The 115,343-nt window shown below is 49.2% G+C and carries 83 protein-coding genes, 2 tRNA genes and 1 pseudogene (1 of these 86 running past the window's edge); 42 read left to right on the top strand and 44 right to left on the bottom strand.

Translation table 11 applies throughout. The annotated features are described in order from the left end of the window. The 4 genes from kbl to HQ48_RS09085 all read right to left on the bottom strand — a co-directional run. On the bottom strand, window positions 1-707 hold the 5' portion of the coding sequence (gene kbl, locus HQ48_RS07960; RefSeq protein WP_044232994.1) for a glycine C-acetyltransferase. Its footprint begins 484 nt before the window's first position; the window shows 707 of its 1,191 coding nt (coding positions 1-707); its start codon is at window positions 705-707; the stop codon falls past the left edge of the window. An 85-nt stretch (window positions 708-792) separates the two neighbouring features. After that, window positions 793-1,212: a DUF5606 domain-containing protein gene (locus HQ48_RS07955; protein ID WP_044232993.1), complete on the bottom strand. Its 420-nt coding sequence runs from the start codon at window positions 1,210-1,212 to the stop codon at window positions 793-795. A gap of 84 nt (window positions 1,213-1,296) precedes the next feature. Further along, window positions 1,297-2,718 carry a [FeFe] hydrogenase H-cluster radical SAM maturase HydG gene (gene hydG, locus HQ48_RS07950; RefSeq protein WP_044189715.1) on the bottom strand — a complete coding sequence of 474 codons (1,422 nt, stop codon included), beginning with the start codon at window positions 2,716-2,718 and terminating at the stop codon, window positions 1,297-1,299. A 225-nt stretch (window positions 2,719-2,943) separates the two neighbouring features. After that, window positions 2,944-3,330 (bottom strand): START-like domain-containing protein, encoded by a 387-nt coding sequence (locus HQ48_RS09085; RefSeq protein ID WP_052405337.1) that lies wholly within the window; start codon window positions 3,328-3,330, stop codon window positions 2,944-2,946. A gap of 1,139 nt (window positions 3,331-4,469) precedes the next feature. Between HQ48_RS09085 and HQ48_RS07935 the strand changes: the two genes are divergently transcribed. From HQ48_RS07935 to HQ48_RS07890, 10 genes are all read left to right on the top strand, one after another. Beyond that, complete coding sequence (locus HQ48_RS07935) at window positions 4,470-7,769, top strand: SusC/RagA family TonB-linked outer membrane protein (RefSeq protein ID WP_044232989.1); 3,300 nt, start codon at window positions 4,470-4,472, stop codon at window positions 7,767-7,769. A 22-nt stretch (window positions 7,770-7,791) separates the two neighbouring features. After that, complete coding sequence (locus tag HQ48_RS07930; RefSeq protein ID WP_044232988.1) at window positions 7,792-9,396, top strand: RagB/SusD family nutrient uptake outer membrane protein; 1,605 nt, start codon at window positions 7,792-7,794, stop codon at window positions 9,394-9,396. 45 nt (window positions 9,397-9,441) lie between these two features. After that, window positions 9,442-10,668, top strand: coding sequence for a putative zinc-binding metallopeptidase (locus HQ48_RS09080; protein WP_052409027.1), 1,227 nt, complete (start codon window positions 9,442-9,444; stop codon window positions 10,666-10,668). Window positions 10,669-10,675: 7 nt separating this feature from the next. Continuing rightward, window positions 10,676-12,028: a DUF4302 domain-containing protein gene (locus HQ48_RS07920; protein ID WP_044232987.1), complete on the top strand. Its 1,353-nt coding sequence runs from the start codon at window positions 10,676-10,678 to the stop codon at window positions 12,026-12,028. 63 nt (window positions 12,029-12,091) lie between these two features. Beyond that, window positions 12,092-13,765: a leucine-rich repeat domain-containing protein gene (locus HQ48_RS07915; protein WP_081969765.1), complete on the top strand. Its 1,674-nt coding sequence runs from the start codon at window positions 12,092-12,094 to the stop codon at window positions 13,763-13,765. A 980-nt stretch (window positions 13,766-14,745) separates the two neighbouring features. Next, window positions 14,746-15,312 (top strand): elongation factor P, encoded by a 567-nt coding sequence (efp, locus tag HQ48_RS07910; RefSeq protein ID WP_044189700.1) that lies wholly within the window; start codon window positions 14,746-14,748, stop codon window positions 15,310-15,312. A gap of 217 nt (window positions 15,313-15,529) precedes the next feature. Then, a tRNA-Lys gene (locus HQ48_RS07905) sits at window positions 15,530-15,602 on the top strand. Window positions 15,603-15,660: 58 nt separating this feature from the next. Continuing rightward, a tRNA-Lys gene (locus HQ48_RS07900) sits at window positions 15,661-15,733 on the top strand. 244 nt (window positions 15,734-15,977) lie between these two features. Next, on the top strand, window positions 15,978-16,676 hold the full coding sequence (gene cmk, locus HQ48_RS07895) for a (d)CMP kinase (RefSeq protein WP_044232985.1): 699 nt from the start codon (window positions 15,978-15,980) through the stop codon (window positions 16,674-16,676). Between the two features lie 21 nt (window positions 16,677-16,697). Next, window positions 16,698-17,315 (top strand): carbonic anhydrase family protein, encoded by a 618-nt coding sequence (locus HQ48_RS07890; RefSeq protein WP_044232983.1) that lies wholly within the window; start codon window positions 16,698-16,700, stop codon window positions 17,313-17,315. Between the two features lie 89 nt (window positions 17,316-17,404). Here HQ48_RS07890 and HQ48_RS07885 read toward each other — a convergent pair whose 3' ends face one another. From HQ48_RS07885 to HQ48_RS07865, 5 genes are all read right to left on the bottom strand, one after another. Then, a complete protein-coding gene (locus HQ48_RS07885) occupies window positions 17,405-18,976 on the bottom strand; it encodes a RagB/SusD family nutrient uptake outer membrane protein (RefSeq protein ID WP_044232981.1) in 1,572 nt (523 codons plus the stop codon). A gap of 24 nt (window positions 18,977-19,000) precedes the next feature. Continuing rightward, the gene (locus HQ48_RS07880) at window positions 19,001-22,387 is read right to left on the bottom strand and encodes a SusC/RagA family TonB-linked outer membrane protein (protein ID WP_369794306.1); all 3,387 of its coding nucleotides are present in this window, start codon (window positions 22,385-22,387) and stop codon (window positions 19,001-19,003) included. Window positions 22,388-22,658: 271 nt separating this feature from the next. Next, complete coding sequence (locus HQ48_RS07875) at window positions 22,659-26,669, bottom strand: glycoside hydrolase family 2 TIM barrel-domain containing protein (RefSeq protein ID WP_044232978.1); 4,011 nt, start codon at window positions 26,667-26,669, stop codon at window positions 22,659-22,661. Window positions 26,670-27,030: 361 nt separating this feature from the next. Beyond that, window positions 27,031-27,657: a DNA alkylation repair protein gene (locus tag HQ48_RS07870; protein WP_044189690.1), complete on the bottom strand. Its 627-nt coding sequence runs from the start codon at window positions 27,655-27,657 to the stop codon at window positions 27,031-27,033. A gap of 242 nt (window positions 27,658-27,899) precedes the next feature. Then, a complete protein-coding gene (locus tag HQ48_RS07865) occupies window positions 27,900-28,127 on the bottom strand; it encodes a hypothetical protein (protein WP_160225966.1) in 228 nt (75 codons plus the stop codon). 390 nt (window positions 28,128-28,517) lie between these two features. Here HQ48_RS07865 and HQ48_RS07860 point away from each other — a divergent pair, with 390 nt between their 5' ends. The 4 genes from HQ48_RS07860 (at window position 28,518) to HQ48_RS07845 (ending at window position 31,870) form a co-directional block, all read left to right on the top strand. Beyond that, window positions 28,518-29,141: a Crp/Fnr family transcriptional regulator gene (locus HQ48_RS07860; RefSeq protein ID WP_044233028.1), complete on the top strand. Its 624-nt coding sequence runs from the start codon at window positions 28,518-28,520 to the stop codon at window positions 29,139-29,141. Window positions 29,142-29,192: 51 nt separating this feature from the next. Further along, window positions 29,193-30,005: a sulfite exporter TauE/SafE family protein gene (locus HQ48_RS07855; protein WP_235300215.1), complete on the top strand. Its 813-nt coding sequence runs from the start codon at window positions 29,193-29,195 to the stop codon at window positions 30,003-30,005. 90 nt (window positions 30,006-30,095) lie between these two features. Beyond that, window positions 30,096-31,511, top strand: coding sequence for a rhodanese-like domain-containing protein (locus HQ48_RS07850; protein WP_044232975.1), 1,416 nt, complete (start codon window positions 30,096-30,098; stop codon window positions 31,509-31,511). A 50-nt stretch (window positions 31,512-31,561) separates the two neighbouring features. Beyond that, the gene (locus HQ48_RS07845; RefSeq protein WP_235300214.1) at window positions 31,562-31,870 is read left to right on the top strand and encodes a rhodanese-like domain-containing protein; all 309 of its coding nucleotides are present in this window, start codon (window positions 31,562-31,564) and stop codon (window positions 31,868-31,870) included. A gap of 148 nt (window positions 31,871-32,018) precedes the next feature. On the opposite strand, the gene HQ48_RS09595 is transcribed toward HQ48_RS07845, so the two are convergent. The 7 genes from HQ48_RS09595 to HQ48_RS07810 form a co-directional block, all read right to left on the bottom strand. Continuing rightward, window positions 32,019-33,137 carry a TlpA disulfide reductase family protein gene (locus tag HQ48_RS09595; protein WP_052409026.1) on the bottom strand — a complete coding sequence of 373 codons (1,119 nt, stop codon included), beginning with the start codon at window positions 33,135-33,137 and terminating at the stop codon, window positions 32,019-32,021. Window positions 33,138-33,257: 120 nt separating this feature from the next. Further along, window positions 33,258-35,111, bottom strand: coding sequence for a glycoside hydrolase family 13 protein (locus HQ48_RS07835; RefSeq protein ID WP_044232974.1), 1,854 nt, complete (start codon window positions 35,109-35,111; stop codon window positions 33,258-33,260). Between the two features lie 442 nt (window positions 35,112-35,553). Further along, window positions 35,554-36,108, bottom strand: coding sequence for a DJ-1 family glyoxalase III (locus tag HQ48_RS07830; RefSeq protein ID WP_044232973.1), 555 nt, complete (start codon window positions 36,106-36,108; stop codon window positions 35,554-35,556). 35 nt (window positions 36,109-36,143) lie between these two features. Further along, a complete protein-coding gene (locus HQ48_RS07825; RefSeq protein ID WP_044232971.1) occupies window positions 36,144-37,058 on the bottom strand; it encodes a TonB family protein in 915 nt (304 codons plus the stop codon). Between the two features lie 11 nt (window positions 37,059-37,069). Then, on the bottom strand, window positions 37,070-37,489 hold the full coding sequence (locus HQ48_RS07820) for a biopolymer transporter ExbD (protein ID WP_044189679.1): 420 nt from the start codon (window positions 37,487-37,489) through the stop codon (window positions 37,070-37,072). Beyond that, window positions 37,486-38,166, bottom strand: coding sequence for a MotA/TolQ/ExbB proton channel family protein (locus tag HQ48_RS07815; RefSeq protein WP_044232970.1), 681 nt, complete (start codon window positions 38,164-38,166; stop codon window positions 37,486-37,488). Before HQ48_RS07815 ends, HQ48_RS07820 begins: the two co-directional genes overlap by 4 nt. A 19-nt stretch (window positions 38,167-38,185) precedes the next feature. Next, the gene (locus HQ48_RS07810) at window positions 38,186-39,247 is read right to left on the bottom strand and encodes a hypothetical protein (protein ID WP_152568354.1); all 1,062 of its coding nucleotides are present in this window, start codon (window positions 39,245-39,247) and stop codon (window positions 38,186-38,188) included. A gap of 766 nt (window positions 39,248-40,013) precedes the next feature. Here HQ48_RS07810 and HQ48_RS07805 point away from each other — a divergent pair. Then, window positions 40,014-40,598 carry an RNA polymerase sigma factor gene (locus HQ48_RS07805; protein ID WP_044189674.1) on the top strand — a complete coding sequence of 195 codons (585 nt, stop codon included), beginning with the start codon at window positions 40,014-40,016 and terminating at the stop codon, window positions 40,596-40,598. Window positions 40,599-40,684: 86 nt separating this feature from the next. On the opposite strand, the gene HQ48_RS09420 is transcribed toward HQ48_RS07805, so the two are convergent. After that, window positions 40,685-40,828, bottom strand: a complete 144-nt coding sequence (locus HQ48_RS09420) for a hypothetical protein (RefSeq protein WP_160225964.1) — start codon at window positions 40,826-40,828, stop codon at window positions 40,685-40,687. A gap of 41 nt (window positions 40,829-40,869) precedes the next feature. Here HQ48_RS09420 and HQ48_RS09585 point away from each other — a divergent pair, with 41 nt between their 5' ends. The 3 genes from HQ48_RS09585 to HQ48_RS07795 are packed head-to-tail and all read left to right on the top strand — an operon-like array spanning window position 40,870 to window position 42,955. Beyond that, window positions 40,870-40,998 carry a hypothetical protein gene (locus HQ48_RS09585; protein ID WP_255327541.1) on the top strand — a complete coding sequence of 43 codons (129 nt, stop codon included), beginning with the start codon at window positions 40,870-40,872 and terminating at the stop codon, window positions 40,996-40,998. Between the two features lie 23 nt (window positions 40,999-41,021). Next, on the top strand, window positions 41,022-41,678 hold the full coding sequence (gene rpe, locus HQ48_RS07800) for a ribulose-phosphate 3-epimerase (RefSeq protein WP_044189672.1): 657 nt from the start codon (window positions 41,022-41,024) through the stop codon (window positions 41,676-41,678). Window positions 41,679-41,692: 14 nt separating this feature from the next. After that, a complete protein-coding gene (locus tag HQ48_RS07795; RefSeq protein WP_081969764.1) occupies window positions 41,693-42,955 on the top strand; it encodes a ComEC/Rec2 family competence protein in 1,263 nt (420 codons plus the stop codon). Here the strand turns inward: HQ48_RS07795 and HQ48_RS07790 are convergent. Continuing rightward, a complete protein-coding gene (locus HQ48_RS07790) occupies window positions 42,915-43,454 on the bottom strand; it encodes a shikimate kinase (protein ID WP_044189669.1) in 540 nt (179 codons plus the stop codon). The two genes, HQ48_RS07795 and HQ48_RS07790, sit on opposite strands and share 41 nt — an antisense overlap. Beyond that, window positions 43,451-45,502 (bottom strand): HD family phosphohydrolase, encoded by a 2,052-nt coding sequence (locus tag HQ48_RS07785; protein WP_044232967.1) that lies wholly within the window; start codon window positions 45,500-45,502, stop codon window positions 43,451-43,453. The genes HQ48_RS07790 and HQ48_RS07785 overlap by 4 nt, the downstream gene beginning before the upstream one ends. A gap of 475 nt (window positions 45,503-45,977) precedes the next feature. Here HQ48_RS07785 and HQ48_RS07780 point away from each other — a divergent pair, with 475 nt between their 5' ends. Genes HQ48_RS07780 through rseP form a run of 3 tightly spaced genes read left to right on the top strand, consistent with a single transcriptional unit; the run spans window position 45,978 to window position 49,088 of the window. Then, window positions 45,978-46,538 carry a ribosome maturation factor RimM gene (locus HQ48_RS07780; protein ID WP_044232966.1) on the top strand — a complete coding sequence of 187 codons (561 nt, stop codon included), beginning with the start codon at window positions 45,978-45,980 and terminating at the stop codon, window positions 46,536-46,538. Window positions 46,539-46,541: 3 nt separating this feature from the next. Beyond that, window positions 46,542-47,699, top strand: a complete 1,158-nt coding sequence (locus HQ48_RS07775; RefSeq protein ID WP_044232965.1) for a 1-deoxy-D-xylulose-5-phosphate reductoisomerase — start codon at window positions 46,542-46,544, stop codon at window positions 47,697-47,699. A 33-nt stretch (window positions 47,700-47,732) separates the two neighbouring features. Further along, a complete protein-coding gene (gene rseP / locus HQ48_RS07770; protein ID WP_044232964.1) occupies window positions 47,733-49,088 on the top strand; it encodes an RIP metalloprotease RseP in 1,356 nt (451 codons plus the stop codon). A gap of 305 nt (window positions 49,089-49,393) precedes the next feature. Here rseP and HQ48_RS07765 read toward each other — a convergent pair whose 3' ends face one another. The 5 genes from HQ48_RS07765 to HQ48_RS07745 all read right to left on the bottom strand — a co-directional run bounded on the left by HQ48_RS07765 (window position 49,394) and on the right by HQ48_RS07745 (window position 55,628). Then, window positions 49,394-50,536 (bottom strand): DUF1343 domain-containing protein, encoded by a 1,143-nt coding sequence (locus tag HQ48_RS07765; protein ID WP_044233026.1) that lies wholly within the window; start codon window positions 50,534-50,536, stop codon window positions 49,394-49,396. A 121-nt stretch (window positions 50,537-50,657) separates the two neighbouring features. Further along, window positions 50,658-51,488 (bottom strand): glutamate racemase, encoded by an 831-nt coding sequence (murI, locus tag HQ48_RS07760; RefSeq protein ID WP_044232963.1) that lies wholly within the window; start codon window positions 51,486-51,488, stop codon window positions 50,658-50,660. Between the two features lie 3 nt (window positions 51,489-51,491). Beyond that, window positions 51,492-52,940, bottom strand: a complete 1,449-nt coding sequence (locus tag HQ48_RS07755) for an O-antigen ligase (RefSeq protein ID WP_044232962.1) — start codon at window positions 52,938-52,940, stop codon at window positions 51,492-51,494. A 3-nt stretch (window positions 52,941-52,943) separates the two neighbouring features. After that, on the bottom strand, window positions 52,944-54,029 hold the full coding sequence (locus tag HQ48_RS07750; protein ID WP_044232961.1) for a glycosyltransferase family 1 protein: 1,086 nt from the start codon (window positions 54,027-54,029) through the stop codon (window positions 52,944-52,946). A gap of 159 nt (window positions 54,030-54,188) precedes the next feature. Further along, window positions 54,189-55,628, bottom strand: a complete 1,440-nt coding sequence (locus tag HQ48_RS07745) for an ATP-dependent RecD-like DNA helicase (protein ID WP_044232960.1) — start codon at window positions 55,626-55,628, stop codon at window positions 54,189-54,191. 108 nt (window positions 55,629-55,736) lie between these two features. Here HQ48_RS07745 and HQ48_RS07740 point away from each other — a divergent pair, with 108 nt between their 5' ends. The 3 genes from HQ48_RS07740 to rsmD are packed head-to-tail and all read left to right on the top strand — an operon-like array spanning window position 55,737 to window position 57,817. Then, window positions 55,737-56,369 (top strand): hypothetical protein, encoded by a 633-nt coding sequence (locus tag HQ48_RS07740; RefSeq protein ID WP_044189642.1) that lies wholly within the window; start codon window positions 55,737-55,739, stop codon window positions 56,367-56,369. After that, window positions 56,369-57,232 (top strand): DUF3822 family protein, encoded by an 864-nt coding sequence (locus HQ48_RS07735; protein WP_044232958.1) that lies wholly within the window; start codon window positions 56,369-56,371, stop codon window positions 57,230-57,232. Before HQ48_RS07740 ends, HQ48_RS07735 begins: the two co-directional genes overlap by 1 nt. A gap of 9 nt (window positions 57,233-57,241) precedes the next feature. Beyond that, window positions 57,242-57,817 (top strand): 16S rRNA (guanine(966)-N(2))-methyltransferase RsmD, encoded by a 576-nt coding sequence (rsmD, locus tag HQ48_RS07730; RefSeq protein WP_044232956.1) that lies wholly within the window; start codon window positions 57,242-57,244, stop codon window positions 57,815-57,817. Here rsmD and dacB read toward each other — a convergent pair. Next, window positions 57,774-59,204 carry a D-alanyl-D-alanine carboxypeptidase/D-alanyl-D-alanine-endopeptidase gene (gene dacB, locus HQ48_RS07725; RefSeq protein WP_044232954.1) on the bottom strand — a complete coding sequence of 477 codons (1,431 nt, stop codon included), beginning with the start codon at window positions 59,202-59,204 and terminating at the stop codon, window positions 57,774-57,776. The genes rsmD and dacB overlap by 44 nt on opposite strands. Before the next feature lie 41 nt (window positions 59,205-59,245). Here dacB and ung point away from each other — a divergent pair, with 41 nt between their 5' ends. Then, on the top strand, window positions 59,246-59,914 hold the full coding sequence (ung, locus tag HQ48_RS07720; protein ID WP_044232953.1) for a uracil-DNA glycosylase: 669 nt from the start codon (window positions 59,246-59,248) through the stop codon (window positions 59,912-59,914). A gap of 11 nt (window positions 59,915-59,925) precedes the next feature. Here the strand turns inward: ung and recG are convergent, their stop codons facing one another. The 10 genes from recG to HQ48_RS07670 all read right to left on the bottom strand — a co-directional run bounded on the left by recG (window position 59,926) and on the right by HQ48_RS07670 (window position 76,607). Beyond that, window positions 59,926-62,025 carry an ATP-dependent DNA helicase RecG gene (gene recG, locus HQ48_RS07715; RefSeq protein ID WP_044232951.1) on the bottom strand — a complete coding sequence of 700 codons (2,100 nt, stop codon included), beginning with the start codon at window positions 62,023-62,025 and terminating at the stop codon, window positions 59,926-59,928. A 15-nt stretch (window positions 62,026-62,040) separates the two neighbouring features. After that, window positions 62,041-62,712, bottom strand: coding sequence for a 2-C-methyl-D-erythritol 4-phosphate cytidylyltransferase (locus tag HQ48_RS07710; RefSeq protein ID WP_044232949.1), 672 nt, complete (start codon window positions 62,710-62,712; stop codon window positions 62,041-62,043). 3 nt (window positions 62,713-62,715) lie between these two features. Further along, on the bottom strand, window positions 62,716-62,919 hold the full coding sequence (gene xseB, locus HQ48_RS07705; RefSeq protein WP_044189625.1) for an exodeoxyribonuclease VII small subunit: 204 nt from the start codon (window positions 62,917-62,919) through the stop codon (window positions 62,716-62,718). A 526-nt stretch (window positions 62,920-63,445) separates the two neighbouring features. After that, entirely contained in the window at window positions 63,446-65,830 is a 2,385-nt protein-coding gene (locus HQ48_RS07700; protein ID WP_044232948.1) for a TonB-dependent receptor, read from the bottom strand. 271 nt (window positions 65,831-66,101) lie between these two features. Further along, window positions 66,102-68,105 (bottom strand): alpha amylase C-terminal domain-containing protein, encoded by a 2,004-nt coding sequence (locus HQ48_RS07695; protein WP_044233025.1) that lies wholly within the window; start codon window positions 68,103-68,105, stop codon window positions 66,102-66,104. A gap of 34 nt (window positions 68,106-68,139) precedes the next feature. Continuing rightward, on the bottom strand, window positions 68,140-70,416 hold the full coding sequence (locus HQ48_RS07690) for a cation:proton antiporter (protein WP_044232946.1): 2,277 nt from the start codon (window positions 70,414-70,416) through the stop codon (window positions 68,140-68,142). Window positions 70,417-70,727: 311 nt separating this feature from the next. Further along, window positions 70,728-71,876 carry a galactokinase gene (galK, locus tag HQ48_RS07685; RefSeq protein ID WP_044232944.1) on the bottom strand — a complete coding sequence of 383 codons (1,149 nt, stop codon included), beginning with the start codon at window positions 71,874-71,876 and terminating at the stop codon, window positions 70,728-70,730. A 109-nt stretch (window positions 71,877-71,985) separates the two neighbouring features. Next, window positions 71,986-73,293 carry an MFS transporter gene (locus HQ48_RS07680; protein ID WP_044188055.1) on the bottom strand — a complete coding sequence of 436 codons (1,308 nt, stop codon included), beginning with the start codon at window positions 73,291-73,293 and terminating at the stop codon, window positions 71,986-71,988. Between the two features lie 54 nt (window positions 73,294-73,347). Then, a complete protein-coding gene (locus HQ48_RS07675; RefSeq protein WP_044232943.1) occupies window positions 73,348-74,415 on the bottom strand; it encodes an aldose epimerase family protein in 1,068 nt (355 codons plus the stop codon). Window positions 74,416-74,609: 194 nt separating this feature from the next. Continuing rightward, complete coding sequence (locus tag HQ48_RS07670; protein WP_044232942.1) at window positions 74,610-76,607, bottom strand: DUF4954 family protein; 1,998 nt, start codon at window positions 76,605-76,607, stop codon at window positions 74,610-74,612. Window positions 76,608-77,572: 965 nt separating this feature from the next. Here HQ48_RS07670 and HQ48_RS07665 point away from each other — a divergent pair. The 8 genes from HQ48_RS07665 to HQ48_RS09075 all read left to right on the top strand — a co-directional run bounded on the left by HQ48_RS07665 (window position 77,573) and on the right by HQ48_RS09075 (window position 89,277). After that, window positions 77,573-79,537: an amylo-alpha-1,6-glucosidase gene (locus HQ48_RS07665; RefSeq protein ID WP_044232941.1), complete on the top strand. Its 1,965-nt coding sequence runs from the start codon at window positions 77,573-77,575 to the stop codon at window positions 79,535-79,537. A gap of 2 nt (window positions 79,538-79,539) precedes the next feature. Continuing rightward, window positions 79,540-80,799 carry a glycosyltransferase family 4 protein gene (locus HQ48_RS07660; protein WP_044232940.1) on the top strand — a complete coding sequence of 420 codons (1,260 nt, stop codon included), beginning with the start codon at window positions 79,540-79,542 and terminating at the stop codon, window positions 80,797-80,799. A gap of 14 nt (window positions 80,800-80,813) precedes the next feature. After that, window positions 80,814-82,163, top strand: a complete 1,350-nt coding sequence (locus HQ48_RS07655; RefSeq protein ID WP_044232939.1) for a glycoside hydrolase family 57 protein — start codon at window positions 80,814-80,816, stop codon at window positions 82,161-82,163. A gap of 170 nt (window positions 82,164-82,333) precedes the next feature. Then, complete coding sequence (locus HQ48_RS07650) at window positions 82,334-85,051, top strand: DNA gyrase/topoisomerase IV subunit A (protein WP_044232938.1); 2,718 nt, start codon at window positions 82,334-82,336, stop codon at window positions 85,049-85,051. Then, window positions 84,993-85,991, top strand: a complete 999-nt coding sequence (locus tag HQ48_RS07645; RefSeq protein ID WP_160225960.1) for a DUF3316 domain-containing protein — start codon at window positions 84,993-84,995, stop codon at window positions 85,989-85,991. The genes HQ48_RS07650 and HQ48_RS07645 overlap by 59 nt, the downstream gene beginning before the upstream one ends. Window positions 85,992-85,993: 2 nt before the next feature. Then, entirely contained in the window at window positions 85,994-87,061 is a 1,068-nt protein-coding gene (locus HQ48_RS07640; protein WP_052409030.1) for a S41 family peptidase, read from the top strand. Between the two features lie 128 nt (window positions 87,062-87,189). Continuing rightward, entirely contained in the window at window positions 87,190-88,554 is a 1,365-nt protein-coding gene (locus tag HQ48_RS07635; protein WP_044232933.1) for a hypothetical protein, read from the top strand. A 165-nt stretch (window positions 88,555-88,719) separates the two neighbouring features. Then, window positions 88,720-89,277, top strand: coding sequence for a hypothetical protein (locus tag HQ48_RS09075; RefSeq protein ID WP_152568352.1), 558 nt, complete (start codon window positions 88,720-88,722; stop codon window positions 89,275-89,277). Window positions 89,278-89,368: 91 nt separating this feature from the next. Here the strand turns inward: HQ48_RS09075 and HQ48_RS07625 are convergent, their stop codons facing one another. Continuing rightward, window positions 89,369-90,556, bottom strand: coding sequence for a pyridoxal phosphate-dependent aminotransferase family protein (locus HQ48_RS07625; protein ID WP_044187091.1), 1,188 nt, complete (start codon window positions 90,554-90,556; stop codon window positions 89,369-89,371). Between the two features lie 1,338 nt (window positions 90,557-91,894). Here HQ48_RS07625 and HQ48_RS07620 point away from each other — a divergent pair. The 9 genes and pseudogenes from HQ48_RS07620 to HQ48_RS07580 all read left to right on the top strand — a co-directional run bounded on the left by HQ48_RS07620 (window position 91,895) and on the right by HQ48_RS07580 (window position 105,517). Continuing rightward, window positions 91,895-93,967: a hypothetical protein gene (locus HQ48_RS07620; RefSeq protein WP_160225958.1), complete on the top strand. Its 2,073-nt coding sequence runs from the start codon at window positions 91,895-91,897 to the stop codon at window positions 93,965-93,967. A 387-nt stretch (window positions 93,968-94,354) separates the two neighbouring features. Further along, a complete protein-coding gene (locus HQ48_RS07615; protein WP_052409023.1) occupies window positions 94,355-96,658 on the top strand; it encodes a TonB-dependent receptor domain-containing protein in 2,304 nt (767 codons plus the stop codon). Between the two features lie 38 nt (window positions 96,659-96,696). Continuing rightward, on the top strand, window positions 96,697-97,515 hold the full coding sequence (locus HQ48_RS07610; RefSeq protein ID WP_044232930.1) for a hypothetical protein: 819 nt from the start codon (window positions 96,697-96,699) through the stop codon (window positions 97,513-97,515). A 35-nt stretch (window positions 97,516-97,550) separates the two neighbouring features. Then, on the top strand, window positions 97,551-98,657 hold the full coding sequence (locus HQ48_RS07605) for a hypothetical protein (protein ID WP_044232929.1): 1,107 nt from the start codon (window positions 97,551-97,553) through the stop codon (window positions 98,655-98,657). A 169-nt stretch (window positions 98,658-98,826) separates the two neighbouring features. Further along, window positions 98,827-99,105, top strand: a pseudogene (locus HQ48_RS09240) (transposase); the annotation flags it as partial. 632 nt (window positions 99,106-99,737) lie between these two features. Further along, entirely contained in the window at window positions 99,738-101,915 is a 2,178-nt protein-coding gene (locus HQ48_RS07595; RefSeq protein ID WP_044232928.1) for a polyribonucleotide nucleotidyltransferase, read from the top strand. A gap of 348 nt (window positions 101,916-102,263) precedes the next feature. After that, on the top strand, window positions 102,264-103,349 hold the full coding sequence (msrB, locus tag HQ48_RS07590) for a peptide-methionine (R)-S-oxide reductase MsrB (RefSeq protein WP_081969763.1): 1,086 nt from the start codon (window positions 102,264-102,266) through the stop codon (window positions 103,347-103,349). Window positions 103,350-103,363: 14 nt separating this feature from the next. Next, entirely contained in the window at window positions 103,364-104,953 is a 1,590-nt protein-coding gene (locus HQ48_RS07585) for an NAD(P)/FAD-dependent oxidoreductase (protein ID WP_044232926.1), read from the top strand. A gap of 141 nt (window positions 104,954-105,094) precedes the next feature. Next, window positions 105,095-105,517, top strand: coding sequence for a copper resistance protein NlpE N-terminal domain-containing protein (locus tag HQ48_RS07580; RefSeq protein WP_044187143.1), 423 nt, complete (start codon window positions 105,095-105,097; stop codon window positions 105,515-105,517). A gap of 223 nt (window positions 105,518-105,740) precedes the next feature. Here HQ48_RS07580 and HQ48_RS07575 read toward each other — a convergent pair whose 3' ends face one another. The 8 genes from HQ48_RS07575 to HQ48_RS07545 form a co-directional block, all read right to left on the bottom strand. Continuing rightward, on the bottom strand, window positions 105,741-106,583 hold the full coding sequence (locus tag HQ48_RS07575) for an FKBP-type peptidyl-prolyl cis-trans isomerase (RefSeq protein ID WP_044232925.1): 843 nt from the start codon (window positions 106,581-106,583) through the stop codon (window positions 105,741-105,743). Window positions 106,584-106,612: 29 nt separating this feature from the next. Next, window positions 106,613-107,413 (bottom strand): FKBP-type peptidyl-prolyl cis-trans isomerase, encoded by an 801-nt coding sequence (locus HQ48_RS07570; protein WP_044232924.1) that lies wholly within the window; start codon window positions 107,411-107,413, stop codon window positions 106,613-106,615. Between the two features lie 31 nt (window positions 107,414-107,444). Next, window positions 107,445-108,029 (bottom strand): FKBP-type peptidyl-prolyl cis-trans isomerase, encoded by a 585-nt coding sequence (locus tag HQ48_RS07565; protein ID WP_044232923.1) that lies wholly within the window; start codon window positions 108,027-108,029, stop codon window positions 107,445-107,447. A gap of 167 nt (window positions 108,030-108,196) precedes the next feature. Next, the gene (locus tag HQ48_RS07560) at window positions 108,197-109,414 is read right to left on the bottom strand and encodes a bifunctional 3,4-dihydroxy-2-butanone-4-phosphate synthase/GTP cyclohydrolase II (RefSeq protein WP_044233021.1); all 1,218 of its coding nucleotides are present in this window, start codon (window positions 109,412-109,414) and stop codon (window positions 108,197-108,199) included. 8 nt (window positions 109,415-109,422) lie between these two features. Beyond that, window positions 109,423-111,375 (bottom strand): LptF/LptG family permease, encoded by a 1,953-nt coding sequence (locus tag HQ48_RS07555; protein ID WP_052409022.1) that lies wholly within the window; start codon window positions 111,373-111,375, stop codon window positions 109,423-109,425. A gap of 251 nt (window positions 111,376-111,626) precedes the next feature. Next, window positions 111,627-114,095 carry a hypothetical protein gene (locus HQ48_RS07550; RefSeq protein WP_044232922.1) on the bottom strand — a complete coding sequence of 823 codons (2,469 nt, stop codon included), beginning with the start codon at window positions 114,093-114,095 and terminating at the stop codon, window positions 111,627-111,629. Between the two features lie 51 nt (window positions 114,096-114,146). Beyond that, complete coding sequence (locus HQ48_RS09415; protein WP_160225956.1) at window positions 114,147-114,296, bottom strand: hypothetical protein; 150 nt, start codon at window positions 114,294-114,296, stop codon at window positions 114,147-114,149. 864 nt (window positions 114,297-115,160) lie between these two features. Beyond that, window positions 115,161-115,343: transposase (locus HQ48_RS07545; protein ID WP_044232920.1), on the bottom strand; the 183-nt coding region annotated here is incomplete at its 5' end.

The raw sequence follows: 115,343 nt of genomic DNA, 5'->3' as shown, positions 1-115,343 counted from the left end.
TGTATGTCGATGCGGCCATAGCAGTCGAACTGCTCAGCCACGCCACGACCCGTAGAGCCAACCACACCAGCCGAGTGGCATTCGTCTACCATAACCAGAGCATCGTACTTCTCGGCAAGGTCGCAGATCTTGTCCATAGGAGCTACGTTGCCGTCCATGGAGAAGACGCCATCGGTAACGATGATACGGAACCGTGCCGACTGCGCCTCCTGTAGCACACGCTCTAGGTCTGCCATATCCGCATTGGCATAGCGGTAGCGCTGAGCCTTACATAGGCGTACCCCATCAATGATCGAGGCATGATTGAGAGCATCACTGATGATCGCATCTTCTGGGCCAAAGAGTGGCTCGAAAACTCCTCCGTTGGCATCGAAGCAAGCTGCATAGAGAATGGTATCCTCTGTCTTGAAGTACTCGGAGATTGCACGCTCCAGTTCCTTGTGGATATCTTGAGTGCCGCAGATGAAGCGCACGGAGCTCATACCGAAGCCGTGGCTATCCATAGCTGCTTTGGCAGCTGCCACGAGTCGTGGGTGATCGGATAGACCGAGGTAGTTGTTGGCACAGAAGTTCACAACCTCTTGCCCGTCACCTACCTTGATGTCTGCGCTCTGTGGAGTGATGATGATGCGTTCTTTCTTGTACAGTCCAGCCTCCTCGATAGCCTTGAGCTCGTCTTGGAGGTACTTCTTCATTCCTTGAAACATGATGATCGGTATTAAATATGACTAATGAAGAAAGCCCCAAACGAAGTACTTGCACTTACGTTTGAGGCTTGCCTAGTTATTTCATTTATTCTTCTGTAGTGGTGGTAGCTTCTTGCTCCTCTTCGAAGCTCGTGAAGCCTGCTGCAACCAGCACATTGTACCAAGTGAAGAGTTTCTTGATGTCGGAGGGGTAGACACGCTCACGATCGAAGTTCTCAATCACCTGACCGAATAGCTCGGCTAGGGCTTCGTTGCTTTTGAGTGCAGCCAAGTCGATGGCCTTACCTTGCTGATGAGCATAGAGTTTGGTGAGCACCTCGCTTAGGGCAATGTCTTCGTCTTGAGTAAACATTGTGATATCTCCCAACGAAACGACACGGTCTTTGGCGTGTACGGGAGAGCGACGTCCGTCTATAAGTGACTCCACAATCAGCGTATTCTTCCCTTGGCTAAGCAGGCGAAAGAGCCCAGACTTACCAGAGATAGAGAGAATAGTTTTAAGCATTTCTAATTCTATATTTTGATAATGTATCGCAAATATAGGCTATTTTCCATAATCTGTATGGTGCCAAGGGGATAAATACCTTGGCTAGAAGCGGAAGTCCCGCTTGCCTTTTTTGATTTCCTCAATGTTGCTCAAGGTACGCTGGCGGATACGCTCGCTTGGTATGTAGCGCATCTCTTGCTCGATCAGTCTAGGTGCGTGCTGGCGTGTCGTGTCGCTAGCATAGTCCTCTAGATACTCGTGCAGGGTCATCAGGGCATTTGCCGCACAGATATTGGCGATCTGACCGCTTTTGGCCAGAGCCATAAACCTGTCGCCCGTGCGTCCCTCTCGGTAGCAGGCTGTACAGAAACTTGGTATATAGCCCAGCTCCATGAGCCAAGCCACTATTTCGTCCAGAGTACGTGTGTCGCTTAGCTCAAACTGGGCGGAGCTCTTGTCTGGGTCTTCGTGGTGGGCGTAGCCTCCTACGCTCGTGCGTGAGCCTCCGCTGATTTGGGATACGCCCAACTCCAGCACACGCTCACGCGACTTCTGGCTCTCTCGTGTGGATACAATCATACCAGCGTATGGTAGAGCGATGCGCAGGACAGCCACGATGTGGGCAAACGTGTCATCATCTATGGCATTGCTAAACTGATTGGCATCTACACCATCGGCAGGACAAATACGGGGTACGCTGACCGTGTGTGGCCCTACGCCAAACCTCGCTTCTAGATGCTCGGCATGCATCAGCATACCAACGAAGTCGTACTTGTAAGTATTCAGGCCGAATAGGACACCTAGTCCCACATCATCTATGCCTCCCTGCATCGCACGGTCCATAGCCTCGGTATGGTAGGCGTAGTCGCTCTTGGGACCCGTAGGGTGGAGTGCCTCGTAGCTTGGGCGATGGTAGGTCTCTTGGAATAGAATATAGGTGCCGATGCCGGCCTCGTGTAGCTTGCGGTAGTTCTCGACTGTCGTGGCAGCTATATTGACGTTCACTCGGCGGATAGCTCCGTTTTTGTGCTTAATACTATATATAGTACGTATGGACTCGAGGATATAGTCGATTGAGTTCATCGTAGGGTGCTCGCCAGCCTCTAGGGCTAGTCGTTTGTGCCCCATATTTTGTAGGGCGATAACCTCTCGCTCTATCTCTTCTTGGCTGAGCTTCTTCCTCGGTATGGTTCTATTCTTGACGTGATATGGGCAGTACACGCAGCCATTGATGCAGTAGTTGGAGAGATAGAGAGGGGCGAACATCACGATGCGGTTGCCATAGATGCGGTGCTTGATGGCCTTGGCGATAGCATAGATGCGGGCCTTGAGCTCTGGATCTCTGCACTCGAGTAGCAGTGCAGCCTCTCGGTGCGAGAGCCCCTTGCCCTCGGCAGATTTGTCTATGATGTCGGATATAAGTGCAGCGTTATCTCTATTCTGCTCTGCATAAGCCAATGTGTCTAGTATTTCGTCGTGGCAGATGAATTCGTCTGCCTTGGGGGAATCTACCTTATAGTTCATTATTGCCTTAAAGAAAACCGTTTGTCTATATAACACGCTAGTACCGATTTTGCTCTAAGGTAATAAAGATTTTTGCGGTAGAGGATTTTTGTGTGAGTGGGTAGCAACCCCGATAGCTAAGCAAACTAATTACTCTCTCTAGCTTTATATAGACTGAGCCGACCGGTGGAGGCTCGGCCTATCTCTCTTCTTGTTGGTTAGGGTTTTGGTACTCTTGGGCATTTCTTAGATTTGGCTTAGACCCATTACCCGCCTTAGCCTTCCGATCTGCACTTCCCAGATCTCCACAGTACTCTCTAGATCTCCGTCTTCGCAGAAGTCTGTGATGACGAGTGTCTTATCTCCAGTTAGCTCCGTAGCAACGATTTTGAGCTCGAAGTAGGCATCTTCACCAATCCAATCATATCTAATTTGTCGTCCCGTCTCTACGACATGGATATATGCCTCGTCTACATCTCCTGCTCCCCACACGAAGCGTACCCGATCTCCTCGTATCGACACCTGCCCCGTAATCCAATCTCGAAGACCATTTTCGGTGCTAATCCTTCGCCAAAGACGATCAACCGAGACATTCTCAAATGTGTATTCTAGTTGAAACTCCTTTTTAGTCATAAGCCCAAATAGGTGTTTAGATGATTAAACTTGCCCTAAAATTATCTTTTTTCGTTCTAAAAAACAAACTATTGGCTTGTTTTTTGTGCATTCTGCCTATCATTATGAAAATTTCGGAGCTAATTACTCCCCCGTATGCCCTGCTGCAACGTGCGTATAGCCCAAGAGGTCTGTCCTCTTTTTAGGGTAACAAAAATTTAGACTTTCGATGATGTTTGAGGGGGTAGGGTAGTAGGCCTTCGGTTACTTAGGCGAAAAATGGCAAACCTCGTATTTGGCGCCTAGGAGGCTCTACACGGCGTCCGACCTTGTTTACGCACTCTACCTCTAGCCGCAAGGAGATTGTCCTTAGAAATGGGTTTTTGTAATCTGCTTATAGCCATTTGTTTAAGTGTGTTTTGTAGGCGGATTTATCTTGCGAAGGCTGATTTTGTGGAGATTCTTCCCATCAATCCTACCGAATTGGTGGACATATCCGTGCGACTTAGTCCTCCAATCTCCAANAAGGCTGATTTTGTGGAGATTCTTCCCATCAATCCTACCGAATTGGTGGACATATCCGTGCGACTTAGTCCTCCAATCTCCAAAGATCTTCCCATCAATTTTCTCAAGCCGCTGCAAGAATCTTAGTAAACTTAGCTTAGTTCTATGAAATTCCTTTGGAAAGGATTTGCGTTCTTTAACAAAAGTTTAGAGTGTCGCTCTGCATAGAGCTACCTTTGGTTGGCTTCCAATGGCATGAGCTATCAGCTACTTTGCGCCAAGATATGGCGTGTTGGCGGGGTGTTCTGAACGATTGCTCCTGTCGATTGATGCCCTATTCAGATCTTGTTATTTTATTATATGGCTCTATTTTGCTGGGTATTGATTAAATTCCTCCTAGAATGTTTGTTTGATTTAATTTTATTATTGTACATTTGCTTCCGTATAGAAGAGTTCTTATTCTTGATGTACAGAGCCTTATAAGCCATTCGGAGCGACCTCAATCTTAAAAAAGAGAAGATGCCACTGGGGCAATCCCTTGAATCGTGTTTTCGTTCCTTGTCTAGTCATTGAGATACTCTTTTATGTGTTTGAAGATTTATATGAAACTGTGGCTGTCAATCAAATGATCGTTTAAATATCTAAAACCCAGATTTATGAGAAAGTACTTACTCCTCTTGGCTTTGCTCCCTATCATGGTAGCCATAGCTTCAGCCCAGCAGCGTGTTGTGGCGGGAGAGGTAATCTCCAAAGCAGATGGCTTGCCCATTATAGGTGCTGCGATAGTCGTCAAGGGAGATAAATCCATCGGTACTGTTACCGATTTGGACGGGAAATTTAAGCTCTCAATTCCTCTCTCCACCAAGACTTTGATCGTATCCTATATAGGCCTCAAGACTATGGAAGTGCCAGTTGTGGAAGATTATCTCAAGATAGAGATGCAAGAAGATGCACAAGTGCTACAAGATGTCGTCGTAGTAGGTATGACTAAGGTCGATAAACGGCTATTCACGGGTGCATCAACCAAGGTTTCTGGGGACAAAAGTAAGATGGACGGTATGGCCGATGCCACCAGAGCCCTAGAAGGGAAAGCAGCAGGCGTATCGGTGCAGAATGTGTCAGGTACTTTTGGCTCGGCACCCAAGATCCGGGTACGTGGAGCTACCTCTATTTATGGAGCGTCTAAGCCTCTGTGGGTAGTCGATGGTGTGGTGATGGACGATGTGGTAGATGTAGATGCCGATGCCTTGGCTAGCGGAGATGCCACCACACTTATCAGTTCTGCTATTGCAGGGCTCAATCCCGACGACATCGAGAGCTTCCAAGTGCTCAAAGATGGGTCTGCAACCTCGATCTATGGCGCGAGGGCTATGGCAGGCGTAATAGCTGTGACAACCAAGAAGGGACGCTCGGGTGTAAGCAAAATCTCCTATACGGGAGAGTATACCTATCGCCTCAAACCAAGTTATCGAGACTTCAACATCATGAACTCTCAGCAGCAGATGGGAGTGTACCGAGAGATGGAGGAGAAAGGCTGGATGCTCAATGCCGATGTATCCAATGCTCCTAGCAGTGGGATCTATGGTAAGATGTGGCAACTCGTCAATAGAGGAGAGCTTGAGAACACAGAGCAAGCACGTAACGCCTTCTTGAGGCAGGGGGAGTATCGCAATACGGATTGGTTTGATCTGCTCTTCAACCACAACGTCATGAATAACCACTCGGTGAGCGTGACCTCGGGTACCGATAAAATCTCATACTATGCCTCGATGTCGGCTCTCGTAGATCCGGGGTGGACAGAGCAAAGCAAGGTCAATCGCTATACAGCCAACCTTAATACTACCTATAAGATTGCAGGTAACCTCTCACTCAATTTGCTTGCCAACGCTGCTTTGCGTACGCAGACAGCCCCCGGGACTCTAAGCCAAAATACCAATCCTGTAACAGGCGAGGTTAGTCGGGACTTTGATATCAATCCATATTCATTTTCTCTCAATACCTCTCGAGTGCTAGACCCAATGGAGAACTATGTGCGTAGCTTCGCTCCATTCAATATATTCAGAGAGCTAGACAACAATTATCTTAGGCTCAAGGTACTCGATCTTAAGTTTCAGGGAGAGATGAAGTGGTCGCCCATACGTGGCCTAGAGCTTAGTGTGCTGGGAGATATCAAGCACTCGGGCTCCAATAATGAGCACACGATCACAGAGATGTCCAACCAAGCCATGGCACAGAGAGCTATGGAAACGACTACTATACGAGATGCCAACTCATACCTCTATCGAGATCCGGACAATATCTATGCAGATCCTATCTCGGTACTGCCCGTAGGGGGGATTCTCAACAAGACTTCGTATAGCCTACTGGCTTGGGACTTCCGAACTAGTGCATCGTTTAATAGAGAGTTTGGCAGCGGCATCCTCAACCTTTTTGGGGGGATTGAGATCAACACCATAGACCGACATGCCACGGAGGATCACTCGGTAGGCGTACTATTTAATAAAGGGAATATCCAGCACTTCGATCCTCTGTACTTCAAACGTATGAGAGAGGAGGCAGGACAATACACTGGCATCAGAGATAGCTACTACCGCAATGTCGCATTCTTTGTCAATACTACCTATAACTATCGGGGTAAATACACTGTCAATGGGACGCTTCGCTACGAAGGGACGAATAAAATGGGGCGTAGCACCTCCGCCCGTTGGCTCCCTACTTGGAATCTATCAGGATCGTGGCACGTAGAGCAAGAGAAGTTTTTTGCGCCATTGCGCTCGGCTATCCCCAGCCTAACGCTCAAAGGGTCTTATTCGCTTACGGCAGACAAGGGGCCTTCTTTCGTAACAAACTCCACCATTATCATTCGTAGCCTCACGCCATGGCGCTCCGAGGGATCTCAGCAAGAGTCTGGCTTCTTTATAGAATCCCCCGAGAATAGTGAACTGACCTACGAAAAGAAGCATGAGCTTAACTTTGGTCTTGATGTTGCGCTTCTCAAAAACCGCCTCAACCTCTCACTGGATTGGTACAATAGGCGGAATTTTGATTTGATTGGCCCTACCAATACGATGGGTATTGGCGGGCATAACATTAAGTTTGGTAATGTCGCCTCTATGCACTCAAACGGCCTCGAGATATCTATCAGCTCGACGAACTATAAGAGTCAAGACTTCAAATGGATTACCGACTTTGTCTATACGCACACTCGTAATAAGGTAACTTATCTTGACAATCACAGCCGAGTGATCGACCTGATCACGGGGAGTGGGTTTGCCCGTCAGGGATATCCAGTACGAGCTATATTCTCAATTCCTTTTATGGGTTTGGATTCATACGGATTGCCAACCTTCGCCACGCCAGAGGGAGGTGTTACATCGACAGAAATTAACTTCCAAGAACGCGAGCGCATAGACTATCTTAAGTATGAAGGATCGGCTGACCCTACCGATTTTGGCTCTCTAGGCAATACGTTGGTCTACAAGAACTGGAGGCTCAACGCCTTTTTGACCTATTCTTTCGGCAATGTCGTACGTCTGGATCCAGTCTTCCATAGCGAATACAATGACTTGTCGTCCATGCCTAGGGAGTTTGAGAATAGGTGGGTGCAGCCGGGAGATGAGCAGAGGACAGATATCCCAGTCATTGCCTCCCTCTTACAAGCCTACGAAACCACCAATATACGATATGCCTACAATGCGTTCAACTACTCCGATAGACGCATTGCACGAGGTGACTTTATCCGCCTCAAAGAGGTTTCTCTAGCCTATGATTTCCCTAAGTCGTGGGTCAAGAAACTCTCGATCGCAGACCTTAGCCTCAAGCTACAAGCCTCCAATTTGTTGCTACTCTACTCCGATGCCAAGCTCAATGGTCAGGATCCCGAGTTCTTCAATACGGGCGGTGTAGCCACTCCTCTCCCCAGACAAATAACGATGACACTTCGTGTCGGCATCTAGCAACTCAATAAAATATGATGCGATGAAATACAATAGATCCATATATAAAGAGGGAATACTCCTAGGGAGCTTGCTACTGATGCTCTCATCTTGTAGTGACTTCCTCAGCACTCTGCCAGATAGTAGAATAGATGTCGACCAAGATCGGTACGACAAGGTCAAGGGGTTGCTCGTCACAGCCTACCCTAATACAAGCTATATCGTGGCAGCGGAGATGTCTAGCGACAATGTGGTAGAGGTGTCGGAGAATAGCAGCTATGGTACTCGCTTCTACAATCAGCTCTATGGCTGGGAAGATGTGTCCGAGGCAAGTAATGATGCTCCAGCCGCTATTTGGGAATCGGCCTACGGCGCTATACAAGCAGCCAATGTAGCATTAGAAATTGCAGAGAAGGCTCCAGAGCAAGAACAGATGCGCCCGCTCAGAGGGGAGGCTCTGCTCTGTCGGGCTTATGGGCACTTCATTCTGACCAATATCTTCGCTCAAGCCTACGATCCCCTCTCAAATAAAGACAGCCTTGGGGTTCACTATATGGAACGCTCAGAAAACAAGTTGAACCCACAGTATAGTAGGCAAACACTCGGAGAGAACTATCGGGCTATTCAGAGGGATATAGAGCAGGGGCTACCGCTCATTAGAGATGCCGTGTATGGTACTACGCCTAAGTATCACTTCAATCAAAGTGCTGCTCATGCCTTCGCTACTCGCTTCTATCTGTACGCTCATCAGTGGGACAAGGCCATTGAGCATGCCACAGCCGTACTAGGAGATAATCCAGCCAACGTTTTGCGTGACTATACACCACTGGCCAATCTGCCCTCGGGTCCGACGGGTTTTGTCAACAGAGCTATTCTTCATGTCGATCATCGAGCTAATAATAACTTGCTTTTGCTCACCAGCTATGGCCGTGCATCTAGGGTTTTCGGAGCTTCTCTAGTAGGCGCTAGATACAATCACATCACTTACGTGGCAACCACAGAGACCATAATGACCCCGGGAGCATGGGGTGATAACTTCACGGAGCAGGGAACGGGTAATCTGAAGCTAGACCCAGCCGTCCTAACTCCACCGTTCTCCAAAGTAATTCTACCCCGCATTCCTGAGCAGTTTGAGTACACCAATCGAGCTGCTGGCATTGGATATCTCCGTACAACCTACGCAGACTTTACCACAGATGAAACCCTGCTGATGAGAGCAGAGGCGTATATTCACAGAGAGATGTATGCAGAGGCTCTGCGGGATATGAATATCTATCTGAAGAACTTTTTGAAAAATCCAGTCGAATTGACCGAGCAAAATATTGAGGAGTGGAATCGGAAAACACCTTACTATACTCCTCTTGCTCCAACCCCTCGCAAAAAGCTGAATGCTAATATAAGCATCAGTGCCAAGCAGGACGACTATCTGCAGGTACTGCTACACATGCGACGTCTAGAAACTCTACATCTTGGCTTGAGGTGGATGGATGTCAAGCGTTACGGCATTGAGGTCACACGGGTAACCATCAAGAATGGCAACAACGTAACGGTCACATCTAATGTGCTAACCAAGAACGATCCTCGCCGGGCTCTACAACTCCCACTAGAGGTTCTATCTGCTGGCATGAAGGGGAATAGGGGTAAATAGTAGCACCGCTATGCAATGATACTAAACCAACAAATAACCGAAGTCATGATTATACTAAGAAGCTTGATCAAAGTACTGGGCGGAACCAATCGTTCTTGCCTACATGGTTCAGAGCTCATCAGCCTTGTCAGCTGTGTCCTGCTCTCTCTCTTGTTCTTCTCTTGTGCGTCGGAAGATCCAATTAGGCAGGACAGAAGCGTCATCGCTGACCGAAATAAACAGGAAAATGCTTTTGATAAATGGTTATACGAGAACTATATGAAGCCCTATAATATAGAGGTGAAGTATAAGTTCGACGACAACGAGAGCGACAGACGATACAATTTGGCTCCTGCTGAGTTCCACAAGAGTATTCAGTTTGCACATTTGGCTCGACACCTTTGTCTGGAAGCCTATGACGAGGTAACGGGCTCGGTTGGTAAGCCTAGCCGAGCATTCATTCGTCAGTTATTCCCCAAAGTGCTACACCTTGTAGGCTCTACGGGCTATAACCATAATGGGACGCAAATACTTGGGACCGCCGAGGGAGGGAGAAAGATGACACTCTATCGGATTAATGACCTAAACCCTAGTAGTATTGCCGAACTCAATCTCTACTATTTCCAAACGATTCATCATGAGTTTGGGCATATCCAAAACCAGACGAAACCCTATCCAGCTGACTTTCGACAGGTGACGGCCAATGGCTATCGCTCCGATACGTGGAGCAAGGCTTGGAGTACTCCCAGCGAGGTGCATGAGGTGGTTTACAAGGAGCTAGCAGACGGACGCTCCGAGGACTTGAAAAAATACACAAAGGTTGCCCAAGAGTATTACCGCTTGTATGCTCTTGGTAGTCGCCGTACCAAAGAAGAGACCCAGCAGATGGAGCTCTACAAGAAGGAGAAAAGAGAGTTGGAGGCTAATAAAATGCTGATGCAGGAGCACTCTACCTATAATAAACGTCTAGATATGATCAAGAATCTTCGTGTTAGTGAGATCAATGCACTAAGAGCAGGGTTCATTAGTCCTTATGCTTCTAGTCAGCACTACGAAGACTTTGTAGAGCTACAAGCTACTTTCGTGACAGATGCTCCAGAGATGTGGGACGCCAAGCTCTTTGCCGCAGGAGATCGAGGAAGAGAGTTGATTAAACGAAAGTTCGAGATTGTCAGTAGCTATCTACAGCATGATTGGGGGATCAATCTACATGCTTTGAGAGATTGCGTGCTGCGTCGCCAGACCGAGATCAAAGATTTGGATATTAACTCATTGGTGATAAACGATAAATAGTACCGTCATGAGTCTAAAGAAGCAACTTATATCGGCTACGATAGCCACGGTTATCTCTGTGAGTTGGGGATGCCAGCGACGAGAAGTACTCATATTTGACCGGAGTCCCTCTGAGAGAATGCAGGCCACGATACAAGAAACACTAAAAATACTCCCTACCGCTCCCAATGGATGGGAGATGCGTGTTTACCCTTCCGAGGGGCAAATATACGGCGGGTTCACAACTTTCGTCCGATTTTCCGATCAAGGTGTCGTGAGCGCCGCTTCGGAGCTGCTCGATCCTAGCCGCCCTATCGACGAGGGACATTACGAAGTCAATGCCTCCAACGGCCCCTCTCTAGTCTTCAATACCTATAATAGAGCCATACATATTTACTCGGAGCCTAATAGCCGTTTGCATGTTTTTCGTGGGGCGAATATCAGCGAAGGAGCAGGCGGAGATTATAGCTACCAGATCCTGCGAGCTTCGTCCGATAGCGTTATCCTGAGGGGGGCTAAATCCCGCTCTTTGGTTGTGATGACTCCCGCCAAGACTGACGATTGGGCCAAGTCCCTTGAGCAGATCCGTACCTCATCTGTAGACAATCATATCTATTACAGTGCGCTTACCGTGGGGGGCAAGACTATTAATGATGTCCAGATGACCGAAGAGCGGCATCTCACATTTCGGTTAGATGGGGTGTCGTATTCCTTACCCTTTAGGTACACGCCCACAGGTATTGAGTTGTATAGAGCTCAAGAGATCTTTGGTGTGCGAGTACAGCGTCTAGATCGAGTCCATGGAGGAGATACTCCCAGCCTTAGTAGTGCCGATGGTACTTGTATTCTGCAGGCCAAGCAGCTACCCCTATCTAGCCATCTAAAGAGAGGCGTATGGGCAATGGACGCAAAGACCTCTACGGGACGAGCTCAGAATGCAATCAGTAGTGTCAAGGCTTTCTGTAAGAATGCAGGCTCTCCTCTGGAGATAATTGCCTTTGGAATAGTACAGAGGCACCCTAGCTTTGGCGGATCGCTAGGGGTGTGGGGGGCGATTGACATCAGCAATCTAGGAATGGGTACACGGGTATTTCATATCCCAGTTGGTATGGAGATTATCTCGGAGTCAGAAGTCAAGTTTACCTATGACCCAGCGAAGAATCCCAAAGATAATGTTAATAGTAGGCTGATACAGCTATTCCAGCTGGAGCTACTCGTCGCTCCCTTTGCTAATATCGGTGGTAGTGCCGACTTTAATGATAAGGATCGGGAGGGGCGAACCTTTGTTCTAACAACGGATAATCCCTATAAGCCCTCGTGGATTCTACTACAGGACAAACAGGACTCTCGCAATACGATCAGACTATCAAGAGCTACATGATCTACAAATTCTCAACTATAAGAAACATCATTACATCATCAACATCTACAAAAAGTTAACGTTATGAAAGGAAAAGTATTTACCTCTGCGCTGCTTCTGGCGATTTCGCTATCGGTAGTGTCGGCGCAAGTGCGGACGGATCAAGCACACGAAGATTTGTATGCGAGATCTACAAGGTTTAGAGAACAAAGCCAGCTGAGGGCAGACAAGAAAGCCAAAACCTTTTTTGTTTCACCTCTGCGTTATGCCATTTTAGATGAGGCTGCCAAGACCGTAGAGGTTTCTAAACTTCAGCGACAGGACCCAAGGGACAAAAAGAACTTCAAGGACTTGACCATTCCCGAGACTGTCACAAACGATGGAGTAACCTATACAGTAGTCGCTATAGGTAAGGACGCTTTTGGTGATCCAAGATTGGAGTTGGAGAATTGTACCATGCCTAAGACTATTAAGGTTATTAAGAGCCAAGCTTTCGCCTTTTCCAAACTCAAGAAGATTGCCATTCCCGACAATGTCGTGGAGGTTGAGGAAGAAGCTTTTATGTATGTAACCAAAGCGACGGAGCTAGAAATCGGTGCTAGCTTACAGAAGATTGGCAGGGATGCTTTCTACGATTTATTTTATCTCAAACAAATAAAACTAAGTCCACTGAATAAGCATCTGGCGATTAAGGACGAGATCCTCTATGATAAGGACATCAAGATCTTGTACCTGAGCCCGTCATTTAGGCGGAGCTTCACCTCTTATGTCATGCCCGAGAGTGTAGAGGAGCTTGCTCCTGCGGCGATGATGGGCAATGTGTACCTCAAGAGCCTTACGCTATCGAAAAGATTGAAAAAGATCGGCGAGGCTGCTCTCAATCGTTGTATTCATCTAGAGTCCTTAGAGTTGCCTGCCAGCTTGGAGGAGTTTGATGAAGTTGGTTCTAACCAAGGTATGTATCACCTCAAAGAGTTCAAGGTGGCCGATGGTAATAAGAAGTATGCCACAATTAATGGTCTACTCTATACTAAGGACAAGAAAACTTTGCTACGATATCCGCAAGGACACCCAGATAGCCTTAATGTTGTTATCCCAATGGGTGTGGAGCAGATTGGAGAATCTGCCTTTGAGGCTTGTGCCAACGTCGAGCATATCGAGATTCCACAGAGTGTGACAGATATTCATAGTCGCGCTTTCTCAGAAACAGGAATCAAAAGAATGAGATTGCCAGATCGGCTTGAAGTGCTTAGTCCCTATCTGTTTTATCGATGTCTCAAGCTCGAGGAACTTCACATAGGCTCTGCTCTCAAAACCGTCCTTGCCGATGCTTTTTCTGTTTGTAGCAAACTCAAAAAGATTTCTATTGTAGCAGCTGAGCCTCCCGTCTTCTTTGCGGACGACAATGACTTCAATGAGTTCCCCGAAGAAATTGAAGAGGGGAGTATACTGACGGTGTCTATTGGAGCCGCAGCTAAATATAAGCAGGCACCCGAATGGAAACGATTTGCCCAAATCGTGGAGAGTGAAAAGGTATCGGTCGAAGACGTGATTGATGGCTCTGCTGGGTTTGACGTCTTTGTTGAAGGGCATCTAGTGCGCATCAATAGTGCTCGTCCATCGGTGGTAGCTGTTTTTGATCTGCTAGGTAAGAAAGTTTTTGAGAGCAAACTCTCTACAGAGGCCAGTCTAACCCTAGATGAGGGTTCCTACATCATCAAGGTTGGCAATAGTGTGCGTAAGATTCAGGTTCGATAGTTTGGAGGTTCCCCCGCTTACAGATTGTTGTAAGGAGGCTGTGTAGTTGGGTCTTGTCTATACAGCTCTATGTGCGGTGTGCTGTAGTGCCCAGAGAGCGAGCTGCTAAGCATGAGGCCGAAAATGAAGTCTGTGCGACTCAAAGGGAGTTGCAGAGCTACATGATCGGGCCAAATGCCATAAGCGACGTGGCTCTCTGGGCATTCTGCTATCTCGTGCTCCCCAGTATTTGGTAGTGACCTGAGATCAGGAATATGATTCGGGCCAAGGGTTTGAGTGCTACTCTCTGGGCATTGGCATAATTTAACAAATTAGATTGCGAAATTTAGACTTTCGATGATGTTTGAGGGGGTAGGGTAGTAGGCCTTCGGTTACTTAGGCGAAAAATGGCAAACCTCGTATTTGGCGCCTAGGGGGCTCTACACGGCGTCCGACCTTGTTTACGCACTCTACCCTTAGCCGCAAGGAGATTGTTCTTAGAAATGGATTTTTTTAATCTGCTTATAGCCATTGGTTTAAGTGTGTTTTGTGGGCGGATTTATCTTGCGAAGGCTGATTTTGTGGAGATTCTTCCCATCAATCCTACCGAATTGGTGGACATATCCGTGCGACTTAGTCCTCCAATCTCCNAAGGCTGATTTTGTGGAGATTCTTCCCATCAATCCTACCGAATTGGTGGACATATCCGTGCGACTTAGTCCTCCAATCTCCAAAGATCTTCCCATCAAAAAATAGATAACTCTTGCTGTGGGTAAGAAATATCACCGAGTTTCTTTTGCATAATTATACAGAAACGTATCAAGATCGCCCTTCAACCTGCTCTAGGTTGCCAGCCGAAGGTGAGGTTAGGGTAGTATAATGCCTCGAATTAAGTCTGTTATTTGAGATTTCCAGTGGGGCTAGTAGGAGTTATTGTATTCATAATCGGAATGACTATTTTTGTAGACGCAAGAATTCAATATTAATGTAACGTAAATAATATGGCTACAACAGCAGACTTTCGCAATGGTATGTGTCTAGACATTGATGGGCAGTACTACTTCATCACCGAGTTCCTCCACGTTAAACCGGGTAAAGGCCCAGCTTTCGTTCGCACAAAACTCAAGAACGTAGCTACGGGTCGTGTCCTAGACAAGACTTGGAATAGTGGTGTACGTGTGGAGGAAGTACGCATCGAGCGTCGTCCCTACCAGTTCCTCTACAAAGACGATATGGGCATGAACTTCATGCACCCAGAAACCTTTGAGCAGATCTCTATCCCCGAGGCTGCTATTGATGGCGTTCAGTTCCTCAAAGAGGGTGATATGGTTGAAGCGATGGTGCATGCAGAGAGCGAAACGATCTTGACTTGTGAGCTACCAGCTCACGTTGTACTACGTGTGACTTATACAGAGCCCGGCCTCAAGGGGGATACAGCTACCAACACGCTCAAGCCTGCTACTGTAGAAACTGGTGCCGAGGTGCGTGTGCCTCTATTCATCACAGAGGGCGAGTTGATCGAGATTGATACTCGTGACGGTTCGTACATCGGCCGCATCAAGGAATAAGGCTATCCGCCTAAATAATGAATGACGCATTGGCCAATATGGCTGATGCGTCATTTTTGTTTCTTGTTTCTAAGTTCTTGTTTTTAATTGTCTTATTGTCCTGACTTTGATAGAGTGTAGTGAGAAAGTAGGTCTAGGCTCTTGCAGAAATCGAATTTAGTATTACCTTTGCACTCGAATTGTGGTTGATGCCACTACTCAAAGCAACTTTATTCTAGACTCTGTAGCTCAGTTGGTAGAGCAAATGACTCTTAATCATTGGGTCGTGGGTTCGAGCCCCACCGGGGTCACAGCGAGGGTAGCGATCATCTCTCGTTTGCTTTGAGTAATGTAATAGATCACACTTTAGACTCTGTAGCTCAGTTGGTAGAGCAAATGACTCTTAATCATTGGGTCGTGGGTTCGAGCCCCACCGGGGTCACTTTTAAGGCGGTGTAGTGAGATATAAATCTCGTTACACCGCCTTCTTTTTGCCCTGATGTGTGGCGTCTGTAGGCCTGCATAGAGTTTGGCATAAGGCACTCCACTTTTCATTGCCTATATTGGTGGGCATGTCCTTGTCTGCTTTCAGAGTTTTGTTCGCTCAGTCTTGGGAATAAGGCGAGATTTGAGGTACATTTGTATTTCTAAATAAACTTGTTTGCAACAATATCAACGCTCAGAATATGGATAAAAAGATCATCGTAGCGATAGACGGACACAGCTCTTGCGGCAAGAGCACCATGGCCAAAGCCCTAGCACGTGAGGTTGGCTACATCTATATAGACACTGGTGCTATGTACCGAGGCGTCACTCTGGCGGCTCTGCGTGCAGGGCTCATCGACGCAGAGCACATCGATGAGGTGGGTCTAGAGGCTCTACTCCCTCAGCTACGTCTGAGCTTCCGGCTAAATGCTGATGGACTACCAGAGCTATACCTAGGGGACGAACGAGTGGAGCAAGAGATACGTACGATGCGTGTGTCCAATTTCGTCAGCCCCATTAGTGCAATACCTGCTGTGCGTGAAGCTCTCACCAAAGAGCAGCAGCGCATGGGAGCGAGTAAGGGCGTCGTGATGGACGGGCGTGATATTGGCACGAACGTATTTCCCGAGGCAGAGCTCAAGATATTTGTAACAGCAGACCCCAAGGTTAGAGCCCAGCGTCGGCTACTAGAGTTGCGAGAGAAAGGAGATAACATGACCACGCTAGAGGAGGTGCTGGCCAACGTGGAGAGCCGTGACTATGCCGATAGCCATCGAGCTGTTTCGCCGTTGCGTCAGGCAGAGGACGCAGTAGTGCTCGATAATACACATCTAACGCATCAGCAACAGAGCCAAAAGCTGAGTGAATTATTTGCCCAAGCCGTCGAGCGCCTTGGCTAAATGCCCTAGACTAATAACACATTGACAAAAGAAGAGCAGCAACAACTAACTCCCGAGGGCGTACTAGAGAGCCTCAAGGCTGGTAACCTCAGATACATGGCAGGTGTACACACGCCTAGGGACTTTCGCTCGCAGATGCGAGAGTCGCTTGAGGAGCAGTACCCCGAGGCCATTATTCTCTCATGCATTGATAGCCGTGTGCCAGTAGAGTATATCTTCGATCGAGGAGTAGGTGATTTGTTTGTTAGCCGTATTGCTGGCAATGTCGTCTACAAGCACATGCTCGGGAGCATTGAGTTCGCTTGCAAGGTGGCTGGAGCCAAGCTCGTGGTAGTGATGGGGCATGAGGACTGCGGAGCGGTTAAGGCGGCAATCAAGGGGGTGGAGCTGGGACACATTACCCATATTATGGACAAGCTAAGACCCGTCATCGAGCATACGGAATATATGGGGCCACGTGTGCACCGAAATAAGGCCTTTGCCGATGCTGTTGCGCTACAGAATGTGCGTATGACGATTGAGGAAATCAGGCATGAGAGCCAAATACTCACCCAGATGGAGCAGGAGGGTGCCATACGCATATATGGTGCGATCTATAGCCTCTCCACGGGCGAAGTACACTTCCTAGATTATCACTAGAGAGAGTAATTTTAGATAAATGAATTAGCCCCGGCCGAGCAATTCGCTCGGCTGGGGCTAATTCATTAGGTGCTAGACTCTACTCTACACTAATAGCCCGGGGTTTGGTTCAAGGCTGAGTTAAGTGTGAGCGTATTCTTGTCGATAGGCCAGAGGAGTTTGTGCTTCTCTTCCGTGAGCGAGAGGACAGGCTCTTTTTTATCCGAATAGTTCGCCTTGGGAGAGAAGGCAAGGGACTCCTTGTTGGCATCGCGCATACGCACGAGGTCGAACCAGCGTTTGCCCTCGGCTACGAATTCTTTGTCGCGCTCGTGTAGGATCTCTAGCTCATTCTCGGCATAGTCTCCGCCCTTGTAGGCGTGCTTGGCATAGTTGTCTCCATAGGCACGCTTACGCACTTGGTTGATGTAGTCGGCAGGTGAGTTGCCTAGACCATTCTCCACCTCGGCCATCATCAGTAGAGCATCGGCATAGCGGTAGATGACTAGGTCGTTGTCCCAGACGTGGTTGCCAGTGGTATTGATGCTCCCAGTGAACTTGCACATGATGATGCCTAGATTCTCGAACCCAAGCTCTTGAGCCTTGTAGGCTTCGTAGAAGGTTGCATCGCGACGTGTGTCTTCTGGGTCATACGAAGCCCAGAGCTCCTTCTTGTACTGACGGAAGAGTGGCCCCGACCCGCCCTTGAGGTTAAATGGGTCGGTCTTGATGAGCTTGCCGTCTTTGTCATAGACCACGTCTAGGAAGAGGTTGTAGGCGACGAAGTAGCTCTGGAAGGAATTGCCCGCTTCTCCATCGGCATATCTTACGGCGAAGATGATCTCTTTGTTCTCCTTGTTTTTCGTGCTATGAACATCGGCGAACTTGTCTTCGAGACTGAATTTACCCATAATGCCCTCAAGAGCACTCTTGGCGACGTGCAGATCGGACTCGCCCTTGGGTTCGAAGTCCGAGAGTTTTACTTTGGCTGCCCAGAGATATATCTCAGCCTTGAGCATCAGAGTAGCAGCTTTCGACCAATTCGCTTTATTGTACGTTTGCCTGATAGCATCCGTGCCATACATCTCCTCGCTCTTGTTGATGTCGGACTTGATGAAAGCCATAGTCTCCTCCGAAGAGGCACGAGGGATGTAGAAGTTCTTGATGTCTATCTTCTCGTTGAGCACTTTGGGCTCGGTGATGATGGGTACACCGCCGAAGGTACGGAAGAGTGTGAAGTAGTACATCGCACGCATGCCGTATGCTGGGGCAAGTAGGGCATTCTTCTTCTCTTCCGATAGGTACGAAGCCTTGCTCACTTGGTCGATGTAGTGGTTGAGCTGCAGGATAGAGGTGGAGTATAGATTCTGGAAGTTCGCCACATGTGTGCGATCCTTGTCGATATTGTTGAGGATGAGGTCAGAGTCGTGCAGGACAGTCCCGTAGATAGACGTTGAGCTCATCATCGTGCCGCCACGTTTCTCCCCGAGGTGGATGAACATACCAGCATTATCTCTAAACTGTTTATGTAGCCCGATGAGATAGCTATTGGCATGAGCTTCGTTCTTCCAGTAGTTGCCACTGCCGTAGAAGTCTTCGGGTGACAAATCTAGTGAGTCGCAGGATGTAGTACCACCGAGTATGGAGGCGGCTATGACCAACTTATATATTAGCTTTTTCATATTTCTGATGACTTGATGAAATGATTACAAAGTAAGATTAGCTCCGAAGATGACGATGCGAGGCAATGGATAGCCTCCATTGTTGCTGCCGCCCTGCTCAGGCGAGAAGATGTGCTTGCTCTGCGTCCAGTAGCCCAGATTCTGCCCCGTTACCGATAGCTCTAAATTTTCTAGCTGGAGCTTCTTGATCCAAGCCTTAGGTAGCTGATAGGATAGGGTAACCTCTCTGAAGGATAGGTAGTCGCCCCTGTAAGTGAAGAGTGTAGAGGTGCGGTAGTTGTCCTTGCCGAGGAAGTCTGCCCAAACAGCTTGTGGATATTTGGCGTCACGGTTGTTTACAGACCAAGTGTCTTGGCTCTCCTTGATGGTGTTGAACGTCCCCTGAGCAGCCCCCATGATCCAAGGCGTTTTGGTATCAATGATTGTGAAGCCAAGGGCGTAGTCGAATCGAGCCGATAGCGTTAGCCCCTTCCAGCTAAAGGATGTATTGAAGCCGCCAGTCCACTTAGGTGTACTATTGCCCACCTTTACCTTGTCAAACTGGTCGATCTTGCCGTCACCATTGACATCTCTCCAGCGAATGTCGCCGGGACGTATGGGGAGTGAGTTCTTTTTCTGTGCTGGGTCTAGCTTGTCGTAGCCTTCCTTACCGCCATAGAGAGGCGAGCGACCAGAGATGTCGATTAGCCCTGCGGGGATTTCGTCTTCGCTCTGGTAGATACCTAGAGCTTCGTAAGTGTAGAGATCGCCCGGAGTCTGTCCTTCTTGATAGCCGCCTACCCAAATTTTATCTGTTTGGTCTTTGCCAGAGTAAACCTCGAAAGCATTCTGCTGATTGCGTATCTTCTTGTTGTCTGGTAGCTTGATGATTGTGCTACGGTTATAGGCTCCATTCCAGCCCAAACGCCACTTGAAGTCTTTCGTGTCAATGATGCGGAAAGCTAGCTCAAACTCTAGGCCTCGGTTGAGGAATTCCCCATTGTTGGATTTACTTGTGTTGATCCCAGAGACCGATGGAATTGTTATATCTGCGAATTTGTCAATCGTCAGGCGGTCGTAGTAGGTGATGTTGGCGTTGATTCGGTTGTTGAGGAAGCCAAGATCGGCACCGATCTCGAAGGTGCGTGACTTCTCCCATTCAAGATAAGGGTTGGGTAGCTCCGAGAGTAGGAAGCCGACCTGTCCGTTGTATTTGAGAGCACTATAAGCTCCTTGCACTGTATAGGGCTTTACGTGGGAGGGATTAACGTTGCCGTTGAGACCGAAGCTCATACGCAGCTTACCGAAGGAGAGAATATCCTTGTAGCTCTGCATGAAGTCTTCTTTGCTGAAGACCCAACCGGCCGACATTCCGGGGAAAGTACCCCAGCGATTTTCTTTGGCTAGGCGAGAGTAACCATCTCGGCGAACGACCAAAGAGAGTAGATACTTGGACTTGTAGTCGTAGTTCAAGCGCCCGAAGAAAGACATAATACGGCTGCGGATGTGCCAAGAGTCGATACCTCGCTTATCTTTCTCCGATAGAGTTAGGCCAAGATCCATAAAGTCGTCCGTAGGGGCTCCAGAGCCCGAAGCGGAGAAGCCCTTGGTATAAGAGTCGTAGAACTCGAAGCCTGCCATCGCATCGAGATTGTGCTCTTGTATTTGTGTGCGGTAGTTGAGCACTGCATTGTAAGTCTGGTCTAGAGTACGCTCAAAGGAGGCAGAGCTATTGCGGGCTTTGTTCCAAACATTCGGTTTGTCTAGATAGTCCTTGTCGAAGGATTCGTATTTGCCATCGGAGTAATACCAGATACCATTGAGCTTGAGTGAAATGTCCTTGAGGAAGTTGATCGTGAACGCTTGATTGAGTGTGAACTTAGTTGTGTTGTTGTCACGAATAAACTTGTCATGGTTGAACCTCTGGTTACCATCGCCCGAGTTTACACCTAGCAACTGCTCTCCCTTGGCATTGTAACCTCGGAATGTGGGAGGGACAGAGAAACCACGGCTAAAGTAATTGACTACGTTAGTCTTATCGGAGAGGCCATACCACTTGGCATCTGTGAAGTTGAAGCTAGACTCCGACTTGAGCCAAGGCTTGATTTTGTAGTCGGCGTTGATGATAAAAGACATACGCTGATACCAGTTGCCATAGACCGAGCCTTTGCTGTGGTTGTAGCCTAGACCCGAGTAATAGCTGCCCCGATCGTTACCTCCACGCATGCTCAGGTTATAGTCTTGTGATAGAGCTGGCGACTGGAGATTGAAGTCTTGTAGACGATTTTCGTTGAAGATAATCCCATTTTTGGCACGACCTGCTGGGTCGTCCATCCGTTGCCAGCCTTGATTGAGTAGGAAGGCTAATTCGTCTGAGTACTCCATCGGGCTCCAAATAGCGTTGTTGGCTACGTTGCCGTCGAGAGGCGTTTTGCCGTCCTTGTCGAAGTATTTGTTCCCCGTACCGAATGGCTGTGCTTGGTCTAGCGCATTGATATTAGCTAGGCTCTTGATGGCAGACCCATCTGGGTGAGTCAGTTTATTCCCTCGTGCATCCGTCCAAGCAGCTGTATTACCATTTACATAGGCCGTGCGCATCCAATGGATGTAGTCGCGGGCGTTTAGGAAATCATATCCACTATGAAAGTAATTCATTCCGAGCTTGGAGCTGAATGTGATCTCGGAGTGACCACTTCGACCGCGCTTGGTGGTGATGAGGATTACTCCGTTATTGGCGCGAGCACCGTAGATAGCAGTAGCACCAGCATCCTTGAGCACCTCCATAGACTCAATGTCACTGGGGTTAATGTCGCTCATACTAGGGCGCACCTGACCATCAACTAGGATAAGAGGCGAGCCACCTCCGTTGAAGTCCGTACCACCACGCAGTACGATAGAGGGCGTAGCGCCTGGGTCGCCCGAGGTCTGCGCCACCCTCAGCCCTGCGATAGCACCCGATAGTGCCTGCGCTGGGTTGGCGAACATCCCCTGCTTGAGGACTTCTTTGTCCACTTTGGCGATTGAGTTGGTGAGCTTAGTGCGTAGCTGACGACCGCCGTAGGCCGTTACCACGACCTCGTCAAGTACCGAAGACGCCTCAACTAGTAAGATTTGGAGTGGCTGATTGCCAAAGGAAGATGCCGCAATAATCTGCTCAGTGTAGCCGATGTACGAGATTTTGAGGCGACTCTTGGCGTCTACGGTGAGGGTAAACTTGCCATCTAAGTCGGTCTGCACGCCACTAGTCGTTCCTACTACATAGACCGAGGCTCCGATGATCGACTCCTTGGTCTTGCTATCGAGGACGACACCAGAGACTTGTCGGCTCTGTGCCCAAACCTGAGTGATGTAGCTGCAACCTAATAGAAAAACTAGGAGCATGAACTTAAAGTGATCCGATTTAGCTCCTACATTTCGTAAAAATGTTCTCATAAGCTATTCTTTTATTAGCGTAATTAATATGAGTTATTTCTGCCTATGTTAATAATTGCTGAAAATATAACACAAACTTACGTAAATTTATGATGCTGGCAATGGACTATATATTTAAGGTGTTGGTTTGATCAAATCCTATTCTAAGATTGTCTATCATGGATCCATGTGAGTTTTGATAACACATATACTGGAATACCCCAAGGGGGAGTAGCAGGCTGTATACTTCTGCTGCTCCCCCTTGGGGTATTAAGTTGGTTACTGGGTAGCTCTAGTCGGTGATGACTTTGAACTCGGCTGCTGCCGCTGAATCCTGACCGTTGTGTGCGCTCAGGCAAGTGAAGCGGATATAGCGTGCCTTCACAGGCTTATCCAGCATAACCTTCTTGAGTGTCTTGTCCTCGTCGAAGCTCCCTCTTGCCACCTCTCGCCACTCTTTGGCGTCTAGGCTGACCGATAGGCTGTAGTCCTTGATGTCGCCATTGACGTAGTGCTTGCGGGGTAGCCAATGGAAGCCCTTGAGCACAACGGGCGTATGTGCATCGAAGTCTATCCAGTGGGGGAACTTACCCACCGTTACCGTATAGGTTGAGTGCCAAATCGTGTTGGGATCGCCGTCTAGGAGCTTGCCTGCGTCGAAACCCTGATGTACCTCCTCGCTGCTGACGAATAGCACGCTGAGCTGAGTGGCTAGCTTGGGGTATTGGCTTAGGGCGTAGAGCTTGGGATTGTCTGCGTACCAGATCTTGGTATTGCCTCCTTGGGCAAGATCCACTGGGTCCGTATATGCTTGGGGCTTACCCTTGTCGATCGAGTACATCAGCTTGCCCGCCTGCTGCTCCTTGATCTGAACACGTCCTTGCAGATCACGAGCGAGTAGAGGAAGACGATCGCCCGAGAGCTGTATCTGAGCCTTGTTGAAGATCTCGTCAGCCGACTGCAGAGGCCTGATGGCGAAGCTGAAGCTCTGTGGTGTGGCGAACGACTGGCAGTGCTTGAGGGGAGGCCCTTGGCCACAGCTAAAACCTCCGAGCCCATTGACGCTAGCGTCTAGATGCAAGTGGGTATCGCCTGCACTGGGGAGCTCGTGTGGGTGTGGTGCCTTGGTAAGCTCTAGAGCCGACCAAGGGAGAGCAGAGGTGCTCATCTTGTCGCCTGCGACGAAGAGTAGACCTGCTCCAGAGCCGTCAGTCAGTGCTGCCCACCGTACATCTTCCCTATTGCCCATTGTCTGAGGCTTGGGGAAGCTCACGAACTGGTCAATCACCTTGCTCTGATGTATCTCGATGAACTGCCCCGTCTTGCGGTCTGAGTAGTTGTTGATTGGTCCTCGACCGTAGTAGCTATAAGTGTCGTACCGCTTGGGGACGATGACCTCGAAGCCGAGGCGACCGAGCGCTAGGCTCTCTAGATTGCTTGTAATGTTGCTTTGTAGCTCGATAGAGCCATCGGGATAGACGGTCCAGACTTGATTAGTGTTGATCTTGAAGTCTTCTTCGCTAAATGGCTTGTCTGTCTGCTCCTCGACCTGATAGCGCCCCGAAGCTCTGCGGTCATAGAGCTTAGCTGCATTGGGAGCTTGCGACTCTACGCCGAAGACCACGACCGCCGCTCCGTCCGCTCTCAGGTAGCTACTCGTGTGTAGCACTCTGTGCTTGAGGTTGTGCAGCCCGTGGTTACCCCAAGCCCCCCATGCCCAGATGTCGTTGTCGCACGGAGCTCGGAAGGTCGATAGCTTAGGGCCATTACCAGCCTCAATCATTGTTTGCCCATCATAGGTCAGCTTGTGTATTGTGCCTTGCTGGGCATCGAAGGCCACCTCGAAGTTGCGACCCACTACCGTAGGGCTAGGCTGGCTGATGAGCTTGAGTGTCGCTCCACCTGCGACCTCTGCGAGTGTCTGTCTATGCGAGGGGCTCTGTACGAGTAGTTGCTCTCTAGCCTGCGTGAAGCCAGCTTTAGCCCAAGGCATATCCTCTTTGAGCTTGCACTCGACTTTGAGGAAGTACTCGTGCTGAGGTTTGAGCAGATTGAGCCTGAAGGGAATCGTTGCCTTAGCCTTAGTGCGTGGAGCTACCTTGGGCATCGGGAGCGAACCCCGCTGTACCGACAGACCACCCTCCCAGAGGCTCCAGTGTAGCTCGTAGGCCGAGAGGTCGGTGTAGTAGTTTTTGTTGAAGATCTGCACACGTCCCGAGCGAATGTCTTCTGCTTCGATACCGATGTACTGATACACTTTCTGCACCTCGTAGTACTGAGGCTTGGGAGTGCGATCGGCAAAGATGATACCATTCATCACAAACATACCGTCGTTGGGCTTGTCGCCGAAGTCCCCACCATAGGCCATATAGCGCAGCCCCTCGGGGGTATAGTTGTATAGGGATTGATCTACCCAGTCCCATATAGCCCCACCGCAAAAGAAGTTGGTAGACTCTATGGCCTCCCAGTAGTCTTGTAGCCCGCCCACAGCGTTACCCATAGAGTGGGCATACTCGGAGATGTGGAATGGATACTTGATGTTGTAGCCACCCTTGACGGCATCTCTAACCCAAGAGATCGAGGGGTATTGGTTCGATCCCATATCAACGATGTCGTTGTTGCGCTCGTACTGTATGGGGCGAGAGGTGTCTATGAGTTTGGTTTGGTCGTAGCACTTGACGAAGGTCTTGCCCGGTCCCGCCTCGTTGCCCAAAGACCAGATGACGATGCTGGGGCTATTGATATTGGCACGTACCATCTCGAGCATACGATTGATGTGAGCTGCCTCGAACTCTGGGACGTGCGATAGCGACTCCTTACCGTAATAATATAGATGCGACTCGATGTTGGCTTCGTCCTCTAGGTAGATACCATACTTATCACATAGGTAATAGAAGTATGGGTGGGTAGGGTAGTGAGAGTTGCGTACATGGTTGATGTTGGCACGCTTCATCAGCATAACCTCCTGCTCCATCTGCTCGTATGTGAGTACGTGACCAGTGGTTGGGTGCGTTTCGTGGCGGTTGACGCCCTTGAGCTTGGTAGGTCGGCCGTTGATGTAGAAGTATCGCCCAGCTAGACCGAACTCATCGTCCTCGGCTTTGGTGTCCTTGATCTCCACCTCGCGGAAGCCCGTGTAGGTCGATACGATCTCGGTCGTCTGCCCCTTGGCGTTCTTCAGCTCCGCCACTAGTACATAGCGATAGGGAGCCTCGGCAGACCAGAGTTTGGGGTACTCTAGCTTGAGCGTCGTGCGGTATCGCTCCGATCCTCCAGTCTCTAGCTTGTTGATAGAGCTATGTGCATGGGCTTCCCGTACGAGTGTCGCCTGATCGCTATACAGAGGTAGGGCGTATAGCCAATAGTCTATGCTGTGGGGTTTGATGCCTCTGCCTGTGTGGTTGCGTAGCTCGGCCGTGATGTTGAGCTCGCCGTGGCGGTATTGCTCGTCGAGGTTGGGAATCACTTGTAGATCTCTGATGTGGAGCTTGGGCTTGGCTGTGAGTGAAACCGAACGGATAATCCCCGGCAGACGAAACATATCTTGTGTTTCTAGAAAGGAGCCGTCGCTACTGCGATAGACCTCTACGGCTACTAGGTTCTCGCCCCTGCGGAGGTACGAGGTGATGTCGAAGGCGGCCAGATTGCGTGAGTTCTTGGAGAAGCCTACATATTGGCCGTTAATCCAGAGGTAGAAGAATGAATCTACACCGTCGAAGTTGATGTAGATCTCGTGCCCGTCCCACGCTTGGGGGACTGTGAAGGTGCGGCGGTACGATCCCACTTCGTTGCGATGCTTGTAGGTCGTCCAGTCCGTAGGGGGGGTGCGCATCACGCCTCCTCGCCAGTCGTCTATCTTGCGCTCGTGGTAGAAGATAGCTGGCTGATTGACATAGATAGGAGTGCCGTACTTCTGCCGTCCGTCTTTTTGTAGCCCGTAGACATTCCAGCACATGGGTACTGGTACCTTGGCCCAAGAGGAGGCATCAAAGTTCGTTTTGTAGAAGTCCACGGGACGCTCGCTAGGGTTACCCACCCAGTGGAACTGCCATATGCCGTCTAGAGAGAGGTAATACTCGCTATGCTCTGGGAGGACACGAGCGGCAGAGGCTACGGAGGCGAAGGAGAAGAAGTGTGCACGAGGCTGCTCTTTGTTGAGGGCATATGCCTCGGGATTCTCCCACTCTCTGCCCGTCGGAGCGACTTCTTGCTGATAGCTAAATCCTCTAAGAGGCGGTGGAATACTCGCCAGAGCGGGTAGGGCTATGGCTATACACAGTACAATAAGCGTGGCTTTGCGCATGATCGTTGGTGTTAATTAGCTTTCTACATTGTTGAATTTGTACAAATATAGTCATTCCCGAGTGCTTATTGGCGGTTGTCTTGGAGTCGCTAAGGGGCTATCTGGGAGGTGTGTTCGTTAGGCTCGTTTATGGCTGTGATCAAATCTATTGTCGTTGTGAGGGCGTGTGTCTAATCTCTTCGTTTCGCTGTGCTACTGATTGGTAAAAGAGGGAGATCATAATACGGAAACAGCCCAAGTAGCTTGCGACATCTACTCTGTGCGGACTTAGCCGTCTGCTTGATGTATACACTTGAGTAGGTTCTAGTTCCCCTTGGCCTTAGAGCCCTCTAATGCGCGATATAATTATTAATATGTGAGATTATTGAAGGTTTTTGCAAGCGTGCTTATGTGTAAATCGAATTAATGGGTTGGATAGATCCCAGTGAGCCAGTTCCTCTGCTATGAGTCCTGCATGTTTTTTGCTAATGTCTTTGAGAGCGTTGCCTACGGATTTACGCACATATTCGCTCTTGTGCGCTTTGTGCTGGCTGAGGAGCTCAATGGCAAGAGCTATATGTTCTTTGAAGAATGGTCTACTAGTCCAAACACGAAGCCCCTCTGTTACTGCTCTAATGATGTTGGGGTTCTTGTCTGAGAGCCATTCTTGGATTATCGGGAGGGACTGCTCGTATCCTTGTCCTCTACAAATGGTATCGAAAGCCATGGCAAGCATTTCCTGTACACGCCAGTTAGGGTCAAGGCCTATGTGTTCTTTAAGTACTTGGTATGCTTTGATATGTTTTGAGGCGGCTAGCCGCCCTAGTAGAGCAGTGGAGAGCATACGTACTTGATAGGCCTCGTGAGTGGTAAGGCTGATGGCTATATCAAGACACTCCTTTTCTGAGTATTGAGATAATACCTCCTCTAGGGCATCAAGAATATGCCGAAAGCCATGTTCTATAACTGTGATTTTCTCTAGAATAGGGTCTATATTGTTGGCAACCATTTGCGATACTATGAATAATGTTTACGAGGTAAATGTATCAAATTACTTCTAATACTTGTGGCCCCCAAAGGTAGGGAAGAGTTTGGTTGTTGGCTCGAATAGTCGCAACTAAATTTGTTTGGATATTTTAACAAAGGAGGCTCTGTGATTTATATGATTGAAGTGCCTTGGGTGTGTCGATCGGGTAGCAGCGAAATGAGCTCTTGCCAAGAGTAGACCTCGTATTTGGCCTCTGGGAGGCTCTAGATTACGTCCGACCTTGGCTGGGCTCCTAGGCCCCAGCCAAACGGAAATAGAGGCTTAAAATCTTGTTTTGTTAATTTGTTGATATATAGATGTATGTCGTGATTTTTGGAGGAGATCGCTCCGATCGTAGCACTCGTTTGGCCATTTCTTCCCATCAATGCTCCGTGATTGATGGAGATACCTTCCAAGGTTAGTCCATCAATCTCCGAGATTCTTCCCTTCAATCTTTTCAAATCCTCTCACTAGTCTTGATGAATAGCTCATGTGTTTTTAAGAATTTGTGGCTAATATATTTACACTTCTTGACGAAAATCGTAGACAAATGAAGCCTCGAAGCGAGCGTAATTGGTTCGGCTTCTCTGTGGCTGTATTGCCTCTGCTTGGAGTACTGCCAGTCTTGCTTAGCTTAGGATAAGCTCTGGATCACTCTCCGTTTGGGTAGTGCTTACGTTCGACAGCCTTCGATGCTCCAAGAGGGGGGGGCTGTGGGTGCAATAAGATTAGGTCAGCTACTTTCGGGCTTTTCTAGACAGTTGATCGAATACCAATGATTTTCTTCTCTCCAAAGTCTTTAGTACTATGATTTCTGTGGGTAAATGAGTAAGTTTGCCTCTATGAAGTATCTAGAAGACATTGCCGAGTTTCGCTCATCTCCAGAGCTGGTAGCCAAGCTCTATGAGCATAGTATCCTCAAAACCTACGAGGCTGGGAGCGTTATCCTCAACGAGCACGCCCACATTCGCTCGATCCCGATAGTTATTCGAGGGGTCATGAAGGTAATCCGCACCGAGGACGATGGCCGAGAGATCTTACTCTACTATATCAAGGCGGGTGAGAGCTGTATTATGTCTTTCCTCGGGGGGCTGCACAACGAGCCTAGTAAGGTTAAGGTAGAGATCGAGGACGATGCCGAGATTCTCTTCCTCCCTGTGGACAAAGTTTCTCTCTTCATCAAGGAGCACCCCGAGTGGCTAGACTATATATTCCGTTCGTATCACAAGCGCTTCGAGGAGCTACTCGAGACGATCAACGCCATAGCCTTCAAGAAAGTAGACGAACGGCTCCTCGCACTCTTGGGCAAAAAGGCCGAGCTCACTGCCTCGTCTACCATAGCCATTACCCACGAGCAGCTGGCCAGTGAGCTAGGTACGGCACGAGCAGTAGTGTCGAGGCTGCTCAAACAGCTCGAGGAGGCAGGGCAGGTGCAGTTGGGACGCAACAAAATCACGCTTGTGTGACCAAAGTAGCAGTACACCTGCACTAGATAGGCGACCTTTGTTTCATCACAAATGCTATCATCTATTATGTACTTAGTCGGTTATCTAGCATCTATTCTTATTGGTTTGGCTCTAGGTCTAGTCGGTGGCGGGGGCAGTATCCTCACCGTCCCCGTATTGGTCTATTTGCTGGGGGTAGACCCCGTATTGGCTACGGCATATTCACTATTTGTCGTGGGGGTAACGAGTGTTGTGGGTAGTGTGTCTTACTTTCGTCGGCAGCTGGTAGACGTCCCTACGGCTATCCTTTTTGGGTTACCCTCTATCGTGGCTGTCTACCTGACGAGGGCCTATCTAGTGCCTGCGATCCCCGAGCAGGTCTTGCAGCTGGGGAGCTTTGTTCTAGACCGTGGTATGCTCCTAATGCTCCTATTCGCTGTGCTGATGTTGGTTGCCTCTATCGGTATGATACGCCCGCAGGGGGTGCAAGAGAGTAAGGCGCAGAGCCGTGGACGGTCGCCCTATCTGCTTATTCTGCTTGAGGGAACCGTGGTCGGTACGCTCACGGGGTTGGTAGGCGCTGGGGGTGGCTTCTTGATTATCCCTGCCTTGGTGCTTCTGGGCTCCCTGCCTATGAAGCAAGCTGTCGGCACTTCTCTTGTGATCATCGCAGCCAAGTCCCTATTAGGGTTCCTCGGCGAGAGAGATTTGGCAGGCTTGGATTGGGGCCTACTATTGGCTGTTACGGCTTTTGCTATTGGGGGCATATTCGTCGGCATGAAGCTATCTCAGCTCATCGACGGAGCTAAGCTCAAGCCTGCTTTCGGCTGGTTTGTACTCGTGATGGGGCTGTATATCATCTTGAGAGAGCTATTCCTAGCCTAGCCATAGCCCTTGTGTGACAAAAGTAGCTGTGCAGTTTGCCAGCTTGCCGCATCTTTGTAGCGTCAATAAACATTAAAGCATTCAACAACTATGACAGTAGAACAGATTTACACGGGCTGCCTAGCACAGGGTGCCTACTACATTACCTCAATGGGCGAGGCCGCCATCATCGACCCTCTGCGTGAGGTAACGCCCTATCTCGATAGGCTCAAGCGTGATGGTGTGCAGCTCAAATACATCTTCGAGACACACTTCCACGCCGATTTCGTAAGCGGACATATTGATCTGAGCAAGGCCACAGGGGCCCCTATCGTCTATGGCCCTACGGCTCAACCCGGCTTCGAGGCTATCGTGGCAGAGGACAATCAGACTTTTGAGGTAGGTAAGGCAAGAGTACGTGTCCTACATACTCCCGGGCATACGATGGAGAGCTCGTGCTTCTTGCTTATCGACGAGGACGGTAAGGAAACGGCTCTTTTTAGTGGCGATACCCTCTTCCTAGGTGATGTGGGCCGCCCCGATCTAGCTCAGAAGGCTGCCAATCTCACTCAAGAGGAGCTTGCAGGGCTGCTCTACGAGAGCCTGTACAACAAGATCCTCCCTCTATCGGACGATATTACAGTCTACCCGACCCATGGTGCAGGCTCGGCTTGTGGTAAGAATATGATGAAGGAAACAGTCGATAGTCTAGGTAACCAAAAGCGAGTGAACTATGCCCTCAACCAGCCAAGCAAAGAGGCATTCGTCGCAGCCGTTACCGAGGGGCTCTTGCCTCCTCCTGCCTACTTTGGCGGTAATGTGGCGATGAATAAACTGGGCTACGATAGCATTGATCGTGTACTTGAGCGTGGGCTAGTGCCCCTATCGCCAAAGGACTTCGAGGCCGTAGCCGAGGCATCGGGAGCCTTGGTGCTAGATGCACGTGCTCCGGGAGTTTTCGCCAAGGGCTTCATTCCTCGCTCTATCAACATCGGGATAGACGGCGACTTTGCCCCTTGGGTGGGTACGATGATCGTAGACGTCAAGCAGCCTCTGCTGCTCGTTGTAGACGCTGGTCGAGAAGAAGAGGCGATCACAAGGCTCAGCCGTGTGGGCTTCGACCATGTGCTTGGCTATCTCTCCGGTGGATTTGAGGCTTGGCAGGCTTCAGGCCGAGAGACAGATTCGGTAGAGCGCATTTCCGCCGCAGAGTTCGCACAACAGTTCAAGGCCGACGAAACGCTCGTAATCGACGTACGCAAGGAGAGCGAGTATGCGGCCGAGCATATAGTTGATGCTTATAGCCGTCCGCTTGCCTACATCAACGACTGGATAAGCGACCTGCCACGTGATAGGCATTTCTATCTGCACTGTGCAGGTGGATACCGCAGTATGATCGCTGCTAGCATCTTGCAGGCAAGAGGCTACCGCTCATTCACAGACATTGAGGGAGGCTTTGGTGCCATTGCCCAGACTGATGTCCCCAAAACAGATTATGTATGTCAAAGCAGAGTATCAAAAAAATAGCGTCAATCGCTATCCCCGTTATAATTATAGTATTCGTTATGTTTGGATTTTTGAAGAACCTACTAGGACAGTCCGACGATCAGACTATTGCCAATGCCATTCGTGAGGGTGCATTCTTGGTCGATGTGCGTACGCCGGCAGAGTTTGCCTCTGGTAGTGTCCCCGGTGCCGTCAATATCCCCCTCAATGATGTGGGGGCTCGTGTGGCGGAGTTTAAGAACAAGAAAGGTATTGTGGTTTTTTGCCGCAGTGGTAATAGAAGTTCCCAAGCCAAGAGTATCCTTGAGCGCAACGGTATCAAGGGCGTTATCAATGGCGGTACATGGGATCATGTAGCCTCGATCAAGCAAGGACTCTAGCTACACAGACCTAGAAAAAAGCTAAGACCAAAGCCAGATACTTGTGCAATCGCTAGGATTGTCATAAGTATCTGGCTTTGGTCTTGCTAGTAGTATGACGCTTTAGACCACCGAGTAGAGCTTGGGCGTCATATCGTGCCTCGGGGTTTTAGAGCTTGCCGCCGTTAGCTTGCAGTATTTCGTCGAGTTTCTCCGAGATGCCCTCGCCACGTAAATCGCGAGCTATGATCGTACCATCGGGGCCGAAAAGAATGATATGAGGAATGCCTGTGATGCCGTAGAGCTTAGTCGCCTCGTCCTTGTTGAAGATTTGTGGCCATGTGATCTTGTCTTCCTCAACTGCCTTGACGTGCTTCTCCATTTCGTCCCATACAGCTACGCCCACGATAGTAAGCCCCTTCTTGCCGTATGTGTCGCGTACTTTGATTAGGTTAGGCATCTCTCTGCGACAAGGACCGCACCATGAAGCCCAGAAGTCTACAAGCGTATAGTGTCCTTTTCCTACAAAGTCGCTCAGCTTATTGGCTGCACCATTGCTATCTACGCCCTCGAAGTCAATGAACATTTGGCCAACATCGGTGCGGAACTTGGACTCCAGCATATCCAGATGCTTCTTGATGCGAGGCATCGCTTGTAGCTCAGGAGCAACCTTGGCCTTGAGCTCCTCTAGACGTTTAGCATCAATGTCTTCTTCGGAGGTGAGCAGGTTCTCGAAGGCAAGTACTCCGAGTATGTTGTTGGGATACTCGGCTAGGAGTCGCTCGGAGTCTGCTTTGAGTGCATTATTGTAGCCTTTGAGTAGCTCCTCGTACTCTGCTATTGCAGCAGCTTCGTCCTCCATGGCACGTAGACGACCAATATGCTCGCCCATAGACTTAGACATGCTGTCGATCTTGCCCGTGTAGGCGGCTAGTGCATCGTTGAGCTTAGTCCCCTTAGCCGATGGAGCAGTCATATCCACTTGGATGTGACCTTTCTCTAGTACCAATGGGGTTGAGTACTCATTCTTGAGGATCAGAGAGGCGTCGGCCATGAGATCTTCGGGCGTGCGCTCTGCAAATGTGAAAGCATTGTTCTCTACCTTAGCACTATCGATGTGCTTGTAGTCTTGCATCTCTGCATCAAAGGTGATTAGATAAACGTACTCACCATTGGCTTGAGCCTCTGCGGGTACTGTACCAGAGATGATGTAGCCCTGTGGCTCCTTGGCACAAGAGGCGAATAGACCTGCAGCAATGACAGCCGCAGCAATGATACTTTTCTTCATAAGTTGTTCTAGATGATGAATTATTTAGATATGAGTTTATTAATTTATTCAGTGTAAATGTACGACTTTTCTGCATAGAGTTTCCCTAGAGCGCCACTCGGTCAGTCGATTACATACGAGTTAATACTCGAGGATAAGAACGCTACGCTTGGGGAGATTAGTGTGCTGGTGTATATCAATCGTCTGTCCAGTTAGCACCTCCCGAGCCGCTCCTGTGGGGAGTAGCTCCTGCCAGTAGCTGTGGTCTAGCTTCTGCTCGGCATCTGTCCCGTTGAAGATGACCGTCACAGCCTTATCGGTCAAACTACGTTTGTAGATGTATAGCCCGTTTTGCGGAGCTTGGTGCTTGAAGTCGCCTCGGGAGATCACCGCATTTCCTTTGCGCCAATGTAGCAGGCGGCTCATTAAGCGCCAAGCTTCGGCAACTGCGCCTTGTCGCTCGGCAGAGGAGAATAGGTTGATCGAGTCTGTAGGCCAGCCACCCGGGAAGTCTGCACGCAGTGCTCCATCTCCGTGAGCTTTGTCTGCTGGCATTAAGATTTCTGTGCCGTAGTAGAGCTGGGGAATACCACGTACTGTCAGTAGCATAGCGATGGCCTGGCGGTAGCGATCTAGGTTGCTTGCTTGTTTTTGGTCACGTGCAAAGCGGGAGGTATCGTGATTGTCAAGGAAGGTAAGTAGACTCATGGGGTTGGGATAGACCATGTCTTGCGAGAGATAGTCGTAGATGCGGAATAGACCGCCACCCCAATCACCTGTTTCTTCATCGAAGGCTTTGTTCATTAGTTCCATTAGCGGGAAGTCCATGACCGTAGGCAGGTGTGAGTTGCGAGGAGCAGCCAGACGGCTATGCTCCTGCCAGTAGGAGATGAGTACGTTGCTGTTGAGCCAAGTTTCGCCTACGATATTGAAGAGTGGATACTCCTCTCGGACGGCCTTGCACCAACGAGCCATCATATCGAAGTCTGCGTAAGGGTGCGTGTCTTGGCGAATACCATTGATACCAGCGAACTCAATCCACCAAATACTGTTCTGGATTAGATAAGCCTCTACGTGGCGATTGCGCTGATTGAAGTCTGGCATCACTGAAACGAACCACCCATCTAGAGCGATGCGACGAGCCGAATCGGTACTATAAGCGTCCGATTGAGTAACTGTGCGGTAGCTGGTCTGTCTATAATGCCCATCATAGTTGAACCAATCTCGGCTCGGCATATCCGCATAGAGGTAGTTGTGAATACCACAGTGGTTGAAGATCATATCCATCACGACCTTCATTCCACGCCTATGAGCCTGCTGGACTAGACGACGGAAGTCTTCATTTGACCCAAATCTAGGATCTATCTGATAATAATCGGTAATTGCATAGCCGTGATATGAGCCCTCTGGCGTATTATTCTCTTGAACGGGATTGAGCCAAATGGCGGTAACTCCGAGGCTATCGAGGTAATCTAGTCGCTGCTCAATGCCTAGAAGATCGCCCCCATGTCGGGCGAACCCGTTGCTCCGATCTAGCACATCGGGGTGTATGCCTCGTACTTGGTCGTTGCTTCTATCCCCATTAGCGAAGCGATCGGGCATAATTAGGTACAGGACATCGGAGGCGTCAAATCCTTTCACTTGTGAGGCGTCAGGCTGGCGCTGCTTGATTTCGTAGGGGATACTTATCGTTTTCTTCCCTTTGCGCAGCTCAATCTGCATCGTCTGCGCAGGCGCTTTAGCAAGATCTACGTAGATAATGGCATAGTTGGGGCTCTCTTGTAGCACTACTTCGTCTAGCTGAACTCCTTGCCCCTTGACTTTGATTTGGTAGGTCGCAATGTTGTCGCCGTGTAGTAGGATTTGCAGTTTAGGGTTCTTCATCTCCGCCCACCAAAATTGAGGTGCGATGTGTTTGATTTGCACGCTCGCCTTGAGTGGAATAACCAAGCCTAACGCTAGCAGGAAGGTTATTAAATAAATTACTCGCTTCATTGATTTCGTCTTAAATATCAAATTGAATAAAAATACTAGTCATACGCCTAGCCAAGTCGTTAGCCTTTATGAGATGCTTAACCTCAAGAAGCTAAGCTTTTGCCTCTGTAAAGCTAAAAGGGCTGTGCCGAAACAATGAGTTCGACACAGCCCGTAATAGTTATAAAAAGCCACGAGCGATAAAAGTGAAAACTCCGAATGACAGGATTTGAGCGCTCCTCAACCTTTGTAATTCGCATATCCTCAAGAGGATTACGACACGCCATTGGAGGAGAAGCTTGTCTCGGAAAAAGATTTTAACGTTGAGTCTACCTATCGACAACGTGGCTTTATACTTCCTCTTGTATCAGCAAAGTTAGCAAACCGATCCGTAATATCCAAACGACTTATATCAAGTCCTTGGCGGTTGAGTGACCAAATCTGCCGTATCTGAGTGCAATGTCTATCGTTTGTAGATGATAGCGTCTGCTACGAGCTGTGCCTCCTGCTCGCCGAGTAGATACTTGATGATTTCAAGGCCGAAGTCTATGGCCACGCCAGCGCTACAAGCGGTTATGACATGTCCATCGGAGATAACTTTCTGCTCCGAGGCCTTGTAGCCAGTAAGGTGATTCTCGAAACTGGGGTAGCAGGTTGCACGTTTGCCGTTGAGTATGCCCAGCTGCCCGAGGATCATAGGAGCTGCACAAATGGCGGCTACCAATCGGCCAGAGTCGTACATCTGGCAAAGCATAGAGCGTAGCATCTCGCTGGCATTGAGGTTGTCTACACCGGGTAGTCCCCCCGGCAAAACAAGAGCATCTGCGTTGGATAGATCTACCTCGTCTAGAGGCTTGTCTGCTCTGAGCGTGATGTGATGAGCGCCGCTCACCTCCAAACTATTGCCTACAGCCACAGTGATGGTGGCGATACCTGCCCGGCGGAGCAGGTCGATTGTTGCGACAGCCTCAATCTCCTCGAAGCCCTCGGCTAGGAAAACATAAACATTCTTTGCCATTGTAGATATGTATTAAAAGTGTTGGTAGTGCTCGATTATTCGATCTCGAAGTCGTAGGTGATGATTCCTCGTTGCTCCACTGCCCCCTCTTGGGCATTGAAGCGAGTGGATTTGGCAGCCGCTACAGCAGCTGAGCGAACAGTTGGCTCAGCGATATTCGTGCCACGAGGGTCTACATGCGCCTCGGTAACACGCCCAGAAGCATCGACCGTGATGCGTACATTGATACGCCCACGTACTGCCCTCGCTGTACGAGGCGTATTGAGCCGTCCGCCGTTGCTGACGATCGTACGCCCCACGAGGCTAAAGCTACCTGAGCTACCCGACGGTTGGCCTTGATTGCCCGTACCACTAGAGGACGTGCCTTGGCTCTGCCCTGTATTTCTTCCAGCTCCGAAGGCATTTGATACACGAGAGCCTGCTTGGCGAGCCTGCTCTGCCTTCCTCTGTGCTTCGGCTTGCTCGGCTTTTCGCTGTCTTTCGGCTTCTTCTTCGGCACGTTTTGCTTCGTCCATTTGCCTCTGTATCTCAGCTCTACGTCTTGCCTCAGTCTCGGCTATCCTATTAGCCTCTTCGACTTTGCGCTTTAGCTCGGCGCCCCGTAGGCTCTCTTCGTGCTGCTGTGTTTGTACGGGCTTGGCTGGAGTAGGCTTATTCGTTTTTGTTGGCTTGGGCTTGCTAGGAGTAGGAGTGGGGGCAGGTTGTGCTGGCTTGGGTGTTGGTACGACAGTGGGCTCTGGTTCACCCTGCATCTCTTGCCCCATCGGTTCCTGCTCTCCCGAGGCTTGCTCTACCGTACCCAGATCAACGAGCACAAGCTCCGTTTGCTTGGGTAGGGGCATACGTCCCTCGAGTTTGAGCCAGTAGAGTAGGGCGATGAACGCTAGATGAAGCCCAATGGCTACGCCTAACCCCACCAATCGTCGTTTATTCCTTTCTTGCTGCATCATAGAGCTCTACACTATTGCTCGCTAGTGATTTTAGTAGCTAGAACGACCTTGAGAGAAGCCTGAGAGGCTAGACTAATTACCCGAACAACATCTCTATATGGAACGGTTTCGTCGGCATGGATAGCGACATAGCTATCGGGGTGCGCCGATGCGAAAGCTCCTAGCCTTAGTCCGAGTTCCTCGGCTGGTAGCTCTAGCTCTGCACTCTTGTCTAGCCCCAAGAAGAGCTTCCCCTCTGGGGTGATAATGACTCGTGCGTTAGGCATCTCCTTGGCTGGCTGCTGAGTAGCACTGGGGAGCGTTACCTTGATGGCGTTTGGTACGATGATCGTACTGGTGACGAGGAAGAAGATCAGCAGGAGGAAGATAACGTCTGTCATCGATGCCATGCTGAAGCTATCCGCCACACGAGTTTTGCGTTTCAGACTCATAGCGAATCGTTGAGTAGATCCATAAACTCGACCGTCTTGGTCTCCATCTTGTTGATTACCTTATCGAGCTCGGCTACAAGGTAGTTGTAGGCGAAGAGGGTGATAATCCCTACTACCAGACCGCCCACTGTGGTCACTAGAGCTTCGTAGATTCCTCCAGAGAGTAGGGCTACGTCTACGCCTGCACCACCAGCATTCGCCATATCAAAGAAGGCACGCACCATACCCGTAACTGTGCCGAGGAAGCCAATCATAGGTGCACCAGCGGCTATGGTTGCTAGTACTGGCATACCTTTTTCTAGGCGGCCGATCTCGATGTTGCCCACATTCTCAACGATGACGAGGATGTCGCTCATCGGGCGACCTAGACGGCTGATGCCCTTCTTGACCATACGAGCAGCGGGCGAGTCGGTATCGTCGCATAGTTTGAGTGCCGAGCTCGTCTTGCCCTCGCTGATGTAGTCCTTGATACGCTCCATAAAGTACTTATCGTCCTTGCCAGCAGAGCGGATTTGCATGAGCTTGGTGACGAAAATGTACGCAGCTAAAAGCGATAGCAGCAGTAGAATGATCATGACCCAACCTCCCTTGAAGGCTAGATCTAGGATTGATAGGGCTGGTGCTGGTACTTCTGGGCTCAGCACACTAGCGAGTGAATCTACAGTGGTAGTTTCCATTGTTTTCTGTCTTGTCTATTTATTGATTGTTTGTTTCTTGATTTATTAACTCCTGCGTCGTCGGAGCTGCTGGTACATAGCCTCTGGCCGAGGGGATTGGTAGGCCGTGTAGAGAGGCTCGGCTGAGGGCAGCATTGTCGAGAGCCGACTCTGCTTGCGTCGAAGTCCCTGATTGGGCTATGCCTGCTCCTCCGAGTACTCGTGGAGCACCCTTGAATCGGTAGATGGCGATCGTGCCCTCTGGGCAGAATCGGTCGCTGACCAGTAGGCTGCGATCGTTACTCTCGTCATAGATGAGTAGATAGTCGTTGTAGGGGGAGTTGAAGGGCATGCCTAGCTGCGTGGGTTTGTAGTAGGTATCCTCCTCTACTCTATACCGGCTTATATATAGATCGTAGCCACCTAGCCCGCTTGGGTCTTCACGAGCGAATAGAATCCGTACGCCATCGCTCATCAAGAATGGGCATATATGCCTATTGTGCCCCTCGGTTAAGGCCTCTAATGCGCCTGCTATGGGTTGATACTTCCCTGCGATACGCTCGTAGCGCATCATAGCTCCAGAGGTTTCGTTACTTAGGCTTTCTAATCTGATGCGCCTTAGCTGGGTCGTGTAGCTGTAGAATAGACTACTGTCTGGGCGCATCTCGGTGCGGAACGAACCTACCCAGTTTGTCCGAGTTTCGGGGTTAGTCAGTAGGCGCTCCAAATCGAGGCCTAGGTCGCCGAAGGTAGTGTGTAAGCTATCGATCAGCTCAACGCTCTCGGATAGCTCAGCTAGGCGCTCAGCCTTGTCTACGCGCTGCAAAAGTTCGTCTACCTCCTGATGAATAGCCTTGCGAGCTTTTTTGCTCGCTGTACTATATTGCTCAAGGCTCCGACGAGCATCGGCGAACTGATAGAGCTGGTATTTGGCCTGTGCATCAGCCCAAAGCGCATCTAGATCGACTTGTTTAGCTGTGGAGGAGCGTTTGCGTTGCCCTAATAGGTCGTCGGTACCAGCCCATAGAGCCATAACAATGCATAGCCCTGCAAGCACTGAACTGACTATCGGTTTGTTGAATATACCTTGGAGTCTAATCATATATCTGTCAAAATCTCTGCCTACAAATTTACCATTTTTTTATGTCTTAGTTGATAGTACTCTAAATCCTAGTAGGAATTAGCCTTCTTGAGAGGGATTCAAGAGAGGGCCTTGTGGCCTTTGTATATCATTTCTGTAGATTTTTGTTAAGACTAGATGGGGTATTTCAGTCCCCTAGTTTATATCTGTCAATTTGATTGATGGGAAGATCTTGTCGGATTGGTGGAGTAGTCTTGTGAGGTGTGTCCTCCGTTTCCGAAGAATTGCAGGGAAGAAACGCCCCTAAATGAGGGGTAAGTACACGAATTATGGCGGAGGTTTAAGTGTAAATATATGATTGTTAGTTTGTTGTGAAAGTTTGATTTTAGACGGGTATTTGCTCTAGTCTGGGGATAAGTACTCAAATAGGGGTTAGCCTGCTGAGAAGCCTGCTAGAGGCCAAATACGAGGTCTGCCCTTTTTACTTCAAGTATACAGAGGTCTCCCCACCAACATTCTGAAAACTGAGCTGAAATATAAATCCTGCACTCTAAGCAAAGAATCTTCTCGTTACGCTTGCCCACCGCAAATGTTAGCCTTAAAATATCCTGTAAAATCCGTTGTTAATTCAGAAAACTCTTGCACAACTCAATCCAATTTATTTAATTTGCAAATTGAACTGCGGAGCATCGTAGTTTATTATTGTCTAAAATTAACAAACGTATCGCCTATAGAAAGATAATTACATTCGGTAAATAGAAGTCCAATCAGTTAACATTGAATAACGATGAATAGACTTGAAACGTTGAGTGACGACCAACTGGCTCTGCTCTACGCTGACGGATGTAATGAGGCTTTCGATGCTTTGCTCACGCGATACGATGCCTATATCCATACTTACATAAGATTCTCCACTGCGGACGAGGACCTCATCGAAGATATCTTCCAAGATACCTTCATCAAGGTTATGACTACAATCAGACGAGGCAAGTACACGCCCGAGGGCAAGTTTAAGCAGTGGCTCACGCGCATCACGCACAACCTCGTGATGGATACCTTTCGTCGGCAGAAAACGGAAGCCAAGCAGACCATTTATCCCCAAGAGGAGTCTGCCGACTCGGATATGGTCTTCTTGACTATTGCCTCCGATAGCCCCAATGGCGAGGAGCAGATTATCCAGAGAGATACTCTAGATGAGCTACACGACAAGCTCGCTCTACTCCCTCTTGAGCAACAAGAGGTCGTTAGGCTTCGCTATTGGGAGGAGATGAGCTTCAAGGATATTGCAGACCGTACTGGTGTGAGCATCAATACAGCCCTAGGGCGTATGCGCTACGCTCTGATCAATCTTCGCAAACATATACAGCAATAAACCGAGCAGCAGATACGTTTGGTAGGTGTCTAGGCTCAAGATAAGTGATTGAGGCCTCTTGCGATCTATATGAGGTTGGGCTTGCCCTAGCTCTGTACTAGATCCTTGGGGGAGATGTGGGCTCCTCGCTCGTAGGGGAGCCACCGTTGGCCTTGCAGATTGTGTGTTGCGCTTAGTGCGTCTGTCCCAGAGTGGCGGCACGAGTGTGCTATACTATGCAATACTCTCATTATCTTTGGGTCTTGTAGTACCTATCAAACGTATTTTGCTTATGCAACATTTTTACTCTCTTACACCTAGTCAGCGTATCAATATCGCTCTCGATGCAGAGCGAATGCGCCGAAGTCCCAAACACCAGCAGACTCTCATCAATCTGCGCTTACTAGCCTCTCTTATCTAGGCACACCACAGAGCAACATCACTATGAGTACTATCGTATCCCCATCACTTCTCTCTGCCAATTTCCTACGTTTAGAGCAGGACGTGGAGATGATCAATCGTAGCCAAGCTCAGTGGCTACACATCGACATTATGGACGGTGTTTTTGTGCCTAACCTCTCCTTTGGTTTCCCGATTTTGGAGGCTATTCGCCCTATTATTGAGAAGCCTCTAGATGTGCATCTGATGATTGTCGAGCCAATGAAGTTCGTCAAGGAGCTTGCTGCCCTCAAGGTGGACACGATGAATGTGCACTACGAGGCGGTTACACATCTGCATCGTGCCATTGGGGCTATCAAGGACGCAGGGATGAAAGCTGCCGTAACGCTCAATCCGCATACCCCAGTGGAGCTGCTGTGCGATGTCTTGCCAGATCTAGATATGGTACTTCTTATGAGTGTCAATCCCGGATATGGAGGTCAGAAATTCATCACTCGTACGCTCGACAAGGTTAGACGCCTCCGACAGATGATAGACGAGGCGGGAGCTCAAACGCTCATCGAAGTGGACGGCGGAGTCAATGCCGAGACGGGAGCTGCTCTAGTAGCCGCAGGGGCTGATGCACTCGTGGCTGGTAGCTATGTCTTCGGTCATAAAGACCCCGAGGCCGCAATCGCAGGATTGAGAGCCCTCTCTCGCTAAGCTCAGCCGTAGATATGACCATGAGGCTAGGGAATGCTCCTCGTCAGTTCCTTGCCTTGGCGGAGCGTTCGTGGTACAGAAACCCCGCTCTACAGGTTCTTCTGTGCTATCTGCTAGCGACGATCTATGTCAATCTAAGCCACAGACCGTCCCCATGGTGGGGAGTGGTTTGTGGTTTTTCTGTACTCGCTCTATCTTTCCTCCCCTCCTTTTCGCCGAGGCTGATGTATAGGTTAAACGCATACTTGCCTAGCTTCATCTTTCGTCTTGGGGTGCTTTGTGTGCTGGTGTCGCTCTTCTCTCTACGTATAGCCCAGAGTGATAGAGAGCAGGTGAGGGATATCCGAGCCAATGAGCCACGAGAGGATCTGGTGGCTAGCCTCTCCGGCAGCTCGGTGAGCCCAGAAGTGCAGCGCTTGTGTGCGGCCATTGCGCTGGGGCATCTGCCCAGAGGAGAGGCAAGCAAGGAGCTGAGAGAGCAGTTTGTAGGTAGCGGAGTGGCACATATTTTGGCCGTGAGTGGATTTCATCTTGGGGTAGTTGTCTTTTTCATCTCGCTACTTCTGAGGTGTTTGAGCTTCTTGCATTTCAATCCTCGCTGGCGTAGTATGCTACTACTGCTAGCAGCTTGGGGCTTCGTCGCCCTCTCGGGCTGGGCTGTGCCGACGGTTCGGGCGGCGGTCATGCTCTCGCTATTCCTAATTGCTCGTATGCTTATTCGCCCCGTATCGACAACCAATATCCTTGCTGCCTCAGCACTTATCCAGTTGCTCCTAGCGCCTCATCTTTTGCAGTCCGCTGGCTTTGCCCTTAGTTACGTAGCAGTGCTGTCGATCCATCTATTCCATCGTCCGATCTATCGCTTGGTTGGGGAGGTTCGCCAGCCTATTTTGGGTTATGTTTGGTCTATGCTGGCTCTGACTTTTGCGGCGCAAGTCTTGGTTTTACCCTTGTGTCTGTATTATTTCGGGCAGGTGTCGTGGGCATTTGTGTGGACTTCTCTTCCCGTGGGCTTGGTCGCCGTAGTGCTTATCCCGATAGCGCTCCTGCTCTATACCCTTGGCTATCTAGGCTTGCCTCTACTTGGCCTAGAGGTCGCTGCCGAATATCTAGGTCAGATGATGCTCTATATCACAGAGCATGGTGCTCAGATTGACTGGCTGCACCAGCACTATCGCCCCGAGCTGTGGCATCTGCTACTCTATTGGTTTGTGGCTATTGCTTGGGCCGTGTGGATCAGGCGAGATGAAGCTCCCTTAGTCGTTGTGCCAGTTTGATGGCCAGTGCTATCTCGTCCTCCTCATTGCGCAGATCGTTGACCGACTCCTCGAGCTGAGCCTGACGGTAGATCGCATCACGCTCCTGCATGGCAGCTTGTACATGTAGTAGCAGTTCCTCGCCCGACTTGTCACGCACCGAGGGGCGAGTACGCTTGCATAGTTCTAGCCTCCCAGCTAGTACTTCGTTGCAGGCTGAGAGATAGAGGGTGGTGCCGCAGGCATTCATCAGTTCCATATTACCATGAAAGCAGGGCAATCCTCCGCCCGTGGCGATGATACAGTTCTCCATACCCGATAGCTCCTCGATGACGACCCGCTCTCGGCGACGAAAAACCTCCTCGCCCACCGAGGCAAACATATCGCAGATGCGCTCCCTAAATCTAGCTTCGATGAAAATGTCTGTATCAATAAATGACCAATCTAGCTCATCGGCTAGCTTACGCCCGATGGTACTTTTGCCTGCACCCATATACCCTATTAGGAAGATCGGGTTCATTGCTTCTCTGGATAGGTGATACGTGAGTGATACATCGTCTTGAGCTTGATGAGGAATACCTCCTTGATGGTTTGAATATCTCTGAAGGTCAGGGGCGTGTCGTTGAGTAGGCCCTCCGATACGATCGAGTCAATGATACGATTGGTCAGTAGGCGTATCCCATCTTCTGTATGCTCTTTGAGGCTTCGGCTCGAGGCTTCGACAGCATCGGCCAGCATCAAGATACCTTGTTCTTTGGTCCACGGATTGGGTCCCGGGTAAGAGAATGGCGTCGGGTCTACCTCTTGGTCTGGGTGCTGGTTGCAGTATGTATTGTAGAAGTAGCGGGTCATACCCCTACCGTGGTGCGTACGTATGAAGTCGATAATCTGTGGTGGTAGATTGTGTTTCTGTGCCAGAGCTATCCCGTCCGTTACATGGCGAATGATAATTTGCGCACTCTCCTCGCAGGATAGCAGGTTGTGCGGATTATTGACGCCTTGGTTCTCTGTGAAGTAGGACGGATTCTTAATCTTACCGATGTCGTGGTACAGAGCCCCTGTGCGTATGAGCTGCACATCGCCTCCGATCTTGCTCGCTGCTTCTGTGGCGAGAATGGATACTTGTAGAGAGTGCTGGAAGGTGCCGGGGGCAATCTCGCTCAGTTCCTTGAGTAGTGGTGTATTGACGTCGCTCAGCTCTACGAGGCTCACGTTGGATACATAGCCGAATATTTTCTCCACGATGAAAGCCAAAATGTAGGTGAAGGTCAAGAAAATCAGATTGATGGCGAAGTAGAGCTGGATAACCCAGTAATCGTGACGTATGCCTCCCTCATTCATGATCGTGATGGCTAGCGAAACAATCGTGTAGAATAGGTACACAAGGAAGGCGGCTCGAATGAGCTGAGCTCTAGAGCTGAGCGTCTGCAAGGCAATGAGCGCAACCAAGCCTGCGACTACTTGGATTAGGATAAAGCCAAGAGGCTCGGCAATGAATATCGCCGAGGCCAGTACCATAATGATGTAGGTGATCAGCGAAGTATGCGAGTCGAAGAACGTACGCATCATGATCGCAAACATCACATAGGGTATGATGTACTGGTTGAAGAGATCATAGTGGATATTGACTGCCGTTAGACCTACGAAGATGAAGAGCGAGATGAGCAGGAATAACATATTCTTGCGCTGCTGCACAAAGCTCGGGATAAACAAAATAAGATACAGACCGAGCACGAAGAAGAGTAGCCCCATAGAAAGCAAACTACCGATGCGTAGGCTCCACTGCTGGAGTGTACCGCCGCTACGCTTGTCTTGCTCTTGAGCCAGTGAGCGCAATAGGTTGTAGGTGTATGGCGTCACGATCTCTCCTTTGTCGATGATGCGCTCCCCTTGCTGTATTAGCCCTACCGAGGGAGATAGATCGTTGAGCTCGGCTTGAATGAGCTTTTGGGTCAGATCCTCGTTGTACAGCACGTTGTCACGCAGATATCGAGATAGATCCATCTGTTGTAGCAGGTCGGCATCTAGAGCGTTGGGCTTGTTGTCGTATAGTTGCTCGTAGGCTTCTTTGAGGCTGTAGAAGCGTGTAATGGGCTCACGCTTCATGATATTCTCCTTGACTACTAGGTTGATCTCCAGCTTCTCTCGCTCCCTCAGGTTCACGAGTTGATCTGCTTGTATTAGCCCTCGTGTGTAGAGGCGTCGAAGTTCTTGATGTACATATATGTAGTAGGCGTGGGGAATGCTTTTGGACATACGGGCATAATACTCGTCTTTGAGCTCGGCGAGCATCAAGGCCATGATTTCCTCATCGTAGGTATATACGGGCTTCATAGCCTCTCGTATGCTGTCTTGCTCCAGACTTAGCTCGCTCTCTGCCTTGTAGATAGGGAAGTCATAGGGGGCTGTCAGTAGGTCGTATTGCCATGGCTTCCCTTTGCTGAACTGATAGCGAAACCCGCCGTTGCCGGGAGTGAGCAACGTAATCAGTACAGCAACAAGCAAAAAGCCAAGAAGCGTACGTACATTCTTCTTGAAAGCTTGAGGAATGCTAATAATCTTCCACATAAATATCCTAAAATGGTTATCTACAAAGGTAATGAATTCGTCAGTATTGTCTTCATCTGTTTTGGAGCTGAGGCGCCTGCTGCATACCTACTCGTGCATTAACTCACCAGCGATATTGGAGCCGTTGGGCAGGTGTGGGCGTTTATGAGGCGAGAGTTAGCGATCGGTATTGCCTTTTCGGCAAATAGCAGTTAGCCCAGCTCCGCCTCCAATCTTTGGAGGGAGGTTTGCTCTACATAGAGATAGGCTTCCTCTATATAGAGCAAGATCTGCTCCACATAAAGCAAAGCTTGCTCCGAAGAGATGTGCCCTAGTTATCGTATTCCTCCATCCCTTGGTTTAGTACCACCATACCCCCTACCTCAGGGATAAGTCCTCAACCAGAGGCCTCGTAGAAATAGAAGTTTGTTGGTTAAGTGGCGATAATTAGCGAACTTTGGCGAGTTTTATGGCAGATATACAGACGGTGTAGACTATGTTGAAGAAAGAAGATTTTGAGTGCATCGGCACCCTTGGCCGTAGCCATGGGCTCTCAGGAGAGATTACGGCTAAGCTGAGTATCGACATTAGCAACTTGATTGACGACGAAGAGGCTCTATTTTTGATGCTGGAGGAGCATGGTTTGCTCATTCCCTTTCGTGTAGAGGGTTTGCGCAGTAAGGCCGGTGATATCGACATCATTAAGTTCTCTGGGTTAGAGAGCAAAGAGGCTGCCGAGCGCTGGGTGAATACCCCCGTTTGGCTAGACAAGGCCTACCTCAGCGAAGCCGAAGACGTCACTGATCTGCTTGAGTACGCACACTTCGTTGGCTACAATCTCTTAGATGGCGAGAGCAACCTGCTCATCGGTACCATCACAGAGGTAGACGAAACAACCATCAACACCCTTATTACTGTCGAGCGCACAACGGGAGAGGTGCTTATACTCCCTATCGCAGACGAGCTACTCGCTGGTATAGATGTAGTGCAGCGCACGATCTCTCTGATTATCCCTGCTGGGCTACTCGACGATTCTGCCGAATATGATATAGACTAGTTTATGAAGCGACATATAGCAATACTAGGCTCTACGGGGTCTATCGGGACGCAAACCCTAGATATCATCAGAGCCAACCCCGAGGACTTCGAGGTCTATGCCATTACAGCTGGGCGCAATGCCGATCTGCTGATCCAGCAGGCTATAGAGTTTGCCCCTCGCTATGCCGTCATAGCGGACGAGAGCCAGTATAGTACCGTGGCGGAAGCCCTGTCGGGGAGCTCGACTCAAGTACTCTCGGGAGCCAAAGCAATCGAGGAGGTCGTGACGCATGAGGTCGTGGATCTTGTCATCACGGCTATGGTCGGCTACTCTGGTCTGCGACCAACATTGGCCGCAGTGCGACACGGCAAAACTATTGGATTGGCTAACAAAGAAACGCTCGTGGTAGCAGGCGAATTGATAATGCCACTAGCTCGGCAGCACGGCGCACGTATTATCCCTGTGGATAGCGAACATTCGGCGATCTATCAGTGTCTTATAGGGGAAGAAGAGAGATTTGAACGCCTTATCCTTACGGCTTCTGGCGGCCCCTTCCGTACTTATGCTCGGGAGGATCTAGAGCATGTGCGGGTAGATCAGGCTCTCAAGCACCCGAATTGGGTTATGGGGGCTAAGGTGACGATCGACTCGGCTTCGCTGATGAACAAAGGATTTGAGATGATGGAGGCTAAGTGGCTCTTCGATTGCGATCCGGGCGAGATAGATGTGTTGGTTCACCCGCAGAGCATTATTCATTCGATGGTACAGTTTCGTGATGGTGTGGTTAAGGCTCAGCTTGGTATTCCCGATATGCGTCTGCCTATCAGCTATGCGCTAGGCCTTACTCGCCGTATCCCGAATGACTATCCTCGATACGATTTCCTTAGCCAAGGCTTCACATTTGAGCTCCCAGATACCGAGCGTTTCCCCAATCTAGCCCTTGCATATCGAGCCGTTGAGCTTGCTGGCAATGCCCCTTGTGTACTCAATGCTGCCAATGAGGTTGCGGTAGCAGCCTTCCTTTGCGAGCAAATCAGCTTCACCGATATGAGCCGTCTGATCGCCCAGATGCTTGATGGGCGGGTGCACGTCGGGGAAATAGATCTCGATATCCTTGAGCAGACCGATGCCGAGGTACGTCGCCTCAGCTGGGAGTGGGTTAAGGCCCATCAGTGCTAGGCTTCGAAATGAATAAATAACAAACAAATTGATATGAATATCCTACAATTAATTGCATCGCTCTCTATCCTTGTGTTCATACATGAGCTAGGTCACTTCGCCATGGCTCGTCTGTTTGGAGCAAGGGTCGAGAAGTTTTATCTGTTTTTCAACCCGTGGTTTTCGCTTTTCAAATATAAATCCAAGCGCAGCGGCACGGTCTACGGTTTGGGTTGGCTCCCCCTCGGTGGCTACTGCCAAATAGCTGGTATGGTGGACGAGTCTATGGATAGCGAGGGACTCAAGAGTGCCCCTAAGCCCGATGAGTTTAGGAGCAAGAAAGCTTGGCAGCGCCTCCTAATCATGGCTGGTGGTATTATCTTCAACGTCATCTTGGCGATGATTATCTATATAGGGATTGCTTTCACATGGGGAGACAAGCACCTTGATAGTAAGTCGGTGGAGTCTGGTTGGAAGTTTTCCGAGGTTGCTCAGCAAGTAGGCTTCAGAGATGGGGACATCATTCTCGAGGCTGATGGGGTAGGGCATCTCAATGCCTTGAGTACTCAGTTTACTGGCAAACTTATCAATGCCAAGGAGATTAAGGTGCTCCGTGACCACAAGGATACGATCACCATCGCTATGCCCAACGATTTCGTTGAGCGTATGCTGGCCGCAGAGCAGAGCTTCGCAACTCCACGTGTCCCCTTCGTCGTAGATAGCGTAGTACGTGACGAAACACTTGCCACGGGCCTGCATAAGGGGGATAATATCATTGCAATCAATGGGCAAGCAACACCCGACATCGAGGCTGTTATCTCAGCTCTACAAGCAGCCAAAGGCACGACAGTAGAGATTATGGCGATCCCAGTGGGGCAGGCCAAACTAGGGACAAAGGCCTTCGACACAGAGAGTGATAGCCGAGCCGTTTGCTATCAAGTGGCCGTAGATACGGTTGGGCAGATTGGTGTGGTCATTCGTCCTATGCAGGAGCTCTACCCCGTTGAGCAGATTAGCTATGGCGTCTTCGAGGCAGTTCCGGCTGGTATTCGTCGCGCTACCACGACTATTGGAGGCTATGTAAGCAGCCTCAGATATGTCTTTACTAAGGAAGGCGCCAAGTCCATGGGAGGCCTAGGCACAATGGCTAAGCTATTCCCCTCTGGCTTCGATTGGTTAGCCTTCTGGAGCGTAACAGCTTTCCTCTCAATTATCCTTGCGGTTATGAACCTACTGCCTATTCCTGCTCTAGACGGAGGGCATATTGTCTTCATCTTGCTGGAGATGATCACACGGCGTAAGCTCAGTGATAAGGTGATGATGTATATCCAAACTGTGGGTATGGTACTGCTGATCCTGCTGATGCTTTATGCCAACGGAAACGACATTTACCGCTATCTAATCAAGTAGCGGATCCAGTGCCAAAGAATAGTATGTGACTGTATAGCTTTGGTATCTAAATACAAAACTAAGGGGGCTGTGGCAAAATCACTTTTGCTTGCAGCCCCCTCCTTTAGGTGTTCTAGAATGTCAAAATGCAAGGTGCTAAGATTGAAGCCAGCGAAGTCTGTGCGGAGCAAATGTTGCAAGTAACACAGCTGCTTGCGTAGGACACACCGCCTCATGCCTCGAAATCCGTGAGATAGCCCTATGCCTTACTCGAACTAACTCTCGGTCTAATACCGTTTGCTATTGTGCAGAGTTGCTGGATCTGGCTAATGACTCTCACTAGGATAGTCAGGATAGAGAAGATATTGCTTGCGTTTTCGCTTGAAGAGTTCTAGTCCCTGCCGCCAGCTTTCTCGGATTTCGGCTTCGCTTAGCCCCGACTCTAGTTGTTGGGCTAGCTGCTTATTGCCCGCAATCAGCTCAAACGTGCGTGGACGATCAATTAGCTTGTGCCCATGTTGCTTGGCAAGGTTATAGTAGTGAATCAGCCACTTGAGGGATAGCTGTCGCTTGGGGTGATCTTCGTCGGTGAGATCTATGCCGTAGCAGACTTGATCTTTGTGCTTAGGGTTGCTGTCTGCTCCGTGCGTTACTCTCGGCGTAAAAGTAAAGGCTCCGTAACCTTTGTGTGGATAGCCCAATATCCTGAAGGGCTGCTCTGTGCCTCTACCTACACTTAGTATTGTTGCCTCGAAGAAGCATAGTGACGGATATAACTCTATCGAGCGAGCATCTGGTAGGTTGGGGCTAGGGCGAACGGGGAGTGTGTACGGCTCTCCATGTTGCCAGCCGTCTATTGAGATGATATCAAGTGAGCAGATGTTGCCTCCTCTGAGCCACCTCTCCCCGTTGATCATCTGCGCCAATTCGCCCACCGTCATGCCGTGCATTATGGGGATAGAGTGCATACCAATGAAGGACTTACAGTCGGCCTCTAGGATAGGTCCATCTATATAGTCGTTTGGGTTCGGTCGGTCACAGATGATGAGGCGCTTCTGCTCCTCTGCCGCAGCCTCCATGAGGTAGTGCATCGAGCTGATATAGGTATAGAATCGAGCACCGACATCTTGTAAGTCGAATACGATTACATCAACATCTTGTAGCATTTTGGGGGTTGGTCGTTTCTGACGACCATACAAACTGACGATTGGTACCCCCGTTTTGACATCTCTACCATTACGTACATACTTGCCTGCATCTACTGTCCCACGAAATCCATGCTCTGGCACAAAAATCTTTTTTACTCGCACCTTACTGGCGATGAGTGTATCTAGCAGATGCGTCCTCCCCGCTCCTACGATAGAGGACTGATTGGCCATGAGGGCAACACGCTTGCCTTTGAGCTTTGGCAGGAGTAGCTCCATACGTTCGGCACCTACTCGTATTCGAGGAGCTACCTTCTTAGTCATAATATGATATTGCTGGGATAGCTCGTCTTGCCTCAGAGGAGTATTAGATCCCTCTAGATGATCCCAAACTGATAGCAAAAGCAGGAGATAGAGTAGGGAGGAGAGGCTCGTTTTCATAGTTTTAGTCAATTTTGATTCTGCGTGCCTTGACCTCCTCGGAGATGAAGATAGAGGCTAAGTTACCAAATCTATCGGCACACTCCGTAGTCAAGTACTCGATGCCTCCACCTGTGCTTAGGCGAACTTCCATCTCGGGGTGCCTATGTAGGTAGTCTTGTAGCGAGGAGGCGACCAGTTCGCCCTGTGCGATGAGCTGAACTCCCTCGGGGAGGTAGTGCTCTATCTTGGGACGGAGCAGAGGGTAGTGAGTACAAGCCAAGACTAGGGCGTCGATCTCGGGATGATGTTGCATGACGGCATCAATCTCTCTCTTGACGAAGTAGTCCGCACCCTCCGATTGGCTCTCCCCATTCTCTACAAGCGGCACCCACATTGGGCAGGCATGTTCGTAGATAGATAGGTGGGGTAGGAGCTTCTGTACCTCGAGTAGATAGGAATGTGCCGATACTGTGCCGGGTGTGGCGAGTATGCCGATGTGCCCACTTTGACTGGTGGCTTCTAGTGCTTCCACTGTGGGACGTATGACGCCTAGCACGCGACGTGTCGGATCTTCGCAGGTCGGTAGATAGCGTTGCTGTATCTCACGCAGAGCTTTGGCCGAGGCTGTGTTGCACGCTAGGATAACTAGCGGGCAGCCCTGCTCAAAGAGGAACCTCACTGCCTGAAGTGTGAAGTCTTTGATTACGTCGAATGAGCGAGTACCATAGGGTGATCGTGCATTGTCGCCGAGATAGATATAGTCGTACTGGGGTAAGAGCTTACGTATGGAAGAGAGGATCGTTAGCCCTCCGTAGCCAGAGTCGAATACGCCAATAGGAGCTTGTTGAGCCATTTTTTATTGAATAGGGGGTGATACCACGGGTGATTTGCCAGTCTCCTTGCCTGAGTCCGCCAAGTGGTTGCCACCTAGTAGCAGGAAGTATAGCGCCATCGGAGGGATAACCTGATAGACATAGAAAGGAGAGTCGATGAGCATCATCGGCAGCAGCAGTAACATCCAGTAGAGGATTGCTCGATTATGGTACTTCACAGCAGCATAAATCGTAGAGCATACTAGAGCAAGCATCGCTACTACCCCAATGATGCCAGTGTCTAGGGCGACAGAAAGGAAAGAATTGTGGCTATGAGGATGCCCAAAGCGTTCCATAATCAGGGTATAGTCTGTGCCAGAGCCAGCTCCAAATATACCATAGCGCTTGATGTGCTCTATCGCATAGACGAACATCTCAAGGCGAGGTCCATCGCTGAAAACATTGTGCTGATAGAGATAATAAATGGTGCCGATCAATATAGTTGCAACTATTACTCCAAGCATATAGCGCAGCTTGGTCGAGGAGCGTATGCCTTTGATGTAACTCGAGAGTGCCAATAACGGTAGTAGCCCAATAACCCAGAAGCCATATCTGGCCTGAGTGATGAAGGTGAAAATGATGAGAAATAGATAATACAGCCCGAGTTCCAAACGTAAGTTCCTACGTAGGCTTGACGATAGGGCGATGATGCTTGCCCAAGGTGCGCTGAAGAAGAGTAAGTGATAGGACGGATGCTCCATGTGGGCCCAAGGCATCAAGATGTTGTAAATCGTCGTATGAGGGAAAGCTTTTAGATAGAATTTGTTGATGGTAAGCCCGTCAAGTACCCCGCCCGAATAAACAGTGACGAGGTATAGGTAGACGAGAATCTGTAATACTAGCACCGATAGGCTTAGACGTAGTATGACCCAAGAGATCCTGAGGACTTGCTCCTTACTCAGTGAGAGAATACCCGCCGAAAGAGGGAGTAAGATAAGCATCAATTGCTTCTCCGTGAAGTGTGCTCCTCGCTCTGGATATTCGCTCCAAAGCGCACCTATGGCAGTGGTAAGCACATAGATGATGCAAGCCCAGTGTACGACACCGATATTGCTTAGGGTAAACCGCCTTCGCCAGAGCAAAAGCCCTGTACAAACGGTGAGGTACACAATCTCGGCATTCTCCGTCCACCATATACTATAGCTCCAGCTGATAGCACCGACTACCAAGATAATCTTGGGGATATATTTGGGTCTAAACTCCCGTAAGTAGCTACGAAGCTCGGCGAAGAAACTAGCAGCATATCCTGCCAGAGCCGTTATCCACCAAAGGGTATATACAATCCATAGTTGCTCTTTGGGGGCTTCTAGAGCTTTGATCTCTGTATTGCCCATTAGTACGGCAATCAGAATAGCGAGGATCCCCAAGGTTTGTATGCCTATATAGCGGAGGTTGCGGTAGGGGTTAGGGTTGTGATCAGATTTATAGTGCATACCTTATGCCTTGATGCCTGCTAGCTTCTTGTATAGACTTAGATATGCCGTAGCCATGGTCTTGTAATCGTATCGATGCGCCCAAGCTTTGAGCCTCTTGGGCTTGTCTGGGTCATTGGCATATTGCTCCAGCCCCTCTAGGAGAGTTGTAGCCATTGCTTGGGCCTCAAGCTCTCCGAAGTAGTAGGCTTCTGCGCCCCCAATCTCTGGGAGGCTCGTATGGGTAGATAGGAACGTTGGGCGCCCAAAGCTCATAGCCTCAATTGGAGGAATACCGAATCCCTCGGCGATAGACGGGTGGACGTATGCCGAGCAGTGTGCCAGTAGTGTTTGTTTCTCTAGGTTGCTGATATTGCTAACGATATGTACCCGCTGCTCTAGACCAAGAGTTTTGATCTGCGAGAGGACTAAGTCTCGATACTCCTCCTCGCCATCGGAGCTGACCAAAACCAAATGGTAGCTATTGGGTAGGAATTGGAGCATCTCAACGAGCCGCATCTGCTGTTTTTTGGGGTGGAGAGTACCTATGTTGAGTAGAAATTTGTCTGTGGGCTCTAGGTGAAGAGAGCTGGGGAAGGAGTCTATCTCGTCACTGAAGATGAGCCCATTGTGTATGACTTCAATCTCTACTCCTTGTTTGAGTTTGAAGAGGTGTAGATTGTCGAATAGGTTCTGACGTACAAATTCCGAGATACAGACAATTATATCAGCAAGCTCGATGTTGCGTCGCACTCGGCGTAGTACACGGGCGTAGCGTCTTGGTGTGAGAGGCTCGAATAGGAAGTTGAGGTCGTGTAGCGTGAGCACCCGCTTGCCTTGATGAGGCGTGTTGCGAAAATACTTTTGTAGTTGGTGCGTTACGTGCAGCACATTGTAGAATACAGGTGTGGGGTTGAATAGGCGATGCCAACCTCTGAAGGCAACCTTGTCTACAGTACTGTCGCCTCTCTCAAGCTCTTTGTAGAAGTGTATAGTTAGCTCTTGCTTTGCTTCCAGTATCCCTCTGTGGAGGCAGTGACAGAAGAAGCCAAGCCCGGAGTTGGGATATTTAAGTCGCTCTAGGTCTACAAGGACACGCTTTTTAGCCATAGTTGGTTAGTCTAAAATTCTGAATAAAGTAAGTGGCACATCTTCAGCCTAATTTGATGCGCAAATATACTCCAAAATTATCGTTTGTTTGGGAAGAAATACTTGGCTCTTGGGAGGGGCCGAGGCTGCTCATCTGGGTTTATGACCGCTAGTTATGCTTTAGCTAACGATGAACTCCTCTGGTGGATTGACCAGATAAACCTGCTCTGTGGCACGGGTAATCGCTGTGTAGAGCCAACGGATCATATTGAGGTCTGTGGGGAGTAGCTTCATTAGCCCAAGGTCGATGAAAACACAAGGCCACTGACCGCCTTGGGCTTTGTGGGCCGTCACGGCATAGCCGTACTTAACCTCTAGAGCGCCCCAATAGGGATCTTGTCGGATCGCTCGGCGTAGATCCATTACGGAGCTGTGGTGGCTGTAGTCCTCTAGTAGGGCTTGGTAGAGTGCGGTGCGCTGCTGGTGGGTGCGTTGCGCCTGCTCGTCGGCAAGCCCCGTAAGTAGAAGCTTGACTTCCAGTTCGTCCTCTCTGTCTGGGAGATAGATGGTGGCATCGGCAAATCGGAGGCCATATAGCTCTGTTTGGCGATGGAGGCGTCTAAGCTCGATGAGTTCTCCATTGGCGATGAAGTCCGAGCGGTCCCGACGTTTAGTATAGTGGTAATTGTTGCGTGCGACGATCAGCCCTTCTCCTCGCACGACCTCTTCGTCGTAGTCGAGTACTTGGGCTCTGATGCCAAGGTTGAAGGTTAGAGCTCGCTTGTTGGAGGGGGCGATCACAAGGCATTCCTCGCGCCCGTATCTGCGATATGCTCCATCTAGCGTATCGACTAGCTCTACCCCCGTGATGACTTCTACATCGTGATAGGCACTGATGTCGAGTTTGAGCTGAATGCTCTCGCCACTAGGAGTAGAGGCGTGAGAGGCGAGAAGCTGCCTTAGATAAGTGGCAAGCCCGAGTATGCCCGAGCTCTCCGCTTGCCGAACCACCTCCGTTAGCTCTGCCTCATAGATCTTGACGCCATACTGCCTCTCGAGCTGTGTCGCATTAAGCGCATCGCTCAGCTCGCTACCTACGGGAGGGAGCTGAGCTGTGTCGCCGACTAAAATCAACTTGCACCCATCTGCTTCGGCAACGTAGGCAAGTAGGTCGTCAAGTAGATTGCCCGAGCCAAACGGTGTTGGTTCGTTTGCAGCTCCCGAGATCATAGATGCTTCGTCTACGATAAATAGTGTGCTTGCGCCCTTGTGGCTGGCAAGTTTGTATCCGCCGCCCTCCTCTATCGAGGCAGCCGTGGACCGGTATATACGTCGGTGTATTGTCGTCGTGATGCGCCCAGTGGCTTGCTCCAGCACCTTAGCGGCACGCCCGGTGGTGGCCATCAGCTCCACTTGCATCCCTGCTTCTTCGGCCGCAGATGCGATGGCGTTAAGTAGGAATGTTTTACCCGTGCCGGCGTAGCCTTTGAGTAGGAAAATGCTGTATGGCGCAGGATTCGCAAGGAAGGCTGCACAACTGGCGATAGCTTCTTCCTGTCCCGAGGTCGGGGAGAGGCCCAACTTTTGGAGTATTTGTTGCTCTATAAGATTGTACATCATTGACAATATTGTATCTTTGTGTTTGTGAAATTAGTCTTTTAGCAGAATAGTTTCTAATTTTGGCACGAGTTAAAGAAGTGGCAACTACAAACAAATACATATAGTACGATGGACAAAATTATCAAGGTACTGGTGCTTGCGGCTGTTATAGCCTTAGGTTACTTGACGTTTATGAGCGTCTATACACCCGTACAATTCGACAAAATCCAACAGCAGCGCGAGGAAGTGCTACAGAAAAGACTTAAGAAGATTGCTAACTATCAGGACGCTTTCGAGGATGTACACCATCGATTTGCAACAGCAGACGAGCTCGTTGCCTTCCTTGACTCAGGCAAGCTCTTCTATGTAATGGCCGAAGGCGACTATACTGATGCTATGCGTGAGCAGGGGCTTACAGAGTCGGATGCCGCCGCCAAGGGTCTTATTCGTCGTGATACTATTTGGGTTTCGGCTAAGGACTCTCTTGTCAAAGATGGTACCGATGTTACTAGACTGTACGACCTGCCAGTTGGTTCTGCTCGTATTCAGGTAGACACCGCTTTCATTAGCCAGATTATTGGTCTAGATACTATTTTGGTCCCAGTATTCGAGGCCAGAGTGCCATTTGAGGACTATCTCTCTGACCAAGATAAGAGCCGTCTGAAGGACAAGGAACGTATGGCTAAGGAGAAGGCTAAGGGTTATCCCGGTCTGCGTATCGGTTCACTAACAGAGGTGAAGATGACTGGTAACTGGGAATAATGCTCTCAGTACAACCACATACGACAGTGCTAGTTAGCTCTAGCCAGTCCGAAGAAATGAGTATGTCCATCCGACTAATGTCGGGTGGACTTGCTTTTGCTCTATGGTCAATAAAGCAGGAGCGTGAGCCAGTAGCTTGTGGTTTCTTGCCTATGGGGACAGGCTATGGGTCGTGGTGGGAGGCGATGCAGGATTTATTTTTCCAGAACGAAATTCTCTGTTTCCCCTATCACAGCGTTGAAGTCTACTATCAGCCTCAGCAGATTATCTTGATCCCGCATGAGCATTACGAGGCTGAGGAGTTGGCCCTATGGCTACAAGCTGTATCGCCTCTCTCAGCAGATGAGGAGATACAGTGGCAAGCTCTTGCCTATCCCCTCGAAGACGAGGGCAAGCTACAAGGGCTGGCATGGTCGCAGCCGATGTATCAGTTTCTGCAACGCACCCACTTGCGCCTAAGAATGATCCCCGAATACATGCCTTGGCTCGCCTCACGTAAGCGTCAGTCACGGCAGTCCATTCAAGCGGAGCTGTGCGTCAGCTTGCACCAAGAGGGGATAGACTGCTTCCTCATTAAGCAGGGGGAGGTGCACTTTGCCAATCAGTACAGATTTGTTCGCCCAAGTGATCCGCAAGCTATGCTCGGTGAGATGAACTACTACATCTTGGCTCTGTGGCGTTCGCTTGCGCTACAAGGGGAGAGCGATGGCCTATCGCTCTGTTACAGCCTAGATGAGTGCGAGGAGTCTTGTGCTAGATCACTTGCTCTGCTTGAGCAACTACGGGAGGAGCTTTACCTCTATCTCTCTCAGATAACCATACACACTCGGAGCATTGTTGCGGACAATGCCCATCAGCCATAACTCAAGGATATGCGCATCATAGGAGGTAAATACAAGCGAAGACGCTTCGATGTCCCCAAGAGCTTTAATGCTCGCCCGACGACAGACTTTGCCAAGGAAAATTTATTCAATGTGCTGGCACATCTCATTGATTTTGAAGATGCCATCGCCCTAGATTTGTTTGCAGGTACGGGCAGTATTTCGGTTGAGTTGATCTCTCGTGGCTGTAAACGAGTGGTGGCAGTGGAGCAGAGACGTGAGCATGCTGGCTTCATTCGTAGCCTAGCTCGTGACCTCAAGGAGGAGGATACACTACGTGTCTTGCAGACTGATGCGTTTCGCTATCTAAGATACGAGCAGTCGCTCCCTGAGTTTGACTTTGTCTTTGCTGATCCTCCCTATAAGCTCACAGAGATTGCCGAATTACCAGACCTGATCCTTGCCTCAGGAAGACTCAAACCCAACGCCTTGATCGTCGTTGAGCACCCGCAGAACTATCGGTTCGACCAACATCCGCACTTCCTACAGCACAGAGAGTACGGCTCTGTCAATTTCTCTTTCTTTACGACCGAGGTTGAGGAAACGCAAGACGAAGAAACTGTCTAAGCGTTTCTCTGGCTTCTCTATTTGTAGCGAAGCCATTGGCCATATAGACCAATATATACCATTCACCCTCGTGCTCTACGTAGCCAGCGTAGCACTGCACACCACGCATAGACCCACTTTTTAAGTAGGCCGTCACCTCTTCTGCACCCATAAGGCTGCGTACCGTGCCGTCTAGGCCCAGCTGTGGCAGGCTCTCTACTAGAGCCCCGTCGTGAGGTCGTAAGCCTCCCATCAAATCCACTAGTGTGAGCGATAGGGTGGCGGGGGTGATCTGGTTGAGTCGGCTGAGCCCGGAGCCGTCCGCTAGGCTAATGCTGTTGCTCGCAAGGGAGAGCTTGTCACGCCAGTACTTGGTAAGAGCCTCGCCGCGGCTCATGTCGGCGCCATCGTGCTTGAGTAAGGAGGCGATAGCCTCGGCAAATAAGTTGTGGCTACGGTGATTGGTAATGCGTGCCAGTGTGTCGAGCGGCTGGGAGTAGTAAGTGTGTAGCAGCGTACCTCTAGCTGGTCTAGGTTTGTAGCTCACTTGTAGAGGCTTGTTGATACTGATGCCATGCTCTTGGAGCAGGCGCATGAGCTTTTGCCCTGCGTAGGTCGCAGGGTCGGGGTTGGCAGGCCTTAGGTTAAGTCTGTCTGTGCTTCGTGGTATCAAGCCCGTTATCCTTGCTTGTGCTTGGGTTGGCGTGAGCAGTATCATCGCTGTATTTCTCTTGCCCGTGCGTAGCTCGTTGCGCCACTGTATGCTGCTATCCCTATCCCAGTCTAGTATCTTCACACTTGTCGCCTTGCGTTTGCCACGCACTACTCCTACATATAGATCTAGAGCATTGTCTGCATAGTTGAGCCCATAGAGCCCAGCGCCGTATGCAGCCCCAATATCCTCGAGCATCCAGCTAGGGTGTACCCCCAGCTCTGCTTGCCAAGCATCGATGATGAGCCGACCGGTGATGCGCTGCACGCCTGCTCTCCCTAGGGCATCTGCTAGCTCTAGCCCTAGGCGCAGGCTATCTTGGGGGAGGTACTGTGAGCCGATGGAGGGATCTCCCATACCATGTACGATAAGGTCCCCATGGAGCGTCCCCTGCTCTATGCGCCCCTTGGTGTATATAGGAGTGGCAAATCTGTATGCCCCCCCTCGCTGCTGTAGGGCTGCTCCAGTGGAGAGTATCTTGACTAGTGAGGCGGGCGTCATGCGCTCGTCTTCTCTGTGGCAATAGACCGACTGCCAATCTCGGCAGCGGATTACCTCTAGCCCTATTCTCCCCCCCGAGGCTGCCTCTGCCTCTAGGATAACGTCGAGCGGATTGGTCGTTTGGGCGATGCCACTACATATATGGAGTAGGGCGAGGGTAAGTAGGCTCGTATAGCGTCGTATCGTCTTAGTCATTTTCTATATCTTTGGTAACAAATTTAGCCAATAAATAACGTATGCAAGTCAAAATAGAGCCAAGCTGGCACGCACTTCTAGCCGACGAGTTTGAGAAATCTTATTTCGCACACCTGAGTGCAGCCGTACGCCGTGAATACCTCTTGGGTAATCCGCCCATCTATCCAGAAGGCAAATTCATCTTTCGGGCTTTGGATCTCTGTCCTGTGGATCGGGTAAGGCTTGTTATTCTGGGGCAAGACCCCTACCATGGCCCGGGGCAGGCCGAGGGCTTATCGTTCTCTGTACCTAGGGGTGTACAGATTCCGCCTAGTTTGCGCAACATTAAGAGAGAGATCCTAGAGGATACAGGCTTGCCCTCTGTGATTGATGACGGACATTTGATGCCGTGGGTGCAGCAAGGAGTGCTTCTGCTCAATAGTATCTTGACGGTACGTGCGGGGCAGGCTGGCTCGCACCAAGGCTTAGGCTGGGAGAGCTTTACCGATGCTGTGATAGAACGCCTCTCACGTGAGCGGGAGCATCTAGTCTTTCTTCTTTGGGGAGCCTATGCCCGTCGCAAGGGAGCTGGGATAGATCGGAGCAAACACCTCGTTTTAGAGTCGGCACATCCGTCGCCTCTGTCGCAGACACGCTTCTTTGGCTGCAAACATTTTAGCCAAGCCAATGCATATTTGGTTAGCCACGGCTACGACCCCATACGCTGGTAGTACTATCGAAGCTATGAGATGACGCCCCAGTTGTCAGGGCGATTATAGATTTCTTTTAGGCGTGCTGCTAGCTGCTGATGCTCTGCTTTCTCGAGTGTGGGGTCTTGGCTCAGAATATGCTCGGCTAGGTTGCGTGCATACTGCACGAGTGCTCCATCTCTTGCAGGGTTTGCGATGCGTAGGCTAAGCTGCTTGCCACTCTGGCGTGTCCCCTCTAGCTCGCCGAAGCCCCTGAGGCGCATATCTTCTTCTGCGATGACGAAGCCGTCGTTGCTCTCTACCATGATCTCAATGCGTCTGCGTGCATCGGCTCCTATCTGGAAGCCAGTGATCAGCAGACAGTAGCTCTGCTCTGCCCCACGCCCTACACGTCCACGTAGCTGATGCAGCTGTGATAGACCGAAGCGGTCGGCTCCCTCGATGATCATTACCGAGGCATTGGGCACGTTCACCCCCACCTCGATCACAGTAGTGGCTAGCAAGATCTGAGCCTCGCCCGAGACGAAGCGTTGCATACGCTCGTCTTTTTCTTTTGCCTTCATCTTACCATGCACCATCTCCAGTTTAAACTCGGGGAAAATCTCCTTGTATCGCTCCAGACCAGTCTCTAGGGCCTTGAGGTCTGCTTGCTCGTTTTCCTCAATCATTGGATACACTACATACGCCTGCCTCCCTAGGTTGATTTGCTCCCTTAGGAAGCTGAATACTGGGTACATCTGATTGTCGTAGTGATGCTGGGTTTGGATAGGCTTGCGCCCCGGTGGTAGCTCGTCGATCACGGATATATCTAGATCTCCGTAGAGGGTCATGGCTAGAGTGCGTGGGATAGGTGTTGCGCTCATGATGAGGATATGGGGTAGGACGCCCTCGTTCTTAGTCCATAGGCGTGAGCGCTGTGCGACACCGAAGCGATGCTGCTCGTCGATGACAGCCATGCCTAGCCTATCGAACTGAACACCCTCCTCCAGCAGAGCGTGGGTACCGACCACCAGTTTGAGCTCTCCGCTAGAGAGCCTAGGCAGGAGCTCTGTGCGCTGCCTCTTGATTGTGCTGCCGATGAGTAGCCCGACCTCTAGACCTAGAGGTCGGAGCAGTTCGCTCAGAGATACTGCGTGCTGGCGAGCGAGTATCTCGGTGGGTGCCATCAAACAGGCCTGATAGCCGTTGTCTACGGCTAGCAGCATCGAGAGCAAGGCTACTAGAGTTTTTCCGCTCCCTACATCACCCTGCACAAGGCGGTTCATCTGTTTGCCTGCAAGGGTGTCTTGTCTGATTTCTCTAAGGACACGCTTCTGCGCTCCGGTGAGGTCAAAAGGCAGATGATCCCGATAGAGAGCATTGAAGTAGATCCCTACGTGCTCGAAGACGAAGCCTTGGTAGTACATTTTGCGCTCTAGCTTCATGCTCTGGAGCTTGAGCTGTATGAAAAATAGCTCCTCGAACTTGAGCCTGCGTCTAGCTTGCTCTAGCTGAGCCGAAGAGTCTGGGAAGTGAATCTGTATGATGGCATCTGGATAAGCCATAAGCCCAGTTCTCCGGGCAAGTGCATCGGGGAGCGTTTCTTCTAGATGAGGGGCGAGCACCTTGAGTAGGGTGTAGAGCATCTGGCGCATCTGCCTATTGCTTAGCCCAGAGCTTTTCATTTTCTCGCTGGTGTTGTACATCGGTACTAGTCCGCCCGAGATGCTATCGGCCTTGCTGACGTCGTCGATCTCTGGGTGAGGAATACTGAAGACCCCATTGTAGTAGCTAGGTTTGCCGAAGATGATGTACTCTCGCCCTAGGGTGTACATCTTCTCAATAGTACTCTGCCCTCTGAACCACGTTAGCTCGACCCAGCCAGTATCGTCGTGGAAGACACCCACGAGCCTCTTCTTGCGTCCCTCGCCTACATCTCTCCACTCTCGTATATAGCCTCTGAGCTGAATGTAGGGCATATCTGGGCGGATCTCTCGTACCTTATAGAAGCGACTGCGGTCGATGTATTTGTAGGGGAAGTAGTGCAGCAGATCGAGATAGGTGTACAGCTCTAGATCACGTGCCAGTATCTCGGCACGTTTGGGCCCTACGCCGGGCAGGTAGGTTAGGGGTGTTGCGAATATCTGCACCATAGGGTAGGCAGAGGGTTACAGCTGTTTGCCTAGGATATACTCGGCGGTAGCAAGGTCTTGCGGACTAGTTATTTTGATGTTCTCCACATTCCCCTCTACTAGGGCGATCTCGCCTAGCCTAGCCGTCTCGTAGACCGAGGCATCGTCTGTGAAGGTGGGGGAGAAATCCTGACGATAGGCCGTAATGAGCCGTCCTAGGTCGAAGACCTGTGGGGTCTGGACGGCGACAAATTCGCTTCGAGGTACGGCCTTGGAGCTAGTCGTTGTAAGCTGTCTGAGGCTGTCGGTGACGGCAATATATGGTAGAGCAGCGCCACTGCGCTCGGCCTCGGCAAAGCAAGCATCGATCACGGACTTATGAATGAAAGGGCGCACTCCGTCGTGTACGGCCACGCAACCCGACTTGCCTTGTAGCGTTTGTAGGGCATTCTGTACGGAGTGGAACCTCGTAGCCCCGCCCAAGCAGATACGATGTTCGAGGCCAAAGTCGTGCTGGCGACATAGCTCGTGCCAGTAGTCGATCTGTCCCTTGGGGAGTGCTAGCGTGATCTGCTCGCACCCAGCGAACTGCTCTAGCGTGTGCATCAGCACAGGCCTCCCGCCTAGTATGAGGAACTGCTTGGGGATATCGGTGCCCATGCGTAGCCCTTGCCCGCCAGCTACGACGATAGCGTACCTCGCTTGCATGGCCTATTCGTTATTATCTTCTAGCTGAGCCATTAGGTCGGCTAGCTGTTTGTCTGCTTTGGTGAGTTTCTCTCGGCAGAACTTTGTTAGCTTCACGGCCTCGGCCACGAGTTTAGTTAGCTCGTCTACATCGGGGCTTTCGTGCTCGATGCGACGCACAATTACCTCTAGGCGCTGCGATGCCTCGGCGTAGGTCATTTCTTTCATACTTGCAGTGTAGTCTTATTTTGCTCTAGGTACAAAGTTAGACAAATCACCAAGATGAGCCGTGCAGGCAAATAGATGTATTCAGATTTTTACACTTATCACTTACGTTTGAGTAGCCCGAATGACTCGATAGATTTATTGGACGAAAAAAGGCAAATCGTGTATTTGCCCCCTAGCAGGCTCTACACGGGCACGACCCCTATTGGGACACTCTGCTACCATCGAGGTGTAGATAACCCCTTAAACGATGCTTTTGTAAGTAGCTTGTTTTTAGAGGTATAGTCTTTTTGAGGGCTGGGCCGATACATGCTGGGCTAGGTTTTGGTATTTTCTTCCCATCAATCTTTTTGGATTGTAGGACTAATCTCTGGCGATTAGTCCTACAATCCAAAAAAGTCTTCCCATAGATTTCTCTACATAGCCCTGTCAATCGAGATGCAGAGCAGAGAGATAGATGTGATAAATTTTACAATTTCGATGAAGTTTGTACCCCAATCGGCCCTATGCTCGTGGCCCCCAAGGAGTCTTAGAACTTGACCATAATGCCTACCGTGGGTAGAATCGTACCGCTATAGTAGACCAAGGGGCGCAGTAGCTGTTTGGTTTGGGGCGAATTGGGGTCGTCCATCACACGTCCTTGAGTATCCCGATTGGTATATATAGGCTCCGAAGGTGTATTGCTTAGATAGGCATTCTGCACATCAACATAGAGGTTGAGCATCCAGCGCTTGAAGTAGAACTCTTTGTCCAGACGCACGTCTAGCTGATGAGCATCATCTAGGCGCAACGTATTGAATCGCTCATAGTCTGTGTAGGCTTGGTTGGTGATAGACCAAGCGGCCTTGTCGGTGGATCGCTCCATATCAATGGGAGAGTAGGGGGCTCCGCCGATATATCGCCAGCGTGCCGAGAGATACCACCCTTTGGGTAGCTTGTAGCTTGTGGTGAGGTTGAGGATATGCCTCGTATCCCAAGAGGAGGGGCGATAGGTGCCTTTCTTGTCTGTAAACTCACTCCAGAAGAGGGTGTACGAGGCTGTTAAGTCAATGTTGCGCCAGCTCATGAGCTTGGCCACTGCCTCCATACCATAGGCTCTGCCCTCACCCGTGGAAATAACTGCCTCATCGCCTACCTGCCCATAGTCCACACCCTTGCTCGCTAGACTAATGCCGTCGGCCAAAGAGATTGGGTATTGGCTATATTGCTTATAGAAGCCCTCTACCGAGAAGCGAAGGAAGTCGCCCGGGTGGTACTCCATACCCACAATCGCCTGATTGGAGGTAATGTACTTGAGCATATCACTGCGATTGACGTAGATGCCCTCGGCGTTTTTGTATCCCATAGTTGTGTAGGAGGGAGGCATGGCGTACCGACCTACATTGGCATTGATATCTAGATCTTCGGAGAAGGCATACGAGAGTGAGAGCCTAGGAGATATCTGCTTGAGCGGGTTGCTCATACTGGCGGTAAAGGTATTCCCGACCATATTGACCCCTAGTGACACCTTGAGGCGATCGTCTAGGTACTGATCCGACGCTTGTGCGAAGGCTTGGTAGGAGAATAGATCTATATGGCTGCGATACTCAAAAGGTATAACTCGTCCCGAGGCAAACTTTAGGCGATAGACGTCATTGATGTAGCTACTGTACTTGATGCCTGCCCCTAGATTGAGCTTAAACGGTAGTGTCGTGTAGTTGCGCTCGTAGCGTAGTTTGATCTCGGCTTCGTCCGATTGATAGTCCGATATTTTGGGTGCAGACTTGTCGTTATCCTTGTGCTTCACTCCGCCGTTACGCATCATATTGCGACTTAGGATCCAGCTATCTACGAAGCGTTTGCCGTAGTGCTTGTAGACAAGCCCAAAAGTATAGTTCCATTGGTTGTATTCGGGCAGATAGCTCAGTAGATACTTCTGTGCCTCTGTCCCCGTTTGCTCCAGATTTCTGTTCAGGCGCATCTTGTCGATAGCCCCTAGACCAATGACTGTAATCTCGTTGTGAGCATTGATGCGCCATTTGTATTTGGCTTGGAAGTCATTGTAGGTCGGCAAGAACGGTAGCCCAATTAGCTTAAACAGCCATTGTAGATAGGACTGTCTAGCAGACACGATGAAGGAGGCGTCTTTGCCGATAGGGCCGTCTAGGGTCACTCCTGCGTCCGATGCCCCTATGGCTACTTTGGTGTGTATCTTGTCTTTGCTACCGTCTTTTTGTTTGATCTCCATCACCGAGCTCAGAGTATTGGGTCTGCTGGCTGGGAAAGCTCCCGTGTAGAAGCTGATCTCGCGCACGAAGTCGGGATTGATGATGCCGACCACGCCCCCCGAGGCGCCTTGAGTAGCGAAGTGATTGATCACTGGGATCTCGATGCCATCGAGGTAAAAAACATTCTCCGCAGGTCCCCCACCACGCACGATGAGGTCATTGCGATTGGGAGCCGTCGCCCCTACGCCGGGTAGCGTCTGCACTAGCTTGGAGACATCTCGGTTGGCTCCAGCACTCTTCTCGATCTGCTGGACACCGAGTGTGAGGACGGAGAGAGGGCTCTCCGTAGGTCTAAGTAGTAGATTGGGACGAACGAACACCTCACGTAGCATCGTGGAGGCTTCGCTAACCATGATGTCTACAAACGTTGTTTGGTTGCCCATGACTTGTAGCTCCTCCGAGATTGTGGTTTCGAAGCCGATCATACTGACTACCACCTTGCAGAAGCCCGGTTTGATGCCCTTAATCGTGAAGGTCCCCTCTAGAGAAGTCGTCGTACCGAGCGTTGTACCCTGTACTTGTACCGTAGCGAACTCGAGAGGTTCGTTGTTCTTGTCGTTGAAAACACGTCCTTGTATGATACCTGTTTGAGCAAAACCGTGATAAGTCAGAAGCAAAAGCAGGGCTAGCAGTGTGTATAGCCTCATCTCTTTAGTCGTTATAAATTGAAACTTCATAGCAAATCTTTTCCCAAGCCGATGCTAGGATAGTCTGCTTTATACGACAAAAATAATACAATTCTGTACAAATAAATAACTAAGCGACTCAGAAATAAACTTTTACTTGATACCCTAATTTCGCAGAATGCTCCGTCAGTGGCATACAGAAATAGAGAACCCCACCAACGGAGCGCCGACTGACGAACTCCATTGGTGGGGTCTAGAGGTTGATAGAGGAGGTTGCTCCTCTCTAAGTATATTATTGTTTACGCCTAACCACAAGGGCAGAGCGAGCCGGTAAGTAGAGGCGGATTAGGCAGTTTTCGTCCTCTGTTGAGCCGTCGCAGATGGCCTGATGCTTAACTGTAGCATCGTTATTGCCAAAGCCTCCAAACTCTACCGCATCTGTGTCTAGCTCGATCTCGTAAGTGCCGTGGGGTAGGCGGAACTCATAGTCCGCATGCGACTGAGTAGGGGAGAAGTTGAAAATGAAGAATAGATCTCCACGGCTGAAGCAAAGTACCTGATCCTCTTCGCCAATCCAGTGCTCTACTAGAGGCTCATTAGCTAGGTTGGGCTGCTGGCTAATCAAGGAAATCATGGCCCTGTCGAAGCTCTCGAGATCGTGATAGAGTAGATCCTTGTTATCCGCTAGGCTCCACTGTCTACGTGCGTAGTGATAGGACCAGTTATTACCCTGTCTTGGGAAGTCGATCCACTCTGGGTGGCCAAACTCATTGCCCATGAAGTTGAGGTAACCACCGTTGAGTGTGCCTGCGGTAGCTAGGCGAATCATCTTGTGTAGGGCTACGGCACGATCCACACCTAGGCTACGCTGCATACGCCCCATGTGCCAATACATCTCTGCGTCTGCAAGGCGGAAAATAAGAGTCTTGTCCCCTACGAGTGCTTGGTCGTGGCTCTCCGCATAGCTGATCGTACGCTCGTCCTTGCGGCGGTTGGTCAGTTGGTGCCAAATCTCCCCCGGGCTCCACTGCTCGTCTGTATAGTCGCGAGCGATGCGTGTCCAGAAGTCAGGGATATTCATGGCTAGACGATAATCGAAGCCAAAGCCTCCGTCTTCAAACGGAGCAGCCAAGCCGGGCATACCGCTTACCTCCTCGGCGATGGTAATAGCATCGGGGCGGATCTGATGAATGAGCCTATTGGCAATGGCTAGGTAAGCCATAGCGTCGGCGTCCTGATGACCATTGAAGTAGTCGGCGTAAGAAGTGAAGCTCTCTCCTAGACCATGGTTGTAGTACAGCATACTGGATACACCATCGAAGCGGAAGCCGTCGAAGTTGAACTCCTCGAGCCAGTACTTACAGTTCGATAGTAGGAAATGGATCACGCTATTGCGCCCGTAGTCGAAGCATAGCGAGTCCCATGCAGGGTGTTCGCCTCGTGGCCCTTCGTGGAAGAAAAGTGTACGAGAGCCGTCGTAGCGTGCTAGCCCCTCTACTTCATTCTTGACGGCATGGCTATGTACAAGATCCATGATGACACGCAGTCCCAAACCATGTGCTGCATCAATGAGTGCCTTGAGCTCCTCTGGAGTGCCGAAGCGACTGCTAGGAGCGAAGAAGTTGGATACATGATAGCCAAATGAACCATAGTAGGGGTGCTCCTGAACTGCCATCAGCTGTATTGCATTGTAGCCCAGAGCTGCAATGCGTGGCAGTATATTTTCTCTAAACTCGTCGTAAGTGGCAACTTTGCCCTCCTCACTAGACATACCGACATGGCACTCATAGATCGTCAGAGGTTTGTCGTCAGCCACAGGGCGTGTGTGTACAAAAGTATATTCTGCCTCGGGAGCCCAAACTTGAGCACTGAAGATCCCTGTCTGCTGATCCTGCACCACGCGCCTAGCCCAAGCTGGGATACGCTCTCCACTACCATAGCCCCAAATGACGAATAGGCGATAGTGATCTCCATGCTTGAGGGTGCTGGCCGATAGCTTCAGCTCCCAATCTCCATAGTCATCTAAGCGATTGAGCCGATAGACCGGCATACATTGCCAGTCGTTGAAAGAACCTATGAGGTAGATCTCGGTGGCTCCCGGGAGGAATTCTCTTAGCACCCAACAGCCCTTGTCATCTCGGTGTAGTCCATAGTGCAGATGACCACTGGCAAAGTCCACCAAGCTGATATGCCCACCTTGTGTAAGGGAGCGTTCTCGAGCTAGGGTAAACTCGTTTCGCTTCTGAATTCGTTCTTCGTATGGCTTGAGCCAAGGATCTTGTTCTGTTAATCTCATCATAATTAAATTGAGATATATCGTTAGATTTATATTACTTATCTAGAGAGTACCCATTTTTTAGGCTCATAATGAGCGTAGATGGTAGGCAAGCAAGTGTTTCGGGGGCGTTGTCGTAGCTACGCATCCATTCTTCGTGGCTGACCACGAGCAGGTCGTAGCCCTCCATCAAGGCATCGGTGACGCAGAGATCGCTAGAAACGATGCGCTCACTCTGGTGTAGATTGCCCCAACTTGTCTGTTTGTTGGAGCTGTGTAGATCAAGATAAGCTTGATTATTCTCTGCTAGGGTGCGGGCGTATGCGAGCAAGCGCATATCTGCTTCGCTCTCTACGCAGAGGAGTATTCGCTTGGGCATTGAGTAATCTCTTCCCAATAGGATAGCTACCGAACAGGGTGCATGGTCTATGAAGTACTGCATCTTGTCACGCACGAGGTTGCGGATAGAGAGTAGTCGCTCGGTTGTAGCGACAGAGAGAGAACCAATGCGGTGACTAAGTTTATCCCGCATCGAGATAGCTGCACGGTCGTTGGCATCGTCCGAGAGTCGGATCCCAGCACCAACGATTAGTAAGTTAAACCGCTCCTGCTTGAGTTTGTCAATGATTGCCTCCTCTACACTGTCGGCTACTTGATAGTCTAGGGCAACCATTTGGTTGAGTTTCTCGGCTTCTTGGCTCAGAGGTAGGAAGTTGTCATGGAAATACTTGTCGGCATCAATGGTGTTAATGCTCTTGTTGGTCGTGATGTGCAGAGCCGTAACGTGCGGATGCTTATCGCCTCGACGCAGGAGCTGATCTGTTAGGCGCAGCAGAGTCGCTCCCGACTGTGGGCGCCCGAAAGAGAGCAGTGCACTGTACTGATCAGGGTGTTTGACGTGTGGCTTTTTGCCTCGATGCTTGCGCCATTCATATACCTTATTGATCAGGTGAACCATCGGCATCGTCATTACCGTCGTGATTACCGTCATCAACACCAAAACGACATATATAGAGGGAGGGAGGATCTCCATTTCGTACCCAATGGCGAGTACAACCAGCTCCATGAGCCCACGAGTATTCATAAAGGCTCCGAGGTATAGACTTTCTTTGGGTTTCTCTCCGCAAGCACGAGCCGAAACATAGGTTCCAAGCACTTTGCCCACTACCGCAATTGCCGTGAATACGGCTAGCATCACCCACATCTCTGGGCTATCAATCAGACCCAGCTCTGTCTGTAGTCCGCTCGAAACGAAGAAGAGAGGTAGGAAGAGTAGTAGAGAAACGTCTTCCACCTTGTCCGTAATGATCTTACGAAACGATAGATCTTCTGGCATAACAAGCCCAAGAATAAATGCTCCAAAGAGAGCATGCATGCTCAAGAGCTCCGTCACATAGGACGATAGGAGCAGAAGGATAAAGATTACCCCCACTAGCGTATGTCCGATAACTTCAGTGTTGTCGTACACCTTGCCTGCTATTCGGAAGAGTGGACGAATAACCCCGAACATAATCAGCACATAGAGAATGAGGAATGCCAGATTGTAGACAGAGCTAAGCATACTCCCGCTCTGGCTGATAGCGATAATCGCTGCCAGCATTAGCCAAGCTGTGATATCACTAGCGGCTGCAGTGGAGAGAGAGAGCTTGCCGAGAGGTTTGCGTAGTAGGTTGTTCTCCTGTATAATGCGAGCTAGCACGGGGAAAGCCGTGATGCTCATTGCGATGCCAACGAAGAGAGCAAAGGGTAAGAAGGAGGTGTATTCGGCTGCGTATTTCGGGTAGATATATAGACTTAGAGGAAAGGATAGAGCAAAGGGTAGGAATATCCCAGCATGGCTGATGATGAGGCTAGAGCGGAGTCGCTCCTTGATGTCCGATAGGCGTAGCTCCATGCCCACAGCGAACATAAAGAGTATTAACCCAAAATTGCTCAACAACTGTATATTGGAGATGCTACTAGAGGGGAAGATATAGTTGAATAGCTCAGGAGAAACCTTGCCTAGAAGTGATGGGCCGAGCAGGATACCTGCGACAATCTCTCCGATTACTGCAGGTTGATGAATCTTGCGAAAGAGCCAGCCCATGCCTCTTGCCGCTATAAGTATGACCAAAATCTGCATCAGAAGTAGGCCAATGGTCGAGCTCATGTGGTGCTGAACGCTCTCACTGAAGACGGTAAACGCCTCTGGCAGTGTGCCTGGTGCTGTGCTCGTTGCCTGACTGGGGCTTAGACTTGCCCCATACGTTAGGGTAAGCCAAGTGGCTCCGACGAAAAGAATTAGGAGTATAATGTAGAAAACTATGGACGCTATACCTCTATATTTGGTCATCTATTGCAATAATCTATCTTAAGTAATTTAGGCTATAAAGGTAATAAAATCCATAAAATAAGAACTGTCTCGAGTAAATGACCTTGGTCTGTTTGTGCATCTGTAGACGCTTTATGTACTTGTTAGTCAGGTCAAGCTGCCCACTCTCCGATCAACCAAGCCTTACTCTCTGACTGATAGTCCACGACGATCGCAGAAGCTCGTAGGAGAGTAAGTGCAAACTCAAAAAGAGAGCGCCACACGCCAAGCTCAATCACTATTGATTGAGCCTGATGTGTGGCCTCTCTATGGAGGATAAGTCCTCGGCTATTCTAGCCTAGACGACGTGCTCCGTCGGAGATCACTACGTCGTAAAACTTAGGCTCTCTGCCATACTTGGCCATATAGCGAGTCTTAGCCTCGGCTTTGAACTTATCGTACAGCTCGTCTTTGACTAGGTTGATCGTACAGCCACCGAAGCCACCACCCATTACACGAGAGCCTGTTACGCCCATCTCCTTGGCAAGGTCGTTGAGGAAGTCAAGCTCCTCACAGCTTACCTCGTAGAGCTTGCTCATGCCGTGGTGCGTTTCGTACATCTTCTGTCCTACCGTTTCGTAGTCGCCACGCTCTAGAGCAGCACATACGTCTAGTACACGCTGCACTTCGCCGATCACATACTCCGAACGCATGTAGTCTTCGGCAGAGATTTCGCCCTTCACTTCGTCAAGCTGAGCCATAGAGGCGTCACGCAGGAACTTCACCTCGGGGTAACGCTTGGCGATAGCGGCTACAGCAGCCTCGCAGCTCTCACGACGCTTGTTGTAGGCAGAGCTGGCAAGCTCGTGCTTGACCACAGAGTCTACAAGTAGCAGACGGTAGCCAACGGGCTTGAATGGGAAGTATTCGTACTCAAGGCTCTTGCAGTCTAGACGAATGAGATGGCCTTCCTTGCCGAAGACAGAGGCGAACTGGTCCATGATACCGCACTTCACGCCTACATAGTTGTGCTCGGTAGCCTGACCAATCTTAGCAAGCTCAAACTTGTCGATGCCAAGGTTGAATAGCTCATTGAGCGCAAAAGCGAACGTGCTCTCTAGCGCTGCCGACGAGCTCATACCTGCTCCTAGAGGCACATCCCCAGCAAATACAGTGTCGAAGCCTCCGATCTTGTGTCCACGCTTCTGAATCTCACGCGCTACACCGAAGACGTAGCGTGCCCAGCTCTGCTCGGGAGCATCAGACTCCTCGAGACCGAATTCTGCGCTCTCGCCTAGGTCTAGGGCGTATGCACGAATCTTATCTGTGCCATTGAGGCGAATCTCGGCATACATAGCCTTGTCTACGGCACCGGGGAATACGAATGCACCATTGTAGTCAGTGTGTTCACCGATTAGGTTGATGCGACCGGGTGAGGTGTAGAGAACGCCAGCCTCGCCATATAGCTCGGCGAATTTGCTTCTAATCTTTGCTGTATCCATTTGATTGTTCTTTTAAGTTGTTTGCGGTTTATCGAAAAGTAAGCTGGCGAATGGCTGAGCGACTCAGCCATTCGCCAGCTTACTTGATTTGTTTTTGGTCAATCGAGCACTAAGGCAGTTGCTTTACCTTGTAACCTACTAGAGCGTAGTAGAGCAGATAGATTTCGCCAACTACTACGATCGCCCAAGTCCACTGCCAGCCACCGATGAAGTCTACAGCTACAGCCTGTACGAGAGGTAGGACAGCGCCACCGACTACACCCATCATCAGCGCTCCAGTACCAGCAGAGGTGTATTTGCCGAGCTTGTCGATAGCGAGCGAGAAGATGGCAGGCCACATGATTGAGTGGAAGAGTCCAGCACCAACCATAATCCAAGGGTTATTCGTCACCATACCAGCAGCCACAAGGATCCCGGCAGCTGCAGAGGTTACCACGAGCTGTGTATTGGCGCTGATCTTGCTAAGGAAGCTACCAAGTAGACGTCCTACGAGCAGACCACCCCAGTAGAGAGAGGTCATCGTAGCAGCAGTAGATACGTCGAATCCGCTATCCTTGGCGTAGAGTGTGATGTTGGCACCAACGGCTACCTCTACACCTACATACATGAAGATAGCTACCACACCAAGGGCGAGGTGAGAGAAGCTCCAAACGCTCTTCTCAAGTACTTCGCCTTCCTTCTTCTCGGCGCTAGCGATACTGGGCAGATGGATCTTGCCAAGGGCTACGATGATCAGAGCCACGAGTGCGATCAGAGCGAGGATGGGGACGTAGAGAGAAGTGATGTTGATGTCTAGACCACTCTTCTGCTGGAAGATCACATAGGCTACGAATAGAGGGCCAATGGTCGTCATCAGAGAGTTACCAGCTCCTGCGATGCTCTGGCGCTGTACAGCAGATGTTCCCTTAACGTCGCAAGCCACGAGATATGGATTCACCACAGCCTGCAGATACGTCAGAGCAGTACCAGCCACGAATGCAGCCACTAGGAATACGTAGTATGCCTTAGGCACCTCTACTGCTCCAGTGTAAACGAAAGCATCGCCTGCAGCCTTAGCCTCTGCGATTACACCTTCGAAGTGAGGCTTGTCGAATGTCTCAAATACATAGGCCGACAGCTCGTACAGACCGAAGGCTGCAATGAGGATGAATAGGCCGAAAACGAGCGACTTCTTGTAGCCATTCTTGTCAATGTAGCGATTGGTAAAAGGACCCATCACTAGATAGGCAAGGAAGAACGAGAAGTTGAGCATGTTGGTTAGTGTCGTGGTCATGCTACCGCCCTTAATCAGATAGGCCGCTTGCATAGGCCCTTGGAACTGCTGATTGAGGTTCGTAATCAACCCAATCAGCGACATGAGCACCACCATGATGATAAACGGCATGAGGTAGCTCTGCTGCTGTTTTACTTGATTCATTTGTTTGAGTCTATTAAAGTTGTTGATCTTATATTTCTCTTCCTTATATAAGCCTTACCCTTTACAAGAGAACGCGAATACAGTTGTCGAGCGGAAGCGTTCTCCCGGGTTGAGGCGGGTTGAGGGATACTCTGGGCGGTTGGGGCTATCGGGGTAATGCTGTGTTTCCAGACAGAGAGCCGCACGAGCTGGGTAGCGAGCGTCATGTTTGCCTCGCATATTGCCACTCATCCAGTTGCCCGTGTAGAGCTGTACCCCCGGTTGGTCGGTGTAGACCTCCATCACTACCCCAGTCTTGGGTGAAGAGCAGCGAGCTGCGAAGCCGAGCTTGCCTAGAGGCTTGTCCAATATGAAGGTATGGTCGTAGCCACGTGCCCAAGTAAGCTGGTCGATAGGTGTATCGATGCGCTCGCCGATGAGGTGAGGTGTGCGGAAGTCGAATGGCGTCCCCTCGACTGCCTCTGGTTTGCCGTATGGGATAGCCGTGTCGTCGGTGGGCAGATACTCCTTGGCATTGATCTCTAGGGTATGGTCGTGTACGCTAGCATCACCGTCGCCCGAGAGGTTGAAGTAGGCGTGATTGGTTAGGTTGAGTACGGTGGGTTTGGTGGTCGTAGCCTCGTAGTCGATCGAGAGCTCGTTGTCGTCCGTGAGCGTGTAGGTCACCTGTACGGCAAGCTCTCCGGGATAGCCCTCCTCGCCGTCGGGTGAGGTGTAGGTCATCACGACACGATTGGCCTCTTGCTCCACGATGTCCCAAACGACAGAGTTGAAGCCCTTGAGCCCTCCATGCAGTGCATTTGGCCCATTGTTGATGGCTAGACTATACTCTTGGCCGTCAATGGCAAACTTGCCATGGGCGATGCGGTTGGCATATCTACCGCATATTGCTCCGAAATAAGCCTCTTCGCTAGAGAGGTAGTCGGCTGTACTGTCATGCCCGATCACCACATCTACCCAGCCTTGTTTACTTGGCACTACCAGAGAAACCAGTTTAGCTCCCTGATTGATGAAATGTGCCTCTGCCCCTTGCTTATTGACAAGAGAAACCAGACGAACATCTCTGCCATCTACTACGGAGGCGAAAGCCTCTGCCTTTAGGTTTGCTTTATTGTTAGCCATTGCGTTTTATTTATTTCGGTTAGGTATTCGAGCTCTGTCAAGAGTACGAGTGCTCAAAATTGCGGTTCAAATATACAAAACATTTAGTTACTCGGTGGTGGATTTATCGGTTTAATTAATAATGTTAGTCGTACTCTAGCCAATTACACCACAGAGGCCCGACCGATGAGGGTTGGAGAGAAGCAAAAACTCTGTCATACACCGAGGCGCTCTCGTATGCTGTCTGCTAGGGTTTGTTTCGTCTTGATGTGCTCCAATACGCTTAGGACAAATGGATTGGTGTCGAATCCTCCTCGCACGCACTCGAAGTCTGCTTCTCGGGTATCTGCACCTGCCGCTAGCCCAAAGCCTACTTTGATACTCATGGCAAACTCCTTCTTCGCATCTTCGTAGAGCATCTGATCAAGCTCTACTACACTGCTCTCCCATTCGTCTACAATGCGTCTAATATCCTCACGAGTAATCTTGTCGGCCTCTAAGCCGAACCACTCAAGCATCTCCCGATAGGCCCACGGCCACTCAAGGTCGTAGTACTCTTGATGTAGACTAGATAGTGTGGCGTTGAGCTCGTCGAGGCTGGCGATCTGCCCTGCCTTGATGGCCTCTATCGTTTGCTCTATTTCTCTCTGGGGGACAAGCATACCGCATAGGTCTATCCAACGACCGAGGCCACGCTCATTTTGGGGAAGTAGGTGCGCACGCACCTCTGCATCGCTCCTGCATGGGCAGTTGCGCAGTCGATGGATCACAGAGTTGCCGAGGAACTTGACGATGGCGATGCCGTATAGTCTGATGCCCCGCTCGAGAGCTCGCTGGCGGATGCGCATATTGCGGTAAGCGATCTTATGGTCTTCGGTGTTGCCTAGTAGCTGGCTTAGCTCCGAGAGTTGTCGATGAGCCTTGAGCATCTTGCCTACGGTATAGGGGCTAAGCAGGTTGAAGTTGATATTATCTAGCTTGTGGCTGTCGGTGCGCCGATCTCGCTCTGGCCATTTCTTGGCATCACGTATCGTGCCTACGCTTCGTAGGTTTACGCCCGGGACTAGAAAGGTTTCGTTGTGGTCCTCGATGAGGTAAGAGAATGGGAAGTCTGAGCTATCTACGTGATCTACATGTCGCCCCATCACTAGTGTAAATGGCCCAATATGTGAAGGCCAGAGAATATATGAGTCGCTAGTAGTTTTGGAGCCTCGCTCCACGATACCCTGATGTATCGGCCCGAGCTTGTAGAGATGATTGCTTTGGTTGGAGCCACTGCCTGCGTTCAGAAAGGAGTAGTAGCCAGCGATAAGCAGGCTAGACTTGTGCATACTGACGGTGTAGGGGCCTGCGAAGACGGCGCAAGCCTCACCGTTCTCTCCTTGGCAGTTGGCGAAAAAGAGCGAGTCGTGAGCTGAGAAGAGGTGGCTAAGTCTAGAACCTTGACCGAGTAGGCAGTTGCTGATCGTAGCTCCGTCTAGGATACGGCTACCGGAGAGAATGATGAAGTTGATGCAGCTGACATTGTAGCCTATATGTACGGGAGCCTCTCTAGTGCTGATGACTGTACCCTCTCGTAGATGAGAAGCTCCCTCGATATGGGCGTATGCGCCGATATTGACATTTTCTATGTTGCGTACACAGCGCACTAGGGCATGCGCTCCTACCTCACCCCTATCGCTCGTGTGTGTCTCGGCTTCTCTCTGTGAGAGCTGTCTAAGCCTCTCAATAAGCTGTGTATCGTGGCGATAGAATGCCATTAGATAGGCCACTTGTGCCGATAGATTGTGCGAGATCCAAACCTCTCGTCCGCCAGTTTCGTTGAGCACCTCCACACCAAGACCATTGCCGAAGCTGGTCTTGCCACTGACAAAGAGCCGATCTACATTGACGATCGTGGCCCCCTCGCCTATGTTGTACCCCGATATATACTCATGTATGCGCTCTATCAAGACGTTGGGGCCTATGCTACAGTTGTGTAGGTGGGCGTGGTAGATGCCAGCGGGTTTGCAGACTCCTCCTGCAAGCTTGATCTGGCTGTCTAGGCGTGAGAGCCAGACATCTCCTGAGAAATGTACATCACGGCAGCGGTTGGTTTCGAAGCCATCGCTCACTAGGACACGTGACCAATCGCTGCATCGGCAGCCATTGCGCTCGAGATCTAGTATTTGGGTTGGCGTTAGAGGCTGATAGCGCTCGGTATAATACTTCATCATAGATTTGTTTGGGTTAGGCTGCTGAGAGCAGCAGACAGTTTCATGCTGACAAATGTACGGTAGATTGGACAAGTACTCTGCATGGTTGGTAGTATTTATTGAGGTTGTCGTGAGGGTAATTAAAGGTGGTGGGTAGGTTTTTGTATTTTCTTTACGATTTCGGGGTAAGGTTGAGCTTGTTTCATTCCTTGAGTGCAAAAAAAGATTGAACCTCGTATTTGCCCTCTAGGAGGCTCTAGATTGAGTCCGACCTCGTTTTGGCTCCTGCTCCCAGATAAACGAAAACGACCGCCTAAAACGAGGTTTTCTTAATTGGTTTATAGCTAGATATTTGTATCTGTTCTTTAGTGGTTTTTATTCGTTTGTGGTGTGTTTCGGGATATTTCTTCCCATTAATCCTTGAGGATTGGTGGGTGCATCTTGGCGAATTAGTCCACGGATTGTACCCAATTAGTCCTTCAATTTAAGGTAGGTATTCCGACGACTTTTATAAATGGCCTATTCCTTATGCAAATTTGAAGCTAATTCTTTTGCAATATTTAACGAAGATGTAGGCGAATGAGCGAGGTCTGCTTGCATCATTGTCTAGCAATAGTATTCGTTGGCTGGAGGGATTGGGTAATGTAGACATAGCCTTTCGCCAGTTGCTACCTTAGCTCTTCGTGCCTTGATGTGTGCTGATGTATCTAGCATAGTCGATAGATAAAATAGATTAGGACACAGGTGCTTAGATAACCCATGTGATTGATGTGCTCTGGCAGGATTTGATGGTTGATTGGGTCAAGAGCGAATTTTGGTGCAGCCCCTTGTAATAAAGTTTAATTTTCAGTCAAAAGAATTATAGGAGTTGTCAAGTAATAATCGTAACTTAGCACGAAAATAAAGCTAAGAGGCTCAAGAAACATCAGATCCATCAATCGCTCGAGGGCCTCTGGCGTATCTTATTAGATCAAACACAGATTATGAGCTATCTAAAATTTGATAGACGCTTGATGTCTAATCTGGACGAATCTCTGCAGAGGGAGTATATCCGCACAAACCGTATGGGGGCATACTGTTGCTCAAGTATCGTGGGTTGCAATACACGCAAATATCATGGCGCACTAGTTATCCCAATACCAGAGCTAAGCCCCAACAACCACGTTTTGCTCTCTTCGCTAGATTTATCCATTGTGCAGCATGGCGTGCCCTTCAATATAGCAGTGCATGAGTATCGAGGCGACGTCTTTAGTCCTCTTGGTCACAAGTACATCAGAGAGTACAATGTCGATGTCGCTTCCTCTACGACCTACCGAGTGGGGGGGGTAATTCTCAAGCGAGAGTTCTTCCTTTGCCACTATGAGCATCGCATCATCTTCAAGTTTACTCTGCTGGAGGCACACAGTAAGACGAGCTTGCGCTTCTCACCACTCTTGGCCTTCAGAGATGTCAAGATGCTCACACATCGCAATGAGCAGATTGACGGCACGCTCCATGCGCTACGCCATGGGCAGGCGATTTGTCTATACCCCGGATACCCGAGGCTGTGTATGCAACTCTCCAAAGAGAATGAGTTTCATTATGCTCCACACTGGAATGAAAATATCCTCTACCACAAAGAACGTGAGCGAGGCTATGAGCACACCGAGGATCTGTATGTACCCGGCTATTTCGAGTGTGTCATAGAGAAGGATCAACCCGTCTATTTCTCCGCAGGGATAGAGGAGGTGGATCCAGCACTCCTCCCCGAGATGTTCGCTAAGGAGCTTGAGGTGCGTATCCCTCGCCTAGACTTCCGCTCCTGTCTGCTTAGCTCGGCGCAGCAGTTCTACTACCGCCCCAATGAGCAGGACGGCTACTTGCTGGCTGGTTATCCTTGGTTTGGTGTGCGTGCTAGAGATTTATTTGTGGCGCTTCCCGGCTGCTCGATATACGCAGGTGCTCCAGAGCGTTACTATCGCATCATGGACACGGTGATCCCAGACCTCGATGACTTCATGAGTGGTAGGCATGCCTCGCCTCTGCTGACCCATCTCTCCGACCCCGATGTAGGGCTGTGGGCCGTGTGGTGCGTACAGCAGTTCGCCCGAGTCTATGGGCGAGATGAGGCTCGTAGGCTATATGGAGCTTTTATTAGTCGCCTTGTCCAGTACTATATGAGCAATACGCATAGTCAGATGCATCTAGAGGATACAGGGCTACTCTATGTCTATGCCAAGGGTCGCCCTATCAGCTGGATGGACGCCAAGCTCAATGGGTTGGCGGTTATCCAGAGAGAGGGGTATCTAGTCGAGCTCAATGCTCTATGGTACAATGCTCTGCTTTTCTATCGAGAGCTAAGGCCGCAAGAGTGGAATACCGAGCTGGACATCTTGCGTGAGCGCATAGAGCGCAACTTCAATGCCATTTTCGTCAATGAGCACGGCTACCTCTTCGACTACGTTACTCATCAAGCCGCCAAGGACTGGAGCGTCCGACCCAATATGATCTTCGCTGTGTCGCTACCCTATACCCCTCTGCCCCGTGCAGTGCAGCGTAGTGTCGTGGAGATTGTGACCCGAGAGCTACGCACGCCCAAGGGGCTACGTACTCTTAGCCCCAAGAGCGAGGGTTACCGAGCCAGATGTAGCGGATCGCAGCATGAGCGAGAGTTATCCTACTACAACGGTTCGGTTTGGTCGTGGCTATTGGGGGCTTACTTCGAGGCCTACCTCAAAATCTATGGCCGTGGGGCTCTATCGTATATCGAGCGCACCCTCATCGGTATGGAAGAGGAGGTACACGAGCACGGCGTAGGTACGATTAGTGAGCTCTTCGATGGCAATCCTCCACATACAGGGCGTGGCGCTATCTCGTTGGCGATGAGCGTCGGCGAGATCATTCGCTCGCTTAGCCTGCTAGAGGAGGCAAAACAGAAATACGAGAATATGAACCCCATCAACAAATAAATATGAAAGCCTTAATGTTTGGGTGGGAATTTCCACCACACATTCTCGGGGGGCTTGGCACTGCCAGCTACGGACTAACCAAGGGAATGGCAGCTCAAGGCGATATGGATATTACCTTCGTGATCCCCAAGCCCTCGGGCGAGGAGGACACGAGTTTCCTCTCTATCATTGGCGCTGGCAATACACCTGTGGTCTATCGAGATGTAGATCACGACTATCTAGTCAAGAGGTTAGGGCAGCGCATGAGTACCGATACCTATTATCGTCTGCGCAATCATATATATGCAGACTTTAGCCACAGACACACCGATGACTTGGGCTGTATCGAGTTCTCGGGGCGTTACCCAGACAATCTGCTCGAGGAGATTGACAACTACTCCATCGTCGCAGGCGTTATCGCTCGCAGCGAGTATTGCGATGTGATACATTCTCACGACTGGCTCACCTACCCAGCTGGTATCCATGCCAAGCAGATTACGGGTAAGCCTCTAGTGGTGCACGTACATGCTACCGACTTCGACCGTAGTAGAGGCAACGTGAACCCAAGTGTCTTCGCCATAGAGATGGACGGTATGAATCACGCCGACCACATCATCACCGTAAGTGAACTGACTCGCCGCACCGTAATCGAGAAGTACCACCAAGACCCTGCCAAGGTAACTACCGTGCACAATGCCGTGACGCCGCTCTCTCCCTCAATATTATCATTACCCAAAAAGGCTAGTGTTACCGAGAAGGTCGTTACCTTCCTTGGGCGTATCACGATGCAGAAGGGGTGCGAATACTTCGTTGAGGCGGCGGCTCGTGTGCTGGAACACACGAGCAATGTGCGCTTCATCATGGCAGGTAGTGGTGATATGATGGACGCCATGGTTCGCCTAGTGGCCAAGTACAATATCGCAGACCGCTTTCACTTCACAGGCTTTATGAAAGGCCAGCAGGTGTACGAGGTCTTCAAGTCGAGCGATGTCTACGTGATGCCCTCGGTATCGGAGCCATTCGGAATCTCACCACTCGAGGCGATGCAGTGTGGCGTGCCCTCGATCATCTCTTACCAGAGCGGCTGTGCCGAGATCCTCAACTATGCCGTCAAGGTAGATTACTGGGACGTAGAGGCCATGGCCGACGCCATCTATGCCCTCATCACTTATCCCGAGATGCACCAGTTCCTCAAGGAGGAGGGACTACGGGAAGTCAATAGCCTCACATGGGAGGCTGCAGGACAGAAGGTGCGAGATATATACAATAGACTTACCAGATAGATCATCACAGCATTATGAAAAAGATTTGTTTGTGCTTCCAGATTCATCAGCCCTTGAGGCTAAGACGATACCGCTTCTTCGACATCGCTCGTGAGCATTATTACTACGACGAGTTTCAGAATATCGAGATCTTCCAGCGTATCGCAGACACCTGCTACCTACCAGCCAATAGAATGCTTCTAGATCTGCTACGCACTTACCCAGATTTCAAAGTCAGCTTCTCTATTTCTGGTCTAGCGATCGAGCAGATGGAGGTGCACAAGCCCGATTTGCTAGATAGCTTCCAAGAGCTTGTGGCTACTGGACGTGTCGAGATGCTAGCCACGCCGTATGCCTATTCCCTTAGTTCGCTCATAGATCCCGAGGAGTTTCGCGAGCAGATACAGGAGCAGCAAATCAAGCTAAGGGATCGCTTCGGGGCAGCTGCCTCTGAGGTGCTGTGCAATACTGAGCTGATCTATAGTGATGAGATAGCACATCTGGCTCGTAGCTTTGGCTTCAAGGGTATGATCACCGAGGGAGCCAAGCATGTGCTGGGCTGGAAGAGTCCCAACTACATCTATAGCTCTGTGGTCGAGCCTGAGCTCAAGCTCCTATTACGCAACTCTGGTCTGACAGAGTTGATCACGCAGGAGTTTAGCCGCTATGACTCGCCCGAGTACCCAGTCACGGCAGATAAGATGCTCAACCGAATTAAATGGTTGCCACAAGAGGAAGAGGTCGTCAATCTGTATATGAATTACGAGGTATTAGGAGGGCTCAATCGTGCCGAGTCTGGCATCTTCGATTTCTTCCGAGCTCTGCCTGCCCTATCCGGTCAGTACGAGGTGGGCTTTGCTCTGCCTAGTGAGCTTATCAAGAGCCACAAGGCAGTCGGCTCGCTTGAGGTAAGTAGCCCCATAAGCAGCTCGGGTGAAGCGAAGAGTACCAACGACTGGACTGGCAACGTCTTGCAGAAAGGCGTCCTAACTAAGCTCGCCGATATGGGAGAGCGTGTACGCCTGACCAAGGACAATCGCCTACGGCAGGACTGGAGGTATCTGCAGAGTGCAGACCACCTTTACTATATGAATACAGGTAGTAGCGGACGTGGCTTTAGTCCGTACAACTCGGCCTACGATGCCTTCAATAACTATATGAATGTCTTGAGCGACTTCAAGCTCCGCCTAGAGAAGGTCGCTCCGCAGGAGTTCGGTACCGATGAGATCAGTACCTATGAGCAGATGATTGACAAGCAGAACGAATACATCGAATCCCTAAAGAAGGAGATCGAGATCCTCAAGAGTCAGATCCCTGCCAAGGAGGCTCCCAAGGAAAAGAAACCTCGTGCAGCGGCCAAGCGCACCAAAAGCTCGGCGAAGTAGTCTATACCGACGGGGTTAATGCTCCAACAACAGCATCGGCTGTGCCAAGAGTGATGTCTTGGTGCAGCCGTTCGTCCTTTGGGGATATACAGGCCGATTGAGGGAAGATAGGAGCGGCTAGTGCGCCAAATCTTGCTTATCTTTGCATAATAGCAATTTAATCAAACAAGATGCGCCCCGAAGATATACTCCCCCCAAGCGAACAAGAAGACCTATCTCCTCTCAATACGGTAGAAGCAGAAGCTCCCACAGATCAGCCATCGGAGTTCGGTGTGCTAGCTGATGAAGCCTTGCCCGAGGTTGTTCCCGAGTATAAGCCAGAGCTCAGCTATCTGAGCCGAATGTATAGAACTTGGTTTCTCGACTATGCCTCGTATGTGATCCTAGAGAGGGCCGTGCCACATATAGATGACGGACTCAAACCCGTGCAGCGACGGATCCTACATAATATGCGTGTACTGGATAATGGCAAGCTGATCAAGGTGCAGAATATCGCTGGGACGACGATGAAGTATCACCCGCACGGCGATGCCTCTATCAACGATGCACTTGTTCAGTTGGGGCAAAAGGGCTATTTGATAGACACTCAAGGCAACTGGGGGAATATCCTTACGGGGGACTCGGCAGCTGCTGGTCGATATATCGAGGCGAAGTTATCGGCATTTGCTCTGGAATCCGTATTCGGTGAGCGCATCACGCAGTGGAAGAAAACCTATGATGGTACGACTGAGGAGCCCGTTGCCCTGCCAGTACGCTTCCCGCTCCTGCTTGCTCAGGGCGCAGAGGGGATTGCCGTAGGGCTTTCGTCCAAGATCTTGCCGCACAACTTCGTTGAGCTGTGTCAGGCGGCTTGTGCCTATCTCAAGGGCGAACCCTTTGCACTATATCCGGACTTCCCTACTGGAGGGCTGATTGATGTGGTACGCTACAATGATGGCGAGCGTGGGGGATCGCTCAAGAGCCGTGCTAAGATTGAGAAAATAGATAGCCGTACCCTTTCCATATCGGAGTTGCCTGCAGGTAAGACTACAACATCGCTTATTGAGAGCATTCTCAAGGCTGTGGAGAAAGGTAAGATACGCATCAAGCGTGTCGATGATATGACGGCAGCGACGACCGATATACGTATTACTCTAGCAGCAGGCGTTTCTTCGGATAAGGCAATTGACGCACTCTATGCGTTTACCGACTGTGAGCTGAGCATCTCCCCAAACTGCTGTGTGATCTACGACGACAAGCCGCTCTTTACCAACGTCAGCGAGCTACTGCGATACTGCGTGGAGCGCACGAAGAAGCTCTTCGATATGGAACTCAGAATGAAGCTCAGCGAGCGAGAGGAGCAGTATCTCTCTGCCTCGCTTGAGCGCATATTCATCGAGGAACGTATCTATAAGGATCGAGAATTTGAAGAGGCGAGTAGTGAGCTAGCAGCCTTGGAGCACATTGATCGAAGGATTGAACCATTCAAAGCTCAGTTTATCCGCCCTGTCGAACAGGACGACCTCAAACGCCTCCTAGAAATTAGAATGGCACGTATCCTGCGCTTCAATCTCCCCAAGCACGAGGCGCAGATGCTCGAGATACAGCAGGACATAGAGCGCATTAAGCACGACATCAAACATATCACAGACTATTGTATCCGTTGGTATGAACACCTTGAGGCTCGCTATGGTGCTGCCTATCCTAGGCGAACTAAGATTATGAACTTCGGCTCGATAGAGGTCGTCAAAGTTGCCGAGCTGGACAGCAAGCTCTACATCAATCGTTCAGAGGGCTTCGTTGGTATAGGGCTCAAGGACGGAGAGTTTGTGGTCAACTGTTCGGAGCTAGACGACATCGTGATGTTCTTTCGATCGGGTAAATACATGGTCTTCAAGGTAGAGGACAAGCGATTTTATGGTAAGGAGGAAGTCGTACACGTGGCTCGATTCTTACGTGGCGATGATCGTACCATATATAATGTAGTCTACAAAGATGGGGCTACCGGAGCGAGCTATGCCAAGCGCTTTGCCCTCTCGGGCATTATACGAGAGAAGATCTACGATCTTACTCGTGGGGGTGATAAGTCCCGCATTCTCTATTTCTCGGCTAATAGCAATGGAGAGGCGGAGAAGATTACCATTAAGCTCAAGATGCATAGCCGCAAGCAGAGGCTTTTTGAGTTTGAGCGTGACTTCAGCGATATCGCAATCAAAGGCAAGGGGGCTGTGGGTATTTTGGTGACTAAGGCCGAGGTTAGTGGCATCAAGCTGCATAGCAAAGGTTTCTCTACTCTAGGAGGACGGGAAGTATGGTTCGATCGTGATGTGATGCGGCTAAACTATAATGGTCAAGGAGAGCGATTGGGAGAGTTCGATGCCCGAGATCGCATTCTCGTTATCTTGGAGAGTGGTGAATGCTATACCACAGACTTTAGTGATACAAATCACTTCGAGGAGGGGATTATCAAACTAGAGAAGCATGACGAGCGCAAGCTCTGGACTGCTGTCTATTGGGACGCTGAGCAAGGATATCCATACATCAAGCGATTCCCCATAGAGCACGAGCAGAAGCGAGAGCAGATCCTAGGAGATAATCCACAGAATAGATTGATACTCCTAACAGATACTTATTATCCACGCCTACAGATCTCTCGAGATGAGCAACCAGAGGAGGGAAAATCAAGTGAGGTAGATGTGGAGAGTTTTGCAATGGTCAAAAGTATCAGGGCAAGAGGCAAACGCCTAGCTACCTATCCGCTTGGCTATATTGAAGAGTTGCCAGCTCTTAAGGAAAGCCCTCTGCAGATGCAGAATGAGGCGCAGGCCTCTCGATACGAAGACAGTGACGATGATGGCCACTACGAACAAGGATTATTTGATGGTGAAGATGAAGCTACAGAAGCTTAGTATTTGCTTGGCATTGTTGCTTGCGATTGGTTCGTCGGCCGAGGCGCAACTCAAGCAGCTAGGCTCCGAGCTTTTGCCTCGTGAGCCTAGGCTGACTAGCTACAACTTGCAGCAGCGTAGCTATTACATAGGTGTAGGAGGGCTATTGCTCGAAGATAGGTATCTCTCGCCACTGCGCTACGGAGGCTATACACTCAGCTATCTATCTGAGAGAATGCGCTATGGCTATCGCAGGGATGGTTTGGTCCGAGAGAGAGAGCTACTCCCCTCTTGGTGGCCTACGACCTCTCGTGTTGCGGATACTAGATGGCTACACCATTCGGTTGTGGCTCTCGACTATGGACAAACCCTCAATCCGGCCAATAATGCTTCCATTAGGCGGCTACAGCTTCGTCTAGAGCGTAGCCTGATGTGTCGCCTTGGCTCAGGTGTTTGGGGGCGATTGTATGTAGGTGCTGGTGTAACGGGTGGTCTAGGAACACTGTACAGCTCTCGTAATGGCAATAATCCCGCAACTGCCAAGGTGGATCTAGCACTCACGGCTAATGTACATTATGGGTACCAACTTCCATGGCGACGCTTCCCCGCAAGAGTTCGTTTGTCTAGCCGCATGGATCTCCTTGGGACCGCTTTTGCCCAAGAGTTTGGAGAGAACTATTATGAACTCTACGAGAGAGAGCACAGACAAACGCTCGATCGCTTCCGTCTGATTCATCTAGGCAATACACTTGCTCATCAATTTCGCCTCGCAATTGACATCCCTGTTTGGGACTACGGACACCTCTCTCTCGGATATCGTGCTCAAGTCCGCCAGTGGACGCTCAACCATACCTACAATAGTCAGATAGACCATACCTTTTACTTTGGCGTTACGACCTATATCAAGCCTATGGGAGGGCGCAGATTACTTACGGACGAACGCTCCTTGATCCCCCTGTAATGATGAAAGCTAAGATAATTGCCAGCCTACTGATCGGACTGCTTGTGTTTAGTGGGTGCTCTGTGAGAGAAGACTTCTCAGCAGATCCGCTACATAACTACAATGTTTTGTGGGAAACGCTCGACAAGCATTACTCTTTCTTCGACCTCAAGCTCCCCAAAGACTCATCGTGGCGAGATATGTACCACAAGCATTTGCCCAAGATCCGTAGAGGCATGACCAATGATTCGCTTTTCTTGGTAATGACGGAACTGATGTCCGAGCTCAAGGACGGGCATGTCAATCTGATTACTCCCTTCGACTACGGACGTTACTGGAATTGGCAAACCGACTATCCGAGCAACTTCTCCTCCGATCTCGTTAGCCGCTACCTTGGGGATAAGTATCGCATCGCTGGTGGGCTGCGATACTCCATGATCGAGCACAATGATCACGTTCACGACAGCATCGGTTATCTGCGATTCTCTAGTTTTGCCTCTTCGCTGAGTTCGAGCAATCTCAATGCTTCTCTAAGTCGTCTGAGTAAGTGTCGTGCGCTGATTGTCGATATCAGAAGCAATGGAGGGGGTAATGTGTCTACGAGTGATCTATTCGCCCGCTATTTTATGAGAGAGGCTCGAACTGTCGGTACCACACGGCACAAAGTCGGCCCCGGACATCAAGATTTTTCGTCACCCACTCCCATTCATCTCGCCCCTCTGCAGTCTGGAGTAGTGTGGGTAAAGCCAGTAGTGCTCCTGACGAACCGAGGAGTATATAGTGCTGCGAATGATTTTACGCTCAAGATGAAGGGGCTACCACTGGTTACGGTCGTAGGCGATCGCACCGGTGGGGGAGGAGGCTTGCCGATGTCTAGTGAGCTACCCAATGGTTGGGGTATTCGTTTTTCCTCGACCCAGACGTTTGATATGCAGGGTAATAATATAGAGCTAGGCATTGCTCCAGACTATCAAGTCGCTCTGCGAAGAGAGGATATAGCCCAAGGTCGTGATACGATGATCGAGTATGCGATCGACTATATCAATGAGCGCTATAAAGAGTTTAGGAAAACGAAGAAGTGGCGTAAATAGCTGTTTTACAAGAAATCCAAAATTATTTGCTGCTTCGGCAGGGATATTTTTGTGTAACTTTGTTACGTAGTAAACAGATCTGAGGCTATTGTCCTTAGACATAAGTGTTAATTTAATACAAGATACGAATGATGAAAACTTTATTCACAGGTTATAGATATTTAGTAGCCCTAGGTGTTGCCTTATTGGCCTCCTCTCAGCTGGAGGCTCAAGGTGATATCAAGCTGAATATCGATCCCAAAGAAGAGCACGTTACGCTCCAAATAGCCAAGGTAGAAGGTAATAATATCCGCATCTCTGGTGTTCAGGAGGCGTATAATGGAGCAGGTAGGTACACAGGGACTAAAGGCCAGCCTATCTTGATCGGTGGAGATATTGTAGAGCTTCATATCGAGAACTCCAATATCTTCTCTGTCGAAATCACGGGGGACCAACGTCTGCTCAAGAAGCTGCGCCTTATTGATGCAGGTTTGCAGAAGTTTGATTTCTCGGGAGCTCCCAATCTGGAAGAAATAGACCTGACGACGCCCAATGTTTTTAGGTCACGCCCCGAGGAGCGTATCTTCGACTTCTCTATGCTGTCCAAGCTGAAGGTCCTAGCACTGGGCAAGCGTCCAATACAGATGCAAGATAATGGCCTAAGAAAGCCCCTTGGTGGGACGGGACAGACCCAGCATATCAAACGGATTATCCTGCCAAGTGGCGGAGAGCTAGAGGAGCTCTACATCACGAACTGTGGAGCTAATGAAGTTAATTTGGACAATCTGCCCAAACTCAAGTATCTGCAGTGTGAGGCTGCTTTCTTCCCTAAGCTGAATCTGAAGAATAGCCCACTGATTGAAGAGATCTTCTCGATTAAGGCTTGGTTTGACGACATCGATTTTACTGGCCTCCAACACCTCAAGAGGTTGTATATGTCCGGAGCGCGTACGATTAAATCTGTTACTTTGACCAACTGCCCCAATTTGATTGCAGTGATACTAGATGAGGTTGGCTCTCTAGAGCGTGTCGATGTGAGCTCTGGTGGAAAACTTCGGTTGCTCTCAGTGGCAAAATGTCCTAAGATTAGATATATCGATGCGACCCGCAATAGTATCAATGATAAGCTCATGACGAGTCTAGTGGGGCAACTGCCAGATGTTAATGGTCAAGGTCAGGCTGCCATTTTCAACGTTGTGGCGAAAAGTAATGAGAACAATCAGCTCTCCGCAGCCAACAAGAATGCAGCCCAGAAGAAGGGGTGGAGCGTAGATGGTGCAGCTTCTGTGGCAGGTGTGTTTGTGCAGCCCGAGATTTACCCTACAGATGCGACCGATCATGTTAATGTCACTTTGAAAGAAGCTGATACTGTACGCCTATATGCACTCTCGGGAGCTCTGGTTCTGCAAGCCGAAGTGGGTGAGGGGACGACACGTATAGATCTGTCTACGCTGCCTAGAGGACGATATGTTGTTGCCTCTGGCGATTTTAGGACGCAGATCAATCTGCGCTAGGAGCTCAGAGAGCGAAAAAGGTAATAGAATTTGTCCGTCAATATGTGAGATATTTTACATATTGACGGACAAATTCTATTTTTGTGTTTAACTATTAAATGCAGGCGTATGTCGAAAAGCCTCCAATAGAGTAGACGGAAGAATAAAATTATTATTACACTAAAAATGAAAAAACTATTTCTCATCGGTGCGATGTTGCTAGGCCTAGGGGCTCAAGCTCAGAACGACACTTTCTCTCAAGGCACTAAGGTTGTTGGTGCAGGTATTGGTTTAGGAGTCTACAGCTCTGGTAGTATGGTTGTTCCTCCCATCGCCGCCTCTTTTGAGTACAGCATCAAGGACAATTTGTTTGATGATAAGTCCTCTATCGGTGTTGGTGCCTATGCTGGTTACTACGGACTCGACTATAAGACCTCAATCCTCAACGTAGCGCAGGGTTATAAGTCTTCTAACTTCGTGCTTGGTGGCCGTGGTGCTCTACACTACCAATTCGTAGACAAGCTAGACACCTATATTGGTTTGATGCTTGGTTATAGAGTGACGAGTAATAGCCACTATGGCTATTCTGGTCCTATAGTTCTAGATGCTACCAGTACAAATAGCGGTTCAGCTTGGAGTAGCTTCATTGGTGCACGCTACTACTTCACCGATAGACTAGCTGCTAACCTAGAGTTCGGCTATGGCATTGCTGCTGCACACATTGGTGTGTCTTATAAGCTCTAGGCTACCGAATATATAAAGCTCTTAATAAAAGCTCCCCCTAGATATCCAGTTGGATTGTCTAGGGGGAGTTCTTGTATTTAGAGGCTAAGCTCTATTTGAGTAAACCATGCTTTTGGAAGATCTGGTAGATACGCTCGATCGCTGTGTCTAGCTGCTCGTAGGTGTGCGTAGACATTAGAGAGAAGCGAATGAGTGTATCCTCTGGTGCAACTGCTGGAGATACCACGGGATTGACGAAGACACCTGCATCAAAGAGTTCCCGAGTGATGAGGAACGTGAGGTTATTGTCACGTACAAAAATCGGAATGATCGGTGTAGACGTGTTGCCAATCTCGAAGCCAAAAGTGCGGAATCGCTCTAGGCAGTAGGTCGTCTTGGCTTGTAGCTGCTCCACTCGCTCGGGCTCACGTAGCATGATGTCTAGTGATGCCATAGCAGCCGCAGTGGCTGCAGGTGTGGCACTCGCACTGAAGATATACGAGCGAGCGTGATGGCGAATATAATTGATCAGTGTAGCATCTCCAGCGATGAAGCCACCAATTGAGGCGAAGGATTTGCTGAAAGTACCCATAATCAAATCCACGTCCTTGGTTAGACCAAAGTGGTCGCAGACGCCACGACCATGGCTACCCATGACGCCGATTCCATGAGCCTCGTCTACCATGACCGCTGCATTATATTTCTTGGCCAGCCTTACTATTTCTGGTAGGTTGCACACGTCACCCTCCATGGAGAAAACCCCATCAACGATGATTAGCTTGACCTTATCTGGGCTACACTGCTGGAGCCTACGCTCCAGAGCATCCATATCATTATGCTTGTATTTGAGGCTTTTGCCTAGGCCGAGGCGGATCCCCTCGATGATAGATGCATGATTGAGGGAGTCCCAGATGATGAAGTCCTCTCGCCCAGTCAAGCAAGAGATGACACCTAAATTAACTTGAAACCCAGTGGAGAAAATGATAGCATCTTCCTTACCCATAAACTCGGCCAGACGTTTCTCCAGCTCCAGATGTATATCTAGTGTGCCATTTAGGAAACGGCTTCCAGCACACCCAGTGCCATACTTCTCTAAGGCCTCTGCGGCTGCAGCCTTGACCTCTGGATGATTCGTGAGGCCAAGATAGGAGTTGGAGCCAAACATAAGCACCTTACGCCCATCAATGATGACTTCTGTATCCTGATCGCTCTCTATCTTGCGAAAGTATGGATAAATCCCTGCCGCTTGAGCCTGTTGGGGCTCTGTGTACTGCGCCAAGCGCTGTTGCAGAATCTTCATATTCAATATAATAGCTCGCCTAGCGTTGCCCACTCGGGGTAAGGCGAGGTTTTGTTAATTCCGAGCAAAAGTACATATTTTCGATTAAATTGATTGCGATACCCATTAAGCTGTATTAATTGCACTTTTGTATCGACTGTTCTTTTTGTGTAATTGTGTGAATAGCCTTGCACGGATCTGCGTGAAGGGGCTGTATTAGTAAGTTGTTTGATGTGAGAGTAGTCTTGCAACAAGTCAATCTCGATAGCTTATTGGAGCCATTATTTAGGCAATCTGGTTTCATCGCCTCAATTTATATTTTGGGTCACATCTCGGATTATTGATGGGAAAACTTCTTGATGTTTCAGTGTATAAGGGGGGACCTTGTATAGGCCGCCTAGTGGCTCCTAGGTTCGATTTTGCTTCGTCTTGGCCTTGGTGCTCCATCGGTTCGAAAAAGCCCGTTATAACGGGTTTTTATAATGATCTTATATATAATACGTTGTGTCTTTTTGGAGAGTGGATTTATGTGTTTGTAGTTTGTTTCTGGGGTTTTCTTCCCATTAATCGTTTTGAATTGATGGACACATCTTGATGAATGAATCCTACAATCTCTCGGAGTTAGTCCTTCAATTTTGCGAGCAGCTGCGGTTGCCTTTAGAGGTTTCGTGGCATTTGCTCGATCTTTTGAGGGCATTTTTCTTTGCGATTTTTAACCAAAGAGAAGATTTATGTGTGTGCAAACTAGAGCTTACTCAGATCTCAATAGCCTAGAGAACTCTCCTAGAGAGAAGAATAGAACCTTAAGTTCAAGTTATGGTCTTTGTGCAATGGAGAATAATAAGCTTGTAAAGACGAAGGTAGGTCTTGTTTTGCATGGCAAGGAATATCCCTTGTAGGCTAGTAGATTTCGCCTAGAGCTAACTAGAGCTAAGACGCTATGCTCAAGACAATCCGCTGTTTTTTGCTGACATTTGTTTATTTGAAACAAACTACCTATCTTAGTACAAGTATTCGTATCTCCCCAAAGAGGGGGGCGGTGTTGTTTCCTTGTAAAGGCCCGCACAAGCGGACGAATAGACCTTGATCATAAGGCAGGCCCTCCTCCCTATTTGTGCCCGAAGCCCTTAATGGTGCCCCTGATAACTGTCTGATAGATTCTACCCAAATCCTCAATCTCCTTATGTTGAGGAAAGGGATATATCACAAAAGTCTAACAATTATTTTTTTAGAAGGATGAAAAGACTAATTACAATTGCTTCTGTGTTGGCAAGTGTAGTGCTTGCTTCGTCGTTTACTTTGGAAGCGACAAGCGCTCACTACTCGTTTGAGAATCCTCAAAGTGCCATAAAAGAAAAAGTGAAGGGAAGAGTAGCGCTCCCCTCTCAAGAGCCAGTGAATATGCGACTTCCCGCAGCAGAAACTCCCGAAACGTACGGGGAGAAGACGGTGGTTGTCAGAGAAACATTCTCTAAACTAACTATGGGTACCGAGGAAAAACCAGACTTCAATACCAGAATATATCTAGATAGTGACGAAACACCGATATCGGAGTACCCCGTTTGGTTCAATATGAAGAGGGAGTATGCCGAGAATGGAGAGATATGGGGGGCTGGCAATGTCTACTCGGCTGGCGGTACACTCTATATGGCCGAGAGAGAGGCGAAGATCAACACACACCTGATAGACCTTTCCAAGGAACAAGGTAACTTTTTTGTCAAGATAAGAGCTCGTGCATCAAGACCTCTACAAGATGGCGAGGGAGCGATGCTCACAGTAGAGGCGGCAGAAACCTTCAATATGTCCCCAACATGGAGAATTGGAGAGCCTATTCATGTTACCAATCTTTCTACCGAATGGAAGGACTACTACTTTCTCTTTCAGGGTGCTGGCAACAGTATGATTGTGAATATCGTCAAGAGGGCACAAAATGAGGACTATGGAGTCTTCATTGATGAGATTGAGATTTCTATCGTTAAGCCTTTTGTGGCAATGCCTATTATCCGAGAACCTCTTAACTATAAGGGGGCATCGGTAGACATTCGCTGGCTTAAAGTCAAGGAAGCCGATGGCTATCTGCTGAGTGTGTATCGTTTGATGCCTTCGGGAGAGCCAGCGCCACGTCCCGGAATGCCTCAGCCTACCCGCAGGGAGTATGTGGTGAAAGAGCGAAAGATCTCGGGAGGAGATACACAGGTCTATAACCTCTCTGGCCTCACCTCAGGGGGGATTTACTTCTATACTTTGGCTGCTACTAAGGGTGATAAGAAGTCTGTCCCTGCTCCCTACAAAGAGCTAGATGAGCTGGAAGCTCCTGTGGTTAATCCTATCAAAGGCCCAGCTGTCGATGGAGCGTTCAATGTATCTTGGGCTAAAGTGCCCTCGGCGACAGCCTATAATGTATGGGCATACTACGATCGTACAGCTCAGCAGGACGGAGAGTTTGTCATTGCAGATGAAGACTTTGCCAACGTGAGGAACGAAAAAGGAGAATTATCTGAATTTACCCCCGAAAACCCAGACCCCGAAGCGCGGGTATTTAGCATGACGGGGCGTGCAGTAGAAACGGTTCAAGCAGGTTGGTTGGGATATAATCATGCGGCCTACAAAGGCATGATTTGCTTGGACGGTTGGCACTACTTCAATTCTAATCAGATCGTGAGTCTACAGTCCGAAGAGATGGACCTCTCCAAAGATGAAGGTAAGTTCAAGGTCAAAGTCGATCTTTGGGGTGCCATCGGTCAGACAAAAGATAATGACGGTAAAGTCATTGATTCTCGTCAAACGGAGGCTGCGATAGCTCTCTTTACCTATGACGAAGAGATAGGATTATTTAAGCAAGTAGAGCTTGTATATCCCGAGAAGGTAAGTCCCAAGTGGACTACTTATGAGTTGCCTTTCACCAAGGGAGCCAAGCGCTCTAAGTTGGGTATTTTCGCAGTGAAGGGGTACGATAACCTCTACGTAGATAACTTGAAGATTACTCAAAACTACAAGAGGGGAGAGGTATTCCGTGATGCTTGTTACCTGAAGCAGCTCGTAGATGGATCGGAGCATGATGTCAAGATAGTAGGACCCGCTGCTAAGCTAGTTACCCCTATTCATGTACGTGTCGTAGCTGTTCGTGGCAAAGATCCCGAGAATCAGTTTGCCCAAGCCAAGTTCAAGAAAAGTCAATACTCGGACTATGTAACCGTGCAGAATAAAGTAGGCGCAGAGGTGCTTCATCGATTAGTACAGGCTGATGTCTATGCCGTAGACGGGACGTTGTACATCAAGAATCCTATGAAGACAAAGGTTACCATATTTAATATGTCTGGGGCAACGCTCTTGGTAGACGACTCTGGCAACTCTGATATTACGATGACTGGCTTGGCCTCGGAGGCTTATGTAGTGATCGTGGGTAACGAAGCGTTCAAGGTAGCTCTCTGATAGTATAGCAGACTAAATACCCATATACTATGTAGAGTAAATCTCTGATAGACCTCAAAGGGGCTGTGACCAAAGTTAGACTTTGGCGCAGCCCCTTTAAGATTTGTTAGGCTATGTATCGTCTGAGCATTGGCAATGTGATATGATGTTTATGAGTAGAGCGGAGTACACCTCGTCTTTGATCAGAGAGTGAGGACGTAGCTGGTCCTCCCGATTTGTTTGAGGTTGTGAGCCAGATGACGTTTTGTGTGGGTAGTATCGCTGAGATTTTATCTTGTTTTTTTGCTGAGAGTACATGAAAAACTCTTTACCTTTGCGCTTAGTGGACTACACTTCATCTTAACTATGTGTCGAGATACTTTTAGAAGAATCATTTTATTATCGTGTTTGCTAGTTCAGCTCTCAGCTCTGTCTTGGGCTCAGAAGAGTGAAAGTATTGTCCTCAGCGTTGTTGAGCAGGATAGTCAATCCCCCGTAGAGGCTGCATATGTCATTCTTTCGCCTACTTCGGCACTCGTTACCGACAAGAAAGGGCAGGTTGTACTTCCCAAGAATCTAAATAGTCAGGGCTCTATCCTCGTCCGCTATGTAGGCTACCGAGAGCAGCGTGTCCCCGTCAGTCAGATACTCAAGAGCAGAGGTAAGCACACTGTTTACCTTACACCAGAGCAGTCCAGCCTAGACGAGGTCTTGGTCAAGGCCGAGCGTCGTAGCACCTCGGTTAATGCAGTTGCTAGCAAAATAGGTTCGGAGCAGATCAATAAGTCGATAGGCAAGTCTTTGGCAGCCCTACTCGAGGGCGTAAGTGGTGTGAGCTCGATACAGACAGGCGCTAACACCGCCAAGCCGGTTATCCATGGTATGCACGGCAATCGTATCCTCATTGTTAATAATGGTGTGCGACAAGCGGGGCAGCAGTGGGGAGAAGGGCATGCCCCCGAGGTTGATATGAATAGTAATGGGGCAATCCACGTGATCAAAGGAGCAGAGAGTGTGCGATACGGCTCAGAGGCCATGGGCGGAACGATCGTCCTAGAGCAGAAAGCTCTACCGTATCGCAGAGAGTCCTTTTCGGGTACAACCAATACTCTAGTTGGGAGCAATGGGCGCAGGTTTATGCAGACGCTTAGACTGGAGGGGGCTCTACCTTTTTATAGAGATATAGCTTGGCGTGTACATGGCACCTATGGCACGAGTGGAGATAAGTCTTCGGCTAACTATCTCCTCAATAATACTGGCTCTCTTGAGCGAAACTTTGCTGTTGGTTTAGGGTACGACAGAGGGCGTTTTCGTATAGAGCCTTTTTACAGTCGCTACGATGAGTACTCGGCCAATCCTAAATTTGCACAGCTAGGCAACGAAGAGCTTTTGCGTGAGCGAATAGCTCTGGGGCGTCCTCCGCAAGAGGTTATTACCGCATTTAGTCGAGAGATCGATTACCCGAGAGAGCGTGTAGTCCATCATCTGTTGAGTAACAAAACGACCTTGAATACAGCATGGGGGATCTTCTTCCATCAGATCTCTATGCAAGAGGATGCTCGCAAAGAGTATCGCATCCGACGCAATAATAATTCGCATATCCCAGAGGTAGACCTATCGCTACTATCCTTGCAGAATCGACTCCGCTGGGAGCTGTCCTATGGGTATTGGCAGAGCGAGATCGGCGCGCAGCATGTGCTTACGGATAACTATAGTGTGCCGGGCAATGGAGTAGTGCCACTAATCCCCAACTACTTCGAAGCCACTTTGGGGGCTTACGCTATGCAGAAGTATATTACCCGCAAGTGGAGTGCAGAGGTTGGAGTTCGTCTAGATCATCAGGATACCAAGGCGGCTGGCTATGATGCCTTCGGCGAATACTATGGGGGGCATCGAGAGTTTACGAACTGGACTTATAGCATCGGTGGGAAGTACCACTTCCTCGACGGGCTGAGCCTGACTAGTAACCTTGGAGCTGCGTGGCGTGCTCCCCACGTACACGAGTTGTATAGTAATGGTGTTTCGCATGGTGCTGGAGCCTATGTACAGGGTAATCCCAATCTGTCAAGTGAACAGAGCTATAAGTGGGTCAATGCGTTGATTTACCAGAATTCGTGGCTCAATGTACAGCTCGATCTGTATCTTCAGTGGGTCAATAACTTTATCTATGATCAACCCTCGATAGATGAGTCGGGCAAGCCGAAGGTAAAGGCAGTAGTGTCGGGCTTCTATCCGATATTTGAGTACAAGCAGACGAACGCATTCTTCAGAGGAGCAGACTTCTCACTAAACATCAAACCATTCTCGGATTGGTCTTACGGCCTTATCACAGCATTGATTTGGGCGAACGAGGAGCCATCTCAGGCCTATCTTCCTTTCATTCCTCCAATGCGTATTGATCATTATGTCGAGTGGATTCCTAGTCTGAACAAGACGTTCTCTGCATCTGTTAAGTTAGGGCATAGATTTGTCGCCAAACAGAACCGGTTCGACCCGAAGAAAGACTTGATTGCGTCCTCTCCAGAGGCCTATAATCTCTTCTCCTTCGATCTCGGGCTTGTTTGGCAGATCAATAAGCGTCACAGCCTTGAGTGTACCCTCTCGGGGGACAATGTCTTCAACAAGGAGTATAAGGAATACACCAATAGAGCAAGATATTATGCTCACGACTTGGGACGAGATATAAGATTATCGCTTTCGTGGCGTTTTTAGTAGGTAGATCAGTTACATTAAATGTTAATGAAAGTTATATGAAAAGAAGTAGTAAAGTATTGGCAGGAGTACTGCTGGCCGTTTTCTCTCTAGGCATTGTGGCTTGCGACAAGCAGAGGTTAGACAGATTGCAGAAGGGTGAAACCAAGAAGCCCGAGAATGAGGTGCTGAATAAAAAGCACGATGACCCCTTTGTGGCTGACTTCATCTTGGTAGAAGGGACCCTCCCTGTGGCACAATGGGGCGAAGGGGACTTGGACAATACTAAGTATAATCTGCCGATCACGGCCCCTAAGTACAAGGAAGGTACTCAGCAAGTACTACGTTACAAGCTAGATAAGGAGAAGGGTTGGCATATTGTCGACGGAGCTGGCTATGTGAAGAAATTTGCTGTCAAGGCTTCGGAAGAAACAGAGAATACGGCTACTGTCTATTCTTTCAAGATCAGATATTACAGCTATAATGGCGAAGAGATGACTTATCAGTTTGTGCAAGAAGGGCAGGATAAGATTCATCAGCACTTCTTCCAAGCAGAGCGATTTAATAAGAATAACGAAGCAAAGCGTGTCACCAAGTTCTTTGATACCCCTTGGGACTATCGCTACTGCGATACAGAGGATATCAATGATGACAACTCTAAGTTTGTTGGCAATGTTAATCCCACAGGGTTAAAGGGGTTGCTACGCTTCAATAAAAGAACGCAGACAGACCTTAATATGATCGTAAGGCTCGTGCATCACGGTCAAAGTAAGTATCAGGAGGATGGTAGTACTTCCAAATTCTATAAACCAACACGTAGGCAGATCCTTACCGAGCAGCCTGATATTGAGGTGCATTTGCCTATACAGATTCAGTAATTATTCATCACTCAGTCAAAATATAATAGTAGATCATGAACAAAAAAATCTTGACAAGCTTGGCTTTAGCTTTGTCTCTAGGGTTTGTTTCCTGCGACAAACAGACTCCTGAGATTAAGACTCCAGACAAACCCTCTACAGAGCAAGAGCAAAAGAAAAATGAAGGCGAGCAGCAAAAGGAGGAACCAAAGAAAGAAGAAGACGGGCAGCTCCCCCCAGTTGCTTCTGATAGCTTCGCTCCTGCTAGTGTTCGCTTAGGATTGTATGGCGGCCATCTACATGCTCCTGCCTCTGATCCAGCTTTCCACTATGTCCCAACTGCAGGGAAATTCCTCAAATATCTAGCCTTCGAGCAACCAATCACAATGCAGCGTGATGAAAAAGGGGGCTGGACGGTGCCCAGTGGGCAGAGAGATAAATGGTGCGTAGTAAGTTATAAACTAGATGACAAAGGACTAGCTACTCGTGTCTATGGTCTATGGATAGATTACTTGGATGCGTCAGGTAAGAATATCAACGAACAGATTGCCTCAGGTGCTAATGACGGTCTGTATCAACACTTCTTCACTCTAACTAATGTAAGCAAGTGGGGAAGTAAAGGTGTGGACGAGGATACTGACACGGATCCTAAGACACTTGTAGAATACTTTTATAAGGATACAACTCCTCATGATAAGCCTCACCACACTGGAGATAAAGACGCTCAGGGAGCTCCATTTACTTTCCACACCAACCCAAGGGGTCTCAAGGGTTACTTTCAGTTCCCTAAAGCCTTTAAGTCATTTACGCTCCATATTGAGTTGAGGAAGTTTGCATCGGCAGATGAGAAAAATAAGGCTGTTAAGGCTTGGCATGATGCTAAGGCAGGTACTGTGGTTTCTCGTATCTCTCTGCCTATCATTGTCTATGCTGAATATCCTCATGATGCTATCGAGGATGATATTACTAGTCTCGAAGATGAAGAGTTCGAAGCCGCAATTAAGAATTTCACCATAGATAAGTTAGCCTCTCAGAATGATCGCCGAATCTTAAAGGATTTCATGGATGCTTTTGGGGTAGATGCTATATCGCTTATTAAGGAGTTCAACTACAAGCTGACTACATCTGAGAAGTCCGATGAAAATGGAGGCGTTTGGTTCTAGCACTTAGTTAAGCCTACCATACATTATATATACCCCGATTGCCCTAGGCCTCGCAGGACTGCGAGCCTAGGGCAATTAGGTTTGGGAGGAGGCTTGCCTCATCTCCCCAAAGCATGTTCGGGTGTTTCTAGGAAACTGAGGCAGCGAGGGTGATTGTGCAATGTTCTCGAATTCGGAGTACTTGGCTGGTCGTGGCTTGGTGGACGGCATTATGCTCAAGGCTATTCGGGGGAAGACTCTTAACGAGAGTCAGAAGGCATTCAACCGTGTGATCAGTAAGACAAGGTGCTTGATAGAGCGGACCTTTGGCAGTATTCGTCGGTGGTTCTTGGGCGGACGCTGTCGCTACCGAGGGTTAGAACGAACGCATACACAGAATATTCTTGAAGCTATGGCGTACAATCTCAAACGTATGCCAGGGCTGCTTGTGCTTGAAGGTGTCAAATAACCGTAAAATCCCCATCCCTGAGGGAAATATCCCTCAGGGATGGGGATAGGGGGATAGTATTCAAGTCTCCCCAAGCCGCTCAAACACGCAAAAAACACCGAGAAAGATACAAGAACCTTTGAGCGGTGCATTGCGCAATAGTCTCATATATACCCCGATTGCCCTAGGCCTCGCAGGACTGCGAGCCTAGGGCAATTAGGTTTGGGAGGAGGCTTGCCTCATCTACCGAAAGCATGTTCGGGTGTTTCTAGGAAACTGAGGCAACGAGGGCGATTGTGCAATAGTCTCAAATGAGCCGAGCCAATAACCCTTATGGAGATGGTAAGGCCTGTGGGCGTATAGCAGGGGCTTTGTTAAGATAAACGGATTATTCTGTTTTTTACCAGAGTGGGTGTATTGAGGCGTGAAGCCCAATACGCTCTCTCTCTTGATTGAAGTGTTTGTGATTGTAATCCATAGCCTGAGGGGTTGGAATTATGGTATGGGGTAGGTCTGTGGTGTTGCATACTTAGATTGTGTGTACCTAGAGATATAGCAGCAAAATAATCGTGATAATCGTTGAGAGGGCCGCTTATTATTAGTATCTTTGCGCCCGACAATACAGAGTGTTTATAAATAAATTACAGTAGATTATGCTGAATCCAATTAGGAAGACCATCACTTTGCCAGACGGACGTGAGATCGTTATCGAAACAGGCAAACTAGCTAAGCTAACAGATGGGGCAGTAACGGTTACTATGGGTAATACCGTCCTTCTAGCCACAGTGACGGCAGCCAAGGATGCTAACCCGGGTGTAGATTTCATGCCTCTTCAGGTAGAATACAAAGAGAAATTCTCAGCTATCGGACGCTTCCCCGGCGGGTTTACTCGCCGCGAAGGTAAAGCCTCCGATTACGAAATATTGACTTGCCGCCTTGTAGACCGTGCTCTTCGTCCTCTATTCCCAGACGATTATCACGCAGAGGTGTTTGTAAATGTAACGTTGTACTCCAGCGATGGCGTTGATATGCCTGATGCATTAGCTGGTCTAGCTGCCTCTGCAGCTCTGGCTGTGTCGGATATCCCATTCAATGGCCCAATTAGTGAGGTGCGTGTGGCCCGTGTAGATGGCCAGCTCGTGATCAATCCTACTTTTGAGCAACTTGCCAAAGCGGATATTGATATGATGGTCGGTGCTACTCTCGATAACATTATGATGGTTGAGGGGGAGATGCAGGAAGTGCAAGAGAGTGAAATGCTTGAAGCTATCAAGGTCGCTCACGAGGCTATCAAGCTACAGTGTCAGGCACAGTTAGAGCTTAGCGAGGCTTGTGGGAAGCTCGAGAAGCGTACCTACTGCCACGAAGAGAATGACGAGGAACTACGTGCCGATGTACGTGCTAAGTGCTATGATAAGGTATATGCTATCGCAACCTCAGCTTCCAATAAGCAGACTCGTACAGCAGCTTTCGATGCCGTTGTAGAGGAGTACAAGGCTAACTTCACTGAAGAGGAACTAGAAACGAAAGCTCCTCTCATCGCCCGCTATTACCACGATGTAGAGAAAGAAGCGATGCGCCGTGCCATCTTAGACGAAGGTAAGCGTCTAGATGGGCGTAAGACTACCGAAATACGTCCTATCTGGATTGAAACAGATTATCTACCCGGACCTCATGGATCGGCTGTTTTTACTCGTGGAGAAACTCAGTCACTCACGACTGTGACGCTTGGAACCAAGAATGACGAAAAGCTCGTAGACGATGTACTCAACTATGGTAAAGAGCGCTTCTTGCTCCACTATAACTTCCCACCATTCTCCACTGGAGATGCTCGTCCTCAGCGTGGTGTGGGTCGTCGTGAGATTGGTCATGGCAACCTTGCTCATCGTGCACTAAAGCGTGTGTTGCCAGAGAACTATCCATATGTACTACGCATCATCAGCGATATTCTAGAGTCCAATGGATCGTCCTCTATGGCTACTGTATGTGCTGGTACGCTTGCTTTGCGTGATGCAGGTGTTCCCATTACTCGTCCAGTGTCAGGTATTGCGATGGGGCTAATTAGCGAGAACAAGGGACGGAACTATGCTATCCTCTCCGATATCCTAGGCGATGAGGATCATCTAGGGGATATGGACTTCAAGGTGACGGGTACAGAGAAAGGTATCACTGCCACTCAGATGGATATCAAGGTTGATGGTTTGAGCTATGAGATCCTAGAGAATGCTCTTGCTCAAGCTCGTGAAGGCCGTCTGCATATCCTCGGTAAGATTATGGAGGCTCAACCAGAAACTCGTCCAGACCTTAAACCACATGCTCCACGCATCGAAACGCTACGTATAGGCAAGGAGTTCATCGGTGCCGTGATTGGCCCGGGTGGTAAAATTATACAAGGTATGCAGGAGAAGAGTGGTGCTACTATCTCTATCGAGGAAGTAGACGGACAGGGGATTGTCGAAATCAGTGGTACCAACAAGGCCTCAATTGATATTGCTCTAGGTATGATCAGAGCGATTGTAGCAATGCCAGAGGTTGGCGAGGTCTATCAAGGTCGTATCAGCTCAGTGATGCCATATGGTTGTTTTGTTGAGTTCTTGCCCGGTAAGGACGGTCTACTACATATCTCAGAGATTGATTGGAAGCGCTTCGAAACAATTGAGCTAACAGGTCTAGAAGAAGGGCAGAACATTGAGGTTAAGCTCATCGAAATTGACCCTAAGACAGGTAAGTTTAAGCTCAGTCGTAAGGCTATGCTCCCTAAGCCAGAGGGCTACACTGAGCCGGAGCGTCGCCCACGCCCAGATAGAGGAGAGCGTCGCCGCAGAGATTAGTCCACGAGGCTTACTCTCTACAGTACTTGAGATAAGTGGGCTGTGTCGAGCATTCGGCGCAGCCCATTTTTGTGCTTCTACATTATAGATAGAATACTATTAAGATGTGCGATGGCTAGTAAGAAAAATAGATGTAGAGTATACGCAGAGAGTGATCGCTTGCGTTTAATGTGTAATAGAGGCTCTCTTGATATATCTACTGCTCTGCATCTTTGTACAGATAGTAATAAACAACTTGCCCCTTGGCGATGGTTATTATATACATAGGTAAAGTAGATGTATTGAGTGTTGTACATAGATTTTTATTGATAAACCAAACGTATATAAACTCTAAACGAAAAAGTAATTATGAGGAAAAGAACAGCTATGAGCCTAGGGTTACTGGCCGTAACCCTGATCGCCCTGCTGGGATGGACACAAACTAAAAAGGAACAGAATATGAATACAAAGACAACGGAGAATAGCCGTGTGATCTATTTTGCAGGTGGATGCTTCTGGGGCACGGAGCACTTTTTTAAGCAAGTAAGAGGAGTCGTTAGTACAGAAGTTGGCTACGCCAATGGATATACCTCTAACCCTACATACGAGGAGGTCTGCCGCAAAGATACAGGCTTTGCCGAAACGGTTAAGGTTGAGTATAATCCCGAGGAAGTGGAGCTCAAGCTTTTGCTAGAGCTTTTCTTCTATACAATCAATCCAACCCAACTCAATCGTCAAGGTAATGATATTGGGACGCAGTACCGCACAGGAATCTATCATGTAGATGAGTCCGATGTCCCCGTGATACAAACTGCTCTCAAGGCACTAGCTCGCAAGTACACTCAGCCAATAGTTGTGGAGCAAGAGCCTCTACTCAGTTTTTACCCAGCAGAGCAATATCATCAGGATTATCTAGATAACAATCCTACGGGTTACTGCCACATAGAGCCGGGGTTATTTACGTTAGCTAAACAAGCTAATCCAGAGCCAAAGGTAGAAATTCGCAAGATGAATGATGCTGAACTTAAAAGTAAACTGACTCCAGTTCAGTATGCTGTGACGCAACAGAACGCTACGGAGCGTCCTTTTGATAATGACTACTGGGACGAATACAGAGAAGGTATCTACGTGGATATCACAACGGGAGAGCCACTTTTCATCTCAACTGATAAGTTCGATTCGGGCTGTGGCTGGCCTAGTTTCTCTAAGCCGATTGACAACAAACTACTTGATGAGAAGCTGGATCGCTCGTATGGCATGACTCGTGTTGAGGTACGTAGTAAGATGGGCGACTCTCATCTAGGACACGTTTTCAACGACGGGCCAGCCGACAAGGGAGGTCTACGCTACTGCATCAATAGTGCTAGCCTCAAGTTTGTACCTAAGGAAGAGATGCGTGCCAAAGGTTATGGCAAGTATCTACCACTTCTAGAGGTAAAAGACACGAAGAAATAGTTCACTTAATTAATATGCAACAGCTTCAGCTTCGCCTAAGCCCAGAGAAGGCTGCCTCCGATGCTACGATCAGAGCCCAAGCCGCCAAACTTCTTCGCTGTGGGATTGACGAGATCTCCTCTGTACAGATTCGTCGGCACACTATTGATGCTCGCCAGCGCCACATTGTTATTAACTTGACGATTGATGTTTACATGCAGGGAGAGGAACCTCAGATAGATGATTTCAGTGATATTGTTTATCCAGATGTTTCCTCTAGGCCCGCAGTGGTTGTGGTAGGAGCAGGGCCTTGTGGTCTCTTTGCTGCCCTAAGGCTGATTGAGCTAGAGCTTCGTCCGATTATTGTAGAGCGTGGTCAGGAAGTTATGAAGCGCCGACGAGATCTCTCCCTGCTACACAAAACAGGAGAGATTGATCCCGAGAGTAACTATAGCTTTGGTGAGGGTGGGGCTGGTGCATTCTCCGATGGTAAGCTCTATACACGCAGTAAGAAGCGTGGTAGTGTAGAGAAGATATTACGTGTCTTCTGTAAGTTTGGGGCAGATCCTAAGATACTTGTTGATGCTCATCCGCACATTGGTACGGATAAATTACCTAAGATCATCAAACAGATGCGAGAGCAGATTATCATCTCTGGAGGAGAGGTACACTTCGGCTGTCGTATGGACGAACTAATTGTAGAGGGAGGTCGAACTCGTGGTATTGTTACCTCTACGGGGCAAGCATTTTGGGGGCCAGTTATTCTGGCCACTGGCCACTCAGCTCGTGACTTGTATCGCTATCTACATCGTACAGGTATATTTCTTGAGGCTAAGCCTATCGCTGTGGGTGTGCGTCTAGAGCATCCTCAAGAGTTGATCGACCAAATTCGCTATCACAATCGCCAGGGGAGAGGCAAGTATCTTCCTGCTGCTGAGTATGTCTATAAGACGCGGGTTCGAGAGCGTGGCGTGTATAGCTTCTGTATGTGCCCCGGTGGATTTGTCGTTCCTGCATCAACAGCACCAGAGGAAACAGTGGTTAATGGAATGTCCCCTGCGAACCGAGGCTCCAAATGGGCGAACTCAGGTATGGTCGTAGAGCTACGACCCGAGGATATGATACATACAGGGGTTGAGATCTCAGATAAGACTACTCCATTGGCGCTAATGGAGTGGTGTGAGCGGTTTGAGCATTTGAGTTACCTAGCGGCCAATCGCTCGTTGAGAGCGCCAGCACAGAGGCTAACAGACTTTTTGAATGCACGTTTGTCTTCATCACTTCCCTCTACATCCTATAATATGGGGCTAACCTCTAGCAATATGCACGACTGGATGCCTCGCTTTATTACTCATAGGCTCGCCGAGGGCTTTAAGGCTTTCGACCGAATGACTAAAGGTTTTATCTCCGAGGAGGCTCAACTCATCGGTGTTGAGAGTCGGACATCATCTCCAGTTCGTATCCCTCGTTTGTATGAAGGCGATAGAGCTTATCAGCATCTAGACCTAGAAGGATTGTATCCCGCAGGAGAAGGAGCTGGTTATGCTGGTGGGATTGTTTCTGCCGCTATTGATGGCGAGAATGCGGCTCAGGCTTTAGCTTTTCAGGTTAAGTTCAACGTCTAACTTTTGAAATTGAAATAAATAATTCTGTATATTCGTAGAATAAAAACGATTTTCTTGCGTTCATATCCCATCAGGGTTATTGTGCAGAGGTGCGATGATTGTGTGAAATACGAAGTTCAATGTATAACTAAATTCAAGACAATGAAAAAGATTTTAACTCTATCCCTCCTTGCTCTAGCTTTGGGAGCCTGTAGTGGTGGCAAGACTCAAACTAGTGCGTCCGACAGCGTCGCTGCTACTCACACTGTTGAGGCCGCAGTTCTAGGAATTGGCGTCTATACGGGAATAATTCCCAACGCTGATGCTACGGGCTCCGAAGTAATGCTAGAGCTCAAGAGTGATATGACGTTTGTAGAGCTGAGTAAGGTAGAAGCTGGTAATAATGAAACAGGAGAGTATCGTGAGGAAGGAACGTTCTCTCTCAAAGGTGAGGATCTGGTGCTGACCTATACCACGTCTCCCGATATGGTAAAGAGAGCATATCTACGTGGCGATTCTATTCAGCTTTTGGATGCAGAGGGCAATATTCCTGAGCTTCCCTATGTTCTTAGATTGAAGAAGTAATTCTGGTCGTTTCTGAGTGTGAGCTTGGGTTTGTACTGCCTTGGGTAGTGCAGGCCCAAGTTTCTTTATTTCCCTACTCTCAAAGGAGGGAGGAAAGTTCAGTGGGGCTCTGGCAAAGCCTTAGGAGTATCTGTAAAAACAAGGCGGTGCGCCAAGAAACAACTGGCACACCGCCTTAGGGTGTATAGCACTCTAGCTTCTGGGCTAGAGAAAAGATGATAGGTTACTTAACGATATCAAGCAGCTCAATCTCGAATACGAGCGTGCTGAAAGGATCGATTGAGTAGCTACCCTGCTCTCCGTAAGCTAGGTCGTAGGGAATCACTACCCTTACCTTCTCGCCAACTTTCATTAGAGTTAGCATTTCTGTCCAGCCCTTAATCACACCGTTAGCAGGGAACTCGATGCCTTCTTCATTCTTGTCGAATTCTGTGCCATCAATAAGCGTACCTCTATATTTAACCTTTACCTTGTCTTCGGCAGTTGGTGTAGCACCAGTACCGGGTTGCTCTACCTTATAGGCTAGGCCACTCTCGGTTGTCTGCACGCCTTCTTCCTTCTTGAAGTTTTCGATGAACTCTGCACCCTTTTGTTTGTTGGCTCCGAACTTCTTTTCGTTTTCTTCAGCCTGCTTGCGCATTTCCTTCTCTTGCTTCATCTGGCCAAAGCGCATCATCAAATCCTGAGCGATGCTGTCGTTCATCGTGATCTTGGTAGAGTCGCCTTGTAGCGCTGCGCGATAGGCAGACACAAGCTGTGCGATGTTGAGAGAATCACCCTCGATCTGACGAGCTAGACCCGCACCTGTTATACCACCTGCGAAGTAGCTAAACATCTCGGGATTGCTCACAGCCTTCTCAAAGCCCTCTAGGAATTTCATCGAGTCAATATCCTGACCCTGCTCACGTGAATACTTAATAGTTTCTGCCATCTGACGACCTTGTAGAAGACCGAGTGCGTAAGACATGCTATCCAATCCGCTTGATGGGTTACCAGCCTTCTGGCTGCAAGAGAAGCCACCCAATACTAGTGCAAGGGCAGCTACTGCTACTGAAAATTTTTTCATTGTTGTTTATTCTATATAGTTTATTCTTGTTATTTCTTTCTCCCTGAGCTACGCTTAGCTTTCTTGGCATTGGGGGCTACTGCTTTGGGTTCCTCAGCAGGAGTTGGTTCTACGTATGGCTTGATCTCGTGGAGCTCGACCTCAAAGATTAGTGTTGAGTGGGGAGCGATGTCACGCCCTGCTCCACGCTCTCCATAGGCTAGAGAGGCTGGTATGTAGAACTCATACTTCGCACCCTTCTCCATCAAGCAGATCCCTTCAGTCCAGCCGGGGATCACTTGTAGTAGGCTAAAGGTGGCAGACTGCCCACGCTTGTAGGAGCTGTCGAACTCTTTGCCGTCTATTGTGCGACCTACGTAATCGACAACTACGGTGTCCTGTACCATTGGCTTGATGCCAGTAGCTGGGCGAAGTACACGATACTGTAGACCGCTCTCGGTTGTTTTGACGCCTTCCTTAGTCTTGTTGGCTAGCAAGGCCGAGTCATTTCGGTGCTTGAGTTCTTGTAGTTCTCGCTCCTGAATCGTCTTGATGTAGTCTTGTAGGAACTTCTGAGCATCTTCTAGCTTAAAGCGCTCGTTTTGCTCCTTCATGCCCGCCGAGAAGCCCTCGAGAATGAGGTCTTTGCTTAGAGAATCTCCGGGTAAATCCGAGATGCTACGACGGAAGCCATCGCCATTGACAAAGCCTAATACATACGCCGCGGAGTCCACCTCGTTAGCTAAAACGGAACCAACTGGGACAACTTGCTTAGCTACTTTTGGGGAACAAGCTACTGCGCCTAGTAGCGCTAGGCTGGAGGCGCAGATTGTTTTGAGTTGCGTCTTCATATAGATATTATAACGTAGTCGTCCGAGTAATTTATACAATGTTTAGAAGCTCGATGATGAAGATGAGCGTGCTACCGGGCTGTATGTGCTGCCCAGCACCTCTATCTCCGTATGCTAGATCCGAGGGGATCGTTACTTTCCACTTGGAGCCTACTGGCATGAGCTGTAGGATCTCTGTCCAGCCCTTGATAACGCCACGTAGAGGGAACTCCGCAGGCTCTCCGCGATCTATAGAGCTGTCGAAGACAATCCCATTGATGAGCGTACCATGATAGTGGCACCTAACTGTATCTTCTAGCTTTGGCTTGGCGCCATCACCCTGCTTGATGATCTCGTATTGTAGCCCACTCTCTAGCGTTGTTACTCCCTCCTTGTGAGCATTGATTTTGAGGAACTCCTCGCCTGCCTCTTTGTTGAGCTTGATAGCCTTAGCCTGTACCTCTGTGAAGTATTGGTTGATTACTCCCTTGGCTTCCTCGAAGCTCATACTAGGAGTTTCGCCTTGCATGATGCTCTTCAGACCTGCTAGAAATTCATCGTAGTTGAGTCCCTCGAAGCCAGAGGCTACGAAGTTCTGTCCAATACTCAGCCCTAGGGCATAGCTTACTTTATCCATTGTACTTGTTTCGTTACACATTAAATCTCTATTGTCGCCTAAATCGGTGTGTATTAGGCGACACAAATTTAGTTATTTATTTTCTATAATATTAGGTCGTGCCTTTGCTCCGATCGTGCATGCGGAGCTGTCTCAAATTCATTCTGCCTAAAGTCCCCTCCCTGAGTCTACTTGAGCTGCTTGAGTACGTGCCCCATACGCTCCTTCTTCGTCCTCATATATTGCTCGTTGTACTCGTTGGGAGCAACCTCTATTGGTAGCACCTCGCTTACCTGAAGCCCGTATGCCTCTAGGCCAACACGCTTGACAGGATTGTTAGTCATCAGACGCATACGATGTACCCCAAGCTCTCGTAGGATTTGTGCACCTACACCGTAATCACGCTCATCGGCATCATGGCCTAAGTGTAGATTGGCGTCTACGGTATCTAGACCATTTTCCTGTAGCTTGTAGGCCTTGATCTTGTCCATTAGACCAATGCCTCGGCCTTCTTGATTGAGGTAGACAATGAGGCCTCGTCCAGCCTCCTCAATCATTTGCATGGCTTTGTGGAGCTGTTCGCCGCACTCGCATCTCTGAGAGGAGAAGATATCTCCAGTCATACAGCTAGAGTGTACACGTACGAGCACCTCTTCTCCATCGGCGATGTTCCCCTTGAAGAGGGCGATATGCTCTAGGCCATTGGACTTTTGGCGGAAAGGGATCAGTCTAAACTTACCGAAAGCGGTGGGCATCATTACCTCTTCGCCACGCTCTACGATCACCTCTGTACGCAGCCGGTAGGCTATGAGATCCTTAATTGTAATGATTTTTAGATTAAATCGCTTGGCTACCTCTATCAGATCAGGCATACGTGCCATCGTGCCGTCTTCGTTGATGATTTCGATCAGAGCAGCGACAGGTTGCATACCAGATAGACGAGCGAGATCGACAGCAGCTTCGGTGTGCCCAGCTCTGCGTAGCACACCTTTGCTCCTTGCCCTAAGCGGACAAATATGTCCCGGGCGAGCAAGGTCTGTGGGCTTAGTTTCGGGATCTGCGAGGGCGAGTATGGTCTGTGCTCTGTCGTACATAGACACCCCAGTTGTGCAGCCACGACCTAGACGATCGACTGTGACAGTGAATGGGGTTTCGTGTACAGAAGTATTCGTTGGCACCTGCATCTCTAGCTCTAGCTGGGCGGCACGCTCCTCTGTGATAGGGGCGCATAGGACACCACGGCCGTAGCGCATCATGAAGTTGATTTTCTCTGGAGTTACCTTCTCGGCGGCAATGATGAAGTCGCCTTCGTTCTCACGATCTTCGTCGTCTACTACAATGAGGAACTCACCCTTGCGGAAGTCCTCTAGGGCTTCCTCTATAGTGCTTAGCTTAAACTCACTCATAAGCGTCATTAATTGGTTTCTTTACTTTCTATACTCCTCTCCAATAGAGGGATCAGCTCCGATAGAGCGGTATTCATCGCCCTAAGTCCACTATGCAGGCGCTCACGATGAATGCGTAGTAGCAATAGTAGCGGTAGCGATATAGGTAGCAGAGTCAGTAGCAGTATGCCACGACCCCTAGTACTAGGTAGCCCAAAGGGAGCTAGCCTCTTGGGTAGGAGAGGTAGATCGTTTGTTTTGGTTAGTATAAGTGGATGATTAACTCTTCTTAGTTTATCGGCCAATGCTTCAACGTGCTGGTATACACTCACTGGCGCATGGCTATATTTCTGCCCATTGACTAGGACGTGTACGATGGAGCTATTCATTAGCTTAGAGGCGAGCAAATCCTCAGACTCGGCCAATAGCACTCGAGCTTCGCTTAGTACGGTCTGGTAATTCGGTTCGCACTCACCTTCGATAGGCTCTACTACACGCACTGGGACGTAGGTACCCGTGAGGCGTCGCCATAGATTGACGTAGGTCTCTACATTGAGGCTCGTAGAGTCTAGCGAAGCTTTGTAGGTTAGGAATGCCCCTATTGGGAATAACACCAAGGCGCTGAGCCACATTCCGAAAGCAACGGATACTGACTCATTTTTCGTCATGTTGAACCCAAAGGTGTCAATGATATAGTAGATGATGAAGAAGAGTACCGACGCAACAACAGGCATACCAATCCCACCCTTACGAATGATTGCACCAAGTGGAGCCCCGATGAAGAAGAAGACGAGGCAAGCAGCTGGCAGAGTGAACTTGCGGTGCCACTCCTGCCCATTGGTTCGAAACGTATTGAAGACATCTCGGTCGCTATATAACCGTCCGTCAGCCTCGGACTCAACCATACGCAGATCACTGATAGACCTAGTAAGCATACGTAGTGTATCGCCAAGGGTAGGTAGATGTATGAGGCTGTCTATATTGACCTTTCGCTGGAGTGGTTCGTCTATATTCAGCGCTTCTAGCTGTTGCTTGGCCCATGTAGAGGTATCTGAGGGGCTAGGCATAGAGTGAGAGTAACGCTGGGAGAAATCCTTGTTGGTTAGCGCTTCCTCAGTGAAGGTGCGGATACTATCTAGAACCAATCCAGTGGAGTCGATGGCTGCTTGGAGTTGATTGAGGTTTTTGCCGATGAAGAGCTTACTCAACTCCTCCTCGCCCTGTTTGCGGAAGTTTGCATCGAAGGGGATTACGATTTCTTTGAAAGAGAATGACTCAATGGCACGAGGCGTAGGCGTAGCCTCCATATACTCTGGTTCCTCCAGATTTTCGAAGCTCTGTCCATTATATAGACGCCACGTGATGTAGGTCTTACCTGAATCCATAACGATGCGCCCAGAGTCAGCCCGAATGATACGTGCTTTGTCGCTCCCTTGGGAGTGGTCGTAGATCATTAGATCAAGCATACGCCCGGCATGCTGTCTATCTCTGCCTTTGATGAAGATGCTATACCCATCGATGCCATTGTAGAAGACCCGCTCGGGGATCTCTAGCTCGGGGTTGGAGAAGCGAGCCGAATAGAGCAGGGTCCACATGCGCACCTGCGAGGTGATCATAAAGTCATTCTGGAAAGCAAATAGCCCCACAGCAAGCAGCGACACCGCAAAAAAGAGGGGGAGCATCATGCGATAGAGGGACATGCCAGAGGCTTTCATGGCTAGTAACTCTAGGTGCTCACCCATGTTGCCAAAGAACATAAGGGAACCGAGCAAGATGCCCAAAGGCAAGGCCATGGGTAGGAAAGACATCGCAGCATAGAAGAGGATCTGAGCGATGATGAAGACATCTAACCCCTTGCCGACCAATTCGTCTACGTATCTCCATAAGAATTGCATCACCACAATCAACCAACAGAGCAAGAAACTCATTAGGAGCATGGGGAGGTATCCCTTGAGGATATATCTATCTACTATTTTGAGCACCTCAATTATTTAGTTTTTAAGCTGCTTCCTCGTCACACGCAATAGGAGGACACATCTGCAAAAAATCCCTACAAACTTAGGCAAAAAATCTGTATTGCTTACCAAGTTATCTCTGTCTTGTGTAGTGTGCAAAAGACCCACGGAGGGTGTGCTCTACGTGGCACGCCCTCCGTGATAGTCTTTAGACCTTGGCAATATGAGCAAATACCTCCTTGCTTATCGTGAGGTCTACGCGTATTGCCTTATTAGCCCTAGTGTTTTGGATAATCAGTGACACCGTCATCTGTACGGTAGTACTGGTACCAAGTGACTACGTCTCTCTGATGCGTTTCTAGAGTTTTTTTCGATAGGCGTACCCTTGATTTCAGATTAAATCCTGAACCCTCTTTACTTAGACTCAGAGTTCTTCTGGTCCTCGCTGGATCATTATTCTCCGAGTAATATGATTTTGAGTGTATACCATACATGCCCGTTTTAGAGAAGGCAAATTGCTCTATACTGGTGTAGTTCGGGGAGGGACTAAGGGGACCACTACTACTTCTCAAACCACTGAATATATCCCCAAAATACGTGCCGAAGGTGTTAGGATCCATCTCTTGATGGCGGCTCCTAGTAGTATCGCTATGAGGGTAGAAATGTTTTACTTCAAAATGGCTTGCTGTACCCTCCCAGAAGCTTGTATCTTGAATTCGTTGTAGTATCTCAGCTTGGTCTAATGCATTGCCAATATATTTGGTCGTTACCCTGAGGTGCTTGCCTGAAACGGAGGCTTTCCCATATTTTTTATCCGCTTCTTTGGGTTGTCTGGTGCCATCATCTACGAACTCATATAGATAAGCTGTACACTGATCTCCGTCGAAGTAAATTGGGAGCTTGTCGGTGGTATAAAATCTCCCTCCTTGCAGAGGCCTCTTATCTCCCGTTATTTTTACTTCATTGTCACGAGGGTTCGAGGCACTTGGTTGAGTGTAAAAATTAACACTTCCAAATCTTATGGCATAGACTTTGCCATCACCATTGCCGATGTAGATCTCTTCTACCACCTCATGATTTTGGTCAAACGGAGAATAGTTGATTGGGATTGATCTCTTGCGTGGGGCAAAACGAGTTTTGAAGGAAAATACATCGATATCATCAGAACCCATTAGTCCAATAGGTACAAAGATATTATTCGCAGGGGGGAATACATACTTCATAACATCGGTAGAACGATTGTATGTTGCCTCGTCAATGCTGGGGTAGACTACCTTAGGCTGGATTCTAGGGTCTTTCTTATGCTCCAGACCCTCTGCACTCCAATCAAAAACAACTCCATCATAGTCAAAGAGGTCTCCAGTTGGATTGCCAAGTGAGCCACTCTCTTTGAGATCTTCGTCTAGAATCCACTCTGTGGGCATGCTTGGGCGTTCTTTTATGGCAAAGTGAACGGAGTAAGCTCTCTTCTCGTTGAGTAAATGCTCTTGCATATTCTCTAGTCCTCCTTTGCTATTCACACGTTCAAATCTAGGCCCCTTGGCTAATAAGTCTGGAAACTCCCATTCTAGTAGACCAAGTGTGGTGGGAGAGCCATTGAGGTTGTTTTGTCCCCAAACCCAGTAAATAACAGACTTGGCGTAAACTTCGCTAATAGCCACATCTTTACCCGTAGTGGAGTCGAAGAGCATATGCTTTCTGCTACGATTGCTTGTCTGATTGCCTGCCCCCGTCCCTATGATAGTAACGGGCTGTTTAGGGTTTGGCATCAAAGAGGCCAATCCATCGGATATGGGAGTAGTTCTTGTGACGCTTTCTCCATTCTTTGATGAAAAATCAAGAGTCAGATCACGCAACCCTCCAGAGAGGTCTTCGGACATATAGTAGGGGGCCGTCCTTTTACTGGAAGAGGTACGTAAGTTGAAACGAGGTCGCTCTGGAGATAAATAGGTGCCAATGTTTTGGAGGGCGCCGCCTCCCAAAGGATGAGGAATATATTTCGTTTGGGTAGTGTTTGCATATGCCCTATAGTCAAAGTCTGTTTTGTTTGAGATCTCTACCTTGATCAGTACTCCCATTGGGCTAAATGTAAAGGCTCCAGATAAGGTGGGTACTCCCGAGTTGTTTTTGTCGAGACCTGCTTTAATCCATTTTGACACGAAGGGAACTTGTAGCTCCTTGGCTTGCTTATTCACTTCTTGTACACCATTGGGCTTGAAGGTCACTTTTGCTCCTTCTCTTTTGCCACCACCCATCACAGCTGCCATATACCATGTTTCTCCAAGGGCAGGCTCTTTGACGCTCCCACCATTATTTATAGGCATAAGTGTAGCCGTCTTGTTTCTCGCAGAGAGCTTGATCCTACCATCAGGGCCATGAGTGATCTCGTCCCACTCGATATTTGCATAGCCAACAAGCTGATCGCCCATGCGTAGAAAAATAGTTGTGGCGAGGGCCTTCCTGTCTAGAGCGTTATTCCCCGTCAAGAAGATCTTGGGGGCCTTGTTCCCCTTGCTAGTATCCAAGGTTAGAGCTCTGAATTCTTCGTCCGAGATTAGCCCCATCGAGCGAAGTTCGTGCCCACTGAGTTCGGAGCTTAGACTTATTTCGATCTTTGCGTCTTTCTGACCTTTCTTGCTCCCTCCCCCTTCTTGCTCAATTTGTGGCTCTATATCCTTGCCACAGGCATATACACTTAGGGCCAAGCATAGAGCACTCAGGGTTTGTAATATTCTTAGGTATTTCATATTCTTTGTTTGTGTACTATAGTTTTTTATGTAGATGATTTCTTAGATAGCCTATAGCTCTTCGATTTCTCCATCGAAATCCTCTATTTCTCCAGTGATGGAGAATGTAACAAGTAAACTGGTTAGAGATAAATTCACCTCCCCAAATGCAATAGGCGGTACGTAACGCAGCCTTGCATCGATCTTTTCTTTCGATAACATAAGTTTAATAGTATTAACTTGATGATTGATGTTTTTTTCTAATAAAAATGGATGTGCCTACTCGCTGGTCAATATGTAAAAAAATAGAGAGCCCCGAGAGTGAAACGCTCAGACTAGAGCAAACCGTTTTGATATACAATAGGCTTGTAGTATAATTGTCTGTATAATAAAGAATAAATTAAATTAAGTAGTCTAAGGGCGCCTCTGATCGAGTTGCCCTAAATCAATAATTTGGGCTGCAAAGATATATTTTGTGTTTTTTTTAGCCAAATTAATTTTGTGCATGTTTTGTTTGATGTATTTAATATTTAGTGCTTCCCTTGCTGTACGCTGCCTTGGGGAAACATAGTCGAGCCCTTTGATTTCGGGAGATGTAGCGATATTCTGAGAAGGAGATCCTGATCTCCTAAGAGGGGGAGAAGTGTAGTTATATTTTTTGATGTATTGGGATTTTTGGTTTAATCGGTCATCTTCTCGCCCTATGACCTATGCACTTGGGGGGGGCTTGTCGTCAGATCATAGAGCTATATGGAGTGTAGAGGGGGAATACATATATTTACATTTTGGGGCTTGGACGAGTTAGCTTTGGATCTTTGCACCGAAAATCATTAGACCTCGTATTTGCCCCCTAGGAGCCCCTAGGAGGCCTCCAGTATCGTTTGGGTACTTTGTTCCAGCGGTGAGTAAAAAGCCTCTCTAGGGGCTTTGTTTGTAATTGGAGACTATTGCGCAATGCACCGCTCAAAGTTTCTTGTATCTTTCTCGGTGTTTTTTGCGTGTTTGAGCGGCTTGGAGAGCCTTGAATACTATCCCCCTATCCCCATCCCTGAGGGAAATATCCCTCAGNGGATGGGGATTTTACGCTTATTTGACACCTTCAAGCACAAGAAGCCCTGGCATACGCTTGAGATTGTACGCCATAGCTTCAAGGATATTCTGTGTATGTGTTCGTTCTAACCCTCGGTAGCGACAGCGTCCGCCCAAGAACCACCGACGAATACTGCCAAAGGTACGCTCTATCAAGCACCTTGTCTTACTGATCACACG

This window comes from Porphyromonas sp. COT-290 OH3588, from assembly GCF_000769075.1.
In the GTDB taxonomy this organism is placed as follows: domain Bacteria; phylum Bacteroidota; class Bacteroidia; order Bacteroidales; family Porphyromonadaceae; genus Porphyromonas.
The sequence above is the reverse complement of the archived record's forward strand: the minus strand, read 5'-3'. Positions and strand labels throughout refer to the sequence as shown.

Excerpts from the sequence above, each read along its gene's own strand:
- HQ48_RS07560 (WP_044233021.1), bottom strand. The coding sequence starts at position 109,414 with ATGAGTGAGTTTAAGCTAAGCACTATAGAGGAAGCCCTAGAGGACTTC.
- HQ48_RS07935 (WP_044232989.1), top strand. The coding sequence starts at position 4,470 with ATGAGAAAGTACTTACTCCTCTTGGCTTTGCTCCCTATCATGGTAGCC.
- HQ48_RS07780 (WP_044232966.1), top strand. The coding sequence starts at position 45,978 with ATGTTGAAGAAAGAAGATTTTGAGTGCATCGGCACCCTTGGCCGTAGC.
- HQ48_RS07885 (WP_044232981.1), bottom strand. The coding sequence starts at position 18,976 with ATGAAAAAGCTAATATATAAGTTGGTCATAGCCGCCTCCATACTCGGT.
- HQ48_RS07700 (WP_044232948.1), bottom strand. The coding sequence starts at position 65,830 with ATGAGGCTATACACACTGCTAGCCCTGCTTTTGCTTCTGACTTATCAC.
- HQ48_RS09075 (WP_152568352.1), top strand. The coding sequence starts at position 88,720 with ATGAAAAAACTATTTCTCATCGGTGCGATGTTGCTAGGCCTAGGGGCT.
- HQ48_RS07570 (WP_044232924.1), bottom strand. The coding sequence starts at position 107,413 with ATGAAGACGCAACTCAAAACAATCTGCGCCTCCAGCCTAGCGCTACTA.
- HQ48_RS07695 (WP_044233025.1), bottom strand. The coding sequence starts at position 68,105 with ATGAGATTAACAGAACAAGATCCTTGGCTCAAGCCATACGAAGAACGA.
- HQ48_RS07680 (WP_044188055.1), bottom strand. The coding sequence starts at position 73,293 with ATGAATCAAGTAAAACAGCAGCAGAGCTACCTCATGCCGTTTATCATC.
- HQ48_RS09085 (WP_052405337.1), bottom strand. The coding sequence starts at position 3,330 with ATGACTAAAAAGGAGTTTCAACTAGAATACACATTTGAGAATGTCTCG.
- xseB (WP_044189625.1), bottom strand. The coding sequence starts at position 62,919 with ATGAAAGAAATGACCTACGCCGAGGCATCGCAGCGCCTAGAGGTAATT.
- HQ48_RS07875 (WP_044232978.1), bottom strand. The coding sequence starts at position 26,669 with ATGCGCAAAGCCACGCTTATTGTACTGTGTATAGCCATAGCCCTACCC.
- HQ48_RS07750 (WP_044232961.1), bottom strand. The coding sequence starts at position 54,029 with ATGGCTAAAAAGCGTGTCCTTGTAGACCTAGAGCGACTTAAATATCCC.
- HQ48_RS07755 (WP_044232962.1), bottom strand. The coding sequence starts at position 52,940 with ATGCACTATAAATCTGATCACAACCCTAACCCCTACCGCAACCTCCGC.
- HQ48_RS07625 (WP_044187091.1), bottom strand. The coding sequence starts at position 90,556 with ATGAAGATTCTGCAACAGCGCTTGGCGCAGTACACAGAGCCCCAACAG.
- HQ48_RS07850 (WP_044232975.1), top strand. The coding sequence starts at position 30,096 with ATGACAGTAGAACAGATTTACACGGGCTGCCTAGCACAGGGTGCCTAC.
- recG (WP_044232951.1), bottom strand. The coding sequence starts at position 62,025 with ATGGTGCAGATATTCGCAACACCCCTAACCTACCTGCCCGGCGTAGGG.
- efp (WP_044189700.1), top strand. The coding sequence starts at position 14,746 with ATGGCTACAACAGCAGACTTTCGCAATGGTATGTGTCTAGACATTGAT.
- HQ48_RS07580 (WP_044187143.1), top strand. The coding sequence starts at position 105,095 with ATGAAAAAGATTTTAACTCTATCCCTCCTTGCTCTAGCTTTGGGAGCC.
- HQ48_RS07810 (WP_152568354.1), bottom strand. The coding sequence starts at position 39,247 with ATGATTAGACTCCAAGGTATATTCAACAAACCGATAGTCAGTTCAGTG.
- HQ48_RS07785 (WP_044232967.1), bottom strand. The coding sequence starts at position 45,502 with ATGTGGAAGATTATTAGCATTCCTCAAGCTTTCAAGAAGAATGTACGT.
- HQ48_RS09420 (WP_160225964.1), bottom strand. The coding sequence starts at position 40,828 with ATGAGAGTATTGCATAGTATAGCACACTCGTGCCGCCACTCTGGGACA.
- HQ48_RS07595 (WP_044232928.1), top strand. The coding sequence starts at position 99,738 with ATGCTGAATCCAATTAGGAAGACCATCACTTTGCCAGACGGACGTGAG.
- cmk (WP_044232985.1), top strand. The coding sequence starts at position 15,978 with ATGGATAAAAAGATCATCGTAGCGATAGACGGACACAGCTCTTGCGGC.
- HQ48_RS07805 (WP_044189674.1), top strand. The coding sequence starts at position 40,014 with ATGAATAGACTTGAAACGTTGAGTGACGACCAACTGGCTCTGCTCTAC.
- HQ48_RS09080 (WP_052409027.1), top strand. The coding sequence starts at position 9,442 with ATGATTATACTAAGAAGCTTGATCAAAGTACTGGGCGGAACCAATCGT.
- HQ48_RS07860 (WP_044233028.1), top strand. The coding sequence starts at position 28,518 with ATGAAGTATCTAGAAGACATTGCCGAGTTTCGCTCATCTCCAGAGCTG.
- HQ48_RS07675 (WP_044232943.1), bottom strand. The coding sequence starts at position 74,415 with ATGGCTAACAATAAAGCAAACCTAAAGGCAGAGGCTTTCGCCTCCGTA.
- msrB (WP_081969763.1), top strand. The coding sequence starts at position 102,264 with ATGAGGAAAAGAACAGCTATGAGCCTAGGGTTACTGGCCGTAACCCTG.
- HQ48_RS07855 (WP_235300215.1), top strand. The coding sequence starts at position 29,193 with ATGCTATCATCTATTATGTACTTAGTCGGTTATCTAGCATCTATTCTT.
- HQ48_RS07825 (WP_044232971.1), bottom strand. The coding sequence starts at position 37,058 with ATGATGCAGCAAGAAAGGAATAAACGACGATTGGTGGGGTTAGGCGTA.
- dacB (WP_044232954.1), bottom strand. The coding sequence starts at position 59,204 with ATGACTAAGACGATACGACGCTATACGAGCCTACTTACCCTCGCCCTA.
- HQ48_RS07645 (WP_160225960.1), top strand. The coding sequence starts at position 84,993 with ATGATGGCCACTACGAACAAGGATTATTTGATGGTGAAGATGAAGCTA.
- HQ48_RS09595 (WP_052409026.1), bottom strand. The coding sequence starts at position 33,137 with ATGAAGAAAAGTATCATTGCTGCGGCTGTCATTGCTGCAGGTCTATTC.
- hydG (WP_044189715.1), bottom strand. The coding sequence starts at position 2,718 with ATGAACTATAAGGTAGATTCCCCCAAGGCAGACGAATTCATCTGCCAC.
- HQ48_RS07815 (WP_044232970.1), bottom strand. The coding sequence starts at position 38,166 with ATGGAAACTACCACTGTAGATTCACTCGCTAGTGTGCTGAGCCCAGAA.
- HQ48_RS07820 (WP_044189679.1), bottom strand. The coding sequence starts at position 37,489 with ATGAGTCTGAAACGCAAAACTCGTGTGGCGGATAGCTTCAGCATGGCA.
- HQ48_RS07710 (WP_044232949.1), bottom strand. The coding sequence starts at position 62,712 with ATGCAAGCGAGGTACGCTATCGTCGTAGCTGGCGGGCAAGGGCTACGC.
- HQ48_RS07550 (WP_044232922.1), bottom strand. The coding sequence starts at position 114,095 with ATGAAATACCTAAGAATATTACAAACCCTGAGTGCTCTATGCTTGGCC.
- HQ48_RS07790 (WP_044189669.1), bottom strand. The coding sequence starts at position 43,454 with ATGAACCCGATCTTCCTAATAGGGTATATGGGTGCAGGCAAAAGTACC.
- HQ48_RS07690 (WP_044232946.1), bottom strand. The coding sequence starts at position 70,416 with ATGACCAAATATAGAGGTATAGCGTCCATAGTTTTCTACATTATACTC.
- HQ48_RS07655 (WP_044232939.1), top strand. The coding sequence starts at position 80,814 with ATGAAAAAGATTTGTTTGTGCTTCCAGATTCATCAGCCCTTGAGGCTA.
- HQ48_RS07765 (WP_044233026.1), bottom strand. The coding sequence starts at position 50,536 with ATGACTAAGAAGGTAGCTCCTCGAATACGAGTAGGTGCCGAACGTATG.
- HQ48_RS07565 (WP_044232923.1), bottom strand. The coding sequence starts at position 108,029 with ATGGATAAAGTAAGCTATGCCCTAGGGCTGAGTATTGGACAGAACTTC.
- murI (WP_044232963.1), bottom strand. The coding sequence starts at position 51,488 with ATGGCTCAACAAGCTCCTATTGGCGTATTCGACTCTGGCTACGGAGGG.
- HQ48_RS09415 (WP_160225956.1), bottom strand. The coding sequence starts at position 114,296 with ATGTTATCGAAAGAAAAGATCGATGCAAGGCTGCGTTACGTACCGCCT.
- rpe (WP_044189672.1), top strand. The coding sequence starts at position 41,022 with ATGAGTACTATCGTATCCCCATCACTTCTCTCTGCCAATTTCCTACGT.
- HQ48_RS07870 (WP_044189690.1), bottom strand. The coding sequence starts at position 27,657 with ATGGTTGCCAACAATATAGACCCTATTCTAGAGAAAATCACAGTTATA.
- ung (WP_044232953.1), top strand. The coding sequence starts at position 59,246 with ATGCAAGTCAAAATAGAGCCAAGCTGGCACGCACTTCTAGCCGACGAG.
- HQ48_RS07830 (WP_044232973.1), bottom strand. The coding sequence starts at position 36,108 with ATGGCAAAGAATGTTTATGTTTTCCTAGCCGAGGGCTTCGAGGAGATT.
- HQ48_RS07605 (WP_044232929.1), top strand. The coding sequence starts at position 97,551 with ATGAACAAAAAAATCTTGACAAGCTTGGCTTTAGCTTTGTCTCTAGGG.
- HQ48_RS07880 (WP_369794306.1), bottom strand. The coding sequence starts at position 22,387 with ATGAGAACATTTTTACGAAATGTAGGAGCTAAATCGGATCACTTTAAG.
- HQ48_RS07735 (WP_044232958.1), top strand. The coding sequence starts at position 56,369 with ATGCTCTCAGTACAACCACATACGACAGTGCTAGTTAGCTCTAGCCAG.
- HQ48_RS07745 (WP_044232960.1), bottom strand. The coding sequence starts at position 55,628 with ATGATGTACAATCTTATAGAGCAACAAATACTCCAAAAGTTGGGCCTC.
- rseP (WP_044232964.1), top strand. The coding sequence starts at position 47,733 with ATGAATATCCTACAATTAATTGCATCGCTCTCTATCCTTGTGTTCATA.
- HQ48_RS07640 (WP_052409030.1), top strand. The coding sequence starts at position 85,994 with ATGAAAGCTAAGATAATTGCCAGCCTACTGATCGGACTGCTTGTGTTT.
- galK (WP_044232944.1), bottom strand. The coding sequence starts at position 71,876 with ATGGATACAGCAAAGATTAGAAGCAAATTCGCCGAGCTATATGGCGAG.
- HQ48_RS07670 (WP_044232942.1), bottom strand. The coding sequence starts at position 76,607 with ATGAAGTATTATACCGAGCGCTATCAGCCTCTAACGCCAACCCAAATA.
- HQ48_RS07835 (WP_044232974.1), bottom strand. The coding sequence starts at position 35,111 with ATGAAGCGAGTAATTTATTTAATAACCTTCCTGCTAGCGTTAGGCTTG.
- rsmD (WP_044232956.1), top strand. The coding sequence starts at position 57,242 with ATGCGCATCATAGGAGGTAAATACAAGCGAAGACGCTTCGATGTCCCC.
- HQ48_RS07930 (WP_044232988.1), top strand. The coding sequence starts at position 7,792 with ATGAAATACAATAGATCCATATATAAAGAGGGAATACTCCTAGGGAGC.
- HQ48_RS07585 (WP_044232926.1), top strand. The coding sequence starts at position 103,364 with ATGCAACAGCTTCAGCTTCGCCTAAGCCCAGAGAAGGCTGCCTCCGAT.
- HQ48_RS07740 (WP_044189642.1), top strand. The coding sequence starts at position 55,737 with ATGGACAAAATTATCAAGGTACTGGTGCTTGCGGCTGTTATAGCCTTA.
- HQ48_RS07920 (WP_044232987.1), top strand. The coding sequence starts at position 10,676 with ATGAGTCTAAAGAAGCAACTTATATCGGCTACGATAGCCACGGTTATC.
- HQ48_RS07955 (WP_044232993.1), bottom strand. The coding sequence starts at position 1,212 with ATGCTTAAAACTATTCTCTCTATCTCTGGTAAGTCTGGGCTCTTTCGC.
- HQ48_RS07610 (WP_044232930.1), top strand. The coding sequence starts at position 96,697 with ATGAAAAGAAGTAGTAAAGTATTGGCAGGAGTACTGCTGGCCGTTTTC.
- HQ48_RS07650 (WP_044232938.1), top strand. The coding sequence starts at position 82,334 with ATGCGCCCCGAAGATATACTCCCCCCAAGCGAACAAGAAGACCTATCT.
- HQ48_RS07660 (WP_044232940.1), top strand. The coding sequence starts at position 79,540 with ATGAAAGCCTTAATGTTTGGGTGGGAATTTCCACCACACATTCTCGGG.
- HQ48_RS07795 (WP_081969764.1), top strand. The coding sequence starts at position 41,693 with ATGACCATGAGGCTAGGGAATGCTCCTCGTCAGTTCCTTGCCTTGGCG.
- HQ48_RS07665 (WP_044232941.1), top strand. The coding sequence starts at position 77,573 with ATGAGCTATCTAAAATTTGATAGACGCTTGATGTCTAATCTGGACGAA.
- HQ48_RS07915 (WP_081969765.1), top strand. The coding sequence starts at position 12,092 with ATGAAAGGAAAAGTATTTACCTCTGCGCTGCTTCTGGCGATTTCGCTA.
- HQ48_RS07775 (WP_044232965.1), top strand. The coding sequence starts at position 46,542 with ATGAAGCGACATATAGCAATACTAGGCTCTACGGGGTCTATCGGGACG.
- HQ48_RS09585 (WP_255327541.1), top strand. The coding sequence starts at position 40,870 with ATGCAACATTTTTACTCTCTTACACCTAGTCAGCGTATCAATATCGCT.
- HQ48_RS07635 (WP_044232933.1), top strand. The coding sequence starts at position 87,190 with ATGATGAAAACTTTATTCACAGGTTATAGATATTTAGTAGCCCTAGGT.
- HQ48_RS07575 (WP_044232925.1), bottom strand. The coding sequence starts at position 106,583 with ATGAAAAAATTTTCAGTAGCAGTAGCTGCCCTTGCACTAGTATTGGGT.